This window comes from Arthrobacter sp. TmtSoilC79 (assembly GCF_059739405.1).
In genome coordinates, this window is record NZ_AP046051.1 from 1,069,861 (window position 1) to 1,185,203 (window position 115,343).

Below are 115,343 nucleotides of genomic sequence, written 5' to 3' on the forward strand. Positions count from 1 at the left end.
GACCGCATGCAGGCGTTCCTCGACAAAAAGTCGGCCAAGGCTTCGCAAGATTCCGCAACCGATGATGCCGACCCGACTCACGACAGGACCCAGAAATGACCGTTGTTCCCGCCATCCCGCACGTCGTTGGAGTCCTCGGTGGTGGCCGGATGGGTGCCGGAATCGCACACGCCTTCCTCACTAAAGGTGCCACCGTGATCGTGGTGGAACGCGATCACGAGGCAGCAGCCGGAGCGCAGGATCGCGTTGCTGACGCCGTCACCAAGTCCGCCGCCCGCGGCACCCTGAATGAAACTCATGAACAGGCGATGTCCCGCTTCAGCACCTCCACGGACTACACATCGTTCATCCACTGCGGACTGGTGGTGGAAGCGGTGCCGGAGGATTACGATCTCAAAGTCAAGGCGCTGAAGGCTGTGGAGGAACACCTGTCCGCCGATGCCTTCCTGGCGTCGAACACCTCCTCGCTTTCCGTCACTGGACTGGCCAACGAACTTCGCCGGCCCGCCAACTTTGTGGGGCTGCACTTCTTTAACCCGGTGCCCGCATCCACCCTCATTGAGGTGGTGCTGGCCAAGGAGACGTCTCCCGAACTCGCTGCTGCGGCCAAAAACTGGACTGAGGCACTCGGCAAGACCGCCGTCGTCGTCAATGACGCTCCCGGCTTCGCGTCCTCAAGGCTCGGCGTCGCCATTGCCCTTGAAGCTATGCGCATGGTGGAGGAGGGCGTGGCATCGGCCGAGGACATCGATGCCGCCATGGTCCTCGGTTACAAGCACCCCACGGGCCCGCTGAAGACCACGGACATTGTGGGCTTGGACGTCCGGCTGGGCATTGCCGAATACCTGCACTCGACTCTTGGTGACCGTTTCGCTCCGCCGCAGATCCTCCGGGACAAAGTGGCTCGCGGTGAACTCGGGCGCAAGACGGGCAAGGGTTTCTTCGACTGGAACGACTGACCTCCGGCTTGCCCCCGCAGGCGGTTAGGCTAGCCGGGTGACTTCAATTGAACCCATCACCCTGACCGGAAAATTCGTGACACTGGAACCCTTGAGCCAGGAACACCACGACGGGATGGTGGAGGCGGCCCGCGATGGTGACCTTTGGAAGCTTTGGTACACCTCCGTGCCGACGCCGGAGGGCATGGCTGCTGAAATCGATCGCCGCCTGGGCCTCCAAGCGGAGGGGTCCATGCTGCCTTTTGCTACGCGATCCAACGCCACGGGCAAGCTCATCGGCATGACCACGTACATGAACATCGACGCTGCCACTCCGCGGTTGGAGATCGGCTCCACCTGGAACGCCGCGTCGGCGCACGGTACGGGGACCAATCCGGACTCCAAGCTGCTGCTCCTGGGGCATGCCTTCGAAACACTGGGTTGTGTAGCCGTTGAATTCTGCACGCACTGGATGAACCAGCAGTCCCGCGAAGCCATTGCCCGGCTCGGCGCCAAGCAGGACGGCGTGCTCCGAAGCCACTCCCGCAGCAAGGACGGCGCCCTCCGCGACACCGTGGTGTTCTCCATCCTCGAGCACGAGTGGCCCGCTGTGCGCAACGGGTTGGAGTTCCGGCTGGCCAAGTACGGCGCGTAGGTTCTTGCCACCCCGCCGAGGGGTGAGCTCTCGCCCCTTTACGTGCTCTGAGGGGTGAGCTCTCGGCTGTTTGTGTGCGCTGAGGGGTGAGCTCTCGGCTTTATCTTGGCGCTTAATGTGCCGGGAACTAACCCCTCGGCGAGCGTGGTGGGGGAGTGTGTGCGGTGAGGGGTGAGCTCTCGCCCTTTACGTGCGCTGAGGGGTGAGTTCTCGGCTTTATGGGGTTGGGGATTGTGCCGGGATCTAACCCCTCGGCGGCCATGTGGAGGGGGTTGTATGTCGAGGGGTGAGCTCTCGCCCCTTTACGTGCGCTGAGGGGTGAGCTCTCGGCTTTATGGGGTTGGGGATTGTGCCGGGATCTAACCCCTCGGCGGCCATGTGGAGGGGGTTGTATGTCGAGGGGTGAGCTCTCGCCCCTTTACGTGCGCTGAGGGGTGAGCTCTCGCCCTTTACCTGCGCTGAGGGGTGAGCTCTCGCCTTTATGGGGTAGGGGATTGTGCCGGGATCTAACCCCTCGGCGGCCAGGGAGGTCTGTTCGCAGCTCTCCCGCAGGCGTACGCTGGCCACACATTGCCCCGGTATGCGGCCGAATGGTGGGGCGAGCCGTGACCTCCGCACTTTCGGAGTGCCGGAGCCCCATTTGAGCATTATGAAGGGGAACGTCATGGCAACTCATCAAGCACGACGACGGCTGGCTGCTTTGGCGGGCGGGCTCGCTGTCCTGGGACTTTCGCTGGGGTTCGTGGGGAGTCCGGCCACCGCGGCTCCGCCGCCATCCGTTGACTATGTGGCCCTTGGCGATTCTTACACTGCAGGCACGGGAGCTGGTGGCCTGTACAGGGACACGCCTTGCTGGCAGAGCCACCCTGGCTATGTGGACGTGGTTGCTGATACTGGCCGGGTCAATCTACTGGCCAACTTCGCCTGCCACGGGGCACTGCTGACCTTTGATCCGGAATTTCCGAGTCCCTTCTATAACGGCGCACCAACGGTTCTGGAGCAGATCGCACTGGGCCAGACCGCACTCCACAACGCAGAACTAGTGAGCATCACTGCCGGGGCCATAGATGCTGGGAGCCTTCTGGCGCTCCAGGCCTGCGCGTCGCCGGATACTGCGGGTTGCGCAGGGACCGTTAATGCGATCATCGCCAACCTCCCGGTGCTCGAAGCCGGCCTCGAGGGTATCTACCAGACCATCCAGGCATCAGCCCCGCAGGCAACCATTGCTGTGATGGGCTACCCGCGGCTCTTTGACCCGGTCAATGGGGTGCCGGTTAGTCCCGTCGAGAACCAGGCAAAGGTCAACCAAGCCATCGACGCCCTCAACCAAACCATCGCCAAGGCGGTTGCTGACAGCCGGACCAACGCCAAGTTTGTTGACGTTACCAAGAGGTTCGCCGGGCATGCAGCGAATTCCTTGGATCCATGGATAGTGCTGGACTTCCGGCTGCCGCTCCCTGACGCCAACTTCCATCCGAATGTCGCCGGGCACCAGGCATACGCCGCGGCATTGGTCTCGACGGTCAAACCCGCCCAACTCGCGAAGCGGTAAGACCAACCCGTTCGCCGAGGGGCGGGCTCTCGGCAGTATGCGAGCTTGAAAGGGCCGAGAGCTAACCCCTCGCGGGCCTCAAAGTGCCGAGAGCTGACCCCTCGGCGGCCCTCGATGTGCCGAGAGCTGACCCCTCGGCGGGCCTCGATGTGCCGAGAGCTGACCCCTCGGCGGGCCTCGATGTGCCGAGAGCTGACCCCTCGGCGGGCCTCGATGTGCCGAGAGCTGACCCCTCGGCGGGCCTCGATGTGCCGAGAGCTGACCCCTCGGCGGGCCTCAAAGTGCCGAGAGCTGACCCCTCGGCGGGCCTCAAAGTGCCGAGAGCTAACCCCTCGGCGGCCAGGAGGGGTGAGAGCTAACCCCTCGCGGGCCTCAAAGTGCCGAGAGCTAACCCCTCGGCGGCCAGGAGGGGTGAGAGCTAACCCCTCGGTGCGCCTCGATGTGCCGAGAGCTGACCCCTCGGCGGGCCTCGATGTGCCGAGAGCTGACCCCTCGGCGGGCCTCGATGTGCCGAGAGCTAACCCCTCGGCGACCAGGAGGGGTGAGAGCTAACCCCTCGGCGGTCAGGAGGAGTGAGAGCTAACCCCTCGGCGCGCCCCACCACTCACGCGCCCACCCGCGCATGTGCTTAGCTGGCTCCTATGGAGGGGACACCTGAAGCTCAACAAAGCGTCCACTGGGACGGCGCCGTGAATGCGTGGCGGATTGCCGGCGATGTCTACAGGATGGGCCGGCACGAGTGGGTCACCCAGGCCGGTTGGCAGCAGATGTACGACGACGGCGTCCGCACCGTGATCGATCTCCGTGCCGACCGCGAACGTCACCAACGCGACACCGATCCTGAGGTGTCCGAAGACGTGAAGGCGCGTATCGACGTCGTACATTGCCCTACGGAGGATCCGGACCATCGCCGCTTCAGCGAGCTGTTCGGCCCGTATCTGAAGGACCCGGCGCAGTATGGCGACTACGTGGACCTGTTCGCGGACAGGATCGCCCCGGTCTTCAATGCCATCGCGGCCTCGCCCGGCAAAGTGGTGGTCCATTGCTCGGCGGGGCGGGATCGCAGCGGGGTGATCGCGCTGATGCTGCAGCGGCTTGCGGGTATGAGCGATGAGGCCATTGTGCGGGGCTATGAGCTCGCAGCCAGGGGAATCAATGAGCGGCATCGCACGCACGGAGCCCCGCATGCCCATGATCCGTACCTTCCTGAGGACGAGCTCGAGGCCATCCTGGAACAGAAGAGGGCGGGCCTGCTCAGGTTCCTCGAAGGGCTGGATGTCCTGGAATTCCTGAAGGCCAACGGCGTCTCGGAACACGAGGTGGGCGCGTTGAAGTCCAAGCTCGGTTCCGGGGCCATCGCCGCTGCTAACATGCAGGATTGATCACACTTTCCCAACGGAATGGACCCGCCATGAACGCCGGTGCCCGCGTCACCATCGTGACCCGAACCAAGAACCGCCCAATCTTCCTGGCCAGGGCACTGGATGACATCTTCGCCCAGACGTTCCAGGATTTCGAGTTGGTGATTGTGAACGACGGCGGCAACCCGGCCGACGTCGACCATCTCACCGCCCAGCGGGCGGATGACGAGCGGAAGCGCATCACCACGCTTCACCATTCCGCATCCGTTGGCATGGAGGCGGCGTCGAATGCGGGAATCAAAGCCGGATCCGGGGAGTTCATTGTGATCCACGACGACGACGATTTTTGGGCTCCGAACTTCCTCGAAAGCACTGTGGCGTACCTGGATGAGCCTTCCCATGGGGGCGAAAGCGGTGTGATGGTCCGCACCGAGATCGTCATTGAGGAGCTGAAGGGGGATCGCATTGAGCCGATCCGCCGGGAGATCTTCTGGGCGGACATGCAGCAGATCACCCTTGCGGACATGTTGAAAATCAACCGGGCCGTTCCCATTTCCTTCCTGTACCGCCGGGAACTGCACGACGCCGTGGGCTACTACAACGAAGACCTACCCGTGGTGGGCGACTGGGAGTTCCACTTGCGCGTCCTTAGCCACTCGCGTGTCGGCTTCCTCGACGGCGAACCCCTTGCGTTTTGGTCACAGCGCCCCGAATCCCAGGGGCATGACGGCAACAGTATTTTCGCAAAGGCCGCGGAGCACGCCCGCTACGATGCCTTGGTCCGCGACCAGCATCTCCGGGATGGTGTTGCCCAGGGTGGGCTGGGCGGGATGTTGTACCTGACCCGCGTCCTGGCTGAGCAGGAGGAGCTGATCCGGGACCAGCAGCGTCGCCTCGACGAGACCGGGGCCAAGCTGGACCATGTGCTGGAGCGGCTCGATGCCTTGAACCAGACTGTCATTTCGCGGACGAGCGTGGGGGAGTTCCTGAAGAAGCCGTTGTTGCTGGCGAAGAAGCTGGGCGGCCGGAGCTAAGGTCCCTCACGAAATACCTGCTGTACTCTTCCGGGCATTCATGTACCCTGTATATATTACCGAACGGCCGGTCAGTAATGTTGGCTCCAGTCAGCAGGGACCGTGCCGCTTTCACGTGCCTTGGAAGGACCCGTCGACGATGACCACTACAGCAGTCGCCCCGGAAACCACAGCCGTTGCAACCGTGCCCAGTTACGTTCAGGATGCCTGGTGGACGCCGGCCCCTGACGCCAGGAAAGTCCCGGTCCGCGATGCCAGCACCGGAGAAGTCCTGGCCAACGTGAGCACCGACGGTCTGGACCTCGCCGCCGTCGTAAATTACGGGCGGGCCACGGGCCAAACCGAACTCGGGAAGCTGACCTTCCACCAGCGTGCCCTCAAGCTCAAGGAGCTTGCCCAGTACCTCAACGGGCGGCGCCAGGAACTCTACGAATCCTCGTCGCAGAGCGGTGCCACCAAGATCGACAACATGATCGACATCGACGGCGGCATCGGCGTGCTCTTCACGTTCGGCTCCAAGGGCCGCCGTGAACTGCCCAACTCGCAGGTGGTGGTGGACGGCCCCATGGAGGTGCTCTCCAAGGACGGTTCGTTCGCCGGCGAGCACATTTACACCCGCATTCCGGGCGTTGCCGTGCAGATCAACGCATTCAACTTCCCCGTGTGGGGCATGCTGGAGAAGTTCGCGCCCGCGTTCCTCGCCGGCGTCCCCACCATCGTGAAGCCCGCCACGCCTACCGGTTATGTTGCCGCCGCCGCCGTCAAAGCCATGGTGGAATCGGGCATCCTCCCCGCCGGTTCCCTCCAATTGATCTCCGGTTCCGCGCGGACCATCCTGGACGAACTCGACTACCGCGACCTCGTATCCTTCACAGGCTCGGCGTCCACGGCGAACTCGCTGAAGGGCCACCGGAACGTGGTTCAGGGCGGCGTCCGGTTCACCTCTGAGACCGACTCCCTGAACGCCGCGATTCTGGGGCCAGATGCTGTTCCCGGTACGCCCGAGTTCGACGCCTTCGTCAAAGCCGTGGTCACAGAAATGACCGTCAAGGCCGGCCAGAAGTGCACCGCCATCCGCCGCATCATCGTTCCGCAGGCCCTGACCGCAGACGTTGCTGCCGCCGTCGGAGCCCGCATCAACGAGCGCGTCGTCGTAGGTGACCCCCGCGCCGAGGGCGTCACCATGGGTGCGCTTGCATCCCTGGAGCAACTCGCGGATGTCCGCGCTGCAGTGCAGTCAATGCTCGACGCCGGCGGGGAACTTGCGTACGGATCTCTGGACAGGCCGTCGGTCACCTCCGTCGGCGGGACCGTGGGTGTGGTTGAGGACGGCGCGTTCATGTCGCCGGTGCTCCTGAGCTGGTCCAACGCCGAAGCCGAAGAAGTCCACTCGCTCGAAGCCTTTGGCCCGGTTTCCTCCGTGATTGGTTACTCGGATCTGGCCGACGCAGTCCGCCTCGCAGCCCGCGGCTCCGGTTCCCTGGTGGCCTCGGTATGCACCAACGATCCTTCAGTTGCCCAGGAGCTCGTGCTTGGCATTGCCGCCCACCACGGCCGCGTGCACATGCTCAACCGGGAAGATGCCCGCTCCTCCACCGGTCACGGTTCCCCGGTGCCGCACCTGGTTCACGGCGGACCCGGCCGGGCCGGAGGCGGCGAGGAGCTGGGTGGCATCCGCTCCGTGCTGCACCACATGCAGCGCACCGCCATCCAGGGTTCGCCGAACATGCTGACTGCCGTCACGGGCCAGTGGCACACCGGCGCCGACCGCAACTTCACGGTGGAAACCGAAGGCGAGCACCCGTTCCGGAAGTCGTTGGCCACCCTGCGGATCGGTGATGCCGTTCGCTCCGGGCTGCGCGAGGTGAAGCTCGAGGACATCACAGCCTTCGCCAACTCCACCGGCGACACCTTCTACGCCCACACCAACCAGGAAGCAGCCGAAGCCAACCCGTTCTTCCCGGGCATCGTGGCCCACGGCTATTTGCTGCTGAGCTGGGCTGCCGGGCTCTTCGTGGAGCCGGCTCCGGGCCCCGTGCTGGCCAACTACGGCTTGGAGAACCTGCGCTTCATCACCCCCGTGGCTGCGGGCGACTCCATCCGGGTCACCCTGACGGCCAAGAAGATCACGCCTCGTGAGACTGATGAGTACGGCGAGGTGGCCTGGGATGCCGTCCTGACCAACCAGAACGAGGAAATCGTGGCCACGTACGACGTCCTCACCCTCGTGGAGAAGTAACCCTCTATCACGTCCCGCGGGGTGTGGGGGATCGCTCTCTCACGTCCCGTGGACTTGAGCGGGACGCTCCATCACATCCCTCGGGCTTGAGCGGGACGCTCTATCACATCCCCCGGGGTTTGGGCCGGTCCATCTATCACATCCCTCCGGGTTGGCCGGTCCCTCTTGCAGCAACGACAAAACGCCTTTCCCCTTCAGTGGGGAAAGGCGTTTCGTCGTTCCGCCTGAAGGTAGTCAGGAGGAACAACACGACGACGACGGCACCTGGCTTCGCCACGCCCGCCACCTTGGGGGATGTGGAAGAGGGTTTGGTTCAAGCCCGGGGGAGGTGGAAGGGGAAGGGGGTCACGCTCAAGCGTGGGGGATGTGGAAGAGGGTCACGCTCAAGCCCGGGGGATGTGGAAGAGGGTCACGCCCAAGCCCGGGGGATGTGGAAGAGGGTCACGCCCAAGCGTGGGGGATGTGGAAGAGGGTCACGCCCAAGCGTGGGGGATGTGGAAGAGGGTCACGCCCAAGCGTGGGGGATGTGGAAGAGGGTCACGCCCAAGCCCGGGGGATGTGGAAGAGGGTCACGCTCAAGCGTGGGGGATGTGGAAGAGGGTCACGCCCAAGCCCGGGGGATGTGGAAGAGGGTCACGCCCAAGCGTGCGCGGCCGTCAGGAGGCCGTGTGGAGGCCCTCGAAGGCCATGGTGATGACGTCGTCTGCCAGCTTCTCCGGCGACAGCGAGCCGCCGGGCTTGTACCACTCCACGATCGAGTTGATGGTGCCGAACAACAAGCGCGTCACGGTACGGGGATCGATGTCCTGGCGCAGGGACCCGTCCTCGCGGGCGGCGGAAATCAGGGCAGCTACCTTGTGGTCGAACGCACGGCGCCGTTCCAGGGCATCGCGCTCGATCTCCGTGTTTCCCCGCAAACGCAGCAGCAGGGTCACGAACGGGAGGCGATCCACCAGCACGGCGATGGTTTGCCGCAGGACGAACTCCAGGCGCGCATCTGCGGGTCCGGAGGTAGCCGAGGGTTCCTCGAGAATGGCTTCCAGGCCGCCCAACGCGTGGTCCAGGGCGAGCTTCAGCAGATCGCCCTTGGACGGCACGTGGTGGTAAATGGCTGACTTCGAGATCCCGAGGTTTTCAGCCAGGATGCCCATGGACGTTGCGTCGTACCCGTGGCGGTTGAAGACGTCGACGGCGATGCGGAGCACCGACTGCTGGTCGTAACCGGGCCGTCCGCGCTTGGTGGTGGTCTCAGTAGGCATGCTGGCATTTTCTCACGATCTCAGGGATGGTCAGCCCTTGGGGCGCAGGTCGTAGATGCGGCGGAGCTTCCCGTTGGACCGCTCAAGGGAGCCCGGCTCCACCACGTCTACTACGCACGATGACCCGACATGAATCTTGATCTGCTCCCGCAAGGTGTGGGCCGCCGTCGTGCTTGATTCGGGGGACACTGCCTCACGCCGCTCGATCCGGACCGTCAGCGAATCCATGCGCTTGCCCTCGGGGCGGGTGATTTCGAGCTGGAAGTGCGGGCTGAGTTCGGGGATGCGGAGGGCGATTTCCTCGATCTGGGACGGGAACAGGTTCACGCCGCGCAGGATGATCATGTCGTCGCTGCGGCCCGTGATGCGGCCCATGCGGCGGTGTGCCGGGCGCGCGGTGCCCGGGAGCAGGCGGGTGAGGTCCTTGGTGCGGTACCGGATGATCGGGAGCGCTTCCTTGGTGAGGGACGTGAAGACGAGCTCGCCGGGTTCGCCGTCGCCCAGGACTGTGGAGTGATCGAAGGGGTCGATGATTTCGGGCCGGAAGTGGTCTTCCCAGATGTGGCAGCCGTCCTGCGTTTCAACAGCTTCGCCGGCGACGCCCGGCCCCATGACCTCGGAGAGCCCGTAGATGTCGGAGGCCTTGATGTTCATGGTGACTTCGAGCTCGTGGCGCATTTCCTCGGTCCACGGCTCGGCGCCGAGAACAGCGTATTTGAGTGAAGTGGATGTGGGGTCGATGCCTTGTTTTGCCATGGCGTCGGCGATGGTCAGCAGGTAGGTGGGCGTGGCCAGGATGGCGTCCGGTTTGAAGTCCTGGATGAGCTGGATCTGGCGTTCGGTTTGTCCGCCTGACATGGGGATGACGGTGCAGCCCAGCGCTTCAGCGCCGGCGTGCGCGCCGAGACCGCCGGTGAAGAGCCCGTAGCCGTAGGCGTTGTGGACCTTCATGCCGGGGCGGATGCCGGAGGCGCGGAAGGAGCGGGCCACCAGGGTTGCCCAGTTGGCGAGGTCCTGTTTGGTGTAGCCAACCACGGTGGGGCGGCCGGTGGTGCCGGAGCTCGCGTGGATGCGTGCCACCTGGTCCTGCGGGACGGCGAACATCCCGAACGGGTATTCCAGGCGCAGGTCTTCCTTGGTGGTGTAAGGGAACTTGCCGAGGTCGCTGAGTTCGCGGAGGTCGGTGGGGTGCACGCCGGCGTCGTCGAACTTGCGCTTGTACAACGGCACGCGATCGTAGGCGTAGGCCACGGTGTGCTGGAGGCGGGTGAGTTGGAGGGCCTCGAGTTCGTCGCGGGAGATGGTCTCTTCACGGTCCAGCACGGCGTCAGTTGCCTTGGTGGGGGAAGCTGCGGGTGCGGCCACGGTGTTCTGCGTCATGGGATTTTCCTACTTCTTGGAGATGGTGCGGCTGCGGCCACGGAACTCGGCAATGAGCTCCCCGGGCTGGGTGTCGGTGGTGGAGGGGGCGTCGGGCGAGGCCGCATAGATCTGGATGTCGTAGAGGCCGCTTCGGCCGGTGCTCGCGCGGCGGTTTGCGACGGCGGTGATCACCTGGCCTTGGAATGCCGGCTTGATGAAGTTGATGTCGACGCCGGACGCCACCGTGATGTTGGCGGCTTGCTGGGGCGTGGGGTTGGCCGGGTTGCAGGCCAGGGCGAAGGCTGTGTCACCGAAGGCGAAGATCATTCCGCCGTGGGCCATTCCGAATCCGTTGAGCATTTCCTGGCGGAGGTGCATGCGGATGGTGGCGTGGCCGTCGTCGAGCTTGAGGACCTCGATGCCCATCCATTCTGACGCGTAGTCGTTCGTCAGGATGTGGTGCGAAGCACCGGAGAGGGTTGTTTCAACCATGCGTCATTGCCTCCAGCTTTATTTACCGAATGTTCATTAGGTAATCCCAGATCGCGCCACGTGTCAAGACTGGACCAGTATCTGCTCCCACCTAGTAGCCTCGAAGACATGCCCGAAATTGAGCTCCCCATCATCACAGACCGACTCATTCTGCGCCGTTTCGACGCCGAGGACCTTGAGAGATTCCACGGCTACCAGTCCCTTCCCGAAACGGCCCGCTTCCTTTTCCGCAACGAACTGAGCAAGACCAAGGCCATGGAAGTCCTGGGCCGCTACGCGAACTTCGAGTTCAAGCAGGAAGGCGACTGGGTGTGCCTGGCCATCGAGCGGAAGGACCAGCCTGGCCTCCTTGGCGAGGTAGTGCTGAAATGGCTCGAAGGGACCGGGCAAGCCGAGGTTGGCTGGATTCTCCACCCGGATGCCCAGGGCCACGGCTTCGCCACAGAGGCAGCGGAAGCCGTACTGCGGCTTGCCTTCGAAACGCTGTCATTCCACCGCGTCGACGCCAAACTGGACGCCCTCAACGAAGGATCGGCCGGGATTGCCACGCGCCTGGGCATGCGGCTTGAAGCCACGCTGGTGGATAACTGGCACTACAAGGGCCAGTGGGCAACGGAGAATATCTACGCGATTCTCGACTCCGAATGGCGCACCCGGCACCACCCCTGGACCCGGACCATCAACTGACGGGCCAGGTCTTGTGGTGCTTCAGCTGCTCGGTCAGCTGCGCCTCGGGCAAGGGCCGGCTGAAGTAGTACCCCTGGCCGCTGGTGCACCCGATGCTGAGGAGATACTCGGCCTGGTCGGCAGTCTCGACGCCTTCCCACACTGCAGCGAGGCCACAGGCGCGGATCAACTGCAGCACGGCGGCCAGCAGCGCGGGCTGGGACGGGTCGCTGCCCAGCGCCGAGAGCAGGGTCCGGTCCACTTTGACCGTATCCACTGGGAGCTGGCGCAGGTAGCTGATGGAGGAGTAACCGGTGCCGAAATCGTCGATTTCCAATCCCACCCCCAGCCGGCGCAGGCTGTTGAGCGTGTAGCGGTCGAGGTCATTGCCTTGGATGACCGCGCTCTCGGTAAGCTCCAGGACCAGCAGCGACGGGTCCAGATCAGCCGACGCCAATGCCTCGCGGACGTCTTCGATGAACTCCAGCCGCTGTAGGTCCGCCGCTGAAACGTTGATGCGCATGCTGAAGTTGTGACCCGCCGTGAGGGGGTCGGTACGCCATTGCTTCAATTGCTCGACGGCGGTGCGGAGCACCCAGCCGCCCAGGTCGGAAATCATTCCCGTTTCCTCGGCAATGGGAATGAACTCGTCCGGCATGATGAGCCCACGGGTGGGGTGGTTCCAGCGGACCAACGCTTCCACACCTTCGATTTCGCGGGTATCAAGCCGGATGATGGGTTGGTAGAACAGCACCAGTTGCGAGCCGGTGATTGCCTCTTTGAGCTCACCCACCAACTGGTTCCGCATTTGCCGGGCATGCAGCATGGCTGGCTCGAACACCTTGAGTTTGCCGCGACCATCAGCCTTGGACTCGTACATGGCGATGTCCGCTTCCATCATCAATTCCTCGGCGCGGTGCCCGGGGTCCGCCATCCGCAGGCCCATGCTGGCCCCACAACGCAGGTGTTGCCCTTCAATCTCCATGGGGCCTATGACGGCAGCGAGGATCCGGTTGCCAATGGATGCCGCTGCGGCCGGGGTGACGTCGGGAATAAGCACGGCGAACTCGTCCCCGCCCATGCGGGCCACCATGTCCTGCTCGCGGACGGCCCCGGTGATCCTGGTGGCCACCGTTTCCAGGACCTTGTCCCCAATGGTGTGCCCCAGGGAGTCGTTGATTGTTTTGAAGCCGTCCATATCCAGGAGGAGGATGGCTGCTTTGAGGCCGCTCTCAACACCGCGTGCCTGTGCTTCGCTAAGCGCCGTGGCAAAAGCTGATCGGTTGTTCAAGCCGGTCAGGGGATCCGTCATGGCCATGTGCTGCATCGCCAAGTGGGCTTCGTTGAGCTGCCGGGTGCGCGCCTGGACCCGCTGCTCCAGTTCCTCGTAAACGATCTGCAGGTCCTCAGCCAGGAGGTTGGTACCCATGATCACGGCGTCGATTTCGTCGCGTGCGTTTGAGACTTCGATCCTCGTGTGGAGGTCACCGGCTGCCAGCTTGACGATGCCTTCCAGGAGGAGTCCCAGGCGCGGGTCGTTGCCGGAGTACATCTTTCCTTCGGACATGCTCACTCCCCGTGTGGCCCGCCTCGTTGCTCGTCGCTATGACGACGGTACTCCCTGACGGCCGCGCTGCGGTCAGGCAACGCTGCCTGCTCGAACAAAGTGGCGGCTTCCTCGAACGCAGCCAACGCATCCTCCCGTCGACCGGAGGCGAGCAGTGTCTTTGCCAAAAGGAAATGTGCTTCCGCCGAGGTTTGCGTTGCCAGAATGGAAGACCGGGCGCACAAGGGTTCAAGGATGGCGATGGCCTGCAGAATATCGCCGCCAAGGAAATACCAGTGGGCGCGGACCAGCGACATTTCCAGCTGGTCCCGCTCGGAGCCGCCCACAATGTCCGTTGCCAGCTCAGCCCTTTCAATGCAGCGAAGGGTTGCGGCGTCACTGAGTTTGGCCTGAAGGCGCATTTCCGCTGAAGCCCGGTTGAATCGAGCCCACAAATCAACGTCTTTGGACGGCGACAGCCTTTCGGCCGCGAGGTCGTGATATCGGCCGCCGTCGGCAACGCGATTGACCAGGAATGCCACATTGCCGATCACCCAGTAGCCCTTGCCGGCGGTGTCTTCATCGACGTCGTCGGTCAGCAGGGTTTCCAGAACCAGGGATTCGCGCCAGGCATCGTCCAGGAGCCGGCTCTCGGCCAACGCCGCGATCAGGGCACGCTGGGCCAGGATTTGGACGTACAGCAATTCGGGGTCCCTGGCCGCGAGTTTCGCCGCATCAGCAGCCATGGTGGCAGCTTCGGGGAGCCTGCCCAGCCCTTGGAAAGCCACGGCAACCATGGTTCCAGCCTTGGCTCCAAGCTCGGGCGAGGACGCGGTCAGGGCGTGGTCGTTCAGTTCCAGGGCGACGTTGAGGTATTCATCGATCCGGCCCTGGTCGCGGAGGCACTCTGCCTGCAGATACCGCATGTTCCACCAGGACTCGTCATCTCCGGCGATGGTGGCCAGCCCTGCAGCGTCTCCGGCAAGGCGGTAGGCCTCGTCGAAGTCCCGTTCCTTCCATTTGGCGCGTGCCGTGAGACCGGCAACGAGGTGGGAGGCGAGGTGCGGACTTTGCATGTGCCCATTATCCATGTCATTGTGGAAGAAAAGCTCGTATAGTTTGCAGCGTGACTTTATTCAAGTCACAGACAACAAATTCGCATCAGTACGAAAGGGCATAGCGGATGAAAAAATTTGCGGCAACCCTGCTCATGGCGGCGGTTCTGGCAGTAACGGGATTCGCTGCCCCGGCTAATGCCGAGCCTTCGCAGGACAGCACGGCAATCGGCTGGTGGCCGAACAGCATCACCACCACCAAGACGAGCACAACAAGCATCGGTTGGTGGCCAAACTAAACATTGGGGGAGAGCCTCTCAAGGCCAAATAACGTCAATTGATGCCCCGGGCTGCTGCCCGGGGCATCAGTTTTTGTTTCGCAGTATGTCGAGCATTAGTGACCACAGCGCACTAGCGCCGGCCCCGCGTTGACAGGGCTGTCACAGCGCGGGGCGGGTGATTACGGACCGCCCACGGGCAGCTCCACGGACACCGTGGTTCCGGACCCCAGGGTGGAATCCAGGAACATGCGGCCCATGTGCCGGCTGATGATGTCGTGCGCTATCGCCAGTCCCAGGCCACTGCCGGGGACTGCCGCGGACGTAGCATTGGAGGCCCGGTAGAAGCGGGTGAAGATGTGGGGAAGATCGTGCTCGGGGATGCCCAGGCCGTTGTCCGCGACCTCCACCAGCGCCAGTCCGCCGCCTTCGGAGTCCGAGACCGAACTGGTGATGCCCACCCGGCCACCCTCGGGGGTGAACTTGATGGCGTTGGCAACGATGTTGGTAAAAACCTGTTCCAGCTTGGCCTCGTCAGCTGTGACTTCGATGTCGTCCGTCCCCTCGGTAAAGGACAAGGAGACATGGCGGGATTCGGCCAGTGGCCGGAGGGTAGCCACCACCACCTGGAGGAGTTTGGCGATGTCCACCGGCTTGAGGTCCAGGTTGCTGCCATCCTGCATGGACACCGTGAGCATGTCCTCAATGAGCCGCCGGAGCCGGGTGGAGTTCCGGGCGATGACTTCAAGCATCTTCCTGATTCCGTCAGGAACCGGCCCGCCGGATCCGTCCTGGATCATGTCCAGGTAAGCGGTGATGGAGGTCAAGGGTGTCCGGAGTTCATGGTTGACCGTTGCGAGGAAATCGGTCTTTGCCTTGTCCAGCTGCCGCAGCTGGTGCAGGACCCGCTGTTGGGCGCTGATGAGGTGGCCTTGGATGAGCCCGTGCGCCACGTTTCCGGCCACGTGCTGCATCAGCGCGATCTCGGGGCGGGTCCACTCATGGCGTTCCTGGACGGTGGAGAGCAGGATGATGCCCATAGCGGACGCGCCCTCACCCACGGGGAGCAGGACCGTGGACACGGGCTTCAGCTCGCCGGACCATTCACGCAGAGCCTTGGCAATGCCGGAGTCCGGGTCTTCGCGGTGGTCCTCGACCGCCAGCACGTCCGCGTCGGCCCACAATCTGTTGGCTGCCTCGGCAATGGCGTTTTCGCTCTCGCCCAGCCTTGCCGGAAGCATCGAAAGACCGGGGCGGTTCCACTGTGCACGAATGCTGGGAACGCGTTCATCGCGGAAAGTAGCGAACCAGACGTGGTCCACGTCCAGAGCCTCCCCGAATCCACTCACTACATGGTCAGCTATCAACTGGGGATCGTTGGTTTCCCGGATGGCCGAGGAGACGTTCCTGAGGCTTTCGCGCAAGGCTTCAATCTCGCTGCGGGATCGTGAGCGCTCGGCGGCCAGGCCGATCAGTGTTTCAACGCGGTGGACCAGTTCCCCGGATCGAATGGGACTGACGACGTAGTCCGTCACGCGCCAGGATTCCACTTCCTGGAAGTCCAGGGATTCCTGCGGGGCAAGGATCAGCAGTATGGGAACCCCGGGGTTGCGCAGTCCGTGGGCCAGCGAGCTCTCAGCCACCACTACCGATGGGGTGGTGTGCTGGAGATGGGCGGCCAAGGCTGCCGCATCCGGGGCATGGGAAACGTTGAATCCCGCTTTGGCAAGGGCGGCCGTCGTCGCGGCCAAACGGTCCCTGTCTGAATCCGCCACTAGGGCGGAGCGGGCATGCTGTACGTCGGCAACGGTCTCGCCCACTGAGCCCCTTCCGTTCCAACGTTTCATTCGCGGTGTTTCACGATGTGCCAACACACTATCAGCGGCTTTGCGGACAAAGGTGCCTGTGCGTCCATTGTGCCTGATGAGTCCTGGGCCATACCTTTACATTGCCCTTGGGATTCGACAGCCTTGAGGATGTCAGCAGGGGAGCATCGCCCGCCTCCCTTGCAGCAGGATCAATATGCAAGGAGCACTGTGGACCACCCAGCAACACCGCAGGATCACCAGAACGTATCGTTCGACCTGGAGCTTGAGGAACCGGGCATCCTTCGCCTGACGTGGCCCCGCGGAGCCCGGATCCAGGAATCCGATGCCCAGCGGGCCATGGACCGGGTGAACGAGCTCTGCGGGGAAGACCGCCATCCGATGATCGTGGACATGGCCACCACCGATGATGTGACCCGCGGTGCCCGCTCGGTCTTTGCCAAACCATGCCAGGCAAACCGGATCGCGCTCTGGGGCTCTTCGCCGGTGGACAGGGTCATTGCCAACTTTTTCCTCGGGATCATGAAGCCCCCGTGCCCCACCAAGTTCTTCACCTCTGAAACAGAGGCGTTGGAGTGGCTGGTGGAGGCCTAGCGCCACTTATATTTGGAGGATGTTTAGCGCGCTGCAGAAGTACCTGCTGATTCCCCGCCTCATCAGGCTCTCTTCCGCCGCCCCCAAGGATCCCCGCACTGCCTGGGACCGGTTCTGGGGCGATATTGGTTCCACCGGTGCCACGGGCGATGTCTTGTGGGATTCGGGCAGCGACCACGAACTCAACGGCTACCTCCCCAAACTGGCGCAGCTGGACCGTTCTTTGCCGGTGGTGGACGTCGGATGCGGCAATGGCAGCCTCACCCGTCTGCTGGCAGGCCATTTCCCGCATGCGCTGGGGCTTGACTACTCCGCAAACGCCGTCGAGCGGGCGCGGCAGGAATCAGCGGGAATCCCGACGGCGTCCTACGCCGTGTGCGACATGACGGCACCTGACGCCGCACTGACGGTGGCGACGGCCTTGGAAGCAGCGGGCTGGACCGGGGATGCGAACGTTTTCATCCGTGGGGTCCTGCACGTTCTGGACCGAAACGGCCGCTCAGCATTCGCTGCGAACCTGTTGCCCGTCGTCGGGACGCGCGGCGGTGTCTTCCTGGCCGAAACCAACTTCCCCGGCACTCCGGTGGATTACGTCAGCCACCTTGGGGCCACCCGCAAATCCATCCCTGGCCCTTTGGAGTGGGCCATTCGGGGGCTGCCAATGCCTGGCCGGTTCGGGGCGGCCCAGCGGAGCAAGGCCTTCCCGACGGCGGACTGGACCCTGGTCGAGGAGGGCGCCACGAGCATTGAGACGCGTCCGCTGAGCAGCCCGTCCACCCCGGACCTGATCCCGGGATACTTCGCGCTGCTCCGGGCCCGCCGAGCCTAAGAGGACAAACTCCTACCTCAGGCCGGCGCCAGGCAGGAGTTCGGTGGCTCCCACGGAGTCGGCCACGAACGCATAGTCCCAGGCCCGCTCACGCCACTGCACGTACCTGCCCGAGGCTCCGCCGTGCCCGCCGTCCATTTCGATCTTCATGATGATTGGTTCCGAACCCGTGGACACTGAGCGCAGTGCCTGGACCCACTTGGCAGGCTCGACGTACAGCACACGGGTGTCATTGAAGGATGTCACCGCAGCGATCTTGGGATAGGCCGCAGCGGCCACATTCTCGTACGGAGTGTAGGACTTCATGTAGGCGTAGGCCTCGGGATCCGTGATCGGGTTGCCCCACTCCTCCCATTCCAGGGCGGACAGGGGAAGTTCAGGATCCAGGATGGTGGTGAGGGCATCCACGAACGGCACCTGCGCCACAACAGCAGCGTATTTTTCCGGAGCCATGTTCGCCACGGCGCCCATGAGCAATCCGCCGGCAGACCCACCCATCGCTGCGATGCGCGACGGGTCAACCCAGCCCGACCCGGCCAGCCAATCCGTTGCGGCAATGAAGTCGGTGAAGGTGTTCTTCTTGGTGAGCTTCTTGCCGTCCTCGTACCATCGGCGGCCAAGTTCGCCGCCGCCACGGATGTGGGCGATCACCATGATGATGCCGCGGTCAAGAAGGGACAGCCGGGCCACCCCGAAGCCCGGATCCATGCTCATTTCGTAGGAGCCATAGCCGTACACCAGCCCGGCGTTCCTGCCATCCTGCCGGACCGAGGCGTGACGCAGCACTGACAGCGGGACCCGGGTGCCGTCGTCGGCGATTGCCCATTCGCGCGTGGCGACGTAGTCCTGAGCGGAGTAGCCGCCCAGTACGGGGCTTTCCTTGCGGAGGAGGAGCCGGCCCGCGGGCAGTTCGGAGGTGGGAAGCACAAAATCGTAGACGCGCGACGGCGTGAAGTAGGACGTGTATCCCATCCGGATCACGGGGGCCTCGTAGTCGGAACCGGCCACCCCGGCGGTGTAGAGCTCCTCGTCGAAGGCCGGCTCCACCGGGCGGCCCTGGGCCCCGGTGCCAAGCCCGGCCAGTGGCAGGACCTGGACCCGTTCAATGGTGTCCTTGCGGACGGACAGCACCAGATGCGTGGACGTCACGCCGGCGCCGTTGACGCGGACGTCGTCGGAATGTTCGACGACGGTACGCCAGTCCTGCTCTGCCAGCGGCTTGCTGAGCTCGGCCGGGTCCACCAAGCTGACCATCGAGTTGATGGCGTCCTTGTTGTGGGTCAGGAGGAGGGTTTCCTTCCCGTCCAGGACGAAGGGCTCGGCCTCGTACAGAAGGTGGTGGTCGCGGGAGATCACGGTGCTGAGGCCGGCGTCGTAATCGGCGAAGCGGAGCAGCCGCGTCTCGCTGAACTCCGAGCATCCGATGCTGAGCACCAGGTGGCGGCGGTCCGCGGAGAGATCGAAGCCCAGCCACATGGCGACGTCGTCCTCCTGGTAGAGAACCTCGTCCTCGGCCACAGGCGTACCGAGAACGTGGGCCTTGACCTGGTATGGCCGCCACGAATCATCCACCACAGTGTAGAAAAGGCGGGTGCCGTCGGGGGAGAAGGCCACCCCGTAAAAAATGTCCTCAATGACGTCGGGGAGCAGTTCGCCTGTCCGCAGGTCCTTGATCCTCAGGGTGAACCGTTCATCGCCTGAGTTGTCCACAGCGTAGGCGTAAAGGTTGCCGTCCACTGTCACCGCAGCACCGCCAACGCTGAAGAACGGTTGGCCCTCAGCTTCGATGTTGCCGTCCAGGAGGATCTGCTCGCCGTCGATTTCCACTCCGGGCTCCACGGACGGGGGTGTCCAGTCAGCTACGGGGTCTCCGGTGTTCGAAGCCAGGACACGGCACTGGATGCTGTACTCCTTGCCTTCCACCGAACGGCTGTAGTACCACCAGCCGTCCTTGCGGCTGGGCACGGAGAGATCCGTTTCCTGGGTACGGCCCTTGATCTCCTGGAACATGGCCTCACGCAAGGGCTCCTGGTGCGCGGTAACAGCTTCCTGGTAGGCGTTCTCTGCCTTCAGGAGGTCCACCACTTCGGCGGATTCCTTGTCCCTGAGCCACTCGTAGTTGTCCACGAAAACGTCTCCGTGGTGTTCACGGCGCGTGGGGATCCGCTTTGCGACAGGAGGCACTGCTGTGGATTCCGGAGCAGCGGCAGGGACCGAAGATGTGTGGCTCATGTGGCCACTCTATAGACGGGCCCGGACAACGAACCAGCAATTTCGCTCAGAGCGCCGGGCACGGTTTCCGGTATTGAGAGTGGCTTATGACTTGGAGCACTACGGCTGGGATTGGCGTCATGACTTCCGGGGTGCCCCCACTGCTTATATTGCGAGCACGTTTTTGTGCCGTACCCGGATATATGGAGGTTCAGATGGTCCTTCTTCAACAGCACAGTGTGCACATAGGCAAGAGAGGGAGTCTTCAAGCACGCCGACATTCAGACTCATTGCGCCGCTCGAGCGTGGACCTTGAGGTAGTCATTCCTGCCTACAACGAGGCCGCGAGGATCCCGGACACCCTGAAACAGACCGTCGATTTCCTGGCCGGACAGCCGTGGTCGTCGCGGATCGTCGTGGTGGACAACGGCAGCGTTGATGAAACCGCCGCAGTGGTCCGCCGGATCTCCCGGGAAGAGGGAGACGCCGTACCCATTTCCGTGGTGGGGTGCTCCCGTAAGGGGAAGGGCGCCGCAGTCCGCCGCGGCTTGCTCAGCGGAACGTCCAGGTTCACTGGCTTTTTCGACGCCGACCTCGCCACACCGTTGGAAACCCTCACCGAGACCATGGCGCACCTCTCCGATGGCGCAGCAGCGGTGATCGCTTCCCGCCACGCACCCGGCTCAACCCTGGTCCGGCCCCAACACCTTGGGCGCCGGGTGGGAGGCACTGCCTTCCGCGCGCTGACCAAATCAAAGGTCAAGGGCATCCGGGATACCCAGTGCGGATTCAAGTTCTTTGAACGGGATGCCCTCACCGCAGCGATGGTGCAGTGCCGCAGTACCGGGTTCGCCTTCGACGTTGAGCTTCTGCTGCGCCTGCAGGACAACAACGCCAGCATTGTCGAACTTCCCGTGGCATGGACTGATGGGGCAGCATCAACGTTCCGCCCCTTCCAGGATGGGGTAGCCAGTTTTGCCTCGGTGATCCAACTTCAGCGGGCAACCCCATGACGTCCGGCCTCACCGCGTTGAATTCTCCCGACCTCCTCGCAGGAAAGCACGTGCTGGTCCTCAACTGGCGCGATGTCCAGCACTCGCAGGCCGGGGGCGCTGAGCAGTACATCCATGAGATTTCCAGGAGGTGGGTGCAGAACGGCGTCCAGGTCACCTGGTTTACAGGTCGCGACGACGGCCAGGCGCCGGAGGACGTCATCGATGGCATCCGTATCCTGCGGGGAGGCGGAGCCCTGTCCATCTATGGACACGCCGCGCTCCGCCTTCTGCGGAGCGGCGGCCAATTTGATGCCGTGGTGGATTGCCAGAACGGGATACCGTTCTTTTCGCCGTTGTTCCTTCCCCGGGAACTGCCGATCATCCAGGTGATACACCATGTCCACCAGGAGCAATTCCGCACCAGGTTCTCACCGCCCCTGGCTGCCGTTGGCCGGTTCCTGGAAAGCCCGGGAGCCAAAGCAGTGTACGGGCAGCGGTCCATCGTTGCGGTCTCGCCCTCCACCCGTCTGGAACTGCGGAAGCTCGGGTTTTCAGGTCCTGTCCATGTGGTGCCCAACGGCACCATCGACATTCCGGATGCCGTTGCCGATCGAGCGCCGGAACCGACCGTCGCCGTCGTCAGCCGCTTGGTGCCGCACAAAAGGCTGGACCTGCTGGTGGGCCAGTACGCTGTGGCGGCGCGCAGCATTCAGAACCTGAGGATGGACATTGTGGGGGACGGTCCCGAGCGTGCCAGGCTGCAGCAGTTGGTGATGGACCTTGGCCTGGACCACGCAGTAACCTTCCACGGCTACCAGCCCAATGACGTCCGGGACAGATTGTTGAGCCGGGCTTGGCTGACGGCCTCCACCTCGGCCTCGGAAGGCTGGGGCTGCTCGGTGATCGAGGCCGCTGCGTGGGGAGTTCCCTGCCTTGCCCTGCGGGTTCCCGGGATACGGGATTCGGTAGTGGACGGCAGGACCGGCTGGCTGGTGGACACCCCCAAGGAATTCGGAGTGGCGCTGGTTGAGGCGCTGGTGGCCATGAGTGAGCCCGACGCGGCGCTGGACGTTTCGGTGGATTGTCGGGAATGGGCGCGCTGTTTCACCTGGGACCGTAGCACCAGACTGCTCACTGGAGCCCTGTTGGAAGAGGAAAAGATCCGGCGTGATGGCGGGGACCCGCGTTCATGCCACTCGGACCTGTCCACCTTGGTGCGCTTCGAGCAACCCGAGGGTGCCGATCTTCAGTCCATCCTCCGCAGGACGGACGAAGTTGCTGTCACCGAGGACGGACACCTCGCTGTCCTGATGAAGGGACGGGACGAGTTCGAGGCCTTCGCGGCCATGCAAAGAATTGGCGTGACGTCTGCAGAAGTCCGTTCCGCCGGACGCACTGCTTTGCTGGCCGGTCCCGGGAGCGCCTTCACTCCCGCCGACGCCTTTGACGGCCAGTAACGGGCGTACATCCATGGATCCATCCCAGAAAACAATGACTCTTGATGTACAGGAAAGGCCCAGGGCAAACCGCAGGGCGTCGGACAAAGACCCGGGAATTGCCGCGAACAGCGGCTTCCTTGCCGTGTCTGCAGGGGTTGTGGGCGTCATGAGTTACGCCTGCACCCTGCTCATGGCCACCAAGCTGGACACCGCGGACTACACCATGTTCGCCGCAGCGGCCATGATCCTGGGGGTTGTGGGAATCGTGGCCAATGCCTTGGTCCCGCTTCCTTTGTCGCACGTTGTTGCCGTTCACCCGGCAGGCTCCGAGGAACGCCGTAATGGCGTTGCGTTCTCGGTCTTCGTTTCCTGCCTGGCGGGACTTGCCGCGGCAGCGATCTCAGGCAGCGTGACGCTCGCGCTCGCGGACCCCGGCCTGGCCGCAGTGGTGGCGCTTGCAGCCTTTGTCATCTTCATGGCGAATGCACCCGCGGGGTGGTTGCAGGGTGAACTCCGTTTCAGTTGGTACGCAATCTCCACCGTTGGTGAGGTTCTCCTCAGACTCATCTTCAGCGTCGTGGTGATCGCCATGGCCTGGGGCGCGGGGGGAGCGGTCTTGGGCTTCGTCGTGGGATGCCTTGCGCCCCTGGTGGTGCCGTGGTCCTTCTACCGGGACCTGCGGTGGCGTCCGCGGGTTCTGCTGGAGAAGTGGAGATGGGCCGAAACCAGTGACATCGCCTCCGTTCTCGGCGTCGTCTCTGTGTTGGTGGGCGTCGACGTCGTGGTGGTCGGCTTCCTGGCCGGCGGCTCGGCCGATGCCGCGGGCTTCCAGGCGCTTGCGACCATCGCCAAAGGGCCGGTCTATGTGGCAGCCGGAACCGCATTGGTGGCCTTCCCGTTGCTGCGCACGCCCGGCGCCAAAGCAGGTGAGGTCCTGGGTGCAGCCTTTGCCTCATTCGGGCAACTTGCCGTGGTGGCCTTCGCCATCATCGCTACAGCCCCGCCGTTGATGGCCGGATTCATTGTTCCCCAGAAGTACCACGGCTCCTTGGGGCTCCTGCCCTGGTTGGCTGCTTCCGGCCTGGGGTACGCGGTCCTCATGGTTCTGTCCACGGTCCTGCTTGCTTTGCGGGCCTATCGCCGATGCCAGATTGGCTTGGCCTGCGCGTGTGTGTTGGTGGTGGGTGGCCTGTGGGTTGGCTGGCAAGTCAATGCAGTCACCGGCATGGCTGTGGGCTCCGCAGTGGGAGCCGTCATGGCCGGTGGTGTGCTGGCTCTCCTGGCACGCCCGGTCCTCATTGCGGCTCACCCCGGCCGGGGCGCCGGCCCGTTCCTGCTTCTGGCCGGCGCCTTGATAGTGGCGCTCGCTGTGACCGCCCAGATCCAGCCCTTGGTGTGGCTGGCCCTGGCCACTGTCAGCGGCCTCATGGTTCTCGCCCATCAACGGGGGCTGCTGCCGCACAGAAACGACTTCAAAATTTCACGACGACGCCGGGCCGGCACATCCGGCCAAACCATCGGCCGCCGGGTCAAGCCTCAAGCACCTTCAACGAGCCTCTGGGCCAGTTGGGTCGCACGGGCGCTTTCGGGCAACCTGACCGCATTCATTGTGGTTGTTGCCGCCGCCTTCGGTGTCCGCGCGCTTGGCCTTGAGCGGGGCTTCGAACTGTGGGTGGACGAGATGCTGTATGTCCGGCTCGGTGAATCCGTCAGCGCCGGAGAATTCCCAACCTTGCCTGATGGGCCGTTCTTCCTCCACCCACCGGGGTACTTCCTGCTGGAGGCCGGGGTCATCAAGGTTTTCGGAATTACCGGCGAGATCATCGAGGTGACGCTCCAACTGCGCTGGCTCAACGGCATGATGGGTGCCCTGACCGTTGGCCTTGGTTTCCTGCTGGTGCGCAAGCTGTCCACTCCCACCGCCGCGTGGCTCGCTGCCGTGCTCTTAGCCTTCGAACCATTCATCCTGAGGAACAACAGCCATGCGTTCCTGGAGACCTCGGCCATGGTGCCGGGGCTGGCAGGATTGCTGCTTCTGGTGGACCATCGGCAGCCAAAGAGCAAAATGCGTTCGTTTCTGCGGCTGGCAACGGCCGGACTACTTCTTGGCTACTCCATCCTGTGCAAGGACTTCTTCTTCATCAGCACCGTAGCCCCCGTACTTGCGGCCATCGTGTGGAAGAAAACACTCCAGTGGCGAAAGGGACTCGTTGTTGCCGGCTTGGGCTTCGTGCCCTATGTGATCTACCTGATTGTCGTGGCCGGCCACGGTCACTTTCCCAGTTGGGTGTGGGCCAAGAGCAACGGGCTGCTGCGCATGTCAGGTGTAGAGAAGAGCACAGGCTTCACCTCCGAGGGCTCACCGAGCCTGGTCTCGCGGCTCATTGAGCAGAGCGGACACTTCGCTACCAGTTACATCCTGCTGGGCTTGTGCCCAGTGGTGGGCTTGCTGCTGTGTTTCAGCCATCATGCCGGGCGGCGACTCATTGGGCTGGGAGGCCTGGCACTGGGCGCCGCCGGTGCTTACAGCGCCGTCTTCGGGACGTTTGAGGAACAGTACGGGTACGGCGTCATGGTGTTCGGAGTAATTTGTTCGGTCCTGGCGGTGGTGGAACTCCGGGAGAGGTACCCCAAGGGCCGCAATGCACTTGCCATCGTCAGCGTGATCTATGTGGTGTTGACCGTAGTTTTGGGACTCCGGACCGCGCTGACAGTGGACAACGGCTTTGTCAGGGCCAACGACTGGGTGCGGGCCAACCTGCCTGCCGATGCACGGATCAGTGTCACCAACAGCACCGGGCACTTCGCGTACATGCATGATCCCCGGTTCGGCATTTGGCCATCGGCGCCGCTGATGAAAGAGCAAGGGGTGAGCTACATCCTCACCCAATCCAAGCCCACCAGCCAGGGCTATGGTTACGCCAACCCCACCATGCTGGCCTGGTTGAAGGACCATGCAACTCCCATGGTCACCACACTTGGTCCCACCAACGGCGAGACCACCATTTGGTACGTGGATCCCGTTGCTTTGGAGGCAGCGGCTACGGCCAACGTTGGGGTGCCCTACAAGGACTACGGGACGGAACGGTAACAATGAAAGTTCTCCATTTGGGCTTTGAAGATCCACGCATGCCCGGGGCGGGCGGGGGTTCAGTAAGGACCCATGAGATCAACAGGCGGTTGGCTGCCCTTGGCTTCAGTGTGACGGTTTTGACCACACGGTATCCCGGTTGGCAGGAACGGGTGGAGGACGGCGTGCACTATGTACCCATCGGCTTCGGAAAGGGCGGCAACCGTTTGACCAGGTTGCTGGCGTACATTGCCTGGCTGCCTGTGGAAGTACGTAAGCGCCGGTCAACTGTTGAGTTGGTGGTGGAGGATTTCTTCGCTCCCTTTTCCACCATGGCCGCCCCCCTGTGGACCAAGCGACCCACGATCGGAGTTGTGCAGTGGCTTCATGCCAGGGATAAGGCACGGCAGTACAAACTCCCAATGCATTGGATTGAGCGGCTGGGTGTCCGGAAGCACCGACGCCTCATCTCGGTTTCGCAGGGAATCGGCGACCGCTTGAAGGCGCTCAACCCGGACCTTCATGTTGACGTGATCGGCAACGGTGTGGATCCCGCCGTCTGGAACAGCGAGCCCCTCGTGGGGAAGGATGTCCTCTTCATCGGGCGTCTGGAGTACGGGCACAAGGGCTTGGATCTGCTCTTGGAAGCCTGGGCGCACGCCTGCGGCAGGGTTGACGGGAACCTGCTGATCGCCGGCGCCGGTCCGGACGAGGATCGATTGCGCAAGGCCATCCGGGACGCCGGCCTTTCCGGGCGCGTGCAGATGCTCGGGTGGCTGTCCGGGGACAGGAAGTTCCAAGCGCTCAGCGAAGCCCGGCTTCTGGTGGTGCCTTCCCGGCACGAGACATTCGGCTTGGTGGCCATTGACGCCCTAGCAGCGGGCACTCCGGTTATTGCCTTCGATATCCCATGCCTGAGGGAGATCATTCTGCCGGGCACAGGATGGGTGGTTGAGGCCTTCGACGCCCAGGCGCTGGGAGACGAGATCGCCCGCCGGTACCCGCAGGCAGATCTGGCGGACGTTGCTGCGCAAGGACGGACGTTCGCCGCCGGTTACAACTGGGATGCGCTCGCTGACATGCAGGCACACGCTTATAAAACGGCAGTCAAGGAATTAAAGAAACCTCCAACCCGGCGGTCGAAAGCCCGTCACCCTGAAAGGGCTTGAATGCACGTGCAATCCAGAGTTGAACGTTCCATGGCAGGGGATGCGCCTTGGCTGTTCCTCTCACCCCACTTGGACGACGCAGTGCTGTCCTGCGGCGCTCTCATGGAAGCCGAAGCACAGGGACGCGAGATCATCGTCGCTACTCTTTTCACAGAGTCAGGGCCGGCACCGCACACGCGGGCCACCCGGTCCTTTCTGCGCCAATGTGCCGTGCCCGACGCTGCGGAGCTCTACCAAGCCAGGCAGTCGGAAGACCGCGCCGTACTGGCTGGCATGGGAGTTCAATCCATTCATCTTGGCGAAGTGGATGCGCTGTTTCGACGCCGCCGCAAGCCACCGATGCTGGGGAGCAGTGCTTGGGACAGGCTTCTGCCGGAGCTCAACCACCGCTACGCCACCTACCGGTTCGACATCGCCTTGGGCAGGATCGCCAGGGGCGATCAAGCGCTCATCCGCCAACTCCGGGGCGATGTTGCCGGGCTCATGGCGCAAACGCAAGCCGAGCTGCTCTTCTGCCCCGCAGGAGTAGGAAGGCACGTGGACCATCTGATCACCCGCGAGGTAGGTAAGGGGCATCCGGACAACGTGGTGATGTACTCAGACTTTCCCTATGACCTGACGACAGCTCCGGACCAGCCGCATTTGTCGAAAATGGGGTTTGTTCCGTGGACCTGGGATACGGGACTGGACGCCAAACGTGGGCGGATCAGAGAGTACGCTACACAGTCCGACGCCCTTTTCCCTGGCGGGGAGATTCCACGGAAACCGGAAACCTACTTTGTGCCGGGGCCCACCCAGAATGCCGCATGACGACTCCGCGGACCTTATCCACAAGTCAACGCCCAGCGTTTTTCCGGTACGTGCGCCCAAATGTAGACTCCAGCCGACGACGCCGACGGTGCGTCCTGGCACCTGGGGGATCGCAGTGGGAATAGCCGAGAACGACTCGGGACAGTCGCTACGCCGCGCTTGGGCGAAGCTACGACGGCGGTGGTCAGCTTTGGTGGTTGCTGCCGCCGCCGCGTTGCTGACCTTGGGCGGGTTCTCTACTGCTCCGGCTGAGAACATGCCGCCGGCAACCCCCGGCCAGGCACCTTCTGCATCAGCAACATCCACGGCCACGAATGCGGCGGCAGCATGCACGAAGAGCGGTGCGACGGGCAGCAGTGCGACCACGGCCTACAACGTCTCCACCACCGTAAACGATGCAACGGACGACACAAGCGCCATACAGAACCGCATCAACGCCGCAGGGGCAGCCGGGGGCGGTGTCGTCAAACTCGTAGCCGGAACCTACATCATCAACGGCAAACTCCGGATGGCGAACAACGTCAAACTGCAGGGCGCAGGTCCCGGCACTGTTCTCAAGGCCGGCCCCAGGTTCCTGTCCACAAAGGGCCCGTCGGGTGGCTACCCCATCGTGACGACCAACAGCGCGACGAACACCACGATCACTGATCTCACGGCGGACCATTCAGGAAATACCCTCCCGGCCAGCGTCAACCTGAGGGGGCGCCTGGACGAGTATGTTGTTGATATCCGGGGCGGCTCCAACAACCTCGTGGACGGAGTGCACGTCCGAAACCCCTTCACTTACTCCATCGTCGCCGTCGGTACCACCAGGTTCTGCGTGAAGAACAGCTCCACCATCGTCGCGACAAGCGGCAAGTACAACCAGCTCGATGGCATCCATGTCCTGGACTCATCGTTCGGCGACGTCATCGGCAATACCATTGACCAGCGCATTGGAACCGACGGCGACGACGGCCTTGTGGCCCACACCATCAACGGAACAACCCACGACATCAACTACATCGGGAACAAAGTCCGGGGCGGACACCGGGGCAGCAGTATGCAACTTGCCGTCGGTAACCACTCCATCTACAACCTGAAAATCGCCGACAACGAGTTCTATGGGGCGCCGTACGGTATCCGCACCGGGTACTACGACGACGGGACCGGCGCGGTCAACGGCGTGACCCTGAGCGGTAACTACATCCACGACCTCGAAGTCGGTCACATATTCTTCGACGGCAGCTACGACGCCATCCACATCGGCGACTTTGACGGCCAGGGCCCGATCACGAACGTGGTTGCCACCAACAACAGGGCGTGTGCAGCAGGGAATGTCCACGTCGCACCCGGCCCCGGCAACATGACCCAGAACAACACCGTTCAGACAGGAACATGCTGAGTATGGCAAGAACCTACCGCCGCAGGAATGAAGGCTTGGAATGCCTGCGTTGATGGTCAGTACGCCGGTTGTTGGCCCGGCACCGACGGGCGGAACTTATCCACAGGTCAATGCAGCAGGTTTTCCCCAGAATGCGTGTCAAACATAGACTCCTGCCAACGGCGCGGACCGAGCGACCTGGCACATAGGGGATTGCAGTGGAAACTGTTGACATTGGTTTGGGACCGTCCATACGCCGCACCTGGGCGAAACCACGACGGCGGCGGTCCGTTTTTGCAGTTGCTGCCGCAGCCGTGTCACTCGCACTGACCGGGGTTCCTGCGACACCCGCCACGGCGACGGCATCAGCTGCGGCCACAGCCACCAATGAGGCGGCGGTATGCACGAAGAGCGGCGCGACGGGCAGCAGCGCAACCACGGCCTACAACGTCTCCACCACCGTCAACGACACCGGGGACGATACGAGCGCCATACAGAGCCGCATCAACGCAGCAGGGGCAGCTGGCGGCGGGGTAGTGAAACTCGTAGCGGGAATCTACATCATCAACGGCAAACTCCGGATGGCGAACAACGTCAAACTTCAGGGCGCAGGTCCCGGCACGGTTCTCAAAGCGGGACCCAACTTCCTGTCCACAAAGGGACCGTCAGGTGGCTATCCCATCGTCACCACCAACAGCGCGACGAACACCACGATCACGAACCTCACAGCGGACCATTCAGGAAATACCCTCCCAGTGAGCATCAACATGGGCGAACGCCTGGACGAGTATGTCGTTGATATCCGGGGCGGCTTCAACAACCTCGTGGACGGAGTGCACGTCAGGAACCCCTTCACTTACTCGATTGTCGCGGTGGCGACCACCAGGTTCTGCGTGAAGAACAGCACCACCATCGTCGCGACGAGCGGTAAGTACGACCAGCTCGACGGCATCCATGTCCTGGACTCATCGTTCGGCGACGTCATCAGCAACACCATCGATCAGCGCGTTGGAACCGACGGCGACGACGGCCTTGTGGCCCACACCATCAACGGAACCACCCACGACATTAATTACATTGGGAACAAAGTCCGGGGCGGACACCGGGGTAACAGTATGCAACTTGCCGTTGGCAACCACTCCATCTACAACGTGAAAATCGCCGACAACGAGTTCTATGGGGCGCCGTACGGTATCCGCACCGGGTACTACGACGAAGGTACCGGCGCGGTCAACGGGGTGAGCTTGACTGGTAACTACATCCACGACCTGAAAGCCGGTCACGCGTTCCCCGACGGCAGCTACGACGCTATCCACATCGGCGACTTTGACGGCCACGGCCCGATCACGAACGTCGTAGCCACGAACAACAGGGCGTGTGCAGCCGGGAATATTTACATCGCACCCGGAACCGGCAACATCAACCAGAACAACACCATACAGACAGGAACATGCTGACTATTGACGAGGACCACGCCATAAGGCCATCGTCACCCAGCTACCATCCCTGTCCGTTCATTCCGCGAGGGCATCGGCCAGAGTCACCCGGTTTCGGCCGGAGGCCTTCGCCGCGTAGAGGGCAAGATCGGCTTCACGCAGGAGTTGCTCGCTGCCCGCCCGGTGCCCGTCCGTGAAGGCCGAGACTCCGGCGCTGATGGTCAGGACACCGTCTGGATCCCCGGAATGCTCGATCCTCAGGGCATGGACGGTGGACCGGACACGTTCCATGACGGCCGCGGCGGTTGCCGGGGACTGGTCGTAGAGGACCAGGAGGAACTCCTCGCCACCAAAGCGGTAGACGGCGTCGGCTTTCCGGACTTCGCGGGCAAGGGTTGTTGCGATCGCCACCAGCGCGGCATCACCGGCCTGGTGCCCGTAGATGTCGTTGTAGCTCTTGAAGTTGTCCACGTCCACCATCGCAAGGCAGTAATCGTGATCGTCGAGGCTGTGCAGGAGGCCCAGGTCCTCCGTGAGTTTCAGGCGGTTGCGCAGCTTGGTGAGGGGGTCCGTGCGCGCTTGCTCGGTCAGTGCCGATCGGTAGCGGGCAAGGTCTGCGTGCAAGGAAGTGATCCGCTGGGCAGCCAGGAGCCTGATGTGAAGGCTGAACGGGTCCAAGGGCTTGGTGACGTAGTCGTCCGCACCGGCCTCCATGCCTGCCAGCACATCCTTCCGGGAACCGTGTGAGGTCACCAGGATGAGGTACGTGTAGCCGTCCGCCTCGGATGCACGGATGGCGCGGCAGAGGTCCAGGCCGTTGAGGCCGGGCATCATGAGGTCCGTAACTACGGCTTCGGGGCCGTGCTCCTGGTACAGCTGCCAGGCCGAGTCGCCATCCTCCGCCACGATGCACTCATGGCCGGACTGCTCGACGGCGGCCTTGGTGATCATCCGGGAGATCTGGTCGTCGTCGGCGATCAGGACTTTCATGAAGCTCCTTGGAGAGTGCGTTCGAGGGCAACGTCCACCTGCTCGAGTTCTGACTGCAACCGCGTCAGCACCGGTATGCCGAGCGATGCCAGGTCCGGCACTGCCTCGCGGCCCAGCCGTTCCAGATCCTTGCAGAGTGCTGCGGCGCCGGCGGCTCCGATGTTGGAGGCTGCGCCGGCGAGTTTGTGGGCGGCCGCTTCGACGGCGGACGCTTGCCCGGCGCCCAGTGCGGTACGCAGGGCTTCCATGGTGGTTTGGGAGTCCTGTCGAAAGGCCCGGACTGCCTCGGGCAAGAGGCCCAGACCGTCGGCGGGACCGAGCTCGCGGAGGATCTGCAGTCTGTCGGCGTCAAGGACCACGGCGTCAAGAACAGCGGCGCCAGCAAGGACGTCACCGTCAACACCAACGCCGTCAACGCCAACGTTCGACGCCGATGCTGCCGCCGGCACCTGCGCGACGCCCACCGCAGCTCCGGGCGCAAAGCCGCCCACCGCCGTCGACGTTTGCTCTTGTTCCGGAACCCAGCGCGTCAGCACACCAGCGAGCTTGGCGAGGTCCACGGGCTTGCTGATGTAGTCGTCCATGCCCGCGGCGAAGCAGCGCTCGCGGTCCTCGTTCAAGGCTCCAGCGGTCATGGCGATGATGGGAATCCGGGCCGCGTGACCGTTCCTGGCCCGGATGGCCCGGGTGGCATCAAATCCGTCCATGACCGGCATGTGGCAGTCCATGAGCACGGCTGCGTACTTTCCGGAGAGGGCTGCGGTCACTGCTTTGGCGCCGTCGTCCACGATCTCAACGTCGTAGCCCAGCCTGTTGGCCATGCCGCGGGCCACCAGTTGGTTGACCTCGTTGTCCTCTGCCACCAGGAGTTTGCCCAGGCGCGGGACCGGCTCTGTCAACGCAACTGCCTCCACTTGCACCGGCTGTGCAGGGGAACCCGGAATCCGGGTGGCCATCAGGCGCAGGAGCCGGTTGTAGAACTCTGAGCTTCGCACGGGTTTGGTGAGGTATTCGCGGATCCCTGCGCTGAGGAGGTCGCCCCTTTCCACTTGCATGGTGGAGGTCAGCAGGATGATTCCCGGCGACCCGGCGCCGTCGTTTTCGTCCTTGATTTGGCGTGCCAGTTCCAAGCCGTCGGTGTCGGGCATGCACATGTCCACCACGGCAATGTCATAAGGGTGGTGTGTTAACACGGCTGTGCGGTACTCGTCCATGGCGGAGGCGGCATCGGCAACGGCTACCGGCTCCATGCCCCAACTGGCGAGCTGCTTTTCCAGCACCAAACGGTTGGTGGCGTTGTCGTCCACCACCAGGACCCTGCGGCCGGCCAGTGTGGCGGGCAAGGTTCCTGTGTCCGTTGGCGCCGGACCGATGGGAAGTTCAAGGACAAACCAGAATCTGCTGCCCGAGCCCGGTGCGCTTTCCAGGCCGATCCTGCCACCCATGACCTCTGTGAGGCGCCGGGAGATCGCCAGCCCCAGCCCGGTGCCTCCGTAGCGGCGGGTGGTGGAGGCGTCTGCCTGGGCGAACGATTCGAAGAGCCGGTGATGGTCCGCGGCGCTGATTCCGATGCCGGTGTCCCGGACTTCGAACCTCAGGGACGCGTTGTCCGAATCGCGGTGGATGACGGAAATCTGGATTTCCACTTCGCCGGCGGGGGTGAATTTGACGGCGTTGGAGGACAGGTTCAGGAGGATCTGCCGGATACGGCCGGCATCGCCCATCAGGCGTTCCGGGACATCGGGGTGGCAGTAGGAGATGAGTTCCAGGTTCTTTCCCTGGGCTGCCTCTGCAACCAACCCGGCCACCTCGTCCACCAGGGCCCGGGGATCGAAGGCGTTGACGTCCAGGTCCACTTTCCCGGCCTCCAGTTTGGAGAAGTCCAGGATGTCGTTGATCAGCGTTAGCAGGACTTCGCCGGCGCCCTTGACGCCTTGGGCGTACTGCCTCTGCCCCTCGCTGAGGGGCGTGTCCATCATGAGGGAGGTCAGCCCGATGACTGCGTTCAGGGGAGTCCGGATCTCGTGGCTCATGGTGGCCAGGAACTCGGACTTGAGCCTGCTCGCTTCCAAGGCTGCTTCACGGGCCGCCAGCAGTTCGGCTTCGGCGGCCCGGCGCTCGGTAATGTCGCGGGAGATGGTAGCGACGCCGCGGATTCCGTTCTCGCTGCGGACGGGAGACAGGGTCACTGAGACGGGGATGGTGGCGCCATCACCGCGTTGCCGCTCGGTTTCGTAGTTCTGCACCTCACCGCTCCGGGCGGTGGATTCCAAGGCCTGGCGTTCCTTGTCCAGCAGGTGCGCCGGGACAAAGAAGTCGCCCTTCCTGCCGATGGCTTCCCCGGCCGGATATCCGTAGATGCGTTCGGCTCCGGGGTTCCAACTGGTGATGACGCCGTCCGGTGTTTCGCCAATGATGGCGTCGCCGGAGGAGTTGACGATCGCCCCGAGTCCTTCCAACTGGGCAGTACGTTCTGCCACTTTCGATTCGAGATCGCGGGTCAGCGTCACATTTTCGACGACGATCAGCACCTGCCGCACGATCACGAAGACCACCACCACCAGCCCGGTGACCAGCAGGACGGGGTCCTCGCCAATGGGACGCGTGCGGGAGAAGAACACCGCACTGAAGACGGGCACGTAGGGGAGCAGCTCGAGTGCTGCGGCGTAGGCCCTCCCGTCCTTCCGCATGCTGTCCGCTTCGGGGAGCATGGGGCTGAGCCCCACCAGCAGGAAGGCCAGCACCCAGCCCAACGCCAAGGGTGAACCTGTAACCCCCGTGATGCCCTGGAGGGTCAAGCTCATGTACGTCAGGTCCGTGATGGCCAGGATCCAGAAACCAAGGCCCATGCTCAGCCATGGAAGCCGGCGTCCGCGGGCCGCTCGCATGGTCAGGACGATGACCACGGAGACCATGAGGACGTCCGCGATGGGGTACGCCATCTGGGTTATTCGGGAGAAGGCATCCTGGTCCGTGGCTGACGCCAATGGCCCCAGAACGGAACTCCAGGCGATGAAGAAGGTGGAGCTGGCCACCACCCCGGCATCCAGGATGGTGCGGCGAAGGGGCAAGCGCAGCCCCTGGCCCCTCAAGAGGAGGACCAGGCCAATGGAGGTGGGCAGGGCGTACCAAACAAAGCCGATATCCGCGAACGACGGGAAGGGATACTGGTGGTCCAGGGCGATGCCGTTGATGGTCCACACACTTTGCCCGGCGCTCCAGGCGGCCAGACCGGCCACGATGAACCAGCGGCCAGCGGAGTTGTCCTTCCGGCGACGGGCCGCGAGCGTGTGGGTGGTCAGCGCGGCGAGTGCAGCGAGAAGGATCGCCAGGTCACCGGCGAGTTGCGCCGTCGTCGTTCCTGATCCGCTTGCCAATCCGACGGCCAGCAACACCAGGCACAGCATTACGGGCACCAGGAAAAGTAGCCATCCGTGCCGTGCTGTCGAGCGCATCGGAAGAACCCCGTGCTTCACTCCTGCCACTGAACCCCTGCCTTAGAAAGTGGCCCCACCAAAAGCGAACAACGCGTCTTGCCTGCGCTGAGGAGAGCATACGCCGAAAACGCCCGCGGAGAGCAGGACAGGCCGGAGGAAACCCTGGGGGCAGGGGCAGGACCTATAGTTGATGGCTGCAGGCACGCGCGATCCGGAGGAGGTTGGTGGTGGTTTACCCGAAGATCGCCCATCGGTGGATCCAGGCCTCGTTCGGCGTATATCTGGTGGCGTTGGCCTTGGTGGTTTTCCTCCCGGCGCGTGAAGCCAGCACCGTGACGGGGTTCGTGGGGGTCATCGCCGGTTGGCTTTCGCTGCTGGGCCTGCCACTCGAAACCGCTGCAGTGGGCGTGGAGTTTGCTGCCAACATTGTCCTGTTCATCCCGTTCGGAGCGTTTGTGCGCCTTCTTGGGCCCAGGCTGTGGACCTGGTGGACAACGGGGCTGCTCGCCGTCGGGTCATCGGCGTTGATCGAAACGGTGCAGCTGGTTATTCCGGGCCGGGTGACGGCGATTTCGGATGTCGTGGCGAACACCACCGGGGCCTTGGTGGGCCTCTGGGTGATGAAAAGACTTGCCGCCTAGAGGTGTTTGCGCAGGATTTCCGCGACCTCGTTGCTGTGGCCGGCGATGCGTCGGGCGACGTCGCGGTGCACAGCTTCGGTGGCGTTGATGGGATCGGGAATGTCGTCCTCGTCCCGCAAGCCGGCCGTTGACCGGACCGCTGCAGCACGGCTGACTAAGCCGGCCAGGGGTGTGTTTGTTGCTGCGCCGGTCACTGACGCCCAGCTGGCGGCGGCAGGAGCTGCCGTGCCTTCGCCCGCCGGGAGGTTCGCTGCCGAGCGGGCGAACTCGGCCATGGTGAACGCGCGCTGCGCGGCGCCGGGATATTTCTTCACCAGCTCGTCCCGCTGCTTTCGGGTCATGGTCAGCACCAGGGCGGCGGCGTCAACCATTTCGGCAGAGATCTGCCGGCCCACAGAGCCCTCCGGGTTGCCGCCGTACTTCCTGGACAGGGCGGCGGGAAGGGGCTCCATGGGTGCCCCAACGGCCGCATGCAGGCCGGCGCTGACTACCTCGAAGGTGGTCAGTCCGAGGTCCTGGAGCCGCGTACGGATCAGTTGCCCGGCCAGCGGTGACCGGCAGATGTTGCCGGTGCAGACGGTCAGAATGGACGACGGCGGCTGGGCACCTTGGCCGGTCACGCTCACAGGGCGTTGGTACTTTCGCGGCGGCGGCCACGACGCTGGTCGGTGAGCTGGACCTGCTCCGTGGCAGCCACCGGAGTGGACTCAGCTGCTGGAACGTGATTGGCCTTTGCAGCTTCCTCGCCGGTGTCCTTGCGGTTGTAGTACGTGTAGTACTGGTACCCGTAGTCCTCGCCCTTGGAAGATTTGCGCGAAACGCCGTTGATGATCAGACCCAGGGGCCTGCCCTTGACTCGTTCGAGGTTCTGCAGTGCACGCTTGAGTTGGTCGTAGGTGGTTTTGCCTGCGCGGCTGACCACCAGGGCTCCGTCCGTGCGGGCAGTGAGGATCGCTGCGTCCGTCACCGGCAACAGCGGCGGGGCGTCCACCAAGACGATCGCGTGCTTTGCGATGTCTTCCAACAGCGTCCGCATGACGTTGGAACCCAGAAGTTCGCTGGGGTTCGGGGGTACTGAGCCGGCACCGAGCACAAAGAGATCGCCACTTTCGCCCCATGGCTGCAGGACGTCGTTGAGCGTGGCCCTGCCGATGAGGACATCGGTGAGGCCTACGTTGGTCAACAGTCCAAAGGTCTTGGCAACGGTGGGGCGTCGGAGGTCGCCGTCCACCACAACCACGCGCTGGCCGGAGGCTGCGATGGTTTGGGCCAGGTTGGCCACCACCGTGGTTTTTCCTTCACCCGGGAGCGCGGAAGTAACAACGATGATGCGGGGCGGCTCGTCAACGTCCATGAACTGGAGGTTGGTCCGGAGCTCGCGGATGGCTTCGGCTACGGCGTAGTCCTGGTGGTTTTTGTTCTCAAGATCGTTGCCACCGCGGGACATCACGAGGCGGTTGACGCCGTCGAAGTTGTTGTGGAAGGGGACGGTTCCAATAACGGCGACGCCGGTTTCGGCTTCCAGCTGGACCGCGGAACGGACCCGGCGGTCAAAGATGTTCCTCAGCAGTGCGTACCCGATCGCCAGCAGCAAGCCGGCAACTACCCCAATCATCAACGCGAGCCTGGTGTTGGGGGAGGTCGGGGTGGTGGGAAGCTGTGCAGCATCCAGCGAGCGGAAGCTGACAATGGAGGTTTCGCTGCTGTTGCTGCCCTTTTCAAGCTCGGCAACCTGCTTGGCGACGCCCCTGACCCACGCCTCTGCGAGGTCGCGGGCACCTTCCGGGCTGCTGGCTTGCGCGGAGAATTTCAGGGTGGCGGTGTCCTGCGGATTCTGGGCGGAGATCCGGCTGATCAGCTGCTCAGGGGAGGTTCCTTGGAGCTTGAGGTCCTGGATAACGGTTTCTGCCACTGACCGTGATTTGGCGACGTCAAGGTAGGACTTTGCCCGGGATTTGGAGTAGCTCTCACCGGCCATGGCCGTTCCCAGATCCTTATTGACACCCACTGAAATGATGCCGCTGGCATCGGCGCTGAAGACCTTGGTTTGAGTCAAAGTCCAGCCGAAAGCGACTATTCCACCCAACACGGTAATGGCAATCACTGAAATCCAGTGCGCCCGCAGGACCTTCCAATAGTCCGTGAGCTCCATGAAATTGTCCCCCTGATGCAGTGTGGCGTCGACACGTCGACACAAAAAGAACGCAGTTCTTGCACTGCGCTGTAAGTATCGTAACGTGCTGACCTAAAGGGGATACCCACCTTACGGTGGGATGGGGGGTTTATGAAAAATGCAGGATACTGACTTTCTCCAAATGGGAGCGGTGTACTTCGCGCAGGATCAACAGGGTCTTCAGCGGCATGCAGAATGCGTGTTCGGCGAGTTGACTATCAGTTCGCTTTCCGGGGATTTCAACGCCCTCGATGTCGGTTTAGACGACACTGTGGACATTTATTTCGTAGCGTCCGGACTCATTCGGGACCCCCTTTCAGGGGCGCAGCTTCCCGCCAGCCAGTCGGTTGTTGTGGTCCCCGGCGGCAGGGGATTGCCGTCTCCGTTCATCGGCGAAGCGGACGCCAAACGAATCAGGATCCAGAGAAGTGCGGCGGAGACCTTCGTCCCGCACGCGCTGGACAGCGTCACCATCACCCCCGTCCGCTCACGGCTCGATGATGCTGCTGAGGCCTTTATCGGGGCAATTCTGAACCAACCCGCCCGGCACGGTTCAGCCATTGAGCTCTATGCCACGGAGCAGATCCTCCTGGAACTCACGGGCAGCCTCCTGCTCGATCATTGCGGTGTTTCCTGGAATTCCACGTCATTGACCTCAGTGCTCCGCGACCAGGCCATGGCGGTCATTGCCCAGCGCTGTGCTGATCGGGAGCTGAACCCCGAAGCTGTGGCCAAGGCCGTCCAGTCGTCGCTGCGGCGGGTCCAGGCCGCGTTCGCGGAAGTGGGAAATTCCATCGCTGCGGAGATCCGCAGGCAGCGCGGCAGGCTGGCGCGGACGCTGCTCACGGATGCGCGCTATGACGTTCTCAGCGTCCAGCAAATCGCCGAGCAGACCGGCTTCGGGACAACGGCTGCCCTGCGCAGGGCCTTGGATGAGCTGTATGGCTGCGGGCCGCGGGACCTCCGGGAACGCCGTGGGAGTGAGGCTGCAGCGTCCTGAGCGCCACGTACCGGTAACGGCAGAGGACGTTTCGCGCAGACCTTGAACCGTTCAGCGACAAAGTTCCCGCAAGGGGTGAATCTGTCGCTTTCAGCCAAAAAGGCGTGGGTAATGTCTATTCCTGATGGGGGAACTCGGCATGTGCTGGATTCCAACCGATGGTTTTCATTCCGAGTTGAAAGAAGAGCAATGAGCGACGAAGTTACCGTTTCCAAGCCGCACTCCCGCCGCGCAGTCGTCAAGGGCGCCGCCTGGTCCGTGCCCGTTATCGCCGCCGCCGTGGCTGCTCCGGCCGCTGTAGCGTCCGTGAACACTTTGGGCCTTGCCTTCACGGCCTCCACTACAGACCTTCTTTCCCTCAACCTCCTCGATACCACCGGTGTTCTGACGGCCCAGGCACTCATTACCGTTCCTACCACGCTCACTCTCACGAACGGCCCGGGCGCTGTAACGGAGACCGCTACTGTGACGGTATCGGTTGCCCGGCCGGGCGGCATCAACATCTCGGTTGGACGGGCACGCGGCTTTGGTGTCTACTCCTTCAACGGAACGCCTACCACTGCCGGGCAGCGCACTGCCGTGTACCAGTCGGCTCCGATTGTTGGACAGTTCGGCTTCCCGGCCACCACCTGGACCAATAACGTGCCCGTCACGGTCGCCAGCAATGGCACGCTGAACCTTCCCATCGTTTTCGGCCTCGCCGGTTTTAGCACCGGGCTGGCCATCAGCGCCTTGGCAACATTCCCTGTCACCGTAACCGTGGTTATTGGTGGCCGCACGCTTACCGCTACGAGCAGCATCTCCGTTCCTGTTGGTGCCGGTCTGCTCTAGGTCTCTTTCGAATTACCGCGAAAGCGCGTCAGTCATTTGGCTGACGCGTTTTCGTGCGTTCCGGTAATGCGGATTATGGTGTTTGAAGGCCGCCGACTGAAAACACTTTTCGGTTGGTTTGGCCTGCTGATCATAGGTGGGGGAAATGCAGAGCGATGACATCCTGATCGATGCACTGGGCGGTTTAGTCAGGATTCGATTCGATTTTTCGGGACAACAGGTTGATGCAGGCCGACTTGGAAAACTCCAAGACCCTTGGTCTGATGCAATTGTCGAAAACGGCGATGCTCGTGGCCTTGAAGTCAGCGTCCCCGAACTGCTCTGGCCTTTCCCGGACGAGGCCGGACTTCCGGAGTCTGTTGCGGAGCTGTCCACGCACACGACTTTGGCAGCTATCGAGGCACAACGGGGCCGCCTGCTGATGCTGCATGCGGCAGGAATTGCCCACCGGTCCGGCAAAGTACTGGCGTTCATCGGTCCGTCCGGAAGGGGCAAGACCACCTTGGCGCGGCACCTCGCTGCGGAATACGGCTACGTCACTGATGAGACTGTTGGCATCGCGGCAGACGGCACGGTGCACCCTTACCGGAAACCCCTGTCCGTTATCCGGCCTGCCGAGGTGTACAAAGAGCAACTTGCCCCTTCTGCCCTGGGTCTTGGCGGGCTCCCGGCTGCACCCCTTCAGTTGGCCGGGTTGGTGGTGGTGTCCCGGCTGGATGGATTCACCGGGGAGCCCGGGATCGGCACCTTGGGACTGTGCGAGGCCCTGGTGGCGATCGTCCCGGAGATCAGCTACCTGGCCGATATGGACAAGCCACTCCAGACCATTGCTACCCACGTCGACCGCTGCGGCGCCATTCGGCAGGTCATTTACGGTGAGGCACCTGAGGTCCTGGCCCTCGTCCCTGAGCTGTTGGCACGGGAAGAGCCGGAGGCCTGGGAGGCCGTCCTGCCCACCGGGGAATCCACCGGAGTGCGGAGTCCACTGGCGGCGGAGTCATACTTTCCTGCCCCGGTACTGGATGCGGTGGAATCCGGTGGCCTCACCGCCGTCCTGGATTCAAACCGGGTTGTCCATGTCCTGGATGGAGTGGGACCGCTGGTCTGGAGGTCACTGTGCGAGGGCCGCGATTTTGATTCTCTTGCCCAAGAGGTGGAGTTCGAATTCGGCGCTCCCCCTGAACAGAACCTCGACCAAGCGGTAGTGCAGGTTCTCTCGACTCTTGCCGATGCGGGGCTGCTCGTACGCATCCCGGCCACGTAACAATGGCGCCCGTTACTACGCAAGCTGCCCGCCGGCGTCGTCGATTGCTCCGTTCACCGTGGAGCCACGCACTGCTGGCGTTGATCCTGGTGGCACTGGTCCAAGGCTTCCTGGTGAAGATCTACCATGTGCCCACAGGCTCCATGGAGCAAACCCTCAACGTGGGCGACCGCGTGTTGGTGAACCGGACCGCCTACTTCGCTGCAGCCCCCGAACGCGGGGACGTGGTTGTCTTCAGCAAGCCGCCAAGCTGGGGGCCGGCACCTGACCGCAGCTTCCTGCGCAGCAGTGTGGGCTGGTTCGGTGAACTGACCGGCATCGGCCCGGGCAACACGGAGTATTTGGTCAAACGGATCATCGGGGTGCCTGGTGACACGGTTGAATGCTGCGACGCCGCCGGCTCGGTCATGGTCAATGGTGACGTCATCGGAGAACCGTATGTTTATCAGGATTTTCCGTTGCACCCGGGCTCACTTGACTGCTCGACGGCGGTAAAGTCGCCCCGCTGCTTTGAGCCGCTGCTCCTCGGCGAGGACCAATACCTGGTGTTGGGTGACCACCGGTCAAACTCGGAAGACTCCGTTGCAGCCTGCAGGAATCCGGCAGTCGCTGCCGACTGCGTCAGGACTGTCCATCGGGGGGAAATCACGGGGCGGGTGGACTGGCGGGTCTTTCCCTTCGACACGTGGGGACCACCGGAGTAAGGCCAGGCGTCAGGCGGCCCGGGTTTCCCTTGAGACCGAGCGGTACCGCGCGTACAGCAACAGGCCCGTTACGGACTCCACGACGGTAAGCCCCAGGAAAAGCACCGCCAGGGAGTCGCTCCAGAGAATCAAAGCCACGCTGACCGCGAGATACAACAACGAAGACACGATCCGAATCCAGAAGACCTGGCCCACCATCCCGGCCCGCCGCAGGTACGTGAAGGGCAGCGTCCCCGGGATGCTGACCAGTTTCCAGAGGCAGGCCAGTGATAGAGCGCCGAGTGTCACCACATTCCACGCGGAGCCGAACAATGCCTGGAAGACGCCAAGGACTTCCAGGACCAGAATGAGCGCAATGGCCACGATGCTGAGGGCGGACATGCCCAAGGCGAGACTCTTGGATTCCGCTCCGAGCAGCCGCGTCCGCATGTACCCCAGGATGGGTTGTAGCGCGCCGAGGACTGTGATGGTGGCTTTGAGGGCAACAGCTTCCTCATCCCGCTGAAGGAGGTACACGGTTGCTACGATCCCCAACGGAACCAGGGCGACCATAGCGGTCTCAAGGGTGATCCAGGCCGTTGGCGCAAACCGTGGCCGGCCCAATGCTTTATACGGGGTTTTCAGGGCGCGGATTGCGATCGCGGCTGCCATGGATGCGCCCAGGACCGCGACGGCCCACGGTGAATCGTGTAGTGCAAGGATCAAGGCGGTTCCGGCGCCAAGGAGCAGCGCGGTGGCAGTCAACGCCTCCATCTTCCACCCGGCCGTGTAGGCAGCATGCATCCGGCCTATCTGCAGGGCCACCATGGCGCACGGCAAACCAAAGGCCAAGGCTGCAATGGAGCTTGGGAAAATCATCATCGCCAGCGTTCCCGCGACGCCCAGGACCGTAGCCCACACCGGGATGTAGGTCTTCTCGGCCAATTGCGAATCGGCCATCCGTGGTTCCAGGAGACCTGCCGCGATGACACCGGCGCAAAAGGAACCGATGCTGAGGATCAGGGCTATATGTGCCTGTCCTTCAAGGGCGAACAGCCTGGCTGCAACTGCTTGGAATGCTGCAGGAACGATCGCTGTGACAGCTCCTGACGCGACCATGACCAACGATTGGAGCACGCTGCTCCGGGTGGCCGTAGCAGTGGTCATGCTTTGATGCCCTGGACGGCATTGTGAAGGCTCTCACCCAGGGCCGTGTAGGCCTCGCCCGTGTTTGCGGCGGCACGGTTGATCTCTGCGTCGTATTCCGTGCGGGCAGCCTCATCGGTCAACAGGCGTTCAACCTGGGTGTGCACAGTGTCCGGATCAAAGGCGAAGGCGTTGTGGACGAAGTCTTTGAGCCCCAGATCCTCGAACGCCGCAAAACCTTTTCGCTCATAGGACAGATGAACAACGTAATGGCCCGCTTGCAAGGCCATGAGGGCAGCATGCAACCGCACGGCTACTACTACCCGCTTGGCGGATGTGCCCTCCAGCAAGTCCCCGCGGCTGAGGATCCGCTGCGGTTCGAGGCTCTGCATGGGGGAGAGGTCCTGGTTTCCGCCGGTCTGGCTTTGCACGTATCCGTCGAACGATCCGAGCAAGCCCGCCAGCTCAACGATCGGCGCGGGAAGGCCGCCGCGGAGGTTCCGGACCGAATATACGGGAGTAGGTTCCACTGAATGTGTGGTCCGCGCCGGAACGCGAAGGACTGCCATGTCGGGCACACGCCCGACGACGGTCGGTAGCCTGAGCTCCTGGACGGTGCGGTCATCGCGTGCCCAGACGCGGCTGAGGCGGCCCAAATGCCGCCGGAACCAAGGGGCGCTGGCCAGTCGCAGGGGACCGATGCTCTGCGGAAGGTAAACAACTTTCGCCCCGTGGCGGCTCGCCGCCCGCAGCTGCACGCCATGGACCAACAGTGCTTTGGCAAGCTCAATGCAGTTACCGCCGCGGAGGTATCCACCGCCAACGCCCACAATGAGGTCGAAGCTGCCAAGGCTTCCCAGGGTGGCCAAATAGTCGCGGTCATAGCCCCGGAGGCTCGGCTTGCTTCGGCGCAGCGATACACCCGGGAGATCAAAACTTTCGGGATCCGAGGCACACAGTGTGAGGTCGATGGGCTCGGCGGGGAACGTCGAGTTGATGAGTTCGATTGCTTCGGTGACCAGCATGCCGTCGCCAATGTTGTCGGCGCTGTAGCCGTGGAGAATCAGGACCTTCATCGCTGCAACACCTTCTCGTAAACCGCGGTATGCGCCTCAACGCTGGCATCCCAGCTGAATCGCCGTGCCCAGGCGAGGCCGGCCGCGCGGGCCTGCTCTGTTGATGCGGAACTGCCGAGGGCCCCTGCAATGCCACGGGCGATTGATTCAGCATCGGTGTCCTCGAACAAGAGCGACGGACCAGCAACTTCGTTCAGGGACCCCCGGTCCGAACAGATGACCGGGGTTCCGGAGGCCAATGCTTCGAGAACGGGGAAACCGAAACCCTCATAGAGGCTGGGGAACGCAAAGAGTGCGGCATGCTGCATGAGCGCTACCCGCTCGTCATCGTCGACAAAACCCAGATATTCGATTCCGGCAGACTCGATTGCCGCCATGGGTTCAGTGGCGTTCCACGCCGGCTTTCCCGCGATCACCAGCTTCACCCCCAGCTCCTTCAGTCCGGGGAGTGCGAACGCCCGGACAAGTTCGATCAGGTTTTTCCGGGGTTCTATGTTTCCGAGGTACAGGACATAGGGGGTGGACCGAAGATGTTGAAGCCGTTCCCCGAGGGCCCGAGGCCGGGCAAAGTAATCCGTATCGATGCCGTGGGGAATCGTCGTGATGAGTGCCGGATCCATCCCGAACACCTGGGCGACATCGTCTGCGCTGGACTGGGAGACAGTGATGACTGCATCGGTTGAGCGGATGGCCCGCTGTACCCGGGTTCGCCAGATTCTTTCCTGCTGCGCTGACCTGGCCGTCGTGATCCAGCGGCTGGCGACGCCGTGGACGGTCACCACCGAGGGGGCGCGGGTAGGCAGCAAAGGGCCGGTGTCAGCACTGTAGTGCAGCACCAAGCCTGGCTTTGCGGGCACCGTGAGACCCTGCCAGGTCTCCATGAGGGCAGTCAGCGCCGCACGCTTGGAGGACCTGAGTTGGCTGATCTCGACGCCCCTGAGCTCAAGCCCTTTGGCGATTTCCCGTGCATAGGTGGTGTTCCCGCCTACGTGGCGGGAGAGAATCCGGGAGGGGAACGACACTTGCTTGAGTCGGTTCAACGATCAGGCCCTTTCAGGTCATAGAGGTCACGAAGCGCAGTGTGCAGGGTTGAACGATTCATGCGGGCCAGCAAGCTGCGGTTTGCCGCCAGCGCCAGCTCTTTTGTTTCGGGGTGGTCCAGGATGGCAATAACAAGGCCGGCCACGCCGTCCGCGTCCTCCGCTTGCATGAGGCCCGAACCGTCCAAGGCGTTGATCCTGCGCGCTGCAATGGGAACGCCCTGGGCCGCTGCGTCGAGAACACTCAGGGGGAAGCCCTCATAGGCGGCGGTATGGACGTAGACAGTGCTGGACGCCAGGAACTTAGCCACTCCCGGATTGTCGATCCAGCCCGTCACCTCTATCCCTGCCTGCTCGAGGTGTCTTCGGAGTTGGGGATCGCCGTCACCTATCCACTGGAAGCGGATGGAGGGAACCTGGCTTCGAAGGGCAGCGGCAACATCAGTGAAGAATGCCGGGTCCTTTTGCCGGGCGATTCTTCCCACCATGGAAATTACCGGTACGCCCTGCCCGGTCTGTGGTTCCAGCCCTTCGGAACGGGTGGCAACGGTAGGCAGGTTCGGGATGGCAATGCACGTGGCTTCCGGGCGGAGGGCGCGGACCAGATTCTCTTCGTGGGACGACAACGTCCCGAATTTCCAAGTCCTCCGGGCCAGGAGCTTCTCGACACCTCGATAGAGTGCACGCTTCACCGTTGAGGTGTGGGGATCGTCGTGTTTGAAGCAGTGAGGTTCGTAAACCACAGGGGCCGCTGTGCGGCGGATACGGGTGTAGAACCCGGAGAAGCTTGAGTGGGCGTGGACAACCTGCGGCCTCAGCAGTTTGACGGTGGAGCCAACCCTGGCAATGCGTGTGAAGAGTCCCGAGCCTAAATCATGATGGCCGACGTCCAGTCCCTGCCACACAGGGGCAGGTTGCCCTTGTTGAAAAGGCGACAAAACCTTGTGGGTGAACTCTTTAGGGCTGTTTTCGATGTAAGTGCGCACAGCTTTTGGCACGCCGCCTTCGATGCGGTCCACCACATGAAGAATCCTGTTGGAATCAGCAGCCAGCAACCTGCACCTGCCCGTGTGAACGCGGTGTTGATTTGTTCTCTACCGAGCCGGCAATAAACCCCCGCCAGTATTCCACGATTGCCACGCTCCCCCATTCATCGGCGCATCAGATGTACACTCCCGGCTCGTGGCAGTGCCTCACCCGAATTTTGATTAGAGGGAGGTAGTCACAACGGAGCCTGTCTGGTGTTGACCAAAATCAAGGATAACTGATCACGCGCCATAATCGGCCATGTGTGGATTGTTTACCGTAAGCGCACTGATTAATTTGCCCGAGGGAATTGCGGTAGATTTATCAGGACTGAAAATTGCAGATGCGTGCGGGAATCTGAGCTGTTCCACGCCGTTCACAGGGGTCCCAGGGGAGGGCGGCGAATGACGAGCTGGGTAGCTGTCGCATACGGCGCGCTGGACCTTCGCGGCTGGCATGAAAACCAGACGGACGTCGAACTGATGCTTTTGGCAGTCGTGCCTTCCGAACCCATAGGCTTGGCCGGCACACCAGCCATCCTTTGGCGGAAACTCCTGGAAGGCCCAGTGCCTGATGCAGCCCTCGATGCCGGTGAGCAGGACTTGGTCCGTGAGTTCGCCGAGGCCGGCATCGCGTCCAGTGATCCTGGGCATCCAGCGCGAGTACGTGAACTCAGCCCGCCATGGATGTCCTCGCCTGTCCACGAAATGGTCTACTCATTGGTTGCCAGCGTGGCGCGCGAGAACGGCGTTGACGTTGTCTCCATCAAAGGTCCCCTGCTTCACCGCCAAGGTTTGCGGGAGAGGGAGCACTCCGGTGACGTGGATGTTTGGGCTGATCCCGCACGCCTGCAGATTCTCTGTTCAGCGCTCGAAGCGTGGGGCTGGAACGGAAGGACGGACCAGTGGTCCGGTCTCTCCTTCAACCACTCAGTGGCACTTGAACCCGGAACGTGGGGCTGTGAACTGGACGTACATCGCCACATCCCCGGGTGCGCAGATGAGGACCCGGCAGTTTTCGCGAAGGTGATGGAACGTTCACAAACCACCCTCTTTGCGGGGGTTCCCATGATGACGCCCGATCTTCCTGCACACGCAGTCATCTTCGCACTCCACGATCTGCGGCCGGAGGCCAGGCACGGGAAACCGGCGGTTGGAGCTGAGGAGCATGCCGGGAAACTGCGGCTCGCCGGCGAAGGAGCGCTGGAGTTTGCCAACAGCGTTAAGGCTTCGGCCGTCCTTGAGCCAGCCCTTCGACTCGCGTTTCCGGCGGCATTGTTTCGGGTTGACCACGAGGTTCCCTTGAACTGGAAGTGGCGCGAAAGCAAAGGCTGGTGGCGGGCCTATTGGATGATTTTCAGGTCCCTCCCAAGCGAAGAACGCCTGCTTTTCATCCGGAGGGCAGTGTGGCCCCAAGCAGAGGTCCTGGCAGCGTCCGACGACCGGGCAGGACGCTCTACGCCAAGTCTCATAGGCGCGCGGTTCCGCCGGATTGCGAAGCTCTTCCGCAGGTAGGCGAGGGCTAAGAGCATGAAAATTGCTGGAATGAAGTGCAGATGATCGGCCATGGGGGCCGACGAAAATCGGGGGCGTTTGTATGGGGAATCAGGCCAGCCAAGGTGTGGGTACCTTGAGCAGAAAGAGCATGCTCCAGGAGGTGGAAGCCTCCGAGGGGAAGCCTGCGGTGATGTCCCGCACAAGGCCCCAGTCCCTGCGGGCGGTGCTGGCCACAGGCCCCTGGTTCCAACGCCTCATGCTGCTCAGCGTTCTCTTCATGCCCTTTCAGTACGCGTTGACCGTTCCCGTGGGCTTCCCGCTTAAGATCAGTGAAATCTTGGGGGTCCTTGGCATAGCCACTTATGTGCTGGGCCGGAGGACCGCCAGGAGAAAACGGGACCTCGCGAGTGTGGCTGTGGCCGTTCTCGCCATTGCCACCGTGTTCTCTGCGCTGGTCAACCTCACCCCGGGCAGTGGCGGCCTCAGATCGGTGGGCTATGACAGGGGTTACGAAACCGACCTCCTGCTCTATAGCGGCTACGCGCTCCTGGCCTTGTGTTACTGGTCGGTCCTCCGGCACGTGGATCGCCGTAAGACCGTGCGGGCGGTTGTCGCATCGATCTGGCTCTGCGGACTGGCAGTGCTGTTGCAGTGGGCCTCAGCGTTGTCCGGAAATACGCAGCTTATCGGGGTCCTTGGCTTCCGGACCCTGGGCGTGGATGACACCGTGGAGACACTTCGGTCGGGTCCATTCCTGGAGGGGCAGCACCTGGGCTTTTTTGCCGGGGCTGCAATTCTGGTGGCCCTTTACAACAAGAGCTACCTGGCTGCGGTGGTGGCGGCACTGTCAATCTTGTATTCCCAATCAACCACGGCCTATGCAGGCCTCGCCGTTGGAATTGCCTTGATGGTGATACTCAAGTTTTCCAAAGTGGTGATTCCTTTGGTTGCAACGGCACTTGTTGGGGTTTTGGCACTGCTTTTTTCGGACAGCTTGCGGACCACCTTGGGCAGGCAGTTGGCAAAGGTAGGGTTTACGGAATTCGCACCCGACTACCAGTACGCCACAACGTCACTGAACCTGCGTGGCGTAAAGTCCCAGATCTCTTTTGACATGAGCGCGGACAATCCAATTTTCGGTGTGGGCCCAGGGCGCTATGGTGCATATTTTGATCAATACGTCAGCGGCCGTCAGCTGCCATGGATCTATTCAACGGACCAGACGCGTCCCATTGCGGAGAACGCTTACGCACACGTAGCCGCTGAGCTGGGATACGTCGCTCTGATCGCCTTTGGACTCCTGATCGTGGTCCTTCTGTGGCGGAACCTCAGGAATGCGTCCTTGATGGGCATGTTGGCTGTGTTCACTGCCCTTGGGGTGTCCACGCAGTCGTCATGGACGTTCCTGCCGATCTGGACCTTCTTCGCATTACTGGCGGCTGACGACCCCGAGCCGAAAGAACCAGCGGAACCATCGGAAGCAGCGTCACAAGCCCGGCTGGACGGGGCAACCGCAGCTGCGGTGCCGCGCTGACAGGGCAGGTCAATCACAGTTGCGGTGCCGCTCTGATACTGCGGCTCAACCGCAAGATCAGTAGGCGCCGTCTTTGCCGACCACTGCCTTGGCAGTCCTGAAGAGGATGACGATGTCCTGGGCCAAGGACCAGTTCTCCACGTAGTAAAGATCCAGGCGGATGGACTCTTCCAGTGAAAGGTCATTGCGTCCGCTGACCTGCCACAGCCCCGTCATGCCCGGCTTGACCAAAAGCCGCCTGACGGAGGCAAAGTCATACATCTCCACTTCGCGGGCCACCTGCGGCCGTGGACCAACCAGGCTCATGGTGCCGTTGAGAACGTTGAGGAGCTGCGGCAGTTCATCGATGGAGTAGCGACGGATCCACGCGCCCAAACGGGTGACCCGGGGATCGTCCTTCATCTTGAAGAAGATCACGCTGTCCTGGCTTTGGGCTTGGAACGCCTCCAGCAAAGTCTCTGCGTTGTTGCGCATGGAGCGGAACTTGATCATTTTGAAGGACTGGCCGCCTTTGCCGATCCGTTCCTGGAAGAAGAAGGCAGAACCCGGGCTGTCCAGTTTGACCAGGATGGCGATCACCAGCATGGGTACAGCCAGCAGCAGAAGCAACATCGACGAGAGGCATACGTCCAGGGCCCGCTTGGCGAAGGCCTTCATCCCACTGAGTTTTGGCGTGGTGACGTGGATCAGTGGGAGTCCCGCAACGGGCTGCATGTGAATTCGGGGGCCGGAGATATCCGTGAGGGCCGGGGCCACGATCATCCCGATATCGCGGGCGGAAAGTGCCCAGCCCAGCTGCCGCAGGAAGGCGGGGTCAAGGTGTGCTCCGCCGCAGACCGCCACTGTGTCCGCTCCGGTCTGGTCGATGGAGCTCAGGACCATGTCCACGCTAGGAGAGGAGCCAAGCACGGGCAAATTGGTGGCGGCAGTCGACACTGAATCGGAGAGCAAGGCTGCCACTGGCTTGTAACCGGAAACGATGTGCTGGTTCAGCTTGTCTGAGAGGTGGTTGACGTTGTTCGGCGCACCGATCAGGAGGACCTTGTGAAGATTCTGTCCTTCGAGCCGGCTCCGGTGCAGGCTCCGGCGTTGAGCGAAGCGGACCGTTAGAAGGAGAATGACGCCCAGGGGGAGTGCCACTGAGACGTATCCCCGGGCTGTTTGCAGTTGAAAGACGTAGGAGACCACGGCCAAACATCCAAACAACCACAGGGATGAAACGGCCACGCGTTTGTATTCGTCACTGCCTGTGCCAAGGACCTTGGGGTCCCTCGTCCCGCCGAACTCCAGCGCGGCCGTCCAGGTCAGGATCAGGACGACGGACAAAGTTGTGTAGGACAACTCAGTGTCCCCGCCGGCAACGGTGACATCAGCAGTGCCGAATCGGAGCAGGTGGGCCCCACCCACCGCGATGACAATGCAGGCGAGATCAAGGAATCTCATCTTGATGCTTTGGGCACGCAGCCACGTAGAGCCTGGAGCAAAAGCGACTTCGCGAGTGGCGGAGACAAAGGTGGTCATGGGGTTAGCCCTGGAATTGCAGGGTCGTATTGCCGGGCTGCCTTGCGGCTGACCGCGATATCTCGTTCCACAGCACAACGGTTTTAATCACGATTCAGCCCCCATAGCCATACCCCCAACGCCCCAATGGAGCGAATGAAACCAAAGACGCCCGGAACACCTGATGGTGTGACTTGACGTTTCAAAGGTAATCGTAAAGGGGCGCCAGAGGCATCCCAAATTAGGCGAATTGGTAATGGTCGATTCGCATCTGAATCTCGACTGCAAGGCTGCTGCCAAGATCCATTATGCGCAGAAAGACCTACTAATTGCGCAATCCAAGGCTGCTGATAAATTGGCTGACGTGCAATTCGGACCATTTATCCGGGGCTATAGGGTCTCGCCGATCCATTTCGCGCAAACTTTAGTAATTTGCGCGCAAACTTGGCTGATGGGCAACGACAGTGCCTGGAGCAACCCCGCGGCACCCCGGCCCGTGAGGGCTCAGTTGCCCTTTTCGAGCCCGTGAGCCGTCACATACTGGCCCAACTGGTCCTTTGACAGGGCAGTTGCGATTTCGGAGATCGCGTTGGTGTCCGTCACCACAATGGACTGTCCGTCAGCTGAGGTGCCCGTTCCCAGCGTGGGGAGGGTGAACATCACGGTATCGGAGGCCCGGAGATCCTTCATGCCTAGCGCGAGGCTTCCAATCGCGGCAGCGTCCAGGCTCTTATCTACGCTGATGAACGGTGATACTGAGGAAACCATGTTGTTGACGGTGACCGGATTGGTCAGGGTCTCCCGGGCGATGGTCTTGCTGATGATCGCTTTGAGATAGGCCTGCTGGTTGCGCACCCGCTGGTAGTCCCCGTCGCTGAAGGATTTACGTTCGCGGACAAAGGCGAGGGCCTCGTCGCCATTGAAGGTCTGTTTGCCTGCCGCGTACACGTGCCCCTTCATGGGGCCGGAGTTGGGCGAGAACGGGATTTTGACATCGATTTCCACTCCGCCCAGGGCGTCTGTCAGGCCTTTGAAGCCCTCGAAGTCCACCATGGCCACATGGTCTATGCGTTGCTGGAAGAGGGATTCCACCGTCTGGACCATCAGCGGGACGCCGCCATAGGCAAGGGCGGCATTGATTTTGGACTCGCCCTTCCCGGGGATATCCACCCAGAGATCCCGCATCAGGGACACGGCATAAACGTTCTTCCGGTCAGCGGGGATATGCACCAGCATCAGGGTGTCGGCCCGTTGATCGGTGGAAGCGTCGGTTTCCACGTCCACTTCGGAGGACCCCCGGGTATCACTGCCCATCACGAGGATATTCATTGCAGCTGTGCCGTTGATGGGTTCGGTCTTTTGGGGGCGGGTGGACTCGTCCGGGAATGCGACATCGATCTTGGTAGTCCCGGAGTTGAAGGTCTGTGCCAGGTTGAATACATAGGCACCTGCAACAAGGCCGATCACCAGTACCGCGGCGGCGAATCCAATCAGGACGTTCCGTGCGGTCTTTTTGCCACTTTTCCGATGTCCGGAAGGGGACACCTCAGGGGAATTGTCAGTATCAGTGGGGAGAGTCATGTGTTCCTAGGTGTCGGCATCAGCAATGTTGATTCTATCAAGTGCCAAACCCGGGGCCTCAGCTGGAATGTATTGGCACAGCTGGACCCTGATCCCACTTCCCGGCAAATTACCCTATTGGTTGAGCCTAATGCGGTCCCGGCCCCGGACAATCAGCATTCGTCCGGGGCCCACCCAAAGGAATATTCCCTGCTCAGGCCTGCGGAGTAAGTGCTTTTGAATACAACACCGCACCCTTGGCATTGCGGAGGCTCACGGTAAACGTGCCGTCCGCGGCCAGGTCCACGTGCCCGAAGTACTGGTTCTCTCCATCGCGCGGTGATTCGCCAGGGAAGCGCCCGGCCTTGGCAAAGAGGACCTCAGGCCCGAACGTTCCATCCATCTCGTTTGGTCCGAAGGAGCCGGCGTTGATCGGTCCGGCCACGAATTCCCAGAAGGGGTCGAAATCCGTGAAGGAAGCCCTTTCGGGGGAGTAGTGGTGGGCGGCGCAGTAGTGGACGTCTGCCGTCAGCCACACTGTGTTCTTCACGCCGAACTTCTTGAACGCCGAAAGCACTCCAGCGATCTCCAATTCGCGGCCCAGGGGAGCGCCGGGATCACGGTTGGACAGGCTTTCCTGGTTCACGGCGCCGTCGGGGACGATGATACCCAGCGGGAGGTCTGCGGCGATCACTTTCCAGGTTGCCTTGGACTTCCGCACTTCCTTGATCAACCAGTCCACTTGCTCCTGGCCCAGGATGCTGGTGGCGTAGGGTTCCTTGCCGTCGGTGTTGGGTGACTTGAACGTCCGCATGTCCAGGCAGAAGATGTCCAACTGCGGGCCGCGGGAGATCTTCCGGTAGATGCGGGCAGGCTGGTACTGGCCGGCGTCGAACTTTCCCGGGCGCCAGAGCGCCGCGGCGTCGGCGATCGGCATGTTCTCCTGCCACGCCTGGCGTCCGCGCGCGGCCAGGACGTTGACGTTTCTTTCGGTGTAGCGGGGGTCGTCCAGTATTTCGCCGGGGTACCAGTTGTTGGTGGTCTCGTGGTCATCCCACTGCGCAATCACAGGAACGTCGGCGAACATGGCGCGCATGTTGGCGTCAAGGGAGTTGTAGCGGTGGCGGCCGCGGTATTCCTTGAGTGTTTCGGCCACCTTGCTGACTTCTTCGGTGACGATGTTCCGCCACACCTGGCCGTCCTTTTCAGTGACAGTGGCGGTGATCGGTCCGTCGGCGTAGATGGTGTCGCCTGAATGGATGAAGAAGTCGGGCCGGGTGTCGTGCATGGCCTTGTAGTCGCGCATTCCGCCCAGTTCCTCGTTGATGCCCCAGCCTTGGCCGGCGGTGTCGCCGGTCCAGACGAAGGACTGCGCGGACGACGACGACCTGCCGCCTCCGCGCCCGTCTTCAGTGCCGCCGTCGTACTTTCCCCGGGGGGATCCGGGCGCTGTGATGAACGTGCCACGGACGGCCTCGCCGGCTCCGTTTTCATCCTCGAAGTTCAGCTCCAACGCGAACCGGGTGCCGGAGGGGAGACCGGTGGCGTGGATTTTGGCAGTGAAATCGCTGGCTTCGGTAGCCAGCGGGCCGCGGATGGTCCGGTTGAAACCGTAGCGTCCGCGCAGGATGTCCCCGGCTTCATCCACGGCCTGGAGGGTGGCGGTAAGCCGGCCCGGGCCGGAGGCGCGGGACCAGAGCACGGCGGAGTCGGTGGTGACGTCCCCCGTGGCCAGCCCGGTGGGGAGCGTCAGGCGTTTGCGGACCAGGGGCACAGCCGAGGGGGCGCTGATAGCGGCGGATGCAGGGGCCGCGCTGGTGGCAAGGCCGGTCAGGGCCAGGCCGGCGAGGGACGTCTTGACGAGGGTGCGGCGGGTGAGGTCAGTCATGCGGTCCACTCTTCTTCGCGGTGGTAAACGGAGAGTGAGGTTGAGGTAAAGGGCGCCGGACCTTGACTGAAAACGTCCGCTCCGCATATTCTGAACGAACGGTCGGTAATTTATTAGGAGCAACCATGGCATCGCAGAATCTGCAGTCAGTGCCCGCTGAGCTGTCCCCGGAAGAGCAGGAGCGGGAGGCAGCCGGAGAGGCGTACTTTGATCGCATCATTTCGGAGGACTCGCGCATCGAACCGCGCGATTGGATGCCGGCGGCTTACCGCAAGACTTTGCTGCGCCAGATCTCGCAGCACGCGCACTCTGAAATCATCGGCATGCAGCCGGAGGCAAACTGGATCACCAGGGCGCCGAGCCTGAAGCGCAAGTCCATCCTCATGGCCAAGGTCCAGGACGAGGCCGGCCACGGCCTGTACCTGTACTCGGCTGCCGAGACCCTGGGCCAGTCCCGGGACCAGATGATGGAAGACCTGATCGCCGGCAAGGCGCGGTACTCGTCGATCTTCAACTATCCCACGATTTCCTGGGCAGACATGGGAGCCATCGGCTGGCTTGTTGACGGCGCGGCCATCTGCAACCAGGTGCCCCTGTGCCGGGCATCGTACGGTCCTTACGGGCGCGCAATGGTGCGCATCTGCAAGGAAGAGTCCTTCCACCAGCGCCAGGGTTTCGAGATCCTGCTGGAGCTCTCCAACGGCACGCCTGCGCAGAAGCAGATGGCCCAGGATGCCGTGAACCGCTGGTACGCGCCGTCGCTGATGATGTTCGGCCCGCCGGATGACGATTCACCGAACTCCAAGCAGTCCATGGCCTGGAACATCAAGCGCTTTTCCAACGACGAGCTGCGCAGCCGGTTCGTCGGCATGATGGTGGAGCAAGTCCGGGTCCTCGGCCTGACCCTGCCCGATGAGGACATCCGTTTCAACGAAGAAACCAAGAAGTGGGAGCACGGACCCCTGGACTGGAACGAGTTCAAGGAAGTCCTGGCCGGCCGCGGTCCCTGCAACTCGCAGCGCATCGAGCGCCGCCGCGAGGCACACGAAAACGGTGCCTGGGTTCGCGAAGCCGCAGTGGCCTACGCCCGCAAGCAAGCACAGAAGGAACACGCAGCATGAGCCCTCACGGCAATCCGGAAGCACCGGCCAGCGCCGCCAGCGAAATCAACCGCGAGGCCCCCAAGGTTGCGGCTACCAACGCTGAAAACACGACGACGACACCCGCCTCAGCCCCGGCCGTCACCCCGCGTGGCGCCCATGAAGAGTCGCCGTGGTCCCTGTGGGAAGTCTTCGTCCGCTCCAGCCGAGGCCTGTCCCACGTCCACGCAGGTTCCTTGCACGCGCCCGATGCGGCCATGGCCCTCCGGAACGCCCGTGATCTGTACACCCGCCGCAACGAGGGTGTCTCCATCTGGGTTGTCCCGGCCGAGGCGATTTCCTCCAGCGATCCCGACTCCAAGGGCTCCTTCTTCGAGTCGCCGCAGGGCAAGGACTACCGCCACGCGACGTACTACACCAAGAGCGAAGGCGTGAAGCACCTGTGAGCATCAAAGACGTGAGCACTCAAGAGACTGCCAAAGACACCGACTTCGCCATCGAAGGCCACGGCGACATTTCCGTTGGCGTCCACGGCGCCGGTGCTTCCGGCGACGGCTCGGCCAGCGCCACCCGCATTACGCCGGGCAACGCACTGCGTCCGGAGGACATCGCGCTCGAGATCAGCCGCGGGCAGGTCAAGCCCAGCGAGGATGTTGCAGAGTTTGCCCTGCGCATCGGCGACGACGGCCTGATCCTCGCCCAGCGCCTGGGCCACTGGATTTCCCGTGCTCCGGAGCTTGAGGAAGACATTGCGCTGGGCAACATCGCGTTGGACCAGTTGGGACACGCGCGCTCGTTCCTGACCTATGCCGGCGCAGCATGGGGCAAGTCCGAGGACGACCTCGCCTACTTCCGCCGCGAGCACGAGTTCCGTTCTGCCCACTTGTTCGAGCAGCCCAACGGCGACTTCGCAGTAACCATCGCCCGGCAGTTCATCGTGAGCTACTACCAGTACCAGCTCTACACCGCACTGACCGGGTCCTCGGACGCCACCCTGGCAGCCATCTCCGCGAAGGCCGTCAAGGAAGTGGATTACCACCGCGATCACAGTGCTCAGTGGGTGCTTCGACTTGCCGGCGGCACCGACGAGTCCCGGGAACGCATCATCCAGGGCTTCAAGCTCGTATGGCCGTATGTGGACGAACTTTTCGAGGACGACGAGCTCACCACCCGCCTTGCCGAGGCCGGCGTTGCGGTTCAGCCCTCCAGCCTCCGTGCTGAATTTGATCGCCTTACAGGTGAGGTCATGGCCGAGGCAGAGCTGGAGATTCCGGGCGTCCCGCAGTCCCTCGGCGGCGGACGCCGCGGCAAGCACTCCGAGTTCCTGGGCTACATCCTCGCCGAAATGCAGGTCCTGGCCCGCGAGCACCCCGGCGCGAGCTGGTGAGCAGCATGGCTACGCAGTCGCACACGCAGTCACGAACGCAGCTGAATACCGCAGAGCAGCGGGCCTGGGACATCGCGTCCACGGTCTGCGACCCGGAAATCCCGGTCCTCACCATCGAGGACCTGGGGATCCTGCGCGGCGTGCGCGTTGTTGACTCGCCTGAGGCGGCCGCCGAGCATGGCCGGCACGACGGCGGCGCGTCACGTACCGCCGTCGAGGTCACCATCACGCCCACCTACTCGGGCTGCCCGGCGATGGACGCCATCGGTGACGACCTGCGGACGGCCTTCGAAAAGGAGGGCTACGCGAGCGTGCACATCAACCTGGTGCTCTCCCCGGCGTGGACCACTGACTGGATGACCGATTCAGGCAAGGCCAAGCTGGAAGAGTACGGCATTGCCCCGCCCAGTGGCATGGCTGCCGCGGGTGGCCATTCAGGTCCTGTCCGTTTGAGCCTGGCCGTGAAATGCCCGCAGTGTTCGTCGTTGAACACCAAGGAACTCACCCGCTTTGGTTCCACGTCCTGCAAGGCGTTGTTCGTCTGCCAGGACTGCAAGGAACCGTTCGACTACTTCAAAGTCCTCTAAGGAATTCCATGACCACCGAAACCCAGACGGCCAGCCGCCGTCGTGCGTCTTTCCACAACCTGACCGTCTCGGAAGTCCGGCGCCTGACGGACGATGCCATTGAGGTCACCTTTGGTGTTCCCGCCGAGCTGGCAGGTCAGTACGACTACCTTCCCGGTCAGTACGTGGCACTGCGCACCACACTGCCGGATGAGCAGGGCGAGCCGCACGAAGTCCGCCGCAGTTACTCGATTTGCGCAGAGCCGCGCAGCTTCGAGGACGGCAGCAGCGAGATCCGCGTGGCCATCAAAAAGGACCTCGGCGGCCTTTTCTCCACCTGGGCCAACGCCGAACTCAAAGCCGGCGATGTCCTGGACGTTATGAGTCCACAGGGTGCGTTCATCTCCCGGCACGGCAAGGACGGCGCCTCGGTCCAGCACAACGTCATGAACTCCATGAATCACCCGGAGGAATTGGCAGGGGAGCCTGGCAACTTCGTGGCGATCGCTGCTGGCTCGGGCATCACGCCGGTCATCGCCATCGCACGGACGTTGCTGGCGGCCAACCCGGAGACCACGTTTGACCTGGTGTACGCCAACAAAGCGGCCATGGACGTCATGTTCCTTGAAGAGTTGGCGGACTTGAAGGACAAGTATCCCTCCCGTCTGGCGCTGCACCACGTACTGTCCCGTGAGCAGCGCATCGCTCCGCTGATGACCGGGCGCATTGACTCGGAGAAGCTGCAGGCCCTGCTCAGCAGTGCCATCCGTTCCGAGGATGTGGACGAGTGGTTCCTGTGCGGGCCGTTCGAGCTGGTCCAGTTGTGCCGCGACACGCTCGCTGCCCGCGGCGTTGAGCCCGAGCATGTGCGTTTTGAGTTGTTCACTACCGGCCGTCCGGATCGTCCCGAAGGCAACTCCGGCCGCCCGGTGGTGGAGGACGAGTCACAGGACACGTACAAGATCACCTTTACCTTGGACGGACTGACCGGTGACGTCGCCAGTCCCACCCACGCCCGCGAATCCATCCTCAACGCGGCCTTGCGCGTACGGCCCGACGTTCCCTTCGCGTGTGCCGGTGGCGTCTGCGGCACCTGCCGCGCCAAGTTGGTCACCGGTACGGTGACCATGGATGAGAACTACGCCCTTGAGCAGGACGAGCTGGACAAGGGCTACGTCCTGACCTGCCAGTCACACCCCACCAGCGAAGAAGTTACCGTCGACTTCGACGTCTAAGGAGTCCCCATGATCGAGCTCTCCATTGCCAACGGCATTGCCGAAATTGTCCTGAATTACCCGGACAAGCTGAACTCCCTCAGCGAGGACGCGCTTGCCGAACTGGATAAAGCGTACGACGACGCCGCTGCCGCCGCCTCACGCGGTGAGGTGCGGGCGTTGCTTCTTCGCGGTGAGGGTCGCGCCTTCTGCGCCGGACGCGACATTGCTGCCGTTACTCCCGAAACCGACGACGCCCAGGCCTACCTCGGCGGACTCGTCGAGCCGCTGCTGAAGAAGATGGCTGCCTTCCCCACGCCCACGTTCGCTGCCGCGCACGGTGCTTGCCTGGGGGTGGGGCTGGGGTTATTGCTGGCCACGGACGTTGTGTATGTGGCGGACAACGCCAAGTTCGGTTCACCCTTTGCCAAGCTGGGGGCCACCTTGGATTCCGGCGGGCACTGGTACTTCACTGAGCGCTTGGGCATGCACCGCACACTTGACCTGATCTACACCGCCGACCTCATTTCCGGGGCGGAGGCTGTGCAGCAGGGGATGTTCAGCCGGGCGATGCCGGCTGATTCCCTGCTGCCGGTAACGCGGGAGATCGTTTCCCGCGTGGCCCTTGGAGCGACCGAAGCGTTCAACGCCTCCAAGGAACTCGTAGCGCACATCCGCGACCAGCGCCTGGGCCTGTGGGCTTCCATGACCGAGGAAAACACGGAGCAAGCACGTCTTTGCAAGACCGATGACTACGCCGAGGGTTTCCGTGCCTTCCAGGAGAAGCGGGCACCCGTTTTCAAGGGGTAGCTCCCGCTTCCGCTTCCGCGCCGGATCCCGCCCTTGTCCGTCCCCCTCGCAGTAGTGCGCTGAGTGGGACGGACAAGGGCGTGTTTCGTGGGCCCAGGGCCTAGACGAAGTCCTTGAGGAGCCTGTATCCGGCCAGTTTTCCTTCCAAGGAGATGACGGCAGTGTCACTATCCACAGTGCTCACGTCGGTCAGGGCGCCGTAGGTCAGTGCCGGCACCGCCGTCCCGCCCTTAGTGCAGGGAAATGCCGTGTACGAGCCGGAGCCCGGGCTATCCGTGTAGGGGCCGTCAGGAGGCATGACGTATGTTGCCGCCTTCAAGCAAACAAAAACGTCTTCGAACGTGGTGCCCCGATATTTACCTGTACGGGTATCCAAGAGGTTTGCGCTCCAAAACGTGCCGGCGATGACCTGATCTCCGCGGCCCGCCGAGGGCAGGAGCCCGTACGAGTCCCAGGTCCGCGACTCCACGGGTTTGATTTCCCAGGCGACTTCGCCCGTAAGGGGGTGGTAGCCCACCAGTTTCGTTTGAGCGCTCCGGTACTTTCCTGCGGGAAATTCAATGAAGCCCTCTGTGTATTCGCAGCGGACGGGAAATGCATCGCCGTCCTCCAACTTGGTGCCCACGGTTCCGATCGTCTCGGCGCACTGCACCTGCGTGCCGTCTGCCGTCCATAGAACCCGTCCGCTGGAAGCCCGGAAGCCCACCGTTTTGGTGGTGTCGCGAAGGTTCATTGAAAAGGTTTGTTCAGCGAACTTATCCGGAGAGAAATCGGTGGGATTGATGCCGACCGATCCTATGTAAAGGTCCAGCTTTTCGGAGTAGATGAAGTGCCTGCCAAAATCGGTGGAGGCACCCTTGCCAAAGACCTTCTCTATCTCCACTTCCCACAGGACCTCGCCGTATGCCACGTGGGCCAGCTTTTCAACTCCGTCCGTCACCACCGAGTACAACTCTTTGCCCACAGGCTGGAAAACCCCGGTGAGCGGGTTGATGTCAGCACCCCCGGACTCCTCACCGGTTTCAATGTCCACCCAGTGCTCAACTGACTGGGTGTTCTCATCAAAGGCTATAAAGCACAGGTCGAGGAGTCCGTCGCAGGCAAACGGACGGGTGCTGACCAGCTCCGGCCGTCCGCGGTACAGCTCCTTGCCGGTGCTGAGGTCAAAGGCAACAGGCGCAGTCCACCAGGCCACGTCACTGTCGAGCCCGGCTGGAACAGAAGCCGCCTGCAGGAAGATCGCGGCGCTCCGGCCCGAGGCTGTCTTGCTGACAACAGGCTCCAAAGGTACTGAAGGAGCTTCGTATCCCGGATGAACGGGCTGCGTCCACAGTTGTTTGCCGTCAGCAATTGAGAAAGCATGGGCATTTACACCAGTGGGCGTCGACGCGTAAACCAAGGCAACGCCGTCGGCAACCACAGGCTGGCCGATCGGAGTCAGCGCAACTTCCCACGCCGCCGTCGCGGTTTCTGTATTTCTCGCCGCCGGAGCCGCGCTGGCTGGAGGCGTGGTTGCTGTGGGTTCTACCGGCAGGGGAATCATGGTGCATGCCGACAGCATCATCGCGGCGCTCACGGCGGCTATCCGGAATCCAATTGACGTGATGCTGGCAAGGGCCCGCGAGGATCGGGACTGAATCATGGTTCCCCCAGGAACGTCAATGGTTCAGCACCTTTAGGGCGTGGTTCCAAACCAAAAAAGGCCATCAAGATGTGGCTCAAGTAGAGAATACAGCTCGTCCCATCCGATGCGCTTTTGCTTGCCTTACGGCCACGCTAAATGCGGGGGCGTGCAGTACGGGTGGTTCTGAAAAATGCCTGCACCCAAGGCCGGACGGATGGGTCCGGCGGTCGGCCGGCGGCATGGCCGTTGAGAAGGGAATCCTCCTGTGACTATTCTGACAATGGATCGTTGAAACGATCAGGTCCAGCAAGCGGCCTAAGCCATTGGGCGGGAACGTTGATCCCGCGAAAGGTCTTTGTCTTATGTCCCAGCAACTTCCCCTCGACGAACTCACCCTGACTCTGGCCCGCATCAAGGGATTGCTCCTGACGGAGGAAAAGGTAGACCGGGCTGTTCAATTATTGGCCGAGGGAATCCGTGATGCCTTTCCCGGCAGCGCAGGCGCAGGAGTGTCCCTGATCGATGGTCAGGGCAACAGAACCAGCGCCGGGGCCACCGATCCCTTGGTGATCGAGGGCGACCAGTCCCAGTACCGGTTGGGGCAGGGCCCTTGCCTGAGCGCGTGGGCAACCGAGCGGACAGTGATCGTTGATGATGCGGGCACGGATCAGCGGTGGCCGCAGTGGGCTGAGGCCGCGGTGCAACTTTCGATCTCTTCCGTGATCAGCGTCCCGTTGGTGAGGGGATCCCGGTGTCTGGGGGCCATGAAGCTCTATGCCGCTGCCCCTGGCGCCTATGGCCAAGCGACGGCCCGATCCTTGGAAAAGCTTGCCGGCAGTGCCGCGATTCTCCTGGACAACATACAAACCTCGGAGACACCCAAACGGTTCAGCGATGGCCTCGTCCACGCCTTGAACAGCCGTGACGCGATCAGCCGCGCCCAGGGTTATCTCATGGGCCAGCGTGGCCTGACCGAGGAGGAGGCGATCAGGGAACTTCTTCTGCTGTCCCAGGAATCCATGCAGTCACTGGCATCCGTCAGCACCGGGATCCTCACGGGTGGGAGGAAGGAAGGAACATATGACGGAAGCCGGGAGTAACGATTGCCAGGGACTGTCCCTTCAAGAACAACTCCAGCTCAAGGGTCTCCGCAAAGCCTTGGCAAGCGCTGGTATCCCCGGTGAGGATTTATGGCTGCGCTACTTTTCCATCGGCGGCATGGTGGGCGAATACGAAGTGGATGCCTACCTCCAATCACTGCACTCGCTGCCACCGTTGCAGAGGGACCTGCTGGCACATGCTGCAAATGAGCTCATCGATGAGCTGCCCGCCCGGCCCCGCGCGCCCTATACCGAACAAGTGCCGATGAGCAGGCCGTTGCTGCCGGGCGACGGCCGGCAACGGAAGTAGCTGTGGCGGCTGGCCGCCCGGACTGCTTCTCAGGGACGGGAGTCCTGCTGGTAAACGTCCGGTATGCCGTCGTCGTCGGAATCGATGGCTTCCTGTGCCTCGGCAATGCGGTACTGGCGGTTGCGGGTGCTCAGCACAACGGAGGCCAGCAGTGCCGCCAACAATGAGGCGGCAAGGATCCCCACCTTGGCGTGATCATCGTGAATGCTGCCTTGGCCGAAGCTGAGCTCTGCCACCAGCAAGGAAACAGTGAAGCCGATTCCTGCCAGCACTGAAACACCCAGGACATCGATCCATTTGAAGGAGCTGTCCAGGGAAGCCTTGGTGATTTTCGTGAGGACCCAGGTTGTCCCGAGAATGCCGATTGGCTTGCCCAGGACCAGCGCCACGATGATGCCGATGGCGACGGGGTCCGTCAGCGCCGAACCAAGTCCTTCCCAGCCACCCACTGCGACGCCGGCGGAGAAGAAGGCGAAGACCGGGACTGCGATTCCGGCCGAGATTGGCCGGAAGCGGTGCTCGAAGATTTCGGAAAGCCCTGGACCCGCCTCAGGTCCCCCGCTTGCCTGTGAACGGATCACGGGGATGGCGAAGCCCAGGAGCACACCTGCAACCGTTGCGTGGATACCGGAGGCATGGATGAGCGCCCAGACGGCCAAACCGAGGGGGAGCAGGATAAGCCAGGCCGCCATGGGCTTGGTGCCGAAGAAGCGTCGGTACTTTTGGGCCAGGAACGTGTAGGCCGCCAAGGGGATCAAGGCAAAGAGCAGCGGCGTGACCTGGATGTCGGAAGAGTAGAAGATGGCGATGATGCTGATGGCGATCAAGTCATCCACCACCGCAAGCGTCAGAAGGAAAATGCGCAAGGCGCTGGGCAGATGTGACCCGATGATGGCCAACACTGCAACCGCGAAAGCAATGTCTGTGGCGGTCGGGATGGCCCAACCGCGCAGGGTTTCCGGACTGCTTGCATTGATGATTGCGTAAATGACGGCCGGGACCACCACTCCGCCGGCCGCCGCCGCGATGGGGACGATTGACTTGCTGAACTGACGAAGGTCTCCGGCCACGAACTCACGTTTGAGTTCCAGCCCTACGAGGAAGAAGAAGATGGCCAGCAGGCCGTCGGCTGCCCAGGCACCCAGGCTGAGTTCCAAATGCCACGGCTCATAGCCGATCTTGAAGTCCCGCAAGGCGAAGTAGCTGTCCGCGGCGGGGGAGTTGGCCCAGATGAGGGCAAGCACGGCACCGGCGACCAGCAGGGCGCCACCTACCGTTTCCTTACGGAGGATTGCCCCAATGCGCAGCGATTCGGCGTAGCTTCCACGTCCAAGGATGGAGGAGCGCGGTGGGTCGGTCCGGTTGTTGTTCATACAAGTGTCCTTTGCAAGGGGTCGACGAAACTATGCCGACCAGACTTCCCGGCGCACCTCTACCAGCCTATCGCGAGTGCGGGGAGATCCCTGCCTGCCCTCCATGGATGGGTAGTAAGTTCACATGCTATCCGGGCTGCTTGTCCTTTCGAGCGGGGAACTGCGTCTATATCCTTAAGAAATGAGTGACGTAGCGCGTTCCACCATCACCTTCCAAGGGCAGTTCGCCGGAGCGTTGCCGGAGCTGGCTGTGCCGTGGCGGGCGGAGGAAGCTCCGGATCCGCAGCTTCTGATGCTCAACCAGCCACTCGCCGTCGAGCTTGGTTTTGATCCCGATTTCCTCCGGACCCCGGAGGGCGTGCGTTTGCTGATCGGCAATGCCCTGCCGGAGGAAGCTACGCCGATGGCCCAAGGGTATGCCGGGCACCAGTTCGGCTTCTATTCGCCTCGCCTGGGGGACGGCCGCGCCCTCTTGCTGGGTGAGGTTGAAGATGCTGACGGAAAGCTCCGCGATATACACCTCAAGGGTTCGGGGCGCACGCCCTTTGCCCGGAACGGCGATGGCCTGGCCGCGATCGGACCTATGGTGCGGGAGTACATCGTGAGCGAGTCGATGCATGCGCTGAACATTCCCACCACGAGGTCGCTCGCGGTCGTTGCCACAGGGCGGCAGGTTCAGAGGGAGATTCTCCTGCCGGGGGCAGTCCTGACCAGGGTGGCGGCAAGCCACTTGCGGGTTGGCAGTTTCCAGTACGCCAGGGCCTCCAATGACCTGGACCTGCTTCGCCGCCTTGCCGACCATGCAATCGAACGCCACCACCCGTCGTCGGCCGCTGAAAGCAACCGCTACCTCGCGCTCGTCAAAGCTGTCATTTCGGTACAGGCGAAACTTGTGGCGCAGTGGATGCTGGTGGGATTCGTGCACGGCGTGATGAACACAGACAACATGACGGTGTCCGGTGAGACCATCGATTATGGCCCGTGTGCTTTCATGGAAGGCTTCGATCCGGGGGCGGTCTACAGCTCCATTGATGAGATGGGACGCTATGCCTACAGGAACCAGCCAGTGGTTGCTGAGTGGAACCTTGCCCGCTTTGCTGAGTCAATCGCCGTCCTGATCCATGAGGATGAGGAGCAGGCTGTGGCCCTCGCCGTTGAAGCGCTCAAGGGTTTCCGGGAGGAGTACAGCGCAACATGGTTCAACGGCATGAAGGCCAAACTTGGGCTGCCGGAGGCAATTGACGACGACGTTGCCTCACCTGTGGTGGATGAGCTCCTGCAGTTGGTTCAAGAGGCGCGCGCGGACTACACCTCGTTCTTCCGGAGCCTCGGCAAGGCAGCCCGTGGGGAAACCGAACCCTCGCGCAGGCAAATCCTGGATTTGGCTGCGTTCGATGCCTGGTTGGATCGATGGCGGGCGTTGTCTCCGGATGCCGATGCCATGGACAGGGTGAACCCGGTCTATATCCCGCGGAACCATCTGGTGGAAGAAGCCCTTGCTGCGGCCACGGAAGGGGACACGGGCCCTACGGAGCGTTTGGTGGCGGTCTTGTCCGAGCCGTACAGCGAACGCCCTGGACTGGAAAAGTATGCCGAGCCTGCACCGGAAAGCTTCGGCCCGTACCGGACTTTCTGCGGCACCTAGGAACGCTGAGGGCAAGCGGGCCGTACGGCGTCGCTTGCCCTCAACTTATTGTTCTTTTGGTCCAGGCTTCCCGCGGTCTAGGCCCAGACGGCCCGAACCACCATGTCTGCCCCTGCGGCCAAATGGTTTCCTGTGTGGCCTGCGTCGAGGACGCACACGTCCTCGGATTCAGGTGCTCCCGTTGAAACAAGGCACTCAGCTGCCCTGAAGCTCAGGAGGTCCACCGGCAAATTGTCACCTATTTGAAGTTCACTCATGATGCCCTTTTTTACTAGTCCGGGCATCACTGTCAGTGTCCATAGCCCGGTGTTGTGGTTGGAGAGGTTTTCTCCTTGGCACGCCGGACTTCATCAGCGGATAACTCCATACTGCTTGATAGAAGAACTTTCGTCTACGCGGGATGAACTGCGCTCAGTGGAAATTTGTGTGGCGCACGATCGCCAGGAGCTCTTCGCGCAGGCCCTCGGAGTCCAGATCAACCGCTGAGAGGACCGTGCTCTCCTGGTCATGGGATTGTTCCAGCAGGCTCAGGCCCAGGTCGGTGATCAATACCAATTGGCTGCGGCGGTCGAAGCGGTTGGGCTCACGGCGGATATAGCCACGCGATTCAAGCCTGGTCAGCAGCGGCCCCATGGTTTGGGCTTGAACCCGGACGCTGCGGGCAAGATCCCCTGGCGTGATGGGTCCACCCGTTGCGACCGCGTCGAGCGTAAGGACCGCCGGATAGGTCAACCCCAGCGGACGTAGTTTGTCGTTCCATGCCAGTTCCACGAGCCGGGCCGCAGTGGACAGCAGCCGGCTGGTTGGCCATCGTTCCATATCAGGCATTCAGGCACCCCCAGGCTTTCACAATTAGTCAGCTTACTTACTAGGCTACATCAGGCCGGTGCCAAAGCCGGTTGTGGGTGGGAAGGCCCGTTGCTGAAGCTGCTTGAGCGGAGGTCCCAGGCAGGGGATACCCACTGCCTGGAGTGCTGATTCTGTTGGGGCCTTGGGTCCTAAGAGAGGTCGAACGCTGAACGTTCCATGCCGCGCTCGGCGCTGTGTACCTGGAGGGCATGGCGCATGGCTTGGCGGTTGTCCTCGGCAAGGTCGGGATACCCGGCCACTCGGTACAGATCCGCTGCCCATTGAAATTCATCGGCAGCAGAACGGAAGCGGGCTTCATCGAAGAGTCGCCGGCCGATGTGGTGACGAACGTAGGCCTCATCTCCGGGAGACCGCACTGTTCGCAGTGCCCTTTCGTGGAGGACTGCTGCATCGTGCCAGCGGTACTGCCGCTGATTGACCTGGGCAAGTATCAGCAATAACTCACGGCGGTCATCGGTGTGGGGCAGCAGTTTGAAGCCTTCGTCGAGGGCCTCGGCGTCCCGGCCGAGGAGGGCCAGGTACCTGACGCGCTCCACCGGAGGGCACTCGCCCGCCAAAGCAGCTTCAATGGCTCGACGGTTGACCACGACGTCGCGAAACGTCGTGGGGTCGGTACGCCAAATACTTGCAGTTTCTTCCACCGTGATGTGCCCCCCATAGGCTTGTTACGGAGCCAACTGAGTGGCGGCACTGATCAGTTGCAGGCCGCAGTAATCTCCATAATCTCATGAACGATTGGACCCGCAAGCCCGTTCCGCACCTGCCGCGTCAGTGGAGGTTGGTGTCCGCTGGGGTGGCCCGCCAGGAGTGAAAGGGAATGGTCAAGCCTGCGCGTGTTGGTGCGCACGTGAAAGGCCCGGCGGTTGCGACCAGATCAGGAGCAAATGGCACCACCCGCACCAGCTGGAGCTCGTTCCCGCCTGTAGCGGCCCGGATGGTGAGTGCGTCGCCCGAGCGGCTGACCCTCATGCGAACCCGCCCGCCGTTCCATTCCGGAACGGGCGCCAAGGACCAGTCCGAGAAGCCATCCGTCACCACCGCGCCCACTTGAGCGGCGCCGTCGGCGAATTCGACTCCTGCTTTGATCCAGCGTTCGGCGCTGACGCGGACGAAGATGCCCGCTTGGTCGAACTGTTCGGAGAACCCGGCCGTAAACTCAACCTCCATGGCGCTGTCCTGCGGAAAAGGGGCAAGGAGTGCGTGCTCTGTGTCGTGGATGAAACCGTAGGACGTGACGCGCCAAGCGTCGCTGCTTTCGACGGCGGTCACCAGCAGGTCACCTGCCTGCTCGACGACGGCGGCCGGCTGGTTGGTCCACTCGCCACGGTTCCAGGGGATGTCGGTTGGCACGGAGCTCCTCGATGTTTATGTTTCGCTGGTTTCCGCCTCTTCAGGTTCGGCTTCTGGATCAGGGTAGTCGATGGACCCTCGAGGGTTCACCGGAGGCTTCTAGGACTCCAGGGATTCCTTCGCTGCCTCGGGGTGCCGGTTCGCCGCAAGCTTCCCGGTCCGCTTGCGCGCCTGGGTCCAGCGCGTCACGAAAAAGAGGACGAGCCCGATCGCCAGGAGGATGGCTGCACGCAACCAGATTTCCGGGCCTTGCTGGAACAGCAGGAGGACACACGAAGCCAAAGCCAGCCAAGGAATGACCACCGGCACGCGGAAATGCTTGTGTTCGACCCTGTCTTTGCGCAGAACCAGGACGGCGACGTTGGTGCTGATGAACACGAACAAGAGCAGCAGGACCACGGTTTCGGCGAGTGAGCCGAGGTCTCCGGTGGCGGTCAAAGCCATTGCTGCCAGTGTGGTGACAGCGATGGCAACCCAGGGCGTGCGCCGCTGGGGGAGGACCCGCCCCAATCCTGCCGGCAGCAGTGATTGTTCCGCCATGCCAAAAGCCAGACGACTGGCCATGATCATGGTCAGCAGCGCACCGTTGGCGACGGCGATGAGTGCAACCAGGCCGAAGAGCCAGTCGGGCACCCCAAAGCCTGTGGCTTGGACAACCTGCAGCAAGGGGCCCGAGGAACTGTTCAAGTCACTGGCAGGCAGGGCTATGGAGGAAGCCAGGCCAATCAGGATGTAGATGGCCCCGGCGGTCAGCAATGCCCCGAACAGTGCTTTGGGGTAGACGCGGTGGACGTCGCGGACCTCTTCGGCAACGTTGGCAGAGGTCTCAAAACCCACGAACGAGTAGTACGCCAGCAGTGATGCGGCGAGGATTCCTGCCCCGGGGGTCACCGCAGGGTTGAACTCGACAACGCGGGAAACATCACCATTTCCCCGGCCGAACATCAATCCCACCAGGACTATGACCAGCACCAGTCCCGATACTTCAATGATGGTCATGACCACGTTCGCCCTGACGGATTCTTTGACGCCGCGGGCATTCAGGAGTGCGATCAACAACAGAAACACCAGGGCCGTGGGCGTGGCGGGTATGTCCAGGAAGGGCTTCAGGTAGTCCCCGGCGAACGCGAGGCTCAGCCCTGCTGCACTGGTCACCCCGGCTGCAAGCATTGAAAAGCCGACCAGGAATGAAACCAGGGGCACTTTGAAAGCCCGTTCAGCAAAGACGGCAGCGCCGCCGGCCTTCGGGTACTTGGTCACGAGCTCCGCGTAGGAGGCGGCGGTCAGCATGGCCAGGAACAGTGCCAGCGCCAGGGGAATCCACACGGCACCTCCTACCTCACCCGCGACTTTCCCCACCAGGGCGTAAATGCCCGCGCCCAGGACATCGCCGAGGATAAAGAGGAAAAGAAGCGGGCCAGTGATCGACTGCTTGAGTTTTGAGGTTTGGGACTGCGCCGGGCTGTTCATGGGAACAGATGGTACAGGACGCTAAGTAACCTTACTAAATCGGGAATATGCCCTGCCGGGTCCGCTCGGGCTCAGTTCCCAATGGTTCGTACGGTCAGCGTTCCTGCCAGGTCCAAATCATTGCCGCTTCCTGTGACGCCTGCCTGCGAAAGGAGCGTCGCACCAAATGCTGTACTCCAGAACGTCCTCGTCTCAACGGGCAGGGGGCGCTCGAGCTCCCAGTTCCGTTGCTTCAGCAGGCGGGTCAGGTACCGCTCTGACTGTCGGAAGAGCAGGTTCAAATGCTGATCGACGACGGCGGAAAGGTCCGGACGCGATATTCCCACCGCAAGCGCACGCACCACGAGGGGCATGGAGGGCAGTATCAGCACGGTCCTGGCCATGGCGCTGCGGAACGAGGCCGGGCTTTCTACTGACAGACCCACCGCCTCAACGCGTTCGGCGTCGTGCAGTAGGGCCAGGAAGGCGGCGTGGATAAACAGCGAGTCCTTCGAGCCGAAGTAGTAGGTCACTTGGTTGGGGAAAGCGCCGGCGTCGGCTGCGATGGCAGCCACACTGACTTCCCTGTCGGCTCTGGAGAGGTACAGCTTCACGGCGCTGTCCAAAATGTGCTGCCGGGTTGAATGGCCCCGGGCCTGCGATGGCCCTTGCGGGCGGCGTCTTCTCTTGCCTGCGTCTTCCACTCAAAAATTGTACTTCATACAACTAAGTGCTTATCTTGTATGTCATACAAGATAACGAGTGGAAGGTTTGTTATGCGTGCAACCGATATTGCAGTCACGGGCTTGGGGGCTTCTACCCCCTTGGGCGGGAACGTCAGGACAACGTGGGAGTCGCTTCTCGCGGGAAGCTCCGGTATCCGCGATGTGAGCCTGGACTTTCTGCAAGATTCCGGCCTCTCGGTTTCGATCGCGGCGCCCATGGCGGAAGATCCGGCCACTTCATTGATGCCCGTGGCGGCGAAGCGGCTGGATCGGGTTCAGCAGGCCGCCATGGTTGCAGCCGCCGAAGCTTGGGCGGACGCCGGCAGTCCCAGGGTTGATGGCACCAAGCTCGCGGTGGTTGTGGGGACCGGGGTTGGAGGCATAGGCACCCTGCTCCAGCAGGACGACATTCTTGAAAGCCGTGGCCAGCGTCGCGTCTCACCACGGACGGTGCCAATGCTGATGCCCAATGGACCGGCCGCGGCGTTGAGTATTCACTATGGGGCCAGGGCGGGTTCCTACACTCCCGTCTCCGCATGTTCCTCCGGTGCCGAAGCATTGGTCCAGGCCGCCCGGCTGATTCGCTCGGGTGAAGCCGACGTGGTCATAGCAGGCGGAACCGAGGCAGCCATCACGCCCATAACGGTCGCGGCCTTTCTTCAGACGCAGGCGATGTCAACGCGTACCGCAGACGCGGGCTCAGCCTCGCGTCCGTTCGCAGCCGACCGCGACGGTTTCGTCCTTGGCGAAGGGGCCGGCATCCTCGTTCTTGAAAGCGCTGAACATGCCCGGGCCCGGGGCGCCAAGGTCCACGCTGTCCTCCGCGGAGTCGGCATTGCCTCCGACGCCTTCCATATGACTTCGCCTGCGGAAGATGGAGCGGGCCAAGTTACCGCCATCCGCAAGGCCCTCGACAATGCAGGCTTGGATGCAGCAGATGTTGGGCACATCAACGCACATGCCACGGGAACACCTGTGGGTGATCTTGCAGAAGCAAAAGCCATCAGGACGGTCTTCGGTGATGCGGCCTGTGTGACGGCACCAAAAGCGTCTTTGGGTCACCTCTTTGGCGCCGCAGGAGCAGTTGAAGCCATCCTGACCATCAAAAGCATTGCGGAAGATGTTGTCCCGCCCACCCGTAACCTCCACCAAGGGAACGTTGACCCGCAGATCGGCCTGGATGTTGCCGTTTCACCGCGCTACGGCACACAAAGCGCGGCTCTCTCCAATTCCTTTGGCTTTGGCGGCCAAAACGTGTCCTTGGTATTCAGTAAGAGCCAGGTTTAGTCATTCCCGGTGATGCTGTTGGGAGCTGCCGCCTTCGAGCGGAGTTCACTGTCCACCCCGGCGGATGATTTACTAAAGTGACCGCACAAACTCTTGGGGGACCTGCATGAAGGGCTTGACAGGCTTTTTCCTGCTCATGCTGCTGGTGTTGACTGGCTGCGGGGTGGCTGTGCCAGGCCCTGCGTCAACAGGGTCACCGTCACACTCAGCCACGGCGTTTTCGCATCTTGATCCGGCGGGAATTGACGACATCAAAAAATCGAAGTCGGCACGCTTGGACATGTCCTCCGGGAAGCTGACCAAAGAGAGTGTCGGGCTCGAGGACGGAAGCAGCCAGGCTCCGGATGTCCTCATTAAAGAGGGCACGATGGAGCTGACGATCCAAGCACCCTCAGGTCTGATCAGCGCTAAAACTGATCGTCTCCGGCTCAACGGGATGAATAACGGACCGGACTTCCGGGAGGTCACGTTCTTCCTCACCGCAGAATCATTCGAGGACTTCACAACCCTGATTCGTGACGGGGTGGCCCGCTACGGGATTCCCGGCGAGTCAGCAGAAGGCTGGATCGAATCAATGTCCCAGCGGACGGATGAAGAAAGCGACTTTTCATTGTCGGCGGGCACTGCAACCGGCCTCCGTGTCCAGTACGACCTCCGGTACGACGGTGCGAAGGGCGTGCAAGTGATCATTGTGCACGTTCACCCTGTCTAGCCCAACGCTTATGATCGCCAGTGCCATCGACGCTGCTCTCTGGGTCACTAAGCTGCGCGGGAGGCAATATCGTCGGTATCCGGGGATGACGTGGATACTGGTTGCCGGGCCCATTGTTGCTGCAGGTCCCCTGTTGGCACTGATCGGGCTCATCACGGCCAACACGAGCATGTGGTGAAGACAGGACAACTGACATTGAAGGACAGACGGATCATGACTTCGGACCGCGATCACCGCGATGCTGTGTATGCCGAGCACCAGGCGGCGGTGGCAGCAGGGGAGAAGCGGGTCCTCCGCAACACCCGCACGGGCGGGCTGCACAGCTATCCGGCCGACGAGATCGGCTTCACGCCCGGCAGCGGACAAGCCCAGGTGGGCACGTGGTGGGGTATGGCCGTTCTCGCGGTGTTTGCCGGCATACTGACCGTCTTCTCAGTAGTGCTGTTGCTGGCTCCGCTGGGACAAGGGCAGGGCCCCATGTGGGGTGCGCTGTTCCTGACCGCTCTGGGCGGTGGACTTTCCATATTTACGGTCAGGTTATCCATCGCCGAATATAGGGCCAAGCAACTCCGTAAGCTGCGCGGTTCGCCCGAACCAACGCCATCAGGACGGGCAGACATTTAGTTCGCGCACAGAGACTTGGGGGAGGGATTTGCGAATGCGTAGAGGACTTAAAGCAGGGTTTGCGCTGCTTGCGTTGCTGACACTGACAGCAGCGGGTTGCGATGAGCGGCCTTTTACGCGGGACTACGCACGGTCCGTTCCAAACTCTGTCATTCAGGTCGGTGAGAAGTCGGACAAGACCTGGGAGTACGTGGACCGGGACGGCGTATCGCGGGAACTCGATGCCTGCGAAGATCTGAGCCCGTGGAACGCAGCCTACAGCTGCGCCTCACCCGACGGTGCAGTGGAGCTGACCTTTAGCTCCTCAAAACGCTTGCGCAATCCGACGCTTCGTATCGGCGACGAACACGTGCCCCTGCACTGCATTAACGACGGATTTTGGGGCGACGGGCTGAGGTTCTGCATACCGGCGTCGGATCCTGCCGTCCCGCCGCAGCCGGTTCCCCGCCGCGACAAGTCATGACGACTGTCAGGCTCAGCAGCAAACCTCGACGGCGGCTGGTCCAGCCTTCTGTGGCACTCTTCTCCGCCGTCTAAGGCTGGCGAGGAAGCATGGCTGCAAATAGGAGGACTGGTCCGAACCAAGCGAGGTAAATGACGGTGACGGGCAAGATGGCCATAAACCAAAGGGCGAGCTTGCCCTGCAGAGCGGTACGGGCCGTTTCTTCATCCCTGAGTTCAGAAATGACGTGGGCGTTGTCATGCGTCGCAAGGGATTTTCGTGTTCTGCCCACCAGCCGTGTGACGTACAACATCGCCAGCAGCAAGAACAGGCATGCAGTGAGGAGAATTATGGTCCCGGCAATTATCAATCCAAGAGTCATACCGTCCCCAATGCACTGTGTTTTCCTCGTCGGCGCCGGCATAGCTTTGAAGTTCTTCAGTCGCCCGTCAAGGCGGCTTTGACGGGCAATTCCGCTTGGCGGCCGCATTGGAGCACTGCAAGGCTCCGGAACGCAAGTGTCCCGCCTGATGGGGGACCAGGCGGGACTTTCCAACCATAGCTTCGGAAGCTGGTGATTTCCCGAGTGCTCTCCTGCCCTCGTCCACGAGGGGCGTTGAGCGTACGCTGGCCCCATGGAGTCCGAGGTCAGGACTGTCAAACTCAGCACGGGTATCAGCGTCCCCTGTTTCGTGCGAGGTCGCCTTGAGCAAACAGTCGACGACGGCGGCATACCGTTGCTGCTGTTGCACGCCTGGGGTGAGTCTTGGCGGAGTTTTGAGCGGCTGATTGCCGCGCTTCCGGATGTAGTCGTTGTGGCTCCGGATCTTCGTGGCCACGGTCTTGCCGAGAAGACTTCGGGCGGTTACTCGCTGATTGAAGTGGCCGAAGATGTTCTGGCTCTGTCCGATGCCTTGGGTCTTTTCCTTGCCCATGTGCTGGGTTCTTCCAGCGGGGGATATGTTGCCCAACAACTAGCGGTGATGCACCCGGCGTTGGTGGCTTCGCTGACTCTGGTGGGGTCACCGTTGAGCCTGCAAGGGAAGCCGCCGTTCGCCGCAGAAGTGGAATCCTTGGCTGATCCGATTTCAGAGGAGTGGGTCCGGGAATCGTTGTCCTGGTATCGGCTCCTGCACACGGTTCCTGCGTCCTATATTGAAGACCGGGTGCAGGACGGCCTCGCGATGCCGGCATCGGTGTGGAAGGAGACGCTGCGGGGATTCTACGAAGCCGTGCCGCCAACGGAATCGGGGACCATTTCAGCCCCCACTCTGATTCTGTGGGGTGCTCACGACCACCTGGTTCCGCGCCATCATCAGGAGAGTTTGTCTCGGCGCATACCGGGATCGAGCTTGAAAGTTTACGAGAAGACCGGGCATTTGGTGCTGTGGGAATGTCCGGAGCGCGTGGCTGCGGATGTGGTGGGGTTTCTCGGTGGTATGCGGGGCGGCTGGCCCTGATCTTCCATGGGTCAGCCGCCCTGTACCTTCGCAGGCTGAGTGAGTTAAAGGATGGCCGTCATGACATTCCAGCCGGTGCCCACCTTTGTGGCCGTGGGCCAAGCGGCGCCCCCGCTACCCGCGTAGAGCCACAGTTCGCCCGCCGCGTTGCGTGCCAGGATGTCGGCCTTGCCGTCGCCGTTGAAGTCGCCGGGTCCAACCAGGGAGTTCATGGAGTTCCAACCCTGGCCGATCTGCCTCTTGGGGAGCCAGCTGCCGTATCCACTGGCGGGGTACAACCAAAGTGCCCCGGTGCCGTCGCGGGCAATCAGGTCTCCGAGGCCGTCAGAGTTGAAGTCGTCTGTCCCGGTGATTTCCGAGAGACCCGCTGCGCTGGTGAAGCCAGAACCGGCCCAGGCAGGATGCAAAAACCTGGCCTTTCCATCTGCAACGTACTGATACAAGTTTCCGGAGCGGTTTCTCGCAATGAGGTCTATGAAGCCATCGCCGTAAAAGTCGACGCCCTCAACTGCATTCATCTCCTCCCAGCCATGACCTACCTGTACGCGCGGCCGCCAACCTCCATTACCGTTGCCTGGGTAGAACCACAGCAGCCCCGCCCCGTCACGCGCTAAAACGTCGGCATTGCCATCGTCATCAAAATCGCCAGGTGCGACGAGGGAAGTCATCACGTTCCAGCCCTGTCCAACCTGGACTCGCGGCAACCATCCACCTGAGCCGTTGCCTGGGTAAAGCCACAGCAGCCCAGCAGTGTCCCTCGCCAGGACATCGGTTTTACCGTCCCCGTTGAAGTCGTTCTTGACGGATCTGGCCGCATCCCCATCAATGACAGCCACCGAATACTGTCTGTATTGATTGCCCGAGCTGGCTGTGTTGACCACGTATACCTTGTTGTTATTGGGGTTCACGGCCGCTTGTCCAGGGTCCCATCCGGTGTATACAACACTGCCTCTATTGTTCCCTCCCTCAATGACGGTGACACCCCGCACAAGCATGGTGGCGTAGATCTTGTTGTTTGAGGGGTTGACCACGATGTTCCGCACCTGGCTTGCGGTGGGTATCGTCCCGGTTTGAGTCAGGGTGCCGCCATCCATTACCTTGACGGAGGCGCTGGAGGAGTCTCCGGAGCCCACATAAATTTTGCCGGTCACTGCGTTCACGGCCAATGTTCCGAGCGGACCGGTCGACGCGATGGAGCCCTGGATCGCATTACTTGCTCCATCAATGACTTTCAAACTGGATCCATATTTTGGCGCGCTAGTTGCGTATATCTTGTTCTTCGTCGGGTTGACTGCCACGGCGAGAAAACCATCGGCCCCAATAGACACCGTCGAAGTGATCTTCCCACTGCCATCGATCACCTTGATGGTCCCACCGGAGAGAGCGTACGCCTTATTAGTGGCTGTATTGACGATGATGTCTTGGGCGGAATCGGAACCAGGTACAGGCTTGGCAGCGTTGGTGACGCCGTCGAGAATAACGAGGCCGTTGTCGGTACTTACGTATATCTGGTTGGTTTTCTCGTTCACAGCCAAAACGCCCGCCACCGAATCGACCGGGATCTCAGTAACTGCGAGCGTTGCCCCATCAATCACAGCGATGGACCCCGACGCACTGACATATATTTTGTTCGTGGTGGAGTTAGCTACAACGTGGTCAGCGGGGTTGGAATAGATTGCTTTGGCTCCGCCAGTACCAACGCTGTGTACGCCACTGTACGAGGCGACATAGGCCGTGTCTGTTACAGGGTTTACCGCAATTGAGGTGGGCCACTGCCCGACAGTGAAGCGGTCCGTGACTGCGTCTGCGGTGGCCGGCTCTGTAGTTAGCAGACATAACGCTAACGCCAAACCGGCAGCGACAATCGCAGCCCCCGCCCGGCGCCGCCGTCGCTGATTTTCCTTCTTTAAAGCGCGCGGTTCGTCCAAAGAAACAGACATAAAGTCCCCCATAAGTCGTCACGCTCAACAGCGTCGGTGTTTGAATTCTATAGCTGACACACCAACGGCCAACCCTGATCGGATCAGGATTGGCCGTTGACAATAATTCAGTGGCGAGTGAACTACAGGATGGCGTTCATGCCGTTCCATCCTGAGCCGACTTTGCTCGCGGTGGGCCAGGCTGCTCCGCCGTGGCCTGCGTACAGCCAGAGTTCACCGGCTGCGTTGCGGGCGAGAATATCGGCCCTGCCGTCTCCGTTGAAGTCGCCGGGACCGACGAACGAATTCATGCTGTTCCAGCCCTGTCCAACGGTCTGCTTTTGGAGCCAGCTTCCATAGCCGTTGGGCGGGTAAAGAAACAGAGTGCCGGCGCCGTCGCGGGCTACCAGATCAGAGATACCATCACCGTTGAAGTCAGCTACGCCGGTAATCTCGGACATTCCGCTCCAGCCCGAACCTGCCCACATTCGGGGCAACCAACCGCCCTTGCCATCTCCGCGATATACCCAGAGCGCGCCATCGCGGGCGCGGGCTACGACATCAGCGGTTCCGTCACCATGGAAGTCAATTGCCTCAATTGCGCTCATGCCTTCCCAGCCGCTGCCGACCTGCACACGAGGGAGCCAGTTGCCGGAGCCGTTGCCTGGGTAGAGCCACAACGCCCCGCTTCCGTCACGAGCCAAGACATCGGCGCTGCCGTCTCCGTTGAAGTCGCCGGGAGCCACGAGGGCGTTCATGACGTTCCAGCCTTGTCCCACCTGTACACGTGGCAGCCAGCCGCCGGAGCCGTTACCGGGATAGAGCCAGAGCACACCAGCCGTGTCTCGCGCAAGAACGTCGGCTTTGCGATCACCATTGAAATCTGATCTGACGGGCTGTTCGGCATTTCCGTCAATGACGCCCACAGAATTGCTCTCGGCGTTGACAACGTAAACCTTGTTATTGGACGTGTTCACGACCGCGGCGTCAGGTTCCTGGCCCGTGTAGAGCGCAGTGCTGGTGTCGTTCCGCCCATCGATAATGGTGGTTCCACGGCCAGTCATGGTTGCGTAGATCCTATTATTGGAAGGGTTCGCCACGATGTTCCGAACCCTGGTAGCCGTGGCTATGTGGGCGGTTTCCGTCAAGGTCGCACCGTCGACTACCTTGACGGATCCGTCGCTGTTCCAAGTGCCGGATTCAACGTAAACCTTGTCGTTGGCAGGGTTCACGGCCAACGTTCCCAGAGGGCCTTTGGATTCCATGGATCCCGTGATCGTGTCGGTGGTACCGTCGATGACCTTGACGCTGGAGCCATATTTTGGAGTCGTCGTGAAGTAGATCCTGTTTTTTGACGGATTGATCGTGATAGCGCCGATCCCGTCTGCACCCACGGTTATCGTTGATGTGATCTTGCCGCTGGCATCAATGACTTTCACAGTCCCACCGGAAAGAGCATAAACCTTGTTGGTAGCGGTATTGACCGCAATATCCAGAGCTCCCGCGGAGTTCGTAATGGGCGTGGTTGTGTTTGTAGCGCCATCGATGATCTTCAGTCCCGCTGGTGTGCTGACGTAGACCTTGTTGGTGTTTTCATTCACCGCAAGGACGCCCGCCTTGGCGCCGACTGGGACGATTGTGGCTGCGTTGGTTGCTCCGTTAATCACTGCGACCGAGTTCGAATCGCTCACGTAGACCCTGTTGGTCTTTGAGTTTACGGCGACATCCGTGGGGTATTCAGAAGGCAGGTATATGCGTCCGCTGCCGCCGCTTCCTCCGACGCTGAAAATGCCCTCCCACGTGGCCACGAAGGCTGTATCGGTTGAAGTGTTCACGGCGATTGACGCAGGACGGTCGCCCACGGGGATGACGTTATCAACTGCGTCTGCGGTCGCAGGCAACGCAGAGGTTCCCACTGACAGCGACAGGGCCAATCCCGCTGAAAGGAATCCCACAATCATCCGGCGCCGACCTGGTACGTTCACCGTCCCCCGAACGCGCGAACCAGCCAAAACATCACTCATGGAAACCCCCGGAAGTAGCGACGCGGAAGCGCGTCTTCATGGGAATTGTATAGTGCTCCGGTCATCGCGGATGAATGCTACTAATGGCCGTCGGGCCGTTTGGAGCTCGGTCATAAGTCGTAGCGACCTAACGGGTCAGGTGGTCCAGGGCAAGCGATAACCATCAGAGATTTACGGGAACAAAAGTCGCAAGCCCTACGTCGGAATCACGAAAATAGTGGTTAAAAAGTCCATTGCCTTTCCTTCTATTGCCAGTGGAGACGCTGGACGTTACGGTGTGATCACCATCACTGCATCGTGTTCTACTTCTGGGGGCATTACATGAAACGTTCTATGGTCGCTTTAGCGGGCGCTCTTGCGCTTGCGCTTACGGGCGCAGCCTCTCCGGCTTTTGCCACGACAAGCATTACGCCGGCGCAAATAACAACTGGGTTCGCGGGCTCCGCATACGGGTCCTACATTTTCAACACCGACAAAACACTGACCTCAGGTCCGACAGCGAGTGCCAGTATTGCCTGCACTGGCGCTACGGGTAAGACGGCCTCCAACAATGTCAGCGGGCTCAACGTCCCCGCGGTTGGAACGGTCGGCAATGCATCCACGACCGTCAAAACACTGCTCACCACAACCGGTAAGCGTATTGAGGGCAAGTCGACGGTTGCCGGGGCAAACCTGCTGGGTGGTCTCATCACCGCAGGTGCCATAACGTCCGAGAGTACCGCTGAGAAGAACACGGCGGGGGCTTTTGCCGGGACAAACCAAACAACTATCGCGGACCTCAAGGTACTAGGCATTGCGGTGAATGCCAGCACCGCCGCCAATACGGTTATTGACCTCAAAGTGCCGCTACTTGGGTCAGTCGGAAAAGTTACCTTGAATGGCCAGGAGAAGCGGTTGGTCGGCACAACGTACCAAGTTTCAACTACAGCCTTGAGGGTGGAAATCCTGAAGGCAGGGCTGCTGGGTCTGAAGGTTGGTACGGACATCCGCCTCGGGGTAAGCAACGTCAAGTTGACGCCGCCGCAGACCGGCTACCTGGCAGGCACAGGTTATGGCACAAGGGCCACCCTGGCATCCGGTCTCATTGGATCCGGCCCCACTGCGCTGGCATCCGTCAAATGCAGTGGAGGAACCACCACAGCAAACGTAGCGGCAGTGAACATCCCCGGTGTGGCCTCGACTGGAGCATCGGTCACGACGGCTACCGGTGTTCTGACACCTGAGGCTAAGAGCGCCGTGGTCAACACCATTGGTGGAGTCAATGTTCTGAATGGCGTCATCCAGGTTGAAGCTATTAAGGCAGAAACGAGTGCAAGTCGTGCTCCCGGAGGGGGTGCAGTTAAGCTGACGGACACGTCGACCTTCACGAATCTCCGGATCGCGGGTTTGCCGGCAATCAACGCATCCGTTGCGCCAAACACCGTCATTCAGGTGCCAGGACTCGGCCAAGTCACACTCCATAAAGTGAGCAAGTCCTCCACCACGATCATTGTCACAATGGTCGAGATCGTACTTAGTCAAGCGCTGGGCACTCTCCCTACAGGGTCAAAAATACAAATCGGGTACTCCAACTCAAGTGTCGGAGCATAAACGCATGGTGTTCTGATTCCTCCTACCAAGCGATATCCACAGCAAGAACATCAGGTCCCGTCAACGTCTGGTTGGCGGGACCTGATGGTGGAGCAGGGCACCTTCCAATCGGGCTTAGGATGCGTCACCGGGTGGGCTGCGTCAACCACAAGGTTTGCGTGATTTTGGGATCAGGAAGCAACTGGGACTGGGCCACGGCATCGGATAGTGTCGTCTGCGGGCGAAGGCCCCACTACCAATACAAGTACTCCAGGAGAACCCCACTGTTATGAGACGCGCACTCGCTGCTGCAATGATCACGTTCGCCCTTGCTGGGTGTTCGGCTCCGAACCAGTCGGAGCCATCGCCTACGGCGTCACAGTCCAAACCAGCAGTCCCAAAGGTGACGGATGAGCAGAGCGCTGACCTCATGAAGCGCATCTCTCCAGTGGCTCCTAAATTCACGCAAGAAGAGATAGCAGCCAACTCCCGCTACGTTTGTGCGGCCATACTCCAAGGCGGCAGTGACAAAGCGCTCGTTGCGACTGTGGTCAAGTATTTCAACCGCGCAGACGATCCCATAGCGGATACCGAGGCGGCAGGGGTTGTCGAGGCCATCCGGGCCAACGGCTTCTGCAAGGGCAACGCTGCGTCGTAGCGGTTTGCTGCCCGTAGCCCTCCGTCAGCACGGCCCGGACCGGGCGTTCTCTGATCGCGGCTGGACTGAAGCCCGGTGACACCGAGTAACCTAACTGAAAATGGCCAGGGCCAGTTCAGAAGCCCACGGGCCATGAGAAAGCCCCTGTACACGGCCACTATCCGTGTACAGGGGCAAAAGATCTTTAGGAGCTGCGGCCAGCTTTGGTTCTAGTTTCCTTTTTCCAGAGCGTGGGCGGTGACGTAGGCGCCCAACTGGTCCTTGGACAGGGCGCCCGCGATCTCAGAAATGGCTGTTGTGTCTGCCACAACAATTGATTGGCCGTCGGCTGAACTGCCTGTGCCGAGAGTGGGCAAAGTGAACATCACAGTGTCGTTTGCCCGGAGATCCTTCATACCAAGCGCGAGGGTGCCAATGGCTCCCGCGTCGAAGCTCTTGTCCACGCTGATGAAGGGAGACACTGCAGAAACCATACTGTTGACAGTCACCGGATTGGTCAGTGTTTCCCGGGCAATCGTCTTGCTGATGATTGCCTTCATGTATGCCTGCTGGTTCCGTACGCGCTGGTAGTCACCGTCGCTGAAGGAATATCGTTCACGCACAAAGCCAAGGGCTTCATCGCCGTTCAGGGTCTGCTTGCCTGCCTCATAGTAGTGGCCCTTCATGGGACCCTTTGCCGGCGCGAAGGGGATCTTCACATCGACTTCGACGCCCCCCAAGGCGTCGGTGAGGCCCTTAAAGCCTTCAAAGTCGACCATGGCGACGTGATCAATGCGCTGTTGGAACAGGGACTCTACAGTTTGGACCATCAATGGCACGCCGCCCAGAGCCAAAGCAGAGTTGATCTTCGACTCGCCCTTACCGGGAATGTCCACCCATAGATCACGCATGAGTGAAACGGCATAGACATTCTTGCGATCCGCCGGAATGTGCACAAACATCAGAGTGTCAGCGCGTTGGTCTGTGGATGCCTGGGTATCAACGTCAAGTTCCGCTGAGCCTCGGGTGTCGCTGCCCATGACAAGGATATTCATCGCCGCAGTGCCGTTTACGGGCTCTGCTTTCTGAGGTCTTGTCGACTCTTCAGGAAAGGCAGCCTCAATCTTGGTGGTCCCGGAGTTGAATGTCTGGGCCAGGTTATAGAAGTAGGCACCCCCGATCAGGCCGGCAACGAGCACGGCCGCGGCGAAGCCGAGAAGCACGTTCCGGACTGTTTTCTTTCCGCTTTTCTCACGTCTGGGACGGGACACTGCAGTAGGATTTTCGGTGTCGTTCGGGAGCGTCATGAGTTCCTTGGTGTTGGCGTCAGCAGCGTTGATTCTATCAAGGTGCAAATACGCCGTCGGCAAACTCCGCAGTCCGGCCGTCGCTCTCGCCGCGGCTGACGTTCACCTTGTAGGCGGTTCCTGGAGGCAGTGTTGCGCCAGCAAGACGAATCACTATGGACTCCAGTCGCGGGTTTGCGCCGCTGTCCTCACTGTGCATCTCTGTCATGCTTGAGGGCTCCGATTCGCGCTCATGGGTTGTACCGTCATCGGAGGTCCAAACTACCCTTGCGTTACTGCCGGCGAGGTTGAATCCGCTGACGTTGACCACGCCTGCGCTTTCGTCTACAACGGCGTCAGTGACGATTGGCGAGGAGTGACCAGACCGCAATTGCTCCTTCAGTGGCCCGTCAGTGCCCTTGCACGTGAAGTAGGGATCCCACATGAAGGAAATCACTTTGGCAGTCCCAGCCATCTGTTGAAGCTGGCGATCCATCCTCTCCAGAGTGGTTTGTCCCCGGAGGCTGTTGCCGCATGTATTCGTCTTTGTGGCGGGGGCCATGCCCTCCAAATTTGCCCACAAGGCAGCCCGGGTTCCCGAGAGGCCCTCCGCTGCCGCCCGGAAGTAATCCCTGTTTGGGGCGACATATTTCTCGCCCCAGGTGCCCTTGCCGACAATAGTGGCCGCAAAAGCATCCACGGCTTCTGTCGCCTCGCTGGGCAGATAGGCCGCGCCTTTCCCAGTTCCCATCCCATCCTGGATCGCGATGTTCAAAGCGATGCCTTCCGAGGTTTGGGCGATCCGACGCATCCCCAGCCGCGCATCCTGCGGGGTGACGTTGGATGCTGCGGCCCGGGATTCTATATATGGACTAATGATCGCGGAACGTGTTGGAAGAACTCGCTGGATTGCGTTGTTTTGCATTTTGTAAAGAGATAAGACCGGATCGAAAAATGGATTGGAGCTGACCGGCATCTCGAAATGGTGGTAAAAGCCGGCAAGACCAGGTACATCATTATTGGCGGACTGGTACTCGAGGAAGCGTTCTGTGAAAAGGTCAAGCGTGGTCGCGTAGGAAAGATCTGGGAGGTAGTCCACGTCGGTCCTTTTAACCGGTGCTGGAAGACCCGCGTAGAACTTCATGCCAAGTTCCGTCGCTGCCGTGGACAAAGCGACGGCTGGATCTTCGGCGGACTCTGTGCTCCCTCCCACTACCACTACGTCATAGGTTCCGTCCGGAGAATGGCAGTCTCGGCCCACACTGGGCAGAACCACGATCGTGTAGGACTTGCCTTTGGATGAGAGGTTCCTGTCCTTGGGGCATTTCAGCATTGAGACACCCCAGTGGCTTCCGTCGGAGTACGTGAAGAATCGACGAACGCTCAGAGAGGCGCTGACGAATTCTCCGCAAGGACTTCCTTCGATCACGCAGTCCGCTGGAAGGGTGGACTCCGTAGCGGGGCGCAAGAGAGTGCCAAAAGTGATCGCGGTATCTCCGCCCACTCCTTTAATGTCGGCCATCTTTTCCCGATTCGCCGAGGGATCCGTGTTGGCCGTGATGAAGTAGCCGCTGATGGGATGAGTCGGCGGCGAAGCGGGGGCGTTGGGCGTGGCGGCGTTGTTGGGTGTACCGGGGTTATTGTCCCAGGGAGCGAAGATCGCGCCCACGACGACCAGGAGGGCCGCGAGCACGGCAACGACCCATCGCCTCTTTCCTCTGGAGAGTGGCCTCTGCGGCGATGACTGTCGGGAGAGGTTAGGGGGTGTCATGTATTCCTCTGAATCGACATCAGCAGAGACGACTCTACCAAGGGAGGCCAATGTCCCGGCCCCGTCGGGCGGGCTCCCGGCGGATCTCCGCGGCTGAGGGGACGGGTCTAGTCCATACGATAAACTAATGCGGGTCACCCTTTCGTGGAGGGAGACGTTCGCGCGCCGTCATGTCTCGGGTGGTAGCGATAGTTGGATCGTAGATAGCGTTCTGAAATACATACAACGGGGGGAAAGTTGGGCACTGTAATCAAACGTGTTCAAGCCGTGCTCGTGGTCCTTATGCTGGCCATTCTCGGGTTCATTGGCACCCAGCCCGCCTTGGCAACCGAGTTGGAGCCGGGGCCCGGGAACGAAACCGGGCAACCGACCGACCCTGGAACACCGACGAAACCTGTTGAGCCGCCAGTCGTTGTGCCTCCCGTCCTGGAGCCGGCCCCGACTCTCACACCGCTGGAGCCTGAAAAAAGCCCGGACCCCGTTCCTCCTGTAGTAGAGCCGGCACCCGTTGCTCCGCCTGTCACCGAGCCCGTAGCCCCGCCTGCTGCTGAGCCAGTCACTCCGGCTCCCGCGCAAGAAACACTCATGCCAGTCTTGCCTTCTGATGCTGGGATTCAAGGCTATGTTGAGGAACCTCTGGCTCCAGTTGAATCGACGACAGCACCGCCGGAGCCCACGCCGACCCCAACGCCAACGCCCTTGGCTACAAAGACAGCCGCTCCGCCTGTGGCCAGCGCTGACATTGCTGGCCCGCTGAAGGTTGCGCTGGCGCCCGTCGCTGAAAACAACCCCATTGTCCAAGGCGTTACCGTCCTCGTGCTGATTCTGCTGGGTGTTGCGTACTTCCGCGCTCTGCGCTCCAAGGGGAGTCCTCGGCCCCGTCTTAACGGCAAGTAGGCCCATGGGTAATTCCCTCACCGGGGACAGGGCTGCGGAAAATCCCGCGCCACCGATGCGCCTCATGCTCCTCACTCACTCGTACTGGCCCGAACATAGCCCGCCTCAACGTAGATGGGCTTCCCTCACCCGGGAATTCCGCAAGGCGGGGTGGGACATTGACGTCGTCGCGCCTGTAGCGCATTATCCGAATGGCCGGCGGAACCTGCCCCGCAGGCAAGCAGGACTGGCTTTCTCACACCAACGAGGGTTGCACGGCGAGGTTATCCGCCGCGTCCCCTATCTGCGACATATGGGCACTTCATCCCTGGCTCGATTCGTGGATCAGCTCTTCTCGGCCATAATGTCTGTCCCTGTGGGCCTGGGAGGCAAGAAGCCCGACGCCATACTCGCCACGGCTCCCAGCCTGCCTACCTTAGCTACCGGCTATCTGCTCTCCAAGCTCAGGGGAGTCCCTTTTATTGTTGAGATGCGTGACGCTTGGCCGGACCTGGCCCGCGACGCCCGTATCGTTCAGGGCAGCGTGAAGAGCGTCGTGGAGCACGCTGTGGAGTTCTTGCAGCAACGGGCCGACTTGGTTGTAACAGTGACCGAAGGGTTCGCTGACACGCTCAGGGCGAGGGGCATCAAGCACGTAGCTACTGTAAGTAATGGCCTGGATCTCCATACCGTCCCGTTTCTGGATCCGCCTGCCCTTGACCGTAAGGAGTTTCGTGCTCTGTATCTTGGAAATCACGGCAAGAGCCAGAAACTGGACATCCTGATCCGGGCCAGCGCGTTGTTGGGGGATGGATTTCACCTTACTTTGGTCGGGCAAGGAACCACCCGACCTCAACTGGTCAAGCTGGCGAGAGAGTTGAATGCGCCAGTGACGTTCTATCCGTCGCTTCACGGACCAGCGGTGCTGGAAAAATATAGGGAAACAGACACTTGTATCGTGTCCCTTCGCGATGACTGGAAATCGTTTGAAACGACCGTTCCGTCCAAGACCTACGAGGTTTTGGCGATCGGCAGGCACGTGACGGCAATCGTTCGGGGTGAGGCTGAGCGAATTGTCCGTGAGGCCAAGGCAGGCGACGTGGTTCATGCCAGTCCTGAAGCGGTTGCTCAACTATGGCGCGAGCTTGCCCAGGATCGCCAAAGGTTGGCGGCAGGTAAAAGTGGCAGGGACTGGGTGAGCGAGCACGCGGACTATGCCCACCTCGCCGTTCAATATATGCGAGAGATCGCAACGGTAATCAGCGAGAATTCCCGTGCCGCAGGACGGCGGAATTCAAGGTGATCCACGTGATAAACAACTTCAGGTTGGCCGCAAGCACTGTCATTGAGCATCTGACGGAGGCACCATTCATGCTGGTGCTCATGGTGCTGCGACGGCTGCCCTCATCCGTTGTTGGACCTGCTGCGGCGATGGTCGCCAAGGTGGCGCCAAGATCCGGTAAGCCGTTATTTTTACTCGCAAGCCACGCTGCCGGTGATGCCGCCGGGTTGGTAAAGCGGTTTGAGAGCGCCACGACACAAAAGATCAGTGCCAACCAGGCTCGGAAAGCAAGCGAAGTTGCCCTTGCGGCAGGACAGCCTGAATGGGCGGATAGGTTCTTGCAGCGGGCCGCGGGAGCTCGTCAAGTTCCCGCGACTTCGGCTAGACGCAAGTGGTACGACGGTGACATGTCTGGAGCCGTAGAGGTTCTGGCAGGTCAGTCTTCAGGGATGGCCAGACAGAGCGAGCGCCTGGCATCTGAGCTAAGGGTCTTTCAAGGCTGGCGTCCCGTTCTACCGAAACTGGGTTCCGCCCCGCAGCCCCGGCGCATCATGCACCTCTTGACAAATTCCGTGCCTCACACGGGTAGCGGTTACGCCCGGAGAAGTCACTCGATCCTCACGGCGCAACAGAACTCCGGTTGGGAGACGCTGGCCGTCACTCGCCTGGGGTATCCCGTGCAGATCGGTGCGCTCACAGCGCGGACGGTTGATGTGGTGGACGGGGTCCGCTACACGCGGCTGTTGCCAACGCACATGGCCAAGTCCATGGATGGTCGACTCCAGCAACAGGCTGATGAACTGCTGAAAACAGCTCGAAGCTTCAAGCCGGCTGTTCTCCACACGACTACCCACTTCGTGAATGGCTTGGTTGCGCGGGAAGTAGCCAGCGCCTTGGACATACCCTGGGTTTACGAAGTACGAGGCCAGCTGGCCGATACGTGGGCATCGACCCGCGGAGATGATGCCCGGGACAGCGAACGATACCGATTGTTTGTGGAGCGCGAGGCCGATGTAATGCGCAGCGCAGACTTGGTGGTAACTCTTGGTGAGGCCATGAAAAGCAATATTGTTGCATTGGGAGTCCCGGCAAACAATGTTCTGATCTGTCCAAATGCCGTAGGCGGGTCCTACTTGAACGAACCGCTCGAGCATGAGGCGGCGCGACTGGCCCTGGGCTTGGACCCAGGAGGGCTCTACATAGGAACGGTCAGCAGCCTTGTGGACTATGAGGGCATTGATGATCTCGTCACAGCATTTGCACTGCTTGCACCTCGGCTGTCAAAGTTGAAGTTGATCATCGTAGGAGATGGGGCGGCCGCGTCTGCACTTCAGGATCAGGTCCGGCGACTGGGTTTGTCGGAACGGACTCATTTCGCAGGGCGGGTGCCGGCCGCACAAGCGCATCTCTTCCACCAGGCTTTGGACGTATTCGTTGTGCCCCGGAAGGACCTCGCCGTAACAAGGGCGGTCACGCCGCTAAAGCCAGTCGAGGCGTTGGCATCGGGAAGGCCTGTAGTTGCCAGTGATCTTGGTGCCCTACGGGAAATTGTGCATGACGGGGTAAACGGCCGTTTGGTGGGTGCGCAGGAACCTCAAGCGCTGGCTGAAGCACTGTTTGAATTGCTTGGGGATGCAGGGCTGCGTCGCCGCTTTGGCGCCGCAGGCCGCCGGGAAGTCCTGGCCACTCGGACTTGGAAGGCGAACGCAGATCTGTATGGCAAGGCTTACGAGACATTGAGGGGCAACTGATGCCAGAGGACGGTATGGCAACGCCTGCGGCGCCTTTGTGCACCCACGACGACGGACTGGTTCAGTTGGTTTGGGCTTGCAACGCAGTGTGCTCGAAACGATCAAGGAGAACCATTTAGTGTCGGCAAAGAAGGCTAAGCTTCCACCGCCGGCGGCCATACAGCCGTTGTCGGTAGACATCAGGAAGCTCTCCAGAGTGGGATCCCGCCCGGGGTTTCTCGACTACCTGGTCCAGTTGTGGGACTATCGTCAGTTTATTTTCTACGACGCCCGGGCCCGGGTGCAGAGTGGAACACGAAAGGACCGGCTCGGCAGCGCATGGCTTCTGCTGAATCCTGTCTTTAACGGTTTGACGTACTACTTCGTGTTTGGACTGTTGCTACAGACCAGCCATGGCATCGAGAATTTCGTCGGCTATTTGGTGGTTGGAATCTTCCTCTTCCAATTCAGCGCTGGCGCAATCACCTCAGGCGCGCGTTCCATCCGTAACGGCAAGTCGGTCGTCCAAGCATTTAATTTTCCCCGGGCAGCTCTGCCTCTGGGGGCCAACATGCGAGAGATGCTCTCTGCTGTGCCACTCATCCTGGGAATGCTTCTTCTCATAGTTCTGGTGCCGCCTGCGGAAAAGGTCAGCCTCTTGTGGCTGCTGACCATTCCAGCGGTGATCCTTCAAGGCGTCTTCAATCTTGGGATTGGACTGATCCTTGCTCGGATTATCTCCAAGGTGCATGACATTACGCACCTTCTTCCGTTCGCTATTCGTGCTTGGATGTACGGCTCTGCTGTTTTCTACTCCTACGAACGTTTCGTTTCCGATCCGACAATTCTGGCGGTGATGAAGTTCAATCCGCTCTTCAATGTCATCGACATCGTTCGGAGCTGTGTCCTCTACGACCGTGTTCCTGCTTGGGAGTCGTGGGCCACTTTGGGTGTAGTAGCGCTGGGAGCACTTTTGGTTGGTTTCGTATTTTTCTGGCAGGGGGAGGAGACCTATGGGCGCGATTGATTCGACTGCTTTTTTGGATGGTCCCCCTTGTGTTGTCATCGACAAGGTCCGGATGACCTACAGGGTGCCATCTTCCGACGGACGCAGTACGTCAAGCAGAAGGGGTATCAGAGGCAGGATTACGAGTCTGCTGGAACGACCGAACCTGGTTACTGTATCCGCGCTCAAAGAGATCTCTTTGGTCGTGGAAAGAGGCGAATCAGTGGGCATTATTGGCCGGAATGGTTCTGGCAAGAGCACAATGATGAAGCTGATCAGCGGACAGGTCGCTCCCACTCATGGCGCTGTCTATGCTTCGAGCACCCCGGTCCTGCTTGGCGTAAATGCCGCATTGGTCCCCGAACTATCCGGTGATCAGAACGTTGTCCTGGGCTGCTTGGCCATGGGCATGACCAGAGAACAGATCGATGCACGTTTTGACAGTATTGTCGAGGTCTCTGGGTTGGATTCCGCTATCTTCCTGCCGATGAAGACATACTCCTCAGGCATGGCTTCACGATTGCGCTTTGCCATCGCGGCATCCGTTAATCCGGAAATCCTGTTGGTGGATGAGGCGCTGAATACTGGCGATGCCCAGTTCAATAACCGAAGTAAAGCGCGCATGGATGAGCTACGCGCTCAAGCGGGTTGCGTTTTCATTGTCAGTCACGGCCTGGATACGATCCGGGACATGTGCAGCCGGGTGATCTGGCTGGACAAGGGCGAGCTCATCATGGACGGGCCCGCTGAAGACGTGACAGCTACTTACAAAGACTTCTCATCCAACCTTTCCCGCGGAAACAATCTCACCGCGGCCGGCATCAAGGATGAAGCCCGGGCAAACCTTGTCGCTACACGTGTGCTCGAGCGAGCCAGCGGGCGCCGAATGGAAGGACGCTGACATGTTGCTGGTCGATGACATCCGCAAAGCTGCCTGGCATTTTCGGCAAGGAGGCCTGAACCAACTACTGGAGTGGCGCAGGAGACAAAAAGTCGAGAAACGAATCGACAGTTCCCGAGGCCAACGTAAGGTGAGGGCTGGGTCTGGGCCGGAGCCTTCCAACCTGGCTGCCTTTGGGCCGTATCGGATTCCTGATCGCAGGCCTCGGCGCCAGGACCTTACGGTCGGCGTGATTCTTGATGACTTCTCCAGTGCTGCGTACTCGTACGAGTGGAACCTGTTGCATCTTCGGAAAGACTCATGGAAGGAGCAGTTGGCGGAAACGTCGATTGATTTCCTATTTGTAGAGTCCGCCTGGAACGGCAATCAGGGCTCATGGAAGTACCAGCTCATGGGCACATCCGGACCAAAGCCTGAGTTCTTGGCGCTGGTGGCTTGGTGTCGAAGACAGGGGATTCCCACTGTCTTCTGGAACAAAGAGGATCCGCCTCACTACGATGACTTCCTCCCAGCGGCTCGCGAGTTCGATGCGGTTTTCACCAGTGACTCAGACCGCATCCCGTCCTATCAGAAGGACTTGGGCCACGTCCGCGTAGCAGCTCTGCCGTTTGCCGCTCAACCAGCAATTCACAATCCGATCCGCATTGGCCAAGGTCGCCACTCCAGGGGCGTCGCCTTCGCTGGAATGTACTTCGCCCATAAGTACCCTGAACGCCGGCAGCAGATGGATCTGCTTCTGAACGCGGCAAGGGATGCGTCGTCAAAGTCCGGGCCAAGGCTCGATATCTTTTCGCGTCAGCTTGGTGGTGACTCCGGCTACCAGTTCCCAGTACCTTTTGATGAACATGTGGTCGGAAGTCTGGATTACGCGAAAATGTTGACCGCTTACCGGGCCTACAAGGTATTTCTCAACGTCAATTCGGTTGTGGGATCGCCCAGCATGTGTGCCCGGCGGATTTTCGAAATTACCGCTTCGGGGACGCCTATAGTGTCAACACCCAGCGCGGCTATTGGCCACTTCTTTGCATCTGACGAGGTCTTCGTTGCAGGCTCGCAAGAGCAAGGTGAGCACCAGATCAGAATGTTGGCGCGGAGCTCCGAACTCAACGATCGGGTAGTACATAGGGGACAGCGGCGTATCTGGAACGAACACACCTATGCCCATAGGGCGGAAATGATCGTCGCATCTGTTCTCCCGGAGAAGCTCCGACCGATTGCAGTGCCAACGGTCAGCGCGCTCGTACCAACCATCAGGCCACATCAGCTGGAGCACGTCTTCGCAACCATCGGCAGTCAAACGGACGTAGACATTGAGCTGGTTCTTCTGACGCACGGCTTCGAAGCAGCCCTCGACTATGTTGAGGAACTGGCCGCAAAGTACGGAGTTGAACGCTTCAAGCTTCTGACCGCGTCGAGGGACGTGACATTGGGTGAATGCCTGAACCGCTGCGTCGCAGCCTCTTCACATGAAGTGCTCACGAAGATGGATGACGATGACTACTACGGTCCTCAGTATCTTGTGGACCTTTTGCACGCATTGGACTACTCGGATGCCGACGTCGTAGGTAAGCAAGCGCACTACATGCACTTTCAATCGAGCAAAGCCACTGTGCTCCGGACGGCCCATATGGAGCACCGGTTAACCCGATTCGTTGTGGGACCAACTATCACGGCGCGACGTGAGGTCTTTGAGTCCCATCCTTTTGAAGCTGTTAACCGCGGCGAAGATACAGCCTTTCTGAAGGCCGTCACCACCGCGGGTGGCTCCATTTATTCTGCTGACAGATTTAATTTCTGTCAGATGCGGCAGGGCGACGGTCATACCTGGGATGTCTCAGATGAAGAACTGGCTGCGTCCGGCGAAATCAGGTTCTTTGGAGATCCCAAAGAACAAATAACTGTTTAACAAAAAAGGGGAAGTAAATGACTCACATCAAAACTGTAGCTGTTGTCGGACTTGGATATATTGGGCTTCCGACGGCCGCCATCCTTGCGACCAATGGCATCAATGTTGTAGGAATTGACGTAAACCAAAACACGGTCGATGCCGTAAATCGTGGCGAGGTTCCATTCGTGGAACCTGACCTGGGTGTTCACGTGGCCGGTGCCGTGAGCCAAGGGCACCTCAAAGCAACAACTGAAACTCCGTCCGCCGAAGCGTACATCGTAGCCGTGCCTACTCCGTTCCGCGACGACCACTCTGCCGACCTGAGCTACATTGAAGCAGCTGCTCGTGGAATCGCACCCCAGCTCAAGGGCGACGAACTCGTGATTCTTGAGTCGACTTCGCCGCCTCGCGCTACGCGTCACATGGCTGATTACATTCTTGCGCTGAGGCCTGACCTTTCGTTGGACGGCGCCAACGGTGCACCGGTCATTCACTTCGCCCATTGCCCCGAGCGGGTTCTGCCTGGTCGTGTGATGATTGAACTGGTCACCAACGACCGAATTGTGGGTGGCATTACGCCTGCTGCTGCAGAACTGGCCAAAGACCTCTACGCGGTCTTCTGCCAGGGAGAAATTCTGGTTACGGATGATGTGACAGCCGAAATGGCCAAACTCGTGGAAAACTCGTACCGCGATGTGAACATTGCTTTCGCAAATGAACTTTCCATCATCAGTGACAAGCTCGGAATCGACGTCTGGGAATTGATCCGCTTGGCAAACCATCACCCGCGGGTTAACATCCTGCAGCCCGGTCCCGGCGTGGGGGGTCACTGCATCGCAGTGGATCCGTGGTTCATCGTGGCTGCTGCTCCGGAGGAAGCCCAGCTCATCCGCCAGGCTCGCATTACCAACGATTCGAAGCCGGAGTGGGTAGTGGAGAAGGCGCGCAAGGCTGCTGAAGCAGTTGGAGCTGCGCCGGTTATCGCCACCCTTGGGCTGGCGTTTAAGGCCAATATCGATGACCTGCGCGAGTCGCCGTCCATCGGCATTGCGGCCGCACTGGCTGAACAGCTTCCGACTGCGAAGCTTTTGGTTGTCGAACCACACGTCGAGTCCCTTCCTGCTGTGCTTCGGGACCGCTCGAATGTCGAACTCGTGGCCACGGAAGAGGCTATCTCCAAGGCTGACGTCATTGTGGTCCTGGTGGACCACGACGAGTTCAAGTCGATCTCTCCTGCGGCCTACGCCGGCAAGACCGTAATTGACTCCCGAGGCATCTGGGGTCCTGACGCGCATTCTGAGGCAGTTGCCACAGTAGCCCACGCCGTCAACTAACGACACTTCGGCTACCACAGAGGAAGACTGACTACTTTATGGACCGCAACAACGGGGACGTCGAGCAGATTCGGCAGGGCATTAGTCGTGCAGCACTTGCGCACAATGTCCAGATCGAAAAGCTGCAGGCAGAATTGCGCGACGCCTACCAGCGTGAAGTAGGGATGGCCTCTGTGGTAGCCGAGAGGCGGCAGTTCAGCCAGGAGCTTTTCACGGCCCGCCTTAAACTGGACATGTACCGTGAAAAATTGGCAGCCAGTCAAAAAGAACTGGCAGAGCGTGAGAAGAAGCTGAAAGCGTTGTCCAATTCGACACTCGGTCGGTTGCAACTGAAGTATTGGCGTCTGCGCAGGCGCAACGGACGGGGGAAGCCTTGATGAGTGACTCGGAGAATCGCCTTTGGCGTGCTAAAAAGCGCCTGGAGGAACTCGAATACTGCGAGACGTCATCGGACTCCCGGCAGGGCTTCTACACGTCTAAGCTCTACCTTGATTCCGTCCTCGCCGGGGAACCAATTTTACCGTCGACCACAAAACGGAGATACCTGACTCGACGGAATGCGTCGTTCATTCAGGGCTACATTGAGGACCTTCGTCCAGTCCTGGATGATCTCCCCGAAACTTTGGGTTCCAGAAGCCTCCATCCTCATGCGGTAGACGTCGCCATTATCGCCGACGAGTTCCTTTACAAAAGCTTCGACTCAACCGCACGTCTTGGTTACGTCACTCCGGAAAATTACCAGGAGATTGCCGGCAATGCTGGACTCTTGCTCATCGCAAGCACCTGGCGTGGACTAAACGGTGAATGGAAAGGGCTCGCGACTCCCGAATCGAAAAAACGGAAGCTTCTTCTTGAGACGGTCATCCCGTACTTCAGGGCCAAAGGGACACCCATCGCCTTCTATTCCAAGGAGGACCCGCCAAATTATCTTCAATTCCTTAGCATTGCCAAGGCGGCGGACCATGTTTTCACTTGTGCAGAGGAAAGCGTCCTGGACTACACCAAGGATTGCCTTGATGCTGCCTCCATTGGGGTTTTGAGCTTTGGCGTGAATCCATATCACCACTCACCGGTTTATTCGCGTAGACACCGCCTGCCGGATGTGTTGTTTGCTGGCTCGTGGCATACACAGAGGTATCCGGCGCGTCGGTCCGGGGCGAAAGCCATCTTCGACGGTGTCCTCGAATCGTCGCGGAACCTGGTAATCATTGATCGAAACTGGTCGTTGGAAAACAGTAGGTACTTCTTTCCGGAAGAGTATCTTCAGCACGTCGTACCATCCGTTGAGCATGATCTGCTTCTGAAGCTGCAGAGGATCTCGGATTTCAATATCAATCTGAATTCCGTTATATCCAGTGGTTCGATGTACGCGAACCGGGTTGTTGAACTTCAAGCCATGGGTTCAATGGTCTTGTCCAACTACAACGTGGGCGTTAACAACAGATTCCCCAACGTCCTGACGGCGCAGACTACGTCCGATGTGCGTGACGTTTTGGACGGAATATCAAAGACCACTCTCTATGAAGTCCAAATGGAAGGTCTCAGGCGGGCCTACTCTGATCACCTCGCGCACGACCGCATGGCAGAGATTTTGAAAGCGGCTGGGTTAGCGGAGGGAGCTTCTCCGGCAAGGGTGTGCGCCGTGGTTGAATCACAGTCGGAAGAACTTATGCGCACCCTCGAGGGACAAACCTACAAGGGGATAGAAACCCTGAGCCCGGAGCAGCTGCGGGAACGATACAACGAGTTCGATATCGCTGTTCCTGTGTCGGACAGGTTCAAATACGCGCCAACCTACGTCGAGGACCTGATCAACGCATTCAAGTATGCTGATGTTGATTTCGTCACGAAGTCAGTGCCAAACATCGCTGGAAACACAGGGTCGATGCCGGAGCACGAGTCATTTTCCGCTTTGCCAGAACCTGCTGCGGGTGCCGTGTGGCTCGACTCTGTTGCCGGGCAAGCGTACCGTCAGGGTGGCCGTGTGCAAGGGAATGGCTATGTACTCGATCCCCTGGGTATCACGGGACGCTTGGATACCTTGTCACTGATGGAACCGGCGTCAGTGCCTACAGAAAAGATTCTTTCCGTCATTGTGCCCGTTTACAACAACGGTCCGTTCCTTCTCCACAAATGCGTTAGGTCTCTTGAGCGATCGTCAATTTTTGCCAACATGGAGATCATTCTGGTTGATGATGGATCGACCGATCTACGCACGCACCAAATACTGGACGAATTGGCAGAGCGGCACAGACAAGTCACGGTCTTCAAGTTTGGTGATACTGGTTCGGGCAGTGCGTCCAGGCCGCGGAATAAGGGGCTGGAGCTGGCTACAGCGCCTTGGGTAACGTATCTGGATCCCGATAATGAAGCAATCTGTGACGGCTATGCAAAGCTCGTGCAATTGGCAGTAGATGAATCTCTGGATCTAGCCTGGGGCGACATGCTCAGATATTCGGACGGCATTAGGACTTTTCATAATTCCCGAAAATTGGGCCGGAATTTGGACACGTCATCCGCAGAGGGCGACGGCGACTCTGGCAGCCTCTTGAACCGCCTGGACTTCTACCCGATGAGTATCCAGGCCGCAGTGCTCAATTCGGCGTGGTTGAAGGATCTTCGTCTTGAGCAGCCTGTGGGCGCGCTTGGTCAGGATTCATTCTTCTTCCAGCAGTTGGTGCACTACGCTCGCAGGATCGATGTCCTCGAAGTGCCTATCCATATTTATTATGGCGCGGTACAAAATTCGGTGGTGAACACACTCGGTCCCCGGTTCTTCCAGAAGTACTTGCCTTTGGAGACAGCCCGTGCCGCGTGGCTGGAGGAAGTCGGCCTAATGTCCGACTACAAAGCAGGGCGTGCCCAAACTTTCATGAAGCATTGGTTTATCCACAAACTCAAGCGTGTACCAGAGAACGATATTGCCGAATGTGTTGAGCTGATCCAGCAACTGGGCCAAATTTACTCGCCCATATCCTGGGAAGATCCTGAAGTGTCAGCGATCATGGAGGGCGACACTTCAGCACTCCACCAGGCCTAAGCGCCGCATGACAATCGCCCCTACCCGCTCAGAGGGTTGGGGCGATTTCGGTTGGGGCTATTTGTGCTTGTGCATGTCGAAGCGTTCAAGCATCAGGCGCTCGTCCTGATATGCGGGGTGGTCAGCCCACAGCGACGGAGCGTGCCTCCACTTGTCGAGGTAGTAACGCAGAATCTCGCTGTTGGTCTGCTCCACGATCTTCGTGAGCGTATCAATGTGGATGTAGTGATAAACGTTAAACTGCCGACCGGTGAGCTTTTTGGAGAAGTTCGTGGGGTGCGCAATCATCTCCGCAGCAATCCAGGGTACCGGAACCTCAACAAGGTTCTCGCCGGGCACCAGAGCGAACTCTTGAAGGTGCTTCTGACCGGTCACCTTCGGCACGCTCCCAAAGGGATTGTAGGTCGTCTCCCCGATAGCCACCTTGAGCTGCGCTGCACGTTCAGCGCTGACTTTCAGCAAAAGCCTGTTGGGCGCAGGCCAAGAGAACCTACTCAAACGGACTTTGACCCTGCCCAACTTGCCGTCGCGAATGCTCAATGGGCCGGCTTTGAGCGCTTCCCCGGCCTGGTCCCCTTCTATGTTCGCAGGGAAGATGCCGGCAGAGGGAACCACTACCTGACAATCCGTCACTTGCACGTCGCTGCCAGTGGCTGTGAGCTGGAACGTGGCGTCACCTTCGAGTTTGTATCGGGAGTTCGCGAGTTCCGGGACGTCGTAGAGGCTGATGATGCTTTCCATGCCTCGCACGGACTTGTTGAACACCGCCCAGTCGCGGTCGTCGTTCGTGGACTTCGCGACGTCCAACAGGATGCACGTCGCTGTGGTCCAACCGTTGAGTGTGCAGTTCGGGAACGTGGCGGGGTACTCTTCGATAATCAGTCCCCCGTCGGCGGTGTAGCGGGCCACGCCGCCGTCCTGGACAGGGATGGTCAAGCTGTTCAAAACAGCCTTTAGTGGTTCACGGAAGCGTTCGGTGCCGGGGTAGGCCTGGAGCTTGCTCAGGACATCTACGTAACGGGACTGCGTGAGGCCGCTGTACCAGGTCCCCTTTTTGCTGGAAACCTTGGATCTTTCCTCGTCGTAGTTGAATACCAACCCGTCGTGCAGCGGCTCCATCATGGCGACGGAGACGTCTGCCACCTGAATGGCAGCCTTGAGGAATGCCGGGTCATCAGTGAGCCCATACTGGATCAAATAGTCCGTGATGACATACGGGCCATAAATGGGATGCGCCATCAGCACGCCATCAGTACGGCGGCCAGGATAGCCGTTGGGCAGGAATTCGATTCGGTAGTAATCCCAAATCGCCTTACGCTCCATACGAAGTGGCGGCAAACCAACCTCATATTCATTTGTTACATAGCCGGTGGCTGAGCCCATGAGTTCCCCATTTGTTAGGTTGGAATTACCAAAGACCAACGTTACCTGTTGGAACCGACAGGGCGGATGTTCAGACGGAAATTACAGTCACACTATTGCAGCCTGACGTTGATGGCGCCTTAACAACCAGACGTGCTTGTAGGCGATCCCGCCGCGGCGAACGTGCAAACTCACTGATAGCCAGTCGTGGACCGGCAAACTACAGCGTCGCAATCGGTGTAGATTCCAGATGAAACCTAGATGACGCTGTCCAAGGTGAATGTGCTTCTGAATACGTGATGCCGCGTATTTTTTGCCTCAAGGCATATGGACCAAACACCCTCGCGGGTTCCGTCCTCGACGGACCGCCATCCTCGGAGGGGGTTGTCGGACTCACGGACGGGGCCATGAAGCGTAGTGCCCGGTTCCGTCTCTAATGTGAGTTGCCATTTTCCACCGACTGGCGACCATGCCAGGCTTGCCGTCGCGGACTCTTGTACTTGCAAGGCCCCAGAAAGATTGAACCAGGCCTGGTAGTCCCGCTTGACGGCGTCCGTGGATTGCACGTCATCTGTAACAGTTAGCCCATAGCCAGGCCTGAACTCAAGTGTCCTCCGGTGGGTCCAGCCTCCATGGTCCATTCGGCCGTGCAGGATAAACATGTCGCCTACTTGGACGCACGATCCCAGACCAGAACCCACTGGGGCCCGACGGCGGTCATGGTTCCGGCCGTTGGCCGTTACCGTGTTATGGGCCAATGTGGACTCCACAAAGCGTCGGAAGGGATCGGCGTAGTAAAAGCCGTCCGCGCGAAGAGGCGAGTCAGCGGGCAGTTGTGGTCCGTACCCGTACCGACCACCTTCGACCAGGATCTCTTGCCCGCGGTCATACCAGACGAAGTTGAGATCGTCCGCGTGTTTGTGTGCCCTACTGTGAAAGGCTGCCGTAAATGCCAGATAAGAGGAGGTTGGTTGGCTGGCTCCGCCTTGCGGCTGAGGCGACCGCACGAAGGCATAGCCTGACTCCGGAAATACACCCAAGTCCGTTGAACAAGCTTGACCGGATGAGCCTTTCGACATCAGGAAGTTCGTTTCGGGGCTGAGGGTGAGAGGATGACTTCCATCCACCATGTTGATGTGAGGAGTATCGCCGAGCGGGACCAATGAGCCATTTGGCTGGATCATCCAGCCCAGCAAGTCGGCAGCTTTCCGAAGTCGGCCCGTAAGCTCCCTATCATCGATCAGACCATTATCGACGGCAATCTGAAATGACTGCATCAGCATTCGATGATATTCGGGGGAGTGTTCGCTGTGGCCGCCGTCCGGTAGGAATTGTGTGCGGATCATGACGGCCAGCCGATGGCGGCCTTCCTCAGCCAGGCCGCTCATCTCGGGAACAACTTCAAGGGCTGCGCCAAGTACGGTTTGACCAATCGCCACAAAATAGCCGTGGTTGGTCCGGGGATTGAAAGAGCTCTCCAAGGAGAACTCGAGTCTGTGCCTGTCTACGGCACTGAGCAGGGAACGCATTTCCTGGACAGCCATGCCATTCTTTGCCCCAAGATAGATGAGGCCCGCGAGCCGAAGGGCCCGCTGACCAAGGGCCATGTTGTACCAGACAATTGGGTTGTCCGTCTCCTGGCCGGAATACCTATCCGACCAGGAGACAGCGCGGTCGAGGCACCATTGAAGGTACGCCCTTTCACCAGTACGGATGAACTGCTGAATTGGTCTGTCCATGAATTTCCACCCGTGCAGCTGGGAGCCCCAGCTTCTGTCTTCCGCACAAAGAGAATCCCAGGAAAGTGGCAGCGATAGATCAAGCCGGGCATAGTCTCCGGCCTTCCAGCTATTGCTGACAATATCCGAGTCTGAGTCGCCGACGAGGCTGTCGAACCAAACAGCATTCGATAGGTCGGGGCGATGGCTGGACGCTACGCATTGCGCAAGTGCCTCAATATCAGCGTCAGCTAATTGCTGGAACAGCAATTCAGACGCGGATTGCATTCGCTGCAAGATTCGCATACTGGTGGTTGTAGACTGCCGCGTTGGCCTCCCACGAGCGGCTTTCGCGTACCCAAGCCGCACCGGCTGCCGCCATCTGGCTCCGAGTCTCCGGGCTTGAAACAAGCTCGAAAAGTACGTCGGCGAGAGAGCCACTGTTGCCGGCTTCGAACAGAGCAGCCGAGCCACTTGCCTCAGCAATCTCCTTAAGCGCATCGACATCCGACATGACGATCGTTCGTCCGGTGGCAAAAGCCTCAAAGGGCTTCAGGGGCGTTACCAGCTGGCAAACGGCAGCTGCTGTGCGTGGAACAACAAAGATATCGATGAGACCGTAATAGTCCAGGATGTCATCATGTGGGACGCGTCCTGTGAAGAGAGCGTCATGGAGCCCGAGCGACGCCGCTGTGGTCTTAAGGGCGTCGAGGACTGGCCCATCGCCCACCACCAAAAGTCGGACAGGGACGTTGAGGCGCTCACGCAATTGGTTGAATGCTTCGATAAGTACGGGTACTCCCTCGTACTCGACCAGAGATGAAATGTAGCCGATGACGATTTCGTCGCTCTGAATACCTAGTTCGCCGGCCAATTCAGCATTTCTCGTTTGAACCGGGAATTGATCCCCGCTGACTGCGTTTGGCACTACGGAGGTCTTGTCCTCCGGGCAACCTTCAGCTGTTATACGGCGTTTCATGACTTCGGCGAGGGTGAACACATGGTCAGCCGCTTCCCGGCAATCCCGCTCGCGTTCCCGACGCCATGCATAGGTGTCAGGAGTGCCCCATCGACTGCTGAAAGCCTCGATGTCTTCGATCCCGCTGGCTTGGGCCATTCGGGAAAGCCAGGACTCCTCCCAGAAGCCGCGGCTTTCGTAGATCACCGGAATCTCGAAGTAGTCTCCGACAGCCCTTGCGGACAGTGCATTGAAGAAGTCCGAGTGGGCATGGAGGACAGCAGGACGCACTTCCGACACCACTCGTGCGAGTTCCTCCACGTTGGCGCTGAGCCAAGTAGTCAAGGGCGTGTTCACACGAATAGGTCCCGTAGGGAGGTGGTAAGTGACGCCGTCGAGTTCCACCTGCTCCGCTACGTCCGCATTCACTGCGTCACCCACCTGGTTGCACACGTGGACTTCCAGACCTGACTGGATCTGGGCCAGAGCCGTATAGTGTGTTCGCAACGTATATCCCGATTGCGTCGTAGGGAGAACTTTGCCCACTACGTGCAGTATGCAGTTCGGTTTCGGTGCGAAGCGCTCGTACGGTCCTTGCGGCGCGGGCTTGTAGGCACCAGTGAAGATTTTGACCTCTTCATCACGCAAAGAGATGGCACTGGCCAATTTCTCATTGGGCTTGCGGTCAAGGACCACCCGCAGGACGTGTTGACTCTTGGCTGTGTAACCGAGCTTGCGCAGCTCACTTGCGAGGCCGCGCAGCGACGTCATGTTGATCTTGTCGAAACAGGCATGGGCTTCGAGCATCTCGTAGACCGCCAAGGGCTTTGCGTTGAACTGCGTCTCGGCAAGTTTCTTGACCTCGGAACCGGAGAACAAATGCCAGTTGCTGCCGTCGAGCGCCACGAGGTTGAACTGACGTTCGAGGTGGCGGACTTCGACTTCCTGGACCTTTTCTTCCAGTTCAGACTTGTGGTTTTCGACGAGCTGCAGCAAGCGCTCACGCTCTGCCTCAAGTTCAGGGTCGGCGACGGAAACTGTCTTCGTTGTGCCCTCGACTTGCTTGGTCAACGCTGCCATCGAAGCGCGGTGGGTCTTTTTCAGTTCAGCTAACTGTGCTGTGGACGCGCCGTATGCCTCCTTCAGGTCAGACAGTTGTGCTGTTGAGGCACTTTGGGCCTGCGTCACATCCGCCAACTGTCGCTGCAAAGTCAGCAGGTATTTCTTGACTGACGCTTGGGACTCCCGCTGCAGGCGGCGGTTTTCCTTCAGTCTTCCAATCAAGCCGGTGCTGGCAAAGCTGAAGGCCACAATAGCCACGACAAACAGAGTGATGATAGCCACTGCGCTTGTCGTCGACACTGCCTGTGGCAAGAGGGCCAGCAACGTGCCAATGAATAGGAAGGCAAAACCCGCAATCGCGGAAAGGCCGATGGTCTTGTCTGAACTGAGTCTTCTCTTAATGTGCAACGTGTTTCCTAGGTCAACGAAATCTGGTCGGTGCAAATGTGTTGCATCAGTTGGTTACGGAACTGGCACCCGTCGGAAAGTGCTCCAGGGCAGCTGAGCGGAAATGGGCATAAAGCTCAGCATTAGCCGCCACGTGCCCTGGGCCCCACTCAACATCAACGAATTCGATCCGGTCTTCGTGGTTGCTGTGTTCAGATTCCAGCATTAAACGGAACGGATTACGGTGTTTTGTGACGTGATGCGTATCGCCAGTGTTTTGCACATAGAGGATGCGGGGGAGCTGTTCAAGCATGGCATATGTCTCGACCACCGACGTGGAAAGCCTGAACGCGCGTGCCTCTTCCACATCGACGTCGGATTTCAGGCACGTGGAAAGTGCGACGTCGGCGCTTGTCCGGAAGTACTCTTTTACGTCCGTCTGGGGGTTGAAGACCAGGGCGACGGAGTCAGGAAGGTAGGCGGCAACCTGAAGTGCTGTGAATCCGCCGCCTGAGCTGCCGGACAAGAGGATACGCGTGGCGTCTGTTTCGCGCTGAAGCTCTCGGATGCACTCGGCCATGAACCTATGGACGTTGATGCTGCCATCGCCGAGGTACCAGGAGAGGGTCATGTTCTTGTTGAGGTCCAGCGATGGATCTTGGAATACGGCGTGGTTTCCCCCTTCCATGAGCTCGGAGGTCAGTCCTTGGAAGAAAGGCAATGTCGTCTTGGTCCTGTTGATCGCGCCGTGGAACCTGACGGAAAGGAGATCAGACGGCCCCCGTCCTACTGCGAAGGGAAGGACAAGGCCTCCCAGATTGGCGGAGTAAATCTTTGACTTCTCGCCGTCCTCGAATCCGATCTCACTCGGGGAATTGATGGTCTGGATTTGGCGGCCATAGGTCTTTGAACGAAGATCTAGGCCCGTCCAAGCAATCAATGGTTCACGCATCACGCCCAGAGCGCTGTTGTTCAGCTCGATTTCCCCGGTGAGGTCGTTCCCCAGGAGATCAACGATGCCAGTGCGTAAACCTTGATCGTCACTTGTGTTGTCCGGGGCGTCCAGGAGGATGTTGAGAAGGATGGTTAGAGCTTCCAGACGCGCACTTCGAGTGTTGTCCTGCTGGGTAACCCATGCCTTCAACCGGCCCCAGTACCTCGAAGTGAAGAGCCCGTCATCTGGTTTGGGAGCTGCCCACACTACTTCTGCGTCGCGACAAAGGTCCATGGTTTTGAGCCAAGCCGACCTCACGTCATCCAGTTCGGAGGAAATAGTTCCTTCCTCCCCGAGGGATACCGAAGCGCGGTCTTCTTCCACGATCAGGTTGAACTGATAGCGTCCCGAGAGCGCACTCAGCGCTATTCGACCCCCTGTGGCATCCATTTTCTTTACGGAGAACTTGCCCGACTGAGGTGCAGCAATGATTGTGATGAACCGGAAGCGACGTCCGCTCTGCGTCGCGGACACGACTTGGGTTGGCAGTTTCTCCATCCATTTCCTGGACATCCAGCCGTCAAAGGGTTCTTCTGAACCCTTCACCGTAGAGATGGCGGGTGCGTTGCCCTTCCAAAGAAGGAAGGCAGACCCGCCGTCGCGGTCCAAACGCAGGCCGCCCGGAACGTCCTCCGTCGCAGTCTCAGTGTCAAGGTGCCAGCGCTGCCTGGCTGAGACTTCATCGGCACTGAAGACGTTGTCTATGACGAGAAAAAACTCGCCGCCACGGCAGTAGACCACTCGGCGCTTCAATTCCACGCCCTTATACCCGGAATCCGTGAAAGTGAAGTCGTCAACTTCATCGCTGGTGAATGATCTACTAAGGGCCACTTCGGCCTTGGGGTTATATACCCTGTCTTCGACTTCCACCACGTTGTGTCCAAGCCTGGACAGGCAATAGTCACGCATTGCATCTTTTTTGTATGCGTACTTACCGGCGTCCACCAGCCAAGGGTGCCCGTTTGAGTGAAGGGTCAGGGAAGCGCCATCTTGGTGACCATGTACGCGGTTGGCCTTGCCGAAGGACAAGGAATAGAACGCTTCCTTCTTGAAGTCACGTTCGTGATCGCCCCAACCGCTGCGTCCGAAGACATACCCCTTCTGGTAGATCTTGGTCAGCTCAGCGGGCGGTTGTCCCGTAGCACCTTCCGACTTAACGTAATCCAATTCAGGGGACGACAAAGCGCCCGGAGTGGTGGCTTCAGTGTCACCAATCAATTCGAAAGTGCCATCGGGTTTTGTCGCATGCGCGAGTTCGAGGTAGGCGAGGTTCAGTCTCTCAGCAGACGCAGGACGAGGCACGCCTTCCATATCCAGGCGCTTGAAGGCCTCTTCCCACCACACAAGATTATTTTTGTGGTATCCGATCGCCCCTTCGATATTTACGCCTTGTTCGTCATAGTTTTCTTCGAACAAGCTCGAGAGGCGCTGAACTGCCAGTTCGGTCCATTCCGCGTTTCCGAAAGCTGAGCCGATGACGAAGAGAGCCTGATGTTGGTGCAGGGCATGATTTGAATGACCGAGATGTTTGGAGTCTGCGAGCCATAGGCCGTGCGCGTGAATGGACTCGATCAGCCATTGATTTTCGCCCTCATGGATCAACGGCAGGCCGAAAGTCAGGACCATTGCACGCAGTGCCTCCACCATGTCAGCCCACGCATAACTGACGAAGTTGCCCTGCTGGTCCCTCACCTTGGGATCCGACTGAGGGTTGGCTTCAATCCAAGATTTGCATGTTTTGAGCCAAAACGCCTGTGCTTCGCGGTCTCCAGCCAGGGCAATCCGGCGGACCGGTTCCAGCCACCGCAGCATGTGGAGTTGCGCCCGCCAATTCCGTTGCCCGAACGGATCTGCTTTCCAGTCGACGCCATCTTCGAAATTCCACGCAGGGTGCGGACGAATGCTGAGCGTGCCACCGATGATTTCGTCAGCCAGTGCGCGGTCCGTTGACCTCGTCCTGAACATCTCTCCGAACGTCTGGCGACGAACGACGTCGAGATCTACTGTGTGGGTGGTCATGCGATTCCTTACGCCATAGTCGAGCTATCTGCCCTGAACGGCCACATTCGAGCACTATCTTAGGTGAGCGCCGCCAGGAGAAGGTGTCACATGCAGCGCGGGGCTTTGCATGTAAGCCGCCCGGAGGCAAAAGTTGCTACCCCCTTAGGGGATAGGCGTCTGCCCTGGCTGGGATTCCCAGCCAGGGCAGCAATTAATCAGCTTACGAAGTCAGGAATGCGTGAACCGTTCCCGAGGAGTTGGGCCACAGCAGCAACTGTTCGTTCAGCAGCCTTGCCATCACCGTAGGGGTTGACAGCATTTGCCATTGCGTCGAATGCATCTTGCTGGTTCAGGAGCCGGTCGACTTCCTTGACGATCTTTTCTTCGTCCGTGCCGATAAGCGTTACTGTTCCGGCGTCGACCGCTTCAGGCCTCTCTGTGTTGTCGCGCATGACCAGAACCGGCTTGCCGAGGCTCGGCGCCTCTTCCTGCACTCCACCGGAGTCTGTGAGCACGATGTGCGCCAAGGAGAGCATCCGGGTGAATTCGCCGTAGGCCAGGGGCTCAGTGACGATGACGTTCTTCTTGCCTTCCAAGGCCGGCAGAACTGCTTCGCGAACCACAGGGTTCTTATGGGCAGGCAGTACGATCACGAGTTCCGGCTCTGCTTCTGCAATACGGGCCAAAGCTCGTCCCACGCCGCGCATGGCATCGCCTTGGTTCTCGCGGCGGTGGGTCGTGACGAGAAGGATTCGTCGGCCGCTGGCCGCCAGCTCTTCCAATTGCGGATCGGAGAACGGGATGTGCTTATCAACTGTGGTCAGGAGCGCATCAATGACCGAGTTGCCGGTGACGACGATGTCGCTTTCGGAAATGCCTTCAGCCAGCAGGTTGGCACGGCTGACACTGGTCGGGGCCAGATGCAGGCTGGAAATCTGGCTCGTAATTTTGCGGTTTGCTTCTTCAGGGAACGGCGAGAAGAGATCGCCGCTTCGGAGTCCAGCCTCCACGTGCACCACGGGAATGCCGTGATAAAAGGCAGCGATGGCCCCGGCTGTGGATGTAGTCGTGTCACCTTGGACAATGACTGCGTCGGGCTTGTTCGCCGCAAAAAGCTTGTCCAGGCCGTCAATCGTGCGGGTCATGATGGCGGACAACGATTGACGTTGCTGCAGGATGTTCAGGTCGTGGTCCGGGACGATTCCAAACAACTCGTTGACCTGGTCCAGCATCTCACGGTGCTGACCAGTGACGGTCACCACGCACTCGAAGTCTTCAGACTCTTGAAAGGCGGTGACGATCGGAGCCATTTTGATGGCTTCCGGACGTGTACCGAAAATTGGCATGACGATGGGCATGGATTCCCCCGAGAAAGGCAGTGGCTGACCAGCCGATGCTATCGCACCGTCCGTCGAGGTCCTTAATTACGTATGACGCAACTTGTTGCTTAGCGACCAAACATCAAGGTCAGAGCCAGAATAGGAATCGCCAGGGAGACAAGCGTCACAACTGCGAGGGCTACGAGTCGTTTGCGACGAAGATCGGGGTCTTTGAACGGGGTCGGGGGAGACTTTGGTGCAATTCGTGCAGATGATTTGACCGCGGGCCGGGGCGAAGGTGCTGCTTGAGCTGCTTGAGTGGTTTGAGTTGCCTGAGTTGTTTGATTGGCAACAGCGGGCCGCGTACGTGCCGCTGTTGCTTCCCTGGGCTGGTGCCCGGGAAGGAGCGCGGCCGGAACGTCCCCCCTGAAACGACGGCGTCGCATGTGGCGCGGCGAAGGCGAAAGGGCATCTGCTCGGGAAGCAGAGTTCGTCACTTCATCACTCCTCAGGTGCGTTGAAACGAGACAGGGTCACAGTCAATTCTTGCATCCGGGGACTCCAGTGGCACATCCGACCATCTGACCAGCGCCTCAAAATGCCGCCCGTTAGGAGCCCAACTTGAGTCTGAAGGCGAGGGCGGCCGCACCACCGGAACGGTGGGCGGCCGCCCAGGCAACATCAACCCCGATCAGAATAGAGGGCGTCGTTTTTCACCCCCGAGCCATTGGTCACGTTGATGAAGTAGTTCTTGCCCGAGCCCAAAGAAGTGCTGCCAAGCTTTGCTGTCACAGATTCAAGAAGTGGGTTGATTCCTACTTGCTTGCCATACGTGGCGTTGTAGCTCGTAGCGGTTACGGTCTTGTCGAACACCCTCCCATATGCATCCGTCCATTTAACCTGTATCGTCCCGCCACTCAGGTTGTGCCCGGTTACCAGCACGTCGCCGTTCCCGTAAAAAATGGAGTCCGTAATCACGGGAGTGTTGCTGGTTGTCTTCAGCCGCTCCAGCATCGGGGCGTACGTCCCACTGCAGGTGAAGTATGGATCCCACATGAAGGAAATGACCTTCCTCGGGGTGTTGCCCAACTGCTGGAGTTGTTTGTCCATTCTTGACTTGGTTGTCTGACCGCGCAGGCTGTTGTCGCAGGGATTCTGCGAAGTCGCAGGTGCCATTCCTTCCAGATTCGCCCACAGCTCCACCCCGGTACCCTCAACACCTTCGGCCATGGCCGCAAAGTAATCCCGTGATGGTGCCAAGTACTTGCCACCCCACGTGCCGCTGCCCACTATCGCGGCGGCATACTGGTCCACGCTGTTTCCGGACTCACTTCCGAAGAATGCTGCACCCTTGCCGGTACCCATGCCGTCTTGGACAGCGATGGCGAGATCGACGCCGTCGGCGGTGTCGGCAATGTTGCGGACTGCTTCGCGTGCTTGATCAACCGTGACTTTGCCGGAAAAGGCGCTGCGTGAGTCAATGTATGGGCTGACCAGTGCCGAACGAGTTGGCTGGTATTGAGCAATCCTGGAGTTCTGGATTTCGTATACCTTCAAGACGGCATCCCATACGGCTCCATTGCTGAGTGGCATCTCCGTATGGTGGTAAAAACCTGCCAGACCGGGGACGTCATTAACTTTGTCTTGATAGAGCAGGAAACGGGCCGTGAAAAGCGAAAACGTTGCCTGGTAGGAGAGATCTGGTAGGTATGTAATGTCAGTTCGCTTGACCGGCGCGGGCAGGCCGGCGTAATACTTCATGCCCAGCTCTGTGGCAATCTTTCCGAGTGATATCGAGATTGAAGACTGTCCGCCCGTTATTACGACCACGTCATAGGTATTTGAAGGGGAGCTGCAACCGCTTCCTTCGCTCGGCAGCAGCAGTATCGTGTATCTGGTGGTGCCGTTGGTCAAGGTCTTGTCGCGCCCACACAGCAGGGCAGGTGACCCCCACGAACTGTTGTCTGAGTAGGTGAAGTAGCGGTTTACGCTGACACCGGCAGCAGCAGCCTTGGCACAGTTGGCGCCTGAGATTGTGCACCCGGCTGGGATGGTAGACAACGTTGCGGGCTTTAGCAGGGAGCCGAAGGTGATAACTGTGTCACCCCCCACCGATTTTATGTCTGTGAGCTTCTTGAGGTTATTTGCGTCGCTCGTACTGCCGTAGATGAAGTAACCGCTGATGGGATAAACGGGAGTTGGTGCAGCTTGGGCCGGGGACGCGTGAAGGACGCCGAACACCAGAATTACGGCTGCCATAAGGCTCGCCATAAGGTGACGGGACCTGCGTGGAGGAAAGGTTGTCGTCGGCTCTGCTCTAAAAGTGGCCACGGAGGATCCTTGGGCTCGTAGGGTGAGACCTTGGACCTATGGCAAAAGGATGTTTGTTGTATCCCGGAAACTCAATAGCTTGACCAAAACCTTCAAGCCCCCAAAAACTTTGCAAGACACTTGATGCCGTTTGACAAACAAAACGGCCGCTTTGCATGCGGTCTTACGGCCCTTGTCACATCCGCCCGGCGGTTAGTCCCCGGCCAGTAGGCGGACCAGGAATTACCCTTGTGAGCACTCCGGTCGCACCCACGTGTCGATCAGCCCGCCCGTTTCCACCACAAAACGGTCCAGCCAGGCGCCCGCCGATAGATCTGGCTGGGACCCAACCATCTGCACCTCGGCGGACGTGCATTGTTCAATCAGTGTGCCGGCGCGCATCACGTGGTACTCAGACGTCACCACGGTCACGGACTTCCATCCGTGGTCTGCAATCAATGTCCGCAGCGCTTCAGCCTCACCCCTGGTGTTGAGCGGCGAAGGACGGAAGCACACCAGGTCGGAATCGCCCGACTCCTCATCGCACAGCGCGTCGCCCTCCACATTGCCGGCCAAACCTGTGGTTGAGACAACCAGGACGGGTATATCGAGTTTCTGTTGCAGCTTCTGGGCCACGGGGAGCCGTTCCTTGCTCATGCCGCCCAGCACAACGATCGCGTCCGTTCGGTGAGGCGTTGCCTGCGGTGGGTTGTAGAAGAACTGGAAGGCAGCGATCAGCCAGAGCAGCGCTGCCAGAAAGCACGCCCCCACGACAATGCCAATGACACGGGTGGCGGAGGCAGTTTTGAGGGGCACGGGGACAGTCTAAGGTTCGTAAATGGGTGCTCCCTCCCAGTCAGGAACGGCCAAGGGCGCCTAGCGGGTATCAACGTCCTCAAAGACAAGGAAAGTCTGGGTGTCCTGCACTCCGTCCATGGACTGTAATTGGTCGAAGATCACACGCCGGAGGTGGATGTTGTCAGTCGCCCGGACCAAAAGGATGACGTCGAAGTCTCCTCCTACCAGGGCGATGTGGTGGACCTCGGGTATGGCACGCAGCTGTTCCTTGAGCTCGCGCCACGAGTGCTGCTGAACCTTCAACGTCACATACGCGGAGGACCGCAGGCCGGCCTTGATGGGATCCACCAGAGCCGTGAACTTCGTGAGCACCCCTTCGCCAGTGAGCCGCGCGATCCTGGTGTAGGCGTGCGCGCGGCTGATATGGACGTTTTCGGCAACCTGGGTAACGGACATGCGCCCATCGGTGGTCAGTTCCCGGATGATGTCCCGGTCCACGCTGTCCAGCGGTACGGCAGTCTGCTCTGCCTCGGCCTCGCTCATTGGCTCTCCAATTCGTCTACAGCACAGGCGCGTAACCCAGCTCACAATTACAATTCGTCTTCCAGAATACCCAGTCACCGCAAGTGCTTCCATGATTTTGGCTGAAGCTGGATACGAAAGAGGGCCAAGGAACATACTGGAAGCACATAGTGGCTAGAGAAGGACGGACCAATGACGATCCACGCAGACCACTCTGCGCCGGAAACGGCTGTAGAGGACCAAGCTGCTGACGTTCGGACAAAATTCGGCATCAGCGTTGAGGACTACATGCTTCCCGCCCGGCACCAGATTCAGATGGTGAATCCGGACGGCACCCTCCGCTCCCATGACGAGCAAGGCACCGAACCCGGCCACGAATACCCAACGCCAAGCGACGCCGAATTGATGGCCGCCTACGAGCAGATCGTCGTCGGACGCCGTGTCAACGACCAGAACTCTGCCCTGGTCCGGCAGGGCCGCATGGCCGTTTACCCCTCCAGCCACGGCCAGGAAGCCTGCCAGGTTGCGGCGGCAATGTGCCTTAGCGAAGGCGACTGGCTGTTCCCGACGTACCGCGACGCCGTCGCCGTCATGACCCGCGGGGTGGACCCCGTTGAGGTGATGACCATCTTCCGCGGCGACTGGCACGGTGGATACGACCCCAAAGAACACAACGTAGGAATCCAGTGCACCCCGCTGACCACCCAGTTGCTGCACGCCGTGGGCGTAGCCCACGCTGCCAAGCTGAGGGGTGAAAACACAGTGGTGATGGCCATGTGCGGCGACGGCGCCACCAGCGAAGGCGACTTCCACGAGGCATTGAACTTCGCCGCCGTCTTCCACTTGCCCGTGATCTTCTTCGTGCAGAACAACAAGTACGCGATCTCCGTACCGCTCAGCCACCAGTCCGTGGCGCCATCGCTGGCCCACAAGGCTGTTGGCTACGGCATGGCCGGTGAGCGCGTTGACGGCAACGACCTCGTCGCGCTGCTCGCCGTGATGGACCGCGCCGTGAAGCTGGCCCGCGACGGTTCCGGCCCGCTGCTGATCGAAGCCCACACCTACCGCATGCAGGCACACACCAACGCCGACGACGCCACCCGCTACCGCCCGGACAGCGAAGTTGCCGAATGGCAGGCCAAGGATCCGCTGACGCGCATGAAGTCGTACCTTACGGACAAGGGACTCCTCGACGAGCAGGCCGGCAACCGGATCGCCGAGCATGCAGAAGCCGTAGCCACCCAGCTCCGCGAGGGCCTGGGCGAGGAAGTCCCGGTCCAGCCGTTGGACCTCTTCAAATACGTCTTTGCCAAGCAAACCCCGCAGCTGAAAGAACAGTCCGAGCTGCTCGCCAGCGAACTCGCACGAGAGGAGAGCGCAAAATGACCGTCACCACCACCGCCACCGCCAACGTCAGCGCAGCCACCGCCAGCGCCGCCGCTTCCGCCGCGGCCACTGCAGAAGCCACCGGCCCGCAGAGCCTCACCATGGCCAAGGCACTGAACACCGCCATGGCCGATGCCATGCGCGCTGACTCCTCCGTCCTGGTCTTTGGCGAAGACGTGGGAATGCTCGGCGGCGTCTTCCGCATCACCGATGGCCTCATGGCCGAATTCGGTGAAGAACGCTGCTTCGACACCCCTCTCGCAGAATCCGGCATCGTCGGCATGGCAGTGGGCATGGCCATCAACGGCATGCGGCCCGTCATCGAAATGCAGTTCGACGCCTTCGCCTATCCGGCTTTCGAGCAGATCGTCAGCCACGTAGCCAAAATGCACAACCGCACCAAGGGCAAGCTCAAAATGCCCATGGTCATCCGTGTTCCCTACGCCGGCGGCATCGGGGGAGTGGAGCACCACTGCGACTCCTCCGAGTCCTACTACGCCCACACCGCCGGCCTGAAGGTCTACACCCCGGCCACCGTGGCCGACGGCTACCGCATGCTCCGCGAAGCAATCGACTCGGATGACCCCGTCATGTTCATGGAACCCAAGAAGCTCTACTGGTCCAAGGACCAAGTGGACTTGGGTGCCCTCCGAGCAGAGCACGACGCCGGCGCCTCCACCGAGGGCCGCGCAGCTGTTGCCCGTCCCGGCACGGACGCCACACTCATCGCCTACGGCCCGTCCGTTCCCACCGCGCTCGCCGCTGCGGCTGCCGCTGCCGAAGAGGGCCGGTCCTTGGAAGTCATCGACGTCCGCACCCTCGTCCCCTTCGACGACGAAACCGTGTGCGCGTCCGTACGCAAGACGGGACGCGCCGTCGTGATCGCCGAAGCCCACGGATTCGCGTCCGTGTCATCCGAGATCGTGGCCCGCGTCCAGGAACGCGCGTTCCACTACCTCGCCGCGCCTATATTGCGCGTGACCGGCTTCGACGTCCCGTTCCCGTCTCCCAAGCTGGAGCACTACTACTTGCCAAGCGTCGACCGCATCCTCGACGCCGTTGACGATCTTCAATGGGAGGACTGACCATGAGCTCAGATATGCAGGTCTTCAAACTGCCCGACCTCGGCGAAGGACTCACCGAGGCCGAACTGGTGAACTGGCTGGTTGCCGTGGGTGACGAGATTGTGGTTGACCAGCCAATCGCCGAGGTTGAAACCGCCAAGTCCATGGTTGAGGTGCCCTCGCCATACGCCGGCACCGTTGCCGAGCTGCACGGTGAGGCCGGTCAAACGCTCGACGTCGGCAAGCCGCTGATCTCGATCGCTCGCGTGGGTTCTTCTGCTGGTTCGCCCGCTGCCGCTCCGGTTGCTGCTCCGGCTGGGTCTGTGGATCCTTCGCCGGTGTCGTCGGGTCTTGACGTTTCGTCTGCGGTGGAAGCCGCTGCGGAGACGTACCGGACCGAGGAGAAGGCCGGCTCGGGCAACGTGCTCATTGGGTACGGGACGCCCGGGGGAGTGACCGGTGGACGGACCCGACCGCGGAAGGCGAGTGTTTCTGTCGTTGATTCTTCGGTTTCTGCTCCTGTGGCAGTGGCTGAGCCGGTGATGGAGCCTTCCGTGGCGGGAACGCGTATTCCTGGCAAGCTCAGTGCAGTCATATCGCCGCTCGTGCGCAAGATGGCCCGGGATCACGGTGTCTCCCTCGACGCGATTGAGGGTTCGGGTTCCAGTGGGCTGATCATGCGCAGGGACGTGGAGGCTGCGATTACTGCCCCTGTTGCTGCTCCTGACTCGGCTCCGGCTGCTCCTCGTGTGCCTGCTGCCGCTCCCGTTGCTGCTGATGCGGGTGCCGTTGATAGCCGGACTGGTTTGGCTGTCTCGGCGCGGACGCCTGTTCGTGGGGTCCGGAAGGCTGTTGCCGCGAACATGACCCGCAGTCGCTCAGAGATCCCCGAAGCCACCGTTTGGGTGGATGTGGATGCGACCGCCTTGCTGGAGATGCGGGCCGAGCTCAAGAAGCGTGCACCGCACGACACCCCCGGTCTGCTGGCCTTTATCGCTCGTTTTGTCACGGCTGGGTTAAAAAAATACCCGGCCTTGAACACGCGCTTTGAGACCGCTTCGGACGGCTCGCAGGAGATCGTCGGTTTCGACGGTATCAACCTCGGCTTCGCAGCCCAGACCGACCGCGGACTCGTGGTCCCGTCCGTTCGGAACGCCCATGGCTTGAGCGCCCGCGAACTGGACGCGGAGATCCGCCGGCTCACCGCCGTCGCCCGTGAAGGAAAGGCGACCCCGACTGAACTGGGCTCAGGCACCTTCACCCTGAACAACTATGGTGTGTTCGGTGTGGACGGCTCGGCCGCGATCATCAACTACCCCGAGGTTGCGATGCTGGGCGTAGGCCGAATCATCGACAAGCCCTGGGTGGTCAACGGCGAACTGGCCGTCCGCAAGGTCACCGAACTGACTCTCGCCTTCGACCACCGCGTATGCGACGGCGAAACCGCGGCCGGCTTCCTCCGGTACGTGGCTGACGCAATCGAGAACCCCGGTGGCGCGCTCGCGGACATGTAACCCAGGCGCCCTCTCTCACATCCCCCGGGTTTAAGCGTGACGCTCTTTCACATCCCCCGGGTCCGGGCGTGACGGTCTTTCACATCCCCCGGGTCCGGGCGTGACGGTCTCTCAGGTCCCCCCGGGTTTGGGCGAAACGCTCCATCAGGTCCCCCGGGGTTGGGTGTGACGGTCTTTCACATCCCCCGGGTCCGGGTGTGACGGTCTCTCACATCCCCCGGGTCCGGGTGTGACGGTCTCTCAGATCCCCCGAGCATTTTCCCCTCCCTCCCCAGAGGCGGGCCTCCCATTCTGGGTTGCCCGCTGGGCGGGCCTGAGGCGTTCAAACGTCCGGCGGTGAAGTGATCTAGGTGAGACATCGACGGGGATCCGATCGGAGGACATTTTCGGTCATGATGGACTCACGACGAGAGGAGTTTGGCATGGGTGCTTGGTCCACGGGAAGTTTCGGCAATGACGATGCCCTCGATTGGTTTGGTGATCTCAAGGAAGCGCCGGACGTGTTTCCCTTCATTCAGGAAACACTTGAGGGTGGTACCACGGAGAGCATCATTGCCGCCGGCGCCGTCTTGGCCCTCCTGAGCGGCAATGACGACATAGAGGTCCATCCTGACGTGGCCGAGTGGGCTGCCGGCAGGCCGACTCCGCCCTCGGCGCTGAATGTGCGCGCTGCGAATGCCATTCAGGACATCATTGAGGACCCCGAGGCTGATGGGCACGACGTGTGGGCGGAACTCGGTGAGGACGACGAAGACTATGTGACATGGCTTGCAAACCTGAAAAGGATCCAAACCGTGCTGCAGTGATGGTTGTCCGGTTCACGGCCCGGCAACGGTCTCTGCGGAGAGTTCATTTGCCGCGCCGTGTTCGCTTTCCCAGGGTCTTGACGGGGCACTTGCATTTTGCAAGTATGACCGCATGAGCCTCTTTATAACTTGCCCCGTTGACAGCGTCGACCGCGCAACCGCGTTTTACACAGCCCTTGGCTGGACCCTGAACACCAAAATGTCCGATCACAACGTGTCATGCTTTGAGATCGCGTCCGAGCAGTACCTCATGCTCGGCAGCCGGGAGATGTACGCAAGCGTCGGCGGCGCCGAGGAGCTGGTCGGCGGACCCGACACCCCCTCCAAGGTCACTGTCTCCTTCGACCTCGACAGCCGGGAAGCGGTGGACGAACTCATCAAACGCGCCAGCGCAGCCGGCGGCCGGATCGGTGACACCGACGACTATCCCTTCATGTACCAACGCCAGTTCGATGACCCCGACGGCTACCACTACTCGCCGTTTTGGATGAAGCCGGACTCCGATCAGACCGCGTGAGCAAACTCGCCGCCGCCCTCGACATTGTCGGTGCGCGGTGGGCTCTGCTCATCGTTGAGCGGCTGCTTGACGGACCACAGCGTTACGGCGATCTGCAGCGCGACCTCGCAGTGCCTACCAACATGCTCGCGACCCGACTCCGCGAGCTGGAGGCCGCCGGAGTGCTGTCCCGACTGCCCCTCCGGCACAACACCCGGGCGTACGCGCTGACCGATAGGGGTTACGCCCTGCGCGAGGCGATCATCGCGCTGGAACGCTGGGTTGGCGAGGAAAAGCCCGGGAGCGCACCGGAAACCTAGGAGTGCACCGGAATCCTAAGAGACCGTAACAGGAAGGATGCTTAGTCCCTCCGAACAGGCTGCTGCAACTCGGTCACCCAGTCGGACTGATCCTCTGAAATCGCTCGAACGTATACTTCGCGGCAGGGACCTGAGTGGACAAGCCCTCGAGCGAAGACCTCAGCGTGGAGCGCTTGCCAGCTTTCTGCAATGTGCTCCATGGAGCCAAGGTGGACGCCGCAGACGGCGTTTTCAACAGCAGGCAGGTCGATAATTTCGATGCCGTCGCGCGAGGGTCCCTTGTAGGCGTAGCCGGCGATGATTTGCAGGCCCTCCTCGACCGTCTCATACGACGCCACTGGCGTCTCCAGGGTTCCACGCTCGTCGCCGATGATCCGGGAAACGGCGTCAAAGGCCGGACCCACTACATTTGCCACCTCTGGTTGGTCCGCCACGACAGCGCGGCGGGCCGCGAGGCGGACAGCGGGCAGGGGCTTTTCAATGATTTCGATCTGGGACATGTGATTCTCTTTCTCGATGAAATGGAGCCGCCTTTGCACGTCCACGAGTCGGCCGGCAGCGATCCTGTACTCCTGCTCAACCTCTGCGCGGCGAATCCGCAACAACGCTGCGATGCGATCGGCCTCGACGCCCTGGTCAAGAATCGACGAAATGTCGTTGAGGCCGAAGCCAAGCTGGCGCAGGGCAACAATTCGATGCAGACGCTCAAGTTGGGAGGGATCATATGATCGGTAGCCGCTGAACTCGTCAACGTGGGCTGGCACCAGCAGACCGGCGGTGTCCCAGTGCCGCAGCATCCTGTGGGTCACCTGCCCGATTTGCGCGAAAGCTCCGATGGATAACATGTTCCCAGTTCTCCCGCCTTCCACAGTGTCAGAGTCAAGGGTCACCCGAATCGCAAAGGTCTTGCCGGTTTGCATCCCCAGGAATTACGGGATCCTGCAACTGCCCTACCCTGCCCGCGGAGTCCCCTGAACCAGCTCCTGGCCCACCGTCGGCACAGCCGAAGGGCTCGGCACAGCCGAAGCGCTCGGTACGGAACCCGGCCACTCGCCGTATCGGGCCTCCAGATCCGCACCCATCAAGCTGACTGCTGAGCCGGCGTACTCGATGGAGCCGACCCCCAGGCGTTCAAGGGCGGCCGCAGTTGTTGCGGCCGTGTGACCCGCCCCGTGCACGCCCAACGTGACGTATTTCTCCGGGGCATCCTCGTCCTGGGACCATACCTGGGCCAAGGCCTGGTCCAGGAGCGCTGCCTCATCACCGGCGAAAGCCTCGGAGAGCTCCACATTCACCGAAAGGTACGGGGTAAATCCGTCGTAGGCCCTGCCGATACGCGCCGTTACCCCGGGTGTTTTGGCAATCTCGGCTTCGGCCTCGGCGGTGCTGCGACGAGGCTCGGAATTGTCGCCGGGCACTGTGCAGCCAGCCAACAGTGCAGAGCACAGCAACAGGACGGCAATGCCCATGCGTGGGCGTCTTACCCTCACTTGCCTGCAGGATCGAGGTCGGTGCGTTCAGCGATAACAATGTCCTTCGCGTCAGTGACGT

98 protein-coding genes (2 of these 98 only partly in view) are annotated in these 115,343 nt (G+C 60.9%); 56 read left to right on the forward strand and 42 right to left on the reverse strand.

Features of this window, described 5'->3' with window-relative positions:
- The 7 genes from AC6JA3_RS05040 to paaZ form a co-directional block, all read left to right on the forward strand.
- A protein-coding gene (locus AC6JA3_RS05040; RefSeq protein ID WP_026541284.1) for an enoyl-CoA hydratase/isomerase family protein crosses the window boundary here: on the forward strand, positions 1–99 show its final stretch. 717 nt of this gene lie to the left of the window's left edge; only the last 99 of its 816 coding nucleotides appear in the window; the start codon falls outside the window, past its left edge; its stop codon occupies positions 97–99.
- Positions 96–959, forward strand: a complete 864-nt coding sequence (locus AC6JA3_RS05045; protein WP_347782736.1) for a 3-hydroxyacyl-CoA dehydrogenase family protein — start codon at positions 96–98, stop codon at positions 957–959. Before AC6JA3_RS05040 ends, AC6JA3_RS05045 begins: the two co-directional genes overlap by 4 nt.
- Positions 960–996: 37 nt before the next feature.
- Positions 997–1,593, forward strand: coding sequence for a GNAT family N-acetyltransferase (locus tag AC6JA3_RS05050; RefSeq protein ID WP_347782737.1), 597 nt, complete (start codon positions 997–999; stop codon positions 1,591–1,593).
- Positions 1,594–2,257: 664 nt separating this feature from the next.
- Complete coding sequence (locus AC6JA3_RS05055; protein ID WP_497919931.1) at positions 2,258–3,145, forward strand: SGNH/GDSL hydrolase family protein; 888 nt, start codon at positions 2,258–2,260, stop codon at positions 3,143–3,145.
- A 641-nt stretch (positions 3,146–3,786) separates the two neighbouring features.
- Positions 3,787–4,527: a tyrosine-protein phosphatase gene (locus AC6JA3_RS05060; RefSeq protein ID WP_347782738.1), complete on the forward strand. Its 741-nt coding sequence runs from the start codon at positions 3,787–3,789 to the stop codon at positions 4,525–4,527.
- Positions 4,524–5,540 (forward strand): glycosyltransferase family 2 protein, encoded by a 1,017-nt coding sequence (locus AC6JA3_RS05065; RefSeq protein ID WP_347782739.1) that lies wholly within the window; start codon positions 4,524–4,526, stop codon positions 5,538–5,540. The genes AC6JA3_RS05060 and AC6JA3_RS05065 overlap by 4 nt, the downstream gene beginning before the upstream one ends.
- Positions 5,541–5,679: 139 nt before the next feature.
- Positions 5,680–7,779, forward strand: coding sequence for a phenylacetic acid degradation bifunctional protein PaaZ (gene paaZ, locus AC6JA3_RS05070; RefSeq protein WP_347782740.1), 2,100 nt, complete (start codon positions 5,680–5,682; stop codon positions 7,777–7,779).
- 656 nt (positions 7,780–8,435) lie between these two features.
- Here paaZ and AC6JA3_RS05075 read toward each other — a convergent pair.
- The 3 genes from AC6JA3_RS05075 to AC6JA3_RS05085 are packed head-to-tail and all read right to left on the reverse strand — an operon-like array spanning position 8,436 to position 10,892.
- Complete coding sequence (locus AC6JA3_RS05075) at positions 8,436–9,038, reverse strand: TetR/AcrR family transcriptional regulator (protein WP_026546483.1); 603 nt, start codon at positions 9,036–9,038, stop codon at positions 8,436–8,438.
- 30 nt (positions 9,039–9,068) lie between these two features.
- A complete protein-coding gene (paaK, locus tag AC6JA3_RS05080) occupies positions 9,069–10,418 on the reverse strand; it encodes a phenylacetate--CoA ligase PaaK (RefSeq protein ID WP_091549737.1) in 1,350 nt (449 codons plus the stop codon).
- A 9-nt stretch (positions 10,419–10,427) separates the two neighbouring features.
- A complete protein-coding gene (locus AC6JA3_RS05085) occupies positions 10,428–10,892 on the reverse strand; it encodes a hotdog fold thioesterase (RefSeq protein WP_347782741.1) in 465 nt (154 codons plus the stop codon).
- Positions 10,893–11,000: 108 nt separating this feature from the next.
- Between AC6JA3_RS05085 and AC6JA3_RS05090 the strand changes: the two genes are divergently transcribed.
- Positions 11,001–11,579, forward strand: coding sequence for a GNAT family N-acetyltransferase (locus AC6JA3_RS05090; RefSeq protein WP_026541274.1), 579 nt, complete (start codon positions 11,001–11,003; stop codon positions 11,577–11,579).
- On the opposite strand, the gene AC6JA3_RS05095 is transcribed toward AC6JA3_RS05090, so the two are convergent.
- Both AC6JA3_RS05095 and AC6JA3_RS05100 read right to left on the reverse strand, forming a co-directional pair.
- On the reverse strand, positions 11,572–13,125 hold the full coding sequence (locus AC6JA3_RS05095; RefSeq protein WP_081733337.1) for a putative bifunctional diguanylate cyclase/phosphodiesterase: 1,554 nt from the start codon (positions 13,123–13,125) through the stop codon (positions 11,572–11,574). The genes AC6JA3_RS05090 and AC6JA3_RS05095 overlap by 8 nt on opposite strands.
- A 2-nt stretch (positions 13,126–13,127) precedes the next feature.
- The gene (locus tag AC6JA3_RS05100) at positions 13,128–14,180 is read right to left on the reverse strand and encodes a hypothetical protein (RefSeq protein ID WP_347782742.1); all 1,053 of its coding nucleotides are present in this window, start codon (positions 14,178–14,180) and stop codon (positions 13,128–13,130) included.
- A 107-nt stretch (positions 14,181–14,287) separates the two neighbouring features.
- On the opposite strand from AC6JA3_RS05100, the gene AC6JA3_RS05105 reads away from it, so the two are divergent.
- The gene (locus tag AC6JA3_RS05105; RefSeq protein ID WP_162150362.1) at positions 14,288–14,458 is read left to right on the forward strand and encodes a hypothetical protein; all 171 of its coding nucleotides are present in this window, start codon (positions 14,288–14,290) and stop codon (positions 14,456–14,458) included.
- A gap of 161 nt (positions 14,459–14,619) precedes the next feature.
- On the opposite strand, the gene AC6JA3_RS05110 is transcribed toward AC6JA3_RS05105, so the two are convergent.
- The gene (locus AC6JA3_RS05110; protein WP_347782743.1) at positions 14,620–16,257 is read right to left on the reverse strand and encodes an ATP-binding protein; all 1,638 of its coding nucleotides are present in this window, start codon (positions 16,255–16,257) and stop codon (positions 14,620–14,622) included.
- Positions 16,258–16,473: 216 nt separating this feature from the next.
- On the opposite strand from AC6JA3_RS05110, the gene AC6JA3_RS05115 reads away from it, so the two are divergent.
- Both AC6JA3_RS05115 and AC6JA3_RS05120 read left to right on the forward strand, forming a co-directional pair.
- Complete coding sequence (locus AC6JA3_RS05115) at positions 16,474–16,857, forward strand: DUF7793 family protein (protein ID WP_026541270.1); 384 nt, start codon at positions 16,474–16,476, stop codon at positions 16,855–16,857.
- Positions 16,858–16,876: 19 nt separating this feature from the next.
- Positions 16,877–17,686 (forward strand): class I SAM-dependent methyltransferase, encoded by an 810-nt coding sequence (locus AC6JA3_RS05120; RefSeq protein ID WP_347782744.1) that lies wholly within the window; start codon positions 16,877–16,879, stop codon positions 17,684–17,686.
- 12 nt (positions 17,687–17,698) lie between these two features.
- Here the strand turns inward: AC6JA3_RS05120 and AC6JA3_RS05125 are convergent, their stop codons facing one another.
- Complete coding sequence (locus tag AC6JA3_RS05125; RefSeq protein WP_026546478.1) at positions 17,699–19,918, reverse strand: S9 family peptidase; 2,220 nt, start codon at positions 19,916–19,918, stop codon at positions 17,699–17,701.
- A 269-nt stretch (positions 19,919–20,187) separates the two neighbouring features.
- Here AC6JA3_RS05125 and AC6JA3_RS05130 point away from each other — a divergent pair, with 269 nt between their 5' ends.
- The 7 genes from AC6JA3_RS05130 to AC6JA3_RS05160 all read left to right on the forward strand — a co-directional run bounded on the left by AC6JA3_RS05130 (position 20,188) and on the right by AC6JA3_RS05160 (position 30,200).
- On the forward strand, positions 20,188–20,910 hold the full coding sequence (locus AC6JA3_RS05130; protein ID WP_043431925.1) for a glycosyltransferase: 723 nt from the start codon (positions 20,188–20,190) through the stop codon (positions 20,908–20,910).
- Positions 20,907–22,349: a glycosyltransferase family 4 protein gene (locus tag AC6JA3_RS05135; RefSeq protein ID WP_347782745.1), complete on the forward strand. Its 1,443-nt coding sequence runs from the start codon at positions 20,907–20,909 to the stop codon at positions 22,347–22,349. Before AC6JA3_RS05130 ends, AC6JA3_RS05135 begins: the two co-directional genes overlap by 4 nt.
- A 34-nt stretch (positions 22,350–22,383) precedes the next feature.
- Positions 22,384–25,422, forward strand: coding sequence for a hypothetical protein (locus AC6JA3_RS05140; protein WP_026541265.1), 3,039 nt, complete (start codon positions 22,384–22,386; stop codon positions 25,420–25,422).
- Between the two features lie 2 nt (positions 25,423–25,424).
- Positions 25,425–26,570, forward strand: a complete 1,146-nt coding sequence (locus AC6JA3_RS05145; protein WP_223943603.1) for a glycosyltransferase family 4 protein — start codon at positions 25,425–25,427, stop codon at positions 26,568–26,570.
- 30 nt (positions 26,571–26,600) lie between these two features.
- On the forward strand, positions 26,601–27,380 hold the full coding sequence (locus AC6JA3_RS05150) for a PIG-L deacetylase family protein (RefSeq protein ID WP_035760927.1): 780 nt from the start codon (positions 26,601–26,603) through the stop codon (positions 27,378–27,380).
- 115 nt (positions 27,381–27,495) lie between these two features.
- Entirely contained in the window at positions 27,496–28,764 is a 1,269-nt protein-coding gene (locus tag AC6JA3_RS05155; RefSeq protein WP_162150852.1) for a glycosyl hydrolase family 28-related protein, read from the forward strand.
- Between the two features lie 197 nt (positions 28,765–28,961).
- The gene (locus AC6JA3_RS05160) at positions 28,962–30,200 is read left to right on the forward strand and encodes a right-handed parallel beta-helix repeat-containing protein (protein ID WP_026541261.1); all 1,239 of its coding nucleotides are present in this window, start codon (positions 28,962–28,964) and stop codon (positions 30,198–30,200) included.
- 57 nt (positions 30,201–30,257) lie between these two features.
- On the opposite strand, the gene AC6JA3_RS05165 is transcribed toward AC6JA3_RS05160, so the two are convergent.
- Together AC6JA3_RS05165 and AC6JA3_RS05170 are read right to left on the reverse strand one after the other, a co-directional pair.
- Complete coding sequence (locus AC6JA3_RS05165) at positions 30,258–31,169, reverse strand: GGDEF domain-containing response regulator (RefSeq protein WP_026541260.1); 912 nt, start codon at positions 31,167–31,169, stop codon at positions 30,258–30,260.
- Complete coding sequence (locus tag AC6JA3_RS05170; protein WP_347782746.1) at positions 31,166–34,624, reverse strand: hybrid sensor histidine kinase/response regulator; 3,459 nt, start codon at positions 34,622–34,624, stop codon at positions 31,166–31,168. The genes AC6JA3_RS05165 and AC6JA3_RS05170 overlap by 4 nt, the downstream gene beginning before the upstream one ends.
- A gap of 206 nt (positions 34,625–34,830) precedes the next feature.
- Between AC6JA3_RS05170 and AC6JA3_RS05175 the strand changes: the two genes are divergently transcribed.
- Positions 34,831–35,247: a VanZ family protein gene (locus AC6JA3_RS05175; RefSeq protein ID WP_347782747.1), complete on the forward strand. Its 417-nt coding sequence runs from the start codon at positions 34,831–34,833 to the stop codon at positions 35,245–35,247.
- Here the strand turns inward: AC6JA3_RS05175 and AC6JA3_RS05180 are convergent.
- Together AC6JA3_RS05180 and AC6JA3_RS05185 are read right to left on the reverse strand one after the other, a co-directional pair.
- On the reverse strand, positions 35,244–35,873 hold the full coding sequence (locus AC6JA3_RS05180; protein ID WP_347782748.1) for an arsenate reductase/protein-tyrosine-phosphatase family protein: 630 nt from the start codon (positions 35,871–35,873) through the stop codon (positions 35,244–35,246). The genes AC6JA3_RS05175 and AC6JA3_RS05180 overlap by 4 nt on opposite strands.
- On the reverse strand, positions 35,870–37,399 hold the full coding sequence (locus AC6JA3_RS05185) for a tyrosine-protein kinase domain-containing protein (RefSeq protein ID WP_051420711.1): 1,530 nt from the start codon (positions 37,397–37,399) through the stop codon (positions 35,870–35,872). The genes AC6JA3_RS05180 and AC6JA3_RS05185 overlap by 4 nt, the downstream gene beginning before the upstream one ends.
- A 232-nt stretch (positions 37,400–37,631) precedes the next feature.
- Here AC6JA3_RS05185 and AC6JA3_RS05190 point away from each other — a divergent pair, with 232 nt between their 5' ends.
- The 4 genes from AC6JA3_RS05190 to lepB all read left to right on the forward strand — a co-directional run bounded on the left by AC6JA3_RS05190 (position 37,632) and on the right by lepB (position 41,219).
- Positions 37,632–38,420, forward strand: a complete 789-nt coding sequence (locus AC6JA3_RS05190) for a helix-turn-helix domain-containing protein (protein ID WP_223943599.1) — start codon at positions 37,632–37,634, stop codon at positions 38,418–38,420.
- A gap of 189 nt (positions 38,421–38,609) precedes the next feature.
- Positions 38,610–39,251 (forward strand): hypothetical protein, encoded by a 642-nt coding sequence (locus tag AC6JA3_RS05195; RefSeq protein WP_347782749.1) that lies wholly within the window; start codon positions 38,610–38,612, stop codon positions 39,249–39,251.
- A gap of 145 nt (positions 39,252–39,396) precedes the next feature.
- The gene (locus tag AC6JA3_RS05200; protein WP_347782750.1) at positions 39,397–40,515 is read left to right on the forward strand and encodes a PqqD family peptide modification chaperone; all 1,119 of its coding nucleotides are present in this window, start codon (positions 39,397–39,399) and stop codon (positions 40,513–40,515) included.
- Between the two features lie 2 nt (positions 40,516–40,517).
- Positions 40,518–41,219 (forward strand): signal peptidase I, encoded by a 702-nt coding sequence (lepB, locus tag AC6JA3_RS05205; RefSeq protein ID WP_347782751.1) that lies wholly within the window; start codon positions 40,518–40,520, stop codon positions 41,217–41,219.
- 9 nt (positions 41,220–41,228) lie between these two features.
- Here lepB and AC6JA3_RS05210 read toward each other — a convergent pair whose 3' ends face one another.
- The 4 genes from AC6JA3_RS05210 to AC6JA3_RS05225 are packed head-to-tail and all read right to left on the reverse strand — an operon-like array spanning position 41,229 to position 45,515.
- Positions 41,229–42,365, reverse strand: a complete 1,137-nt coding sequence (locus AC6JA3_RS05210; protein ID WP_347782752.1) for a hypothetical protein — start codon at positions 42,363–42,365, stop codon at positions 41,229–41,231.
- The gene (locus AC6JA3_RS05215) at positions 42,362–43,420 is read right to left on the reverse strand and encodes a polysaccharide pyruvyl transferase family protein (RefSeq protein ID WP_497919932.1); all 1,059 of its coding nucleotides are present in this window, start codon (positions 43,418–43,420) and stop codon (positions 42,362–42,364) included. The genes AC6JA3_RS05210 and AC6JA3_RS05215 overlap by 4 nt, the downstream gene beginning before the upstream one ends.
- Entirely contained in the window at positions 43,417–44,460 is a 1,044-nt protein-coding gene (locus tag AC6JA3_RS05220; protein ID WP_497919933.1) for a glycosyltransferase family 4 protein, read from the reverse strand. Before AC6JA3_RS05220 ends, AC6JA3_RS05215 begins: the two co-directional genes overlap by 4 nt.
- The gene (locus tag AC6JA3_RS05225; RefSeq protein ID WP_347782755.1) at positions 44,457–45,515 is read right to left on the reverse strand and encodes a glycosyltransferase; all 1,059 of its coding nucleotides are present in this window, start codon (positions 45,513–45,515) and stop codon (positions 44,457–44,459) included. Before AC6JA3_RS05225 ends, AC6JA3_RS05220 begins: the two co-directional genes overlap by 4 nt.
- Positions 45,516–45,890: 375 nt before the next feature.
- On the opposite strand from AC6JA3_RS05225, the gene AC6JA3_RS05230 reads away from it, so the two are divergent.
- Together AC6JA3_RS05230 and AC6JA3_RS05235 are read left to right on the forward strand one after the other, a co-directional pair.
- Positions 45,891–47,000 carry a nucleotidyltransferase family protein gene (locus AC6JA3_RS05230; RefSeq protein WP_347782756.1) on the forward strand — a complete coding sequence of 370 codons (1,110 nt, stop codon included), beginning with the start codon at positions 45,891–45,893 and terminating at the stop codon, positions 46,998–47,000.
- A 115-nt stretch (positions 47,001–47,115) separates the two neighbouring features.
- A complete protein-coding gene (locus AC6JA3_RS05235) occupies positions 47,116–48,516 on the forward strand; it encodes an O-antigen ligase family protein (RefSeq protein ID WP_347782757.1) in 1,401 nt (466 codons plus the stop codon).
- 57 nt (positions 48,517–48,573) lie between these two features.
- Here the strand turns inward: AC6JA3_RS05235 and AC6JA3_RS05240 are convergent, their stop codons facing one another.
- The 3 genes from AC6JA3_RS05240 to AC6JA3_RS05250 all read right to left on the reverse strand — a co-directional run bounded on the left by AC6JA3_RS05240 (position 48,574) and on the right by AC6JA3_RS05250 (position 53,464).
- Positions 48,574–50,037, reverse strand: a complete 1,464-nt coding sequence (locus AC6JA3_RS05240; RefSeq protein WP_347782758.1) for a sugar transferase — start codon at positions 50,035–50,037, stop codon at positions 48,574–48,576.
- Positions 50,038–50,520: 483 nt separating this feature from the next.
- Positions 50,521–51,597, reverse strand: coding sequence for an LCP family protein (locus AC6JA3_RS05245; RefSeq protein ID WP_347782759.1), 1,077 nt, complete (start codon positions 51,595–51,597; stop codon positions 50,521–50,523).
- A 193-nt stretch (positions 51,598–51,790) separates the two neighbouring features.
- Entirely contained in the window at positions 51,791–53,464 is a 1,674-nt protein-coding gene (locus tag AC6JA3_RS05250; protein WP_347782760.1) for an alkaline phosphatase D family protein, read from the reverse strand.
- A 125-nt stretch (positions 53,465–53,589) separates the two neighbouring features.
- On the opposite strand from AC6JA3_RS05250, the gene paaA reads away from it, so the two are divergent.
- From paaA to AC6JA3_RS05280, 6 genes are read left to right on the forward strand one after another with little or no spacing between them, the layout of a single operon-like run.
- Positions 53,590–54,585 (forward strand): 1,2-phenylacetyl-CoA epoxidase subunit PaaA, encoded by a 996-nt coding sequence (gene paaA, locus AC6JA3_RS05255; protein ID WP_026541248.1) that lies wholly within the window; start codon positions 53,590–53,592, stop codon positions 54,583–54,585.
- The gene (gene paaB, locus AC6JA3_RS05260) at positions 54,582–55,010 is read left to right on the forward strand and encodes a 1,2-phenylacetyl-CoA epoxidase subunit PaaB (RefSeq protein ID WP_347782761.1); all 429 of its coding nucleotides are present in this window, start codon (positions 54,582–54,584) and stop codon (positions 55,008–55,010) included. Before paaA ends, paaB begins: the two co-directional genes overlap by 4 nt.
- 11 nt (positions 55,011–55,021) lie before the next feature.
- On the forward strand, positions 55,022–55,951 hold the full coding sequence (gene paaC, locus AC6JA3_RS05265) for a 1,2-phenylacetyl-CoA epoxidase subunit PaaC (protein WP_497919934.1): 930 nt from the start codon (positions 55,022–55,024) through the stop codon (positions 55,949–55,951).
- A 5-nt stretch (positions 55,952–55,956) separates the two neighbouring features.
- Complete coding sequence (paaD, locus tag AC6JA3_RS05270; protein WP_347782764.1) at positions 55,957–56,538, forward strand: 1,2-phenylacetyl-CoA epoxidase subunit PaaD; 582 nt, start codon at positions 55,957–55,959, stop codon at positions 56,536–56,538.
- Between the two features lie 8 nt (positions 56,539–56,546).
- Positions 56,547–57,752 carry a 1,2-phenylacetyl-CoA epoxidase subunit PaaE gene (gene paaE, locus AC6JA3_RS05275; RefSeq protein ID WP_497919935.1) on the forward strand — a complete coding sequence of 402 codons (1,206 nt, stop codon included), beginning with the start codon at positions 56,547–56,549 and terminating at the stop codon, positions 57,750–57,752.
- Between the two features lie 9 nt (positions 57,753–57,761).
- On the forward strand, positions 57,762–58,541 hold the full coding sequence (locus AC6JA3_RS05280; protein ID WP_497919936.1) for an enoyl-CoA hydratase/isomerase family protein: 780 nt from the start codon (positions 57,762–57,764) through the stop codon (positions 58,539–58,541).
- A gap of 100 nt (positions 58,542–58,641) precedes the next feature.
- Here AC6JA3_RS05280 and AC6JA3_RS05285 read toward each other — a convergent pair whose 3' ends face one another.
- Positions 58,642–60,183 carry a PQQ-binding-like beta-propeller repeat protein gene (locus AC6JA3_RS05285; protein ID WP_026546457.1) on the reverse strand — a complete coding sequence of 514 codons (1,542 nt, stop codon included), beginning with the start codon at positions 60,181–60,183 and terminating at the stop codon, positions 58,642–58,644.
- A gap of 344 nt (positions 60,184–60,527) precedes the next feature.
- On the opposite strand from AC6JA3_RS05285, the gene AC6JA3_RS05290 reads away from it, so the two are divergent.
- Both AC6JA3_RS05290 and AC6JA3_RS05295 read left to right on the forward strand, forming a co-directional pair.
- Positions 60,528–61,265: a GAF and ANTAR domain-containing protein gene (locus tag AC6JA3_RS05290; protein ID WP_026546456.1), complete on the forward strand. Its 738-nt coding sequence runs from the start codon at positions 60,528–60,530 to the stop codon at positions 61,263–61,265.
- Positions 61,246–61,575, forward strand: coding sequence for a hypothetical protein (locus AC6JA3_RS05295; protein WP_223943583.1), 330 nt, complete (start codon positions 61,246–61,248; stop codon positions 61,573–61,575). The genes AC6JA3_RS05290 and AC6JA3_RS05295 overlap by 20 nt, the downstream gene beginning before the upstream one ends.
- Before the next feature lie 29 nt (positions 61,576–61,604).
- Here the strand turns inward: AC6JA3_RS05295 and nhaA are convergent, their stop codons facing one another.
- Positions 61,605–62,948 carry a Na+/H+ antiporter NhaA gene (gene nhaA, locus AC6JA3_RS05300; protein ID WP_026546455.1) on the reverse strand — a complete coding sequence of 448 codons (1,344 nt, stop codon included), beginning with the start codon at positions 62,946–62,948 and terminating at the stop codon, positions 61,605–61,607.
- A gap of 181 nt (positions 62,949–63,129) precedes the next feature.
- Here nhaA and AC6JA3_RS05305 point away from each other — a divergent pair, with 181 nt between their 5' ends.
- A complete protein-coding gene (locus AC6JA3_RS05305) occupies positions 63,130–64,593 on the forward strand; it encodes a protein adenylyltransferase SelO (protein ID WP_497919937.1) in 1,464 nt (487 codons plus the stop codon).
- A gap of 77 nt (positions 64,594–64,670) precedes the next feature.
- Here the strand turns inward: AC6JA3_RS05305 and AC6JA3_RS05310 are convergent, their stop codons facing one another.
- The 6 genes from AC6JA3_RS05310 to AC6JA3_RS05335 all read right to left on the reverse strand — a co-directional run bounded on the left by AC6JA3_RS05310 (position 64,671) and on the right by AC6JA3_RS05335 (position 68,888).
- On the reverse strand, positions 64,671–64,850 hold the full coding sequence (locus tag AC6JA3_RS05310; protein ID WP_026546453.1) for a hypothetical protein: 180 nt from the start codon (positions 64,848–64,850) through the stop codon (positions 64,671–64,673).
- A gap of 154 nt (positions 64,851–65,004) precedes the next feature.
- Entirely contained in the window at positions 65,005–65,412 is a 408-nt protein-coding gene (locus AC6JA3_RS05315) for a MarR family winged helix-turn-helix transcriptional regulator (RefSeq protein WP_223943581.1), read from the reverse strand.
- A gap of 179 nt (positions 65,413–65,591) precedes the next feature.
- Positions 65,592–66,104, reverse strand: a complete 513-nt coding sequence (locus tag AC6JA3_RS05320) for a hypothetical protein (RefSeq protein ID WP_497919938.1) — start codon at positions 66,102–66,104, stop codon at positions 65,592–65,594.
- A gap of 127 nt (positions 66,105–66,231) precedes the next feature.
- Positions 66,232–66,813 (reverse strand): DUF1349 domain-containing protein, encoded by a 582-nt coding sequence (locus AC6JA3_RS05325; protein WP_497919939.1) that lies wholly within the window; start codon positions 66,811–66,813, stop codon positions 66,232–66,234.
- Positions 66,814–66,912: 99 nt separating this feature from the next.
- Entirely contained in the window at positions 66,913–68,283 is a 1,371-nt protein-coding gene (locus tag AC6JA3_RS05330) for an APC family permease (RefSeq protein WP_497919940.1), read from the reverse strand.
- Positions 68,284–68,354: 71 nt separating this feature from the next.
- On the reverse strand, positions 68,355–68,888 hold the full coding sequence (locus AC6JA3_RS05335; protein WP_497920620.1) for a TetR/AcrR family transcriptional regulator C-terminal domain-containing protein: 534 nt from the start codon (positions 68,886–68,888) through the stop codon (positions 68,355–68,357).
- A gap of 150 nt (positions 68,889–69,038) precedes the next feature.
- Between AC6JA3_RS05335 and AC6JA3_RS05340 the strand changes: the two genes are divergently transcribed.
- The 4 genes from AC6JA3_RS05340 (at position 69,039) to AC6JA3_RS05355 (ending at position 72,073) form a co-directional block, all read left to right on the forward strand.
- Positions 69,039–70,274: a beta-ketoacyl-[acyl-carrier-protein] synthase family protein gene (locus AC6JA3_RS05340; RefSeq protein ID WP_026546449.1), complete on the forward strand. Its 1,236-nt coding sequence runs from the start codon at positions 69,039–69,041 to the stop codon at positions 70,272–70,274.
- A gap of 106 nt (positions 70,275–70,380) precedes the next feature.
- A complete protein-coding gene (locus AC6JA3_RS05345; RefSeq protein WP_026541232.1) occupies positions 70,381–70,986 on the forward strand; it encodes a hypothetical protein in 606 nt (201 codons plus the stop codon).
- Positions 70,987–71,199: 213 nt separating this feature from the next.
- Complete coding sequence (locus AC6JA3_RS05350) at positions 71,200–71,610, forward strand: hypothetical protein (RefSeq protein WP_497919941.1); 411 nt, start codon at positions 71,200–71,202, stop codon at positions 71,608–71,610.
- A 34-nt stretch (positions 71,611–71,644) separates the two neighbouring features.
- Positions 71,645–72,073, forward strand: a complete 429-nt coding sequence (locus AC6JA3_RS05355; protein WP_497919942.1) for a hypothetical protein — start codon at positions 71,645–71,647, stop codon at positions 72,071–72,073.
- Positions 72,074–72,143: 70 nt separating this feature from the next.
- On the opposite strand, the gene AC6JA3_RS05360 is transcribed toward AC6JA3_RS05355, so the two are convergent.
- Entirely contained in the window at positions 72,144–72,434 is a 291-nt protein-coding gene (locus AC6JA3_RS05360; protein ID WP_155854062.1) for a hypothetical protein, read from the reverse strand.
- A 253-nt stretch (positions 72,435–72,687) separates the two neighbouring features.
- On the opposite strand from AC6JA3_RS05360, the gene AC6JA3_RS05365 reads away from it, so the two are divergent.
- Complete coding sequence (locus AC6JA3_RS05365; RefSeq protein WP_497919943.1) at positions 72,688–73,512, forward strand: alpha/beta fold hydrolase; 825 nt, start codon at positions 72,688–72,690, stop codon at positions 73,510–73,512.
- A 44-nt stretch (positions 73,513–73,556) separates the two neighbouring features.
- Here the strand turns inward: AC6JA3_RS05365 and AC6JA3_RS05370 are convergent, their stop codons facing one another.
- Positions 73,557–75,452, reverse strand: a complete 1,896-nt coding sequence (locus AC6JA3_RS05370; protein ID WP_497919944.1) for an FG-GAP-like repeat-containing protein — start codon at positions 75,450–75,452, stop codon at positions 73,557–73,559.
- 122 nt (positions 75,453–75,574) lie between these two features.
- The gene (locus tag AC6JA3_RS05375; RefSeq protein ID WP_497919945.1) at positions 75,575–77,455 is read right to left on the reverse strand and encodes an FG-GAP-like repeat-containing protein; all 1,881 of its coding nucleotides are present in this window, start codon (positions 77,453–77,455) and stop codon (positions 75,575–75,577) included.
- A gap of 297 nt (positions 77,456–77,752) precedes the next feature.
- On the opposite strand from AC6JA3_RS05375, the gene AC6JA3_RS05380 reads away from it, so the two are divergent.
- Both AC6JA3_RS05380 and AC6JA3_RS05385 read left to right on the forward strand, forming a co-directional pair.
- Positions 77,753–79,045, forward strand: coding sequence for a choice-of-anchor P family protein (locus tag AC6JA3_RS05380; protein ID WP_497919946.1), 1,293 nt, complete (start codon positions 77,753–77,755; stop codon positions 79,043–79,045).
- Positions 79,046–79,313: 268 nt separating this feature from the next.
- Positions 79,314–79,682 carry a putative periplasmic lipoprotein gene (locus AC6JA3_RS05385; protein ID WP_497919948.1) on the forward strand — a complete coding sequence of 123 codons (369 nt, stop codon included), beginning with the start codon at positions 79,314–79,316 and terminating at the stop codon, positions 79,680–79,682.
- A 209-nt stretch (positions 79,683–79,891) separates the two neighbouring features.
- Here AC6JA3_RS05385 and AC6JA3_RS05390 read toward each other — a convergent pair whose 3' ends face one another.
- Both AC6JA3_RS05390 and AC6JA3_RS05395 read right to left on the reverse strand, forming a co-directional pair.
- Positions 79,892–80,968, reverse strand: coding sequence for an LCP family protein (locus AC6JA3_RS05390; protein ID WP_497919949.1), 1,077 nt, complete (start codon positions 80,966–80,968; stop codon positions 79,892–79,894).
- Positions 80,969–81,005: 37 nt separating this feature from the next.
- Positions 81,006–82,718 (reverse strand): DUF4434 domain-containing protein, encoded by a 1,713-nt coding sequence (locus AC6JA3_RS05395; RefSeq protein ID WP_497919950.1) that lies wholly within the window; start codon positions 82,716–82,718, stop codon positions 81,006–81,008.
- Positions 82,719–83,417: 699 nt separating this feature from the next.
- On the opposite strand from AC6JA3_RS05395, the gene AC6JA3_RS05400 reads away from it, so the two are divergent.
- The 9 genes from AC6JA3_RS05400 to AC6JA3_RS05440 all read left to right on the forward strand — a co-directional run bounded on the left by AC6JA3_RS05400 (position 83,418) and on the right by AC6JA3_RS05440 (position 94,775).
- Entirely contained in the window at positions 83,418–83,615 is a 198-nt protein-coding gene (locus AC6JA3_RS05400) for a hypothetical protein (RefSeq protein ID WP_497919951.1), read from the forward strand.
- Between the two features lie 64 nt (positions 83,616–83,679).
- On the forward strand, positions 83,680–84,897 hold the full coding sequence (locus AC6JA3_RS05405) for a glycosyltransferase family 4 protein (RefSeq protein WP_497920621.1): 1,218 nt from the start codon (positions 83,680–83,682) through the stop codon (positions 84,895–84,897).
- 5 nt (positions 84,898–84,902) lie between these two features.
- On the forward strand, positions 84,903–86,627 hold the full coding sequence (locus tag AC6JA3_RS05410) for a glycosyltransferase (protein WP_497919952.1): 1,725 nt from the start codon (positions 84,903–84,905) through the stop codon (positions 86,625–86,627).
- Between the two features lie 118 nt (positions 86,628–86,745).
- Positions 86,746–87,633: an ABC transporter permease gene (locus AC6JA3_RS05415; protein ID WP_497919953.1), complete on the forward strand. Its 888-nt coding sequence runs from the start codon at positions 86,746–86,748 to the stop codon at positions 87,631–87,633.
- Positions 87,620–88,513 carry an ABC transporter ATP-binding protein gene (locus AC6JA3_RS05420; RefSeq protein ID WP_280623375.1) on the forward strand — a complete coding sequence of 298 codons (894 nt, stop codon included), beginning with the start codon at positions 87,620–87,622 and terminating at the stop codon, positions 88,511–88,513. Before AC6JA3_RS05415 ends, AC6JA3_RS05420 begins: the two co-directional genes overlap by 14 nt.
- Position 88,514: 1 nt before the next feature.
- Positions 88,515–90,419, forward strand: a complete 1,905-nt coding sequence (locus tag AC6JA3_RS05425) for a glycosyltransferase family protein (protein WP_497919954.1) — start codon at positions 88,515–88,517, stop codon at positions 90,417–90,419.
- A 17-nt stretch (positions 90,420–90,436) separates the two neighbouring features.
- Positions 90,437–91,735 carry a UDP-N-acetyl-D-mannosamine dehydrogenase gene (gene wecC, locus AC6JA3_RS05430; protein ID WP_497919955.1) on the forward strand — a complete coding sequence of 433 codons (1,299 nt, stop codon included), beginning with the start codon at positions 90,437–90,439 and terminating at the stop codon, positions 91,733–91,735.
- A gap of 38 nt (positions 91,736–91,773) precedes the next feature.
- A complete protein-coding gene (locus AC6JA3_RS05435) occupies positions 91,774–92,112 on the forward strand; it encodes a hypothetical protein (RefSeq protein WP_497919956.1) in 339 nt (112 codons plus the stop codon).
- Complete coding sequence (locus AC6JA3_RS05440) at positions 92,112–94,775, forward strand: glycosyltransferase (RefSeq protein ID WP_497919957.1); 2,664 nt, start codon at positions 92,112–92,114, stop codon at positions 94,773–94,775. Before AC6JA3_RS05435 ends, AC6JA3_RS05440 begins: the two co-directional genes overlap by 1 nt.
- Positions 94,776–94,832: 57 nt before the next feature.
- On the opposite strand, the gene AC6JA3_RS05445 is transcribed toward AC6JA3_RS05440, so the two are convergent.
- The 8 genes from AC6JA3_RS05445 to AC6JA3_RS05480 form a co-directional block, all read right to left on the reverse strand.
- A complete protein-coding gene (locus tag AC6JA3_RS05445) occupies positions 94,833–96,014 on the reverse strand; it encodes a D-glucuronyl C5-epimerase family protein (RefSeq protein WP_497919958.1) in 1,182 nt (393 codons plus the stop codon).
- A 380-nt stretch (positions 96,015–96,394) separates the two neighbouring features.
- Positions 96,395–98,161: a heparinase II/III domain-containing protein gene (locus AC6JA3_RS05450; RefSeq protein ID WP_091549769.1), complete on the reverse strand. Its 1,767-nt coding sequence runs from the start codon at positions 98,159–98,161 to the stop codon at positions 96,395–96,397.
- Complete coding sequence (locus tag AC6JA3_RS05455) at positions 98,127–100,157, reverse strand: glycosyltransferase (RefSeq protein ID WP_139183419.1); 2,031 nt, start codon at positions 100,155–100,157, stop codon at positions 98,127–98,129. Before AC6JA3_RS05455 ends, AC6JA3_RS05450 begins: the two co-directional genes overlap by 35 nt.
- A 172-nt stretch (positions 100,158–100,329) precedes the next feature.
- Positions 100,330–103,275, reverse strand: a complete 2,946-nt coding sequence (locus AC6JA3_RS05460; RefSeq protein WP_497919959.1) for a heparinase II/III domain-containing protein — start codon at positions 103,273–103,275, stop codon at positions 100,330–100,332.
- 197 nt (positions 103,276–103,472) lie between these two features.
- Entirely contained in the window at positions 103,473–104,615 is a 1,143-nt protein-coding gene (gene wecB, locus AC6JA3_RS05465; protein WP_091549772.1) for a non-hydrolyzing UDP-N-acetylglucosamine 2-epimerase, read from the reverse strand.
- Between the two features lie 642 nt (positions 104,616–105,257).
- Complete coding sequence (locus AC6JA3_RS05470; RefSeq protein WP_091549773.1) at positions 105,258–106,835, reverse strand: hypothetical protein; 1,578 nt, start codon at positions 106,833–106,835, stop codon at positions 105,258–105,260.
- Positions 106,836–107,129: 294 nt separating this feature from the next.
- Positions 107,130–107,702, reverse strand: coding sequence for a YdcF family protein (locus tag AC6JA3_RS05475; protein WP_497919960.1), 573 nt, complete (start codon positions 107,700–107,702; stop codon positions 107,130–107,132).
- A gap of 60 nt (positions 107,703–107,762) precedes the next feature.
- Positions 107,763–108,227 carry an Lrp/AsnC family transcriptional regulator gene (locus AC6JA3_RS05480; protein ID WP_026541212.1) on the reverse strand — a complete coding sequence of 155 codons (465 nt, stop codon included), beginning with the start codon at positions 108,225–108,227 and terminating at the stop codon, positions 107,763–107,765.
- 171 nt (positions 108,228–108,398) lie between these two features.
- On the opposite strand from AC6JA3_RS05480, the gene pdhA reads away from it, so the two are divergent.
- The 6 genes from pdhA (at position 108,399) to AC6JA3_RS05510 (ending at position 113,792) form a co-directional block, all read left to right on the forward strand.
- On the forward strand, positions 108,399–109,592 hold the full coding sequence (gene pdhA / locus AC6JA3_RS05485) for a pyruvate dehydrogenase (acetyl-transferring) E1 component subunit alpha (protein ID WP_497919961.1): 1,194 nt from the start codon (positions 108,399–108,401) through the stop codon (positions 109,590–109,592).
- A complete protein-coding gene (locus AC6JA3_RS05490; RefSeq protein ID WP_497919962.1) occupies positions 109,589–110,677 on the forward strand; it encodes an alpha-ketoacid dehydrogenase subunit beta in 1,089 nt (362 codons plus the stop codon). The genes pdhA and AC6JA3_RS05490 overlap by 4 nt, the downstream gene beginning before the upstream one ends.
- A gap of 2 nt (positions 110,678–110,679) precedes the next feature.
- Positions 110,680–112,170, forward strand: coding sequence for a dihydrolipoamide acetyltransferase family protein (locus AC6JA3_RS05495; RefSeq protein WP_497919963.1), 1,491 nt, complete (start codon positions 110,680–110,682; stop codon positions 112,168–112,170).
- Positions 112,171–112,592: 422 nt separating this feature from the next.
- Entirely contained in the window at positions 112,593–112,976 is a 384-nt protein-coding gene (locus AC6JA3_RS05500; RefSeq protein ID WP_497919964.1) for a DUF4259 domain-containing protein, read from the forward strand.
- Positions 112,977–113,088: 112 nt separating this feature from the next.
- A complete protein-coding gene (locus AC6JA3_RS05505; RefSeq protein WP_497919965.1) occupies positions 113,089–113,493 on the forward strand; it encodes a VOC family protein in 405 nt (134 codons plus the stop codon).
- Positions 113,490–113,792, forward strand: a complete 303-nt coding sequence (locus tag AC6JA3_RS05510; RefSeq protein WP_497919967.1) for a winged helix-turn-helix transcriptional regulator — start codon at positions 113,490–113,492, stop codon at positions 113,790–113,792. The genes AC6JA3_RS05505 and AC6JA3_RS05510 overlap by 4 nt, the downstream gene beginning before the upstream one ends.
- Positions 113,793–113,833: 41 nt before the next feature.
- Here the strand turns inward: AC6JA3_RS05510 and AC6JA3_RS05515 are convergent, their stop codons facing one another.
- The 3 genes from AC6JA3_RS05515 to AC6JA3_RS05525 form a co-directional block, all read right to left on the reverse strand.
- Positions 113,834–114,637, reverse strand: a complete 804-nt coding sequence (locus tag AC6JA3_RS05515; RefSeq protein ID WP_026546424.1) for a MerR family transcriptional regulator — start codon at positions 114,635–114,637, stop codon at positions 113,834–113,836.
- A gap of 105 nt (positions 114,638–114,742) precedes the next feature.
- Positions 114,743–115,261: a hypothetical protein gene (locus tag AC6JA3_RS05520; protein WP_497919968.1), complete on the reverse strand. Its 519-nt coding sequence runs from the start codon at positions 115,259–115,261 to the stop codon at positions 114,743–114,745.
- A 17-nt stretch (positions 115,262–115,278) separates the two neighbouring features.
- A protein-coding gene (locus tag AC6JA3_RS05525; RefSeq protein ID WP_497919969.1) for a hypothetical protein crosses the window boundary here: on the reverse strand, positions 115,279–115,343 show its end. It continues 619 nt past the right edge of the window; the window shows 65 of its 684 coding nt (coding positions 620–684); its start codon lies off the right edge, out of view; its stop codon occupies positions 115,279–115,281.

Excerpts from the sequence above, each read along its gene's own strand:
- AC6JA3_RS05045 (WP_347782736.1), top strand. The coding sequence starts at position 96 with ATGACCGTTGTTCCCGCCATCCCGCACGTCGTTGGAGTCCTCGGTGGT.
- AC6JA3_RS05055 (WP_497919931.1), top strand. The coding sequence starts at position 2,258 with ATGGCAACTCATCAAGCACGACGACGGCTGGCTGCTTTGGCGGGCGGG.
- AC6JA3_RS05060 (WP_347782738.1), top strand. The coding sequence starts at position 3,787 with ATGGAGGGGACACCTGAAGCTCAACAAAGCGTCCACTGGGACGGCGCC.
- paaZ (WP_347782740.1), top strand. The coding sequence starts at position 5,680 with ATGACCACTACAGCAGTCGCCCCGGAAACCACAGCCGTTGCAACCGTG.
- AC6JA3_RS05075 (WP_026546483.1), bottom strand. The coding sequence starts at position 9,038 with ATGCCTACTGAGACCACCACCAAGCGCGGACGGCCCGGTTACGACCAG.
- paaK (WP_091549737.1), bottom strand. The coding sequence starts at position 10,418 with ATGACGCAGAACACCGTGGCCGCACCCGCAGCTTCCCCCACCAAGGCA.
- AC6JA3_RS05085 (WP_347782741.1), bottom strand. The coding sequence starts at position 10,892 with ATGGTTGAAACAACCCTCTCCGGTGCTTCGCACCACATCCTGACGAAC.
- AC6JA3_RS05090 (WP_026541274.1), top strand. The coding sequence starts at position 11,001 with ATGCCCGAAATTGAGCTCCCCATCATCACAGACCGACTCATTCTGCGC.
- AC6JA3_RS05095 (WP_081733337.1), bottom strand. The coding sequence starts at position 13,125 with ATGTCCGAAGGAAAGATGTACTCCGGCAACGACCCGCGCCTGGGACTC.
- AC6JA3_RS05100 (WP_347782742.1), bottom strand. The coding sequence starts at position 14,180 with ATGCAAAGTCCGCACCTCGCCTCCCACCTCGTTGCCGGTCTCACGGCA.
- AC6JA3_RS05105 (WP_162150362.1), top strand. The coding sequence starts at position 14,288 with ATGAAAAAATTTGCGGCAACCCTGCTCATGGCGGCGGTTCTGGCAGTA.
- AC6JA3_RS05120 (WP_347782744.1), top strand. The coding sequence starts at position 16,877 with ATGTTTAGCGCGCTGCAGAAGTACCTGCTGATTCCCCGCCTCATCAGG.
- AC6JA3_RS05125 (WP_026546478.1), bottom strand. The coding sequence starts at position 19,918 with ATGAGCCACACATCTTCGGTCCCTGCCGCTGCTCCGGAATCCACAGCA.
- AC6JA3_RS05135 (WP_347782745.1), top strand. The coding sequence starts at position 20,907 with ATGACGTCCGGCCTCACCGCGTTGAATTCTCCCGACCTCCTCGCAGGA.
- AC6JA3_RS05140 (WP_026541265.1), top strand. The coding sequence starts at position 22,384 with ATGACTCTTGATGTACAGGAAAGGCCCAGGGCAAACCGCAGGGCGTCG.
- AC6JA3_RS05145 (WP_223943603.1), top strand. The coding sequence starts at position 25,425 with ATGAAAGTTCTCCATTTGGGCTTTGAAGATCCACGCATGCCCGGGGCG.
- AC6JA3_RS05150 (WP_035760927.1), top strand. The coding sequence starts at position 26,601 with ATGGCAGGGGATGCGCCTTGGCTGTTCCTCTCACCCCACTTGGACGAC.
- AC6JA3_RS05165 (WP_026541260.1), bottom strand. The coding sequence starts at position 31,169 with ATGAAAGTCCTGATCGCCGACGACGACCAGATCTCCCGGATGATCACC.
- AC6JA3_RS05170 (WP_347782746.1), bottom strand. The coding sequence starts at position 34,624 with ATGCGCTCGACAGCACGGCACGGATGGCTACTTTTCCTGGTGCCCGTA.
- AC6JA3_RS05185 (WP_051420711.1), bottom strand. The coding sequence starts at position 37,399 with ATGGAGCTCACGGACTATTGGAAGGTCCTGCGGGCGCACTGGATTTCA.
- AC6JA3_RS05195 (WP_347782749.1), top strand. The coding sequence starts at position 38,610 with ATGAGCGACGAAGTTACCGTTTCCAAGCCGCACTCCCGCCGCGCAGTC.
- AC6JA3_RS05200 (WP_347782750.1), top strand. The coding sequence starts at position 39,397 with ATGCAGAGCGATGACATCCTGATCGATGCACTGGGCGGTTTAGTCAGG.
- lepB (WP_347782751.1), top strand. The coding sequence starts at position 40,518 with ATGGCGCCCGTTACTACGCAAGCTGCCCGCCGGCGTCGTCGATTGCTC.
- AC6JA3_RS05210 (WP_347782752.1), bottom strand. The coding sequence starts at position 42,365 with ATGACCACTGCTACGGCCACCCGGAGCAGCGTGCTCCAATCGTTGGTC.
- AC6JA3_RS05215 (WP_497919932.1), bottom strand. The coding sequence starts at position 43,420 with ATGAAGGTCCTGATTCTCCACGGCTACAGCGCCGACAACATTGGCGAC.
- AC6JA3_RS05230 (WP_347782756.1), top strand. The coding sequence starts at position 45,891 with ATGACGAGCTGGGTAGCTGTCGCATACGGCGCGCTGGACCTTCGCGGC.
- AC6JA3_RS05240 (WP_347782758.1), bottom strand. The coding sequence starts at position 50,037 with ATGACCACCTTTGTCTCCGCCACTCGCGAAGTCGCTTTTGCTCCAGGC.
- AC6JA3_RS05245 (WP_347782759.1), bottom strand. The coding sequence starts at position 51,597 with ATGACTCTCCCCACTGATACTGACAATTCCCCTGAGGTGTCCCCTTCC.
- AC6JA3_RS05250 (WP_347782760.1), bottom strand. The coding sequence starts at position 53,464 with ATGACTGACCTCACCCGCCGCACCCTCGTCAAGACGTCCCTCGCCGGC.
- paaA (WP_026541248.1), top strand. The coding sequence starts at position 53,590 with ATGGCATCGCAGAATCTGCAGTCAGTGCCCGCTGAGCTGTCCCCGGAA.
- paaB (WP_347782761.1), top strand. The coding sequence starts at position 54,582 with ATGAGCCCTCACGGCAATCCGGAAGCACCGGCCAGCGCCGCCAGCGAA.
- paaD (WP_347782764.1), top strand. The coding sequence starts at position 55,957 with ATGGCTACGCAGTCGCACACGCAGTCACGAACGCAGCTGAATACCGCA.
- paaE (WP_497919935.1), top strand. The coding sequence starts at position 56,547 with ATGACCACCGAAACCCAGACGGCCAGCCGCCGTCGTGCGTCTTTCCAC.
- AC6JA3_RS05280 (WP_497919936.1), top strand. The coding sequence starts at position 57,762 with ATGATCGAGCTCTCCATTGCCAACGGCATTGCCGAAATTGTCCTGAAT.
- AC6JA3_RS05285 (WP_026546457.1), bottom strand. The coding sequence starts at position 60,183 with ATGATTCAGTCCCGATCCTCGCGGGCCCTTGCCAGCATCACGTCAATT.
- AC6JA3_RS05290 (WP_026546456.1), top strand. The coding sequence starts at position 60,528 with ATGTCCCAGCAACTTCCCCTCGACGAACTCACCCTGACTCTGGCCCGC.
- AC6JA3_RS05295 (WP_223943583.1), top strand. The coding sequence starts at position 61,246 with ATGACGGAAGCCGGGAGTAACGATTGCCAGGGACTGTCCCTTCAAGAA.
- nhaA (WP_026546455.1), bottom strand. The coding sequence starts at position 62,948 with ATGAACAACAACCGGACCGACCCACCGCGCTCCTCCATCCTTGGACGT.
- AC6JA3_RS05305 (WP_497919937.1), top strand. The coding sequence starts at position 63,130 with ATGAGTGACGTAGCGCGTTCCACCATCACCTTCCAAGGGCAGTTCGCC.
- AC6JA3_RS05310 (WP_026546453.1), bottom strand. The coding sequence starts at position 64,850 with ATGAGTGAACTTCAAATAGGTGACAATTTGCCGGTGGACCTCCTGAGC.
- AC6JA3_RS05315 (WP_223943581.1), bottom strand. The coding sequence starts at position 65,412 with ATGGAACGATGGCCAACCAGCCGGCTGCTGTCCACTGCGGCCCGGCTC.
- AC6JA3_RS05330 (WP_497919940.1), bottom strand. The coding sequence starts at position 68,283 with ATGAACAGCCCGGCGCAGTCCCAAACCTCAAAACTCAAGCAGTCGATC.
- AC6JA3_RS05340 (WP_026546449.1), top strand. The coding sequence starts at position 69,039 with ATGCGTGCAACCGATATTGCAGTCACGGGCTTGGGGGCTTCTACCCCC.
- AC6JA3_RS05345 (WP_026541232.1), top strand. The coding sequence starts at position 70,381 with ATGAAGGGCTTGACAGGCTTTTTCCTGCTCATGCTGCTGGTGTTGACT.
- AC6JA3_RS05350 (WP_497919941.1), top strand. The coding sequence starts at position 71,200 with ATGACTTCGGACCGCGATCACCGCGATGCTGTGTATGCCGAGCACCAG.
- AC6JA3_RS05355 (WP_497919942.1), top strand. The coding sequence starts at position 71,645 with ATGCGTAGAGGACTTAAAGCAGGGTTTGCGCTGCTTGCGTTGCTGACA.
- AC6JA3_RS05360 (WP_155854062.1), bottom strand. The coding sequence starts at position 72,434 with ATGACTCTTGGATTGATAATTGCCGGGACCATAATTCTCCTCACTGCA.
- AC6JA3_RS05365 (WP_497919943.1), top strand. The coding sequence starts at position 72,688 with ATGGAGTCCGAGGTCAGGACTGTCAAACTCAGCACGGGTATCAGCGTC.
- AC6JA3_RS05370 (WP_497919944.1), bottom strand. The coding sequence starts at position 75,452 with ATGTCTGTTTCTTTGGACGAACCGCGCGCTTTAAAGAAGGAAAATCAG.
- AC6JA3_RS05375 (WP_497919945.1), bottom strand. The coding sequence starts at position 77,455 with ATGAGTGATGTTTTGGCTGGTTCGCGCGTTCGGGGGACGGTGAACGTA.
- AC6JA3_RS05385 (WP_497919948.1), top strand. The coding sequence starts at position 79,314 with ATGAGACGCGCACTCGCTGCTGCAATGATCACGTTCGCCCTTGCTGGG.
- AC6JA3_RS05390 (WP_497919949.1), bottom strand. The coding sequence starts at position 80,968 with ATGACGCTCCCGAACGACACCGAAAATCCTACTGCAGTGTCCCGTCCC.
- AC6JA3_RS05395 (WP_497919950.1), bottom strand. The coding sequence starts at position 82,718 with ATGACACCCCCTAACCTCTCCCGACAGTCATCGCCGCAGAGGCCACTC.
- AC6JA3_RS05405 (WP_497920621.1), top strand. The coding sequence starts at position 83,680 with ATGCTCCTCACTCACTCGTACTGGCCCGAACATAGCCCGCCTCAACGT.
- AC6JA3_RS05420 (WP_280623375.1), top strand. The coding sequence starts at position 87,620 with ATGGGCGCGATTGATTCGACTGCTTTTTTGGATGGTCCCCCTTGTGTT.
- AC6JA3_RS05425 (WP_497919954.1), top strand. The coding sequence starts at position 88,515 with ATGTTGCTGGTCGATGACATCCGCAAAGCTGCCTGGCATTTTCGGCAA.
- wecC (WP_497919955.1), top strand. The coding sequence starts at position 90,437 with ATGACTCACATCAAAACTGTAGCTGTTGTCGGACTTGGATATATTGGG.
- AC6JA3_RS05435 (WP_497919956.1), top strand. The coding sequence starts at position 91,774 with ATGGACCGCAACAACGGGGACGTCGAGCAGATTCGGCAGGGCATTAGT.
- AC6JA3_RS05440 (WP_497919957.1), top strand. The coding sequence starts at position 92,112 with ATGAGTGACTCGGAGAATCGCCTTTGGCGTGCTAAAAAGCGCCTGGAG.
- AC6JA3_RS05445 (WP_497919958.1), bottom strand. The coding sequence starts at position 96,014 with ATGGCGCATCCCATTTATGGCCCGTATGTCATCACGGACTATTTGATC.
- AC6JA3_RS05450 (WP_091549769.1), bottom strand. The coding sequence starts at position 98,161 with ATGCGAATCTTGCAGCGAATGCAATCCGCGTCTGAATTGCTGTTCCAG.
- AC6JA3_RS05460 (WP_497919959.1), bottom strand. The coding sequence starts at position 103,275 with ATGACCACCCACACAGTAGATCTCGACGTCGTTCGTCGCCAGACGTTC.
- wecB (WP_091549772.1), bottom strand. The coding sequence starts at position 104,615 with ATGCCCATCGTCATGCCAATTTTCGGTACACGTCCGGAAGCCATCAAA.
- AC6JA3_RS05470 (WP_091549773.1), bottom strand. The coding sequence starts at position 106,835 with ATGGCAGCCGTAATTCTGGTGTTCGGCGTCCTTCACGCGTCCCCGGCC.
- AC6JA3_RS05480 (WP_026541212.1), bottom strand. The coding sequence starts at position 108,227 with ATGAGCGAGGCCGAGGCAGAGCAGACTGCCGTACCGCTGGACAGCGTG.
- pdhA (WP_497919961.1), top strand. The coding sequence starts at position 108,399 with ATGACGATCCACGCAGACCACTCTGCGCCGGAAACGGCTGTAGAGGAC.
- AC6JA3_RS05490 (WP_497919962.1), top strand. The coding sequence starts at position 109,589 with ATGACCGTCACCACCACCGCCACCGCCAACGTCAGCGCAGCCACCGCC.
- AC6JA3_RS05495 (WP_497919963.1), top strand. The coding sequence starts at position 110,680 with ATGAGCTCAGATATGCAGGTCTTCAAACTGCCCGACCTCGGCGAAGGA.
- AC6JA3_RS05500 (WP_497919964.1), top strand. The coding sequence starts at position 112,593 with ATGGGTGCTTGGTCCACGGGAAGTTTCGGCAATGACGATGCCCTCGAT.
- AC6JA3_RS05505 (WP_497919965.1), top strand. The coding sequence starts at position 113,089 with ATGAGCCTCTTTATAACTTGCCCCGTTGACAGCGTCGACCGCGCAACC.
- AC6JA3_RS05515 (WP_026546424.1), bottom strand. The coding sequence starts at position 114,637 with ATGTTATCCATCGGAGCTTTCGCGCAAATCGGGCAGGTGACCCACAGG.
- AC6JA3_RS05520 (WP_497919968.1), bottom strand. The coding sequence starts at position 115,261 with ATGGGCATTGCCGTCCTGTTGCTGTGCTCTGCACTGTTGGCTGGCTGC.